Raw genomic sequence first — 115,343 nt, 5'->3', positions numbered from 1 at the left:
TCAACAAAGGGTTCATAAACGGTTCCGGTTTTTATTGTCATGACGAATGGCGATGTAACGCAGCATAATATATTTAAGCGAGACGACTGTCATAATTGTTTTTTCAGCGTCCCGGCACTTTCGCGCAGATTTTTATATTTGACATAAGCAGCGACAAATAGCGTTATTAACGGTTCAGGCGCGATATTCAGCGCAAAAACGCGGACAGCGATGTGCTATTTCTGCGCTTGCGCTTAAATAACCGGCGGGATTGTTCCTCGCCAGTGACGTCGCCGCAGAGTAGAATGACCACGCGGCGCGGCAACAGCGTGCCGGACAATAACAGCCGGAACCGCAGCCGGATACGCGTCACCAGGTTGGATCAACCCACTTTCAACATACTGATTGCAATGAAAATTCGTTTCTTATCTGCCAATGAACTCAAGCTGGCCGAGGTGCGCACTATCCTTGAGCCGGTGGGTGTCGAAGTAGTGCCCATTGCGCGCCGTATCGAAGAAATTCAGACCGAAAATGAGGTCGAGCTGGTTCGTGACAAACTGACTAAAGCCTTTTCAATCATTGGCCGCCCGCTGTTTGTCGAGCATACCGGTCTGTATCTGGATGGACTGAACGGCCTGCCCGCCGGTCTGACGCGCATCTTCTGGAGCCGGCTCAACGCCGAACGCTTTACCAAACTGGTGAACGGTCTGGACAGCCCGGGCGTGACCGCCAAAACCGTGCTTGGCTACTGTGACGGGCGCAAAATGTACCAGTTTGAAGGCCAGCTGCGCGGCACCATTGCACGGGAGCCAGCCGGGCCGCGCGAGTTTCAGTGGGACTGCGTGTTTATTCCGGAGGGACACACGCAAACTTTCGCTGAAATGGGCGAATTGAAAAATGAAATCTCGATGCGCCGGCTGGCGCTGGATCGTTTTGCCACCTTTCTGAAAACGTCGCGGGGACTGGCATGAAACCGGAACTTAAACGCGCCTACGATGCCGGCAAACTGATTCTGTTCGCTGGTGCAGGTATTTCCCGCAATCTCGGGCTGCCAGAGTGGCACGAGCTGATTGCGCACCTGGCTAATGAGCTGGGCTACGATCCAAAAATCTTCAATACCTACGGCACCCATTTGTCGCTGGCGGAGTATTACAAACAGCGCAAAGGCTCGCTCGGCCCGCTGCGTAGCTGGATGGATCGCGAATGGCACCGTCCGGACATCGACGTGCGCAGCTCGGAAATCCACACCATGATTACCCAGGGCAATTTCTCGCGCATCTACACCACCAATTACGATCGCTGGCTGGAGATGGCGCATGAAGCGCACAATGTGCCGTACAGCAAAGTGGCGAACGCTGCCGATCTGGTGTCGCTGACCGAAGATAAGCGCCATATCATTAAACTTCACGGCGACTTTGACGATGATACCTCCATCGTGCTGGACGAAAGCAGCTACTTTGAGCGGCTCTATTTTGACTCACCGCTGGATATCAAACTGACGCACGACGTGATGGGCAACTCGGTGCTGTTCGTCGGCTACAGCATCAGCGATTTTAACATCCGCCTGCTGTTTTATCGTCTGACCAAAATGTGGGGCCGCACCGGGCTGGCGACCGCCCGGCCTAAATCCTACCTGTTCACCAACCGCAACAATCCGGTGGCGAAAGAGGTGCTGGGGCAGTGGGGCATTGAGATGATCGTGTCTGAAGAGGACGATCCGCGCAAAGCGCTGGCGACGTTTCTGGAAGAGCTGCTGGCTTAAGCGGGCAGCAGAAAACAGTTGGCTAAAAAAAGCCGAATGAAATATACTGTATATAAACACAGTAAATGAGGTGCATCATGGCAGTCGAAACCAAATATGTTGTGGTCAGAAAGGGTGAAGAGAAAATGACGTTTGCCAATAAAAAAGACGCAGATGCATGGGACAAAATGCTCGATATGGCCGACGCGTTCACTGACTGGCTACAGCAACATCAGCCAGCGATGGATGAGGCACAGGCGGAAGCGCTGGGTATGCTGCTGGCTGAACAGAAAGACGCGGTGCAACACATTCTGCGTACCAGTAAACTGCCGGACGCGGTGAAAGACAGTGGCGAAACCGCTGCTGACGACAGCGACGCGGCTGCGCCGGAAAAAGAGAAGAAAGTGCGTGCGGTAAAAGCCGCCTGAATAGCAGCACGTTCGCTTTACGCTGCGGTTGCATCCGGGCCAGCCTCTGTGCTGGCCTGGGAAGCGTGCAAAAGATTAATGCGTGAAAAGAGAGAAGGTGCCTGAGTAGTAACTGACCATCCACGCCACATATACCAGCCAGACCACCATTAACCCTGCCAGACTCAATTTTCCTGCCATATTGCATTCCTCTTGTTATGCGGCGCGTTGCGCCCGTACGCAATAACCTGACAGCACAACGAAGTGGCGATCTTGCGCCAGATCAAATTCCCTCTTTTTTACTGCATCGTCTTAGCGTTTTTAATGGCTGCTCAACGCAGCAGCAGCCGTTGATGGTTTTCTGATCGGACCTGCCAGGCCATCAAGTTCCCGGGTTGTGCGCCGATAGAGTGATTACAGGGATGCAGGTGCACAGGGCGTGATTCTTTTTAAGTAATAAAGTGTCAACACCAGGAGCGCCGACATGGCCACAACCGTATCTGATAAGAAAAAAATGAGCACCCGCACGCAAATGCTGCTGACGGGCGCCTTAACCATCACGCTTGGCTTCGCCGTGACTATCGGTGTGCTGAGCTGGCAGTCCAGCGATGAGCAGAAATCGCTGGCGGAAAGTTATTTACAACAAATCGCACAGAGTCAGGCGCTGCAAATTCAGCAGGAGCTGAGCTACGCCCGCGATGTGGCGCACAACCTCGGTCACAGCCTGATTGCCCTGCCGGCCGCCGGCGTACAGGATCGTAAAGTGGCGGATAAGCTGCTGATCTCGGCGCTGCGCGATAATCCGGACTATCTCTCCATTTCAGTCATTTTCGAAGAAAATGCGTTTGACGGTCGCGATGCGGAGTTTGCATCTCAGCCTGGCGCGGCCCCTAAAGGGCGTTACGCCTATTTCGTCGATCGTGACCAGAGCGGCAACTTTGCGCTGCATCCGCTGACCTCCATCTTCACGCCGGGCCAGGGCGATTACTATCTGCTGCCGCAGAAAAGCCAGAAAGATACGCTGATTGAACCCTACAGCTATGCCTACAACGGCGTGCCAACGCTGCTGACATCCGTCGCCGCGCCTATTACCAGCCAGGGCAAACTGTGGGGCGTGGTGACGTCTGATATTTCCCTGGCGTCGCTGCAGGACAAAGTGAACCGCATCAAACCGTGGGAAGGCAGCGGTTACGCCATGCTGCTCTCCAGCGCGGGCAATGTGGTGTCTTATCCGGATAAAAGCCAGACCAGCAAAGCCTGGAAAGGTGACACGCATAATTTCAGCAGCGCGGTAACCGAACAGCATGACGCCATCCTCGGCGAAGACGCACTGGTGGCCTGGCAGCCGGTGGTCATTGGTAACAGCGACCAGAAATGGTATCTCGGCGTGGTGGCACCGGTGAGCAAGGTGATGGAAGCGGCGCACCGTCAGCTGATTAACGCGGTAATTTTAATGGTGATCAGCATCCTGGTGGTGTGCGCACTGCTTGGTCTGGTGTTCAGTCGCAAAGTGCTGAAGCCAATTGGCGGAGAGCCGCTGGAGGCCGCCACCATTGCGCTGGCGGTGGCGGATGGCAAGCTGGATAATGCCATCCCGCTGAAAGCGCGTGACAGCAGCAGTCTGTTCTTCGCGCTGCACACCATGCAAAACCAGCTGCGCGAAATTGTCGGGCAGATTCAGGATGCCAGCGCGTCAGTGCGTCAGGGCGCGGGTGAAATTGCCAGCGGCAACCTCAATCTCGCGTCGCGCACCGAAGAGCAGGCGGCCGCACTGGAGCAAACCGCCGCCAGCATGGAACAAATTACCGCGACGGTGAAACACAACGCCGCCAACGCGCATCAGGCGACAACGCTAACCGAGAACGCCACGCACATCGCCAGCCGCGGTGAGTCGCTGGTGGGCGAAGTGGTGCAGACCATGGCGCAAATCGATGACAGCGCGAAGAAAATCGGCGACATCACCGCCATCATCAATAGCATTGCCTTCCAGACCAATATTCTGGCACTCAACGCCGCGGTGGAAGCGGCGCGCGCCGGGGAACAGGGGCGCGGTTTTGCCGTGGTGGCGTCGGAAGTGCGCAATCTGGCACAGCGCAGCGCCAATGCGGTGAAAGAGATCGCCGCGCTGATTGAGGAGTCCGGGCAGCGCGTCGGCAGCGGTGTGCAGCTGGTACAGGATGCCGGCAAAACCATGCAGGAGATGACGCAGGCGGTGAACTCGGTGCGCACCATCATCGGCGAGATTGTTACCGCGTCAGATGAGCAGGCACGCGGTATCAGTCAGATAACGATTGCGGTGAACGAAATGGATGGCACCACGCAGCAGAACGCCGCGCTGGTGCAGCAGATGTCGGCCGCCGCCAGCTCACTGGAGGATCAGGCCGCACAGCTGGCGCATACCGTGGGACGTTTTCACCTCAGCTGAAGTCGGTGGCAGGTCGCGGGTACGCGGCGTAAACCCGACTTTCATCGAGACGGTCGCCATGCGGGCGACCGTCTTACCTTTTTATCCCATCAGTTTCGCCGTGACGGCATCATGCGCAGCAACGTATTGTCTTTTAACACATAATGATGCACCAGCGCCGCTGCCGCGTGCAGGCCAATCAGCCAGTAGCCGTAAGGCGCAAGCGTTTCGTGCCAGTCGCTCAGCATGTCGGCAAAGTCCGGATCCGGACTGGCGCTGACCGGCATCGGAATCGCGAAAATCCACCAGTTACGGCCCATGTAGAAGCGCGACAGAATGCCGAGAATCGGCAGCACAATAAAGAACAGATAAATCGCCAGGTGCGTCAGGTGCGCCAGCCCGGTTTGCCAGTGTGGCGGCTGGGGTTCAATTTTCGGGCTGCGATGGCGAAAACGCAGCAAGATGCGCGACAGCATCAGCAACAGCACACAGCTGCCGGCGCTGAAATGGCCGACAATCATGGTATAGCCTTGCCAGGATCCGCGCGTGAATAAGCCGCGAAACTCCATGGTGCAGTAAGCGGTGGCCACCAGCACCAGCGTCAGCCAGTGAATAAAGATTTGCGCAGGGGCATATTTGTTACGCATAGCCAGTCCGGAAAAATACGATGTGGGATGCTTAACATAGCGAAAAACGCGCTGAATTAATTCATTTTTTGCCACATGCCGTCCGGCTTATTGTTCGCTTGCCTGCAATAGCTGTCGCAGCAACGCGGCAAGCTGCTGCTGCTGGTGCTCGTCCAGCGTGGCCAGCAGCCTATTCTGCGTTTGCGTATGCACCCGCAGCGCCTGCTCAATTTTCGCCAGCCCGGCCGGTGTCAGGGTCACCAGCATACTGCGCTTGTCGCCGGCATCGACCACGCGCGCAATCAGGCCGGCGTCTTCCAGCCGGTTGAGCCGGTTGGTCATGGCGCCAGAAGTGACCAGCAGCGATTTGTACAGCTGCGTCGGCGACAGCCGGTAAGGCGCGCCGGCACGCCGCAGCGTAGCCAGCACATCGAATTCGCCGTCGCGAAAACCAAACGGCGCCAGCGCCTCGGCGCGGATTTTTGTCAGATGCTTCATCAGGCGTAGCATGCGGCCAAAAACTGCCATCGAAGATGCATCCAGTTCCGGCATCGCGCTGGCCCATTGCGCAACGACAAAATCTACGTGATCGGTCATGTCAAATTCCCATCGAAAATGCGGCGGCAATGTGTTGCTTTGTGCGCACCCGCTATCGCTCCGCAGCAAAGTATCTTAACGTTAAGATACTTTTTTATGTGGAGACAGAATGTGAACCGTACCTTACCTGCTATTGGCCTGTTTGCTTTACTGGTTTTTTTGGTGGCGCTGAATTTACGTCCGGTGATGGCGGCTATCGGTCCGCTTTCTCAGCAGTTGCAGCACGCAGCCCGGCTCAGTGCGACGCAGCTTAGCCTGCTGACAACGCTGCCGGTGATGATGATGGGACTAGCAGCGCTGGCCGGACCGCTGCTGCTGCGCACGCTGGGTGAACCACGCGGCATTGCCGCTGGCCTGATACTGCTGGTGATCGCCTGCGGTGCGCGTGGCATCAATAACAGCGCCGTGATGTTGATCGCCAGCGCGCTGCTGGCCGGTTGCGGCATTGGGCTAATCCAGGCACTGATGCCTTCGCTGATCAAACGTCACTTCGCATCGCACGCCGGTACGCTAATGGCGCTATTTTCAACCGGCATCATGGCCGGTGCCGCGCTTGCCGCCGCCAGCGCCGCGCCGCTGGCCAGCCATAGCGGACTTTCGATCGCTCTGATGTTGCCGTCACTGCTGGCGCTGATCGCATTGATACTGTGGCTGCGCCTGCGACCCATTGCCCGTAACGTAAACCCCTCACCGGTCGCCGGCACGCGCCGGACGCGTCGCGCCTGGCTGTTGATGCTGTTTTTTGGTATCGGTACCGGCGCGTACACGCTGGTGCTGGCATGGCTGCCGCCGTTTTACATGCAGCACGGCTGGCTGGCGGCGCAAAGTGGTTACGTGCTGGGTGCGTTAACGCTGACTGAGGTCGCCGCCGGGTTTATTCTCTCCGCGCTGATTCATCGCAGTCGCGACCGGCGCCTGCCGCTGCTGGCCGTGCTGACGCTGATCCTGCTGGGATTGATCGCGCTGTTATTACTGGGTGGCGATCGCGCCTGGCTGCCGACGCTGCTGCTGGGGCTGGGCATCGGTGCGCTGTTTCCGCTGTCGCTGATCGTCACGCTGGATCATGCCCGCACGCCGGAAGAGGCCGCTGCGCTGCTGTCGTTCGTGCAGGGCGGTGGCTATTTGCTGGCCGCGCTGATGCCGCTGATAGCCGGCATCGTCCGCGACCGTGCGGCGTCGCTCGACAGCGCGTGGCAGATCATGGCGGTTGGGGTGCTGCTGCTGATGCTGATGGCGCTGCGACTCAAACCCCAGCGGTAACGGCAGGAACCCCTTGTCAGAGCACAGGCACTGTTTTATAAACCGCTGCAGAGCGCATGATAATCGGTAAATCAGGAGAAGCTATGTCCCCGCAGGTCGGAGTTGGCGTGTTAATTTTTCGCGATGGCAAGCTGCTGCTGGGACGGCGCAAAGGCAGCCACGGCGACGGTGACTGGTCGGCGCCGGGCGGCCATCTGGAGTTCGGTGAGTCGCCGGAAGCCTGCGCGCGACGGGAGGTGCTGGAGGAGACCGGTTTACAGCTGAATAGCGTACATAACGGCGCCTTCGTCAGCGATGTGTTTCCGGCGGTCAACCGGCACTATATTACGCTGCTGATGGTGGCGCCGGATGCCAGCGGCGAGCCGCAGTTGCGGGAACCGGATAAGTGCGCAGGCTGGCACTGGTTCGCGCCCGAAGCGCTGCCTGAACCGTTGTTTGCGCCGCTGCAAAGCTGGCTGGCGCGCGACGGTCTGGCGGCACTGCAGGCGCTGGCCGAGGTCAAACCGCGTTAACCGGCTTGCTGCATCGCGGCTTCCGCATCTTCTCCCGCCGGAATGCGCATCGGTGCGGCGGGATCGGTCGCGGCACGCCACACCGCAGCGGCCACGTCCTGCGCTTTGGTGGTGGGCTGGGGCTGCTGCATGCCGGCGATGATGCCATCAAACATCGGCTGGTAAGGCTCGAGCAAGGTGTTTTCCATGCGCGGCCGGGCGTTTTTGCCGAAGTCGGTGGTGGGCGCCAGTCCCGGCAATACCAGTTTTACCTGAACATTAAAGGGTTGCAGTTCCAGCGCCAGCGACTCGGTAAAGGCGTTGACGGCCGCTTTACTGCCGGTATAAACCGCCAGCAGCGGCAGGGATTTGAGCGTCACCGTCGATGTCACATTGATCACCATGCCGCTGTTTTTCGCACGGAACTCCGGGATCACCGCCTGCGTCATGGCGATGGTGCCCAGCGTGTTGGTTTCGAACACCTCCCGCACCGAGGACATCGGCGCGCCTTCCAGCGAAGTTAATAATCCGATACCGGCATTGTTGACCAGCACATCAATCTCTCCCGCTGCAGCCAGCGTTTGCCGGATGCTGGTGGCATCGGTGACATCCAGCGGTAGCAGGCGCAGATCAGGCGATTCGGGAAACAGTTCGGCGCGCGGGGTGCGCATGGTGGCGATGACTTTCCAGCCGCGCGCCAGAAACCAGAGCGCGGTAGCATGACCAAAACCAGAAGAGCAGCCGGTGATTAAAATGGTTTTCATTGTTCACTCCTGCATTGCGTTACGTTGGGTATAAGCACACTATAAAGTGCCACGACCGGACTCACTACAACGTACAGTCCTGGTTTCATTCGCAGGAGTCCATGATGATCGATCCGCTCGCCGAAATGGTGTCACTGTTACAGCCCGAAGCGGCTTATTCCAAACGCGCGCGTGCCAATGGATTGTGGCGCGTGCAACGCAGCGAGACCGGTCAGCCTTTCTACTGCGTGGTGCTGGAAGGGCGCAGCCGGCTGGAGATAAAAGGCCATTCGCCGATTACCCTGATGCAGGGAGATTTTGTGCTGATTCCGGCTGCGTGGGAATTTTGCATGACCAGCGAACAACCACCGGCCTTAGATGCGCCTGATTCAATTCCGGAGATGCTTGCGCCGGGAGAGGTGTGGCTTGGCGATCGGCAGCAACCAGCCGAGGTACACACGCTGATTGGTTACTGTCAGTTTGCCGCACCCGATGCAGGATTGATTGTCTCGCTACTGCCACAGTTTATTCATGTGCGTGGCGCATCGCGTCTGACCACGCTGGTCCAGCTGGTCCGCGATGAGTGTCGCGCGCAACGTCCGGCGCGGCAGATCGTGCTGGCGCGCTTGCTGGAGTTACTGCTGATCGAGGCACTGCGGGCAGTGCCAGAGGCTAATGCATCGCCCGGCGTGATGCGCGGACTGGCCGATGAACGGCTGGCGGGCGTGATTCGTGCCATCCACGCCAGGCCTGCCCATAGCTGGACGGTGCCGCAGCTGGCGAAACACGCCGCGCTATCGCGCTCGGCATTTTTCGTGCGTTTTCGTGATGCGGTGGGCGTCGCACCAATGGCCTACCTGCTGACGTGGCGCATGGCGCTGGCAAAAAATCTGCTGCGCGCCAGCCGCTTGTCAGTGGCGGACGTGGCTGAACGTGTTGGTTATCGCTCCGCCAGTGCCTTCAGCATCGCTTTTACCCGTTTCACCGGCCAGACGCCGAGCGGCTTTGCTGGCGCGGAACGGGAAAGCAGCCCGGCCGGCGCTGCTCCAGTCATTTAATCAGCCCTGGAGTGCGATAATTGCCTCAATCTCGATTTTCAGATCGGGACAAAACAGCTGGCTAATCTGCACCAGCGAACTGGCGGGCAGGTGTTCGCCATAATGCCGGTAAAGCACCTCGCGCAATGGATTTATCTCATTGAATGAGGTGACAAAAATTGTCACTTTTATCAGGTTTTTCAGTGATGTGTTTTCCTGCGCAGCCAGTGTATGTAGCTGCTGAAAAATCACCTCTGCCTGCGCGGCAATATCCGCCTGCTGCGCCGTTGTTGCGAAGGCAGTCAGACCCGAAACGTAAAGCGTGTCGCCATGCTTTACGGCGTGCACGTAAGGGGCTTTGACTTCGCCCAGTTCCGGATAATTTTTACGTACCAGCATTTTCTTCTCCTTAAAAGACCTTGAGCCGCATGACGCTAACCTGTTCTGCCGATACGATGCGTTGCTCGACCTCTTGCCAGCCATAACGGCGGTATAAAGCCTGCTGATCGGGCGTATAAAGCCATAACGCTGCCATATCGCGCTGGCGCGCTTCTGCAATTAATCGCTGTACCAGAGCAGAGGCCACGCCTTTACCCCGATGCGCAGCCGCAGTAAGCACTTCGCCCATCCAGAACTGGCGTTCACTGATGTCATCAAGTTCATAAAGGATGGTGCTGGCAGTGGCGAGCACTTAGCCATCCGCGTTTGATGCCACCAGCGTAAACGTTCTGGCATCCTGCGCGTTGCGCATCAGCAGGCGTTTATGAATGGCGCTCCGGTCGCGCCAGTGGGGGAATTCGGACCACTCCTGATGCAGCATGGCTGATACCGTATCGAGCAACTGCGGACACTGACCCAGCAAACTAATATTCATCGTTATCCCTCCGTGAGAACCCGAGGGATAACACAGCGTAGTGCGAAAGACTACCGTTAATATGCCGTTGCACTATCGCGTTAGCTCGTCTTCACCGGTCAGCCAGGGACCGGCTTAGCGTTTCGCTACCTGCTCGCCATCCGGGTTTTTGCCATGTCCGGCAGCCGCCAGCTCGGTATTAAAGTGGGAGACCAGCACCGAAAACGTTTCCTCTGCTTTCATGCGGTACAGCTGTTCAGAGGGATGAATGCAATCGGGTGACATCAGCGACTGCCAGTCTTTCATCTGCAGAATGCGCTGATACTGGCGCGCCAGTGGGACCGATTCTGCCTGTGCCAGCGCATCCAGTTTGGTGACATACGGCGCAACGTGCCATTTTTCTGCGCGACCACAAATTGGGTGCGGCTCCTGTAATATCACCTGCTTACCTTCTTCACGCGCGATGGTAATCAGCTGGGTCATCACCTGAGTATATTTATCCGGGCTAACCTGGTAATCCTTTTCTATATCGCGGAAATGGAAATGACGTGCATCGTTGGTGGCAAAATTCAGCAGAATGATTTTCGCCGGCGATTTTTTCATCTCTTCGCGCCAGCTTTTATTATTTTTATAGAAATATTTGCCATTTAACAGATCCATCGCCTGTGAGGAGGACGCGCCTTTATTGACCACGCGAATCCCGTCGCCATACTTCTCCTGTAACCACTGGTTAATCAGAGCAATCTCATTGTCTTTAATATAGATTGCACGCAGTTTGCCATTTTCCCGCACTGCCATTGCGCCACGCGTACTGGAACCACCGTAGGCTTCAATAATAAAGTTATTATCGGGCTTGCCGCTTTCGGCAAATGCGGTGTTGAACAGGGTTGCCGTTGTAATCAGCAAAGTGACGATGCCAGAAAGCGCTCGTTGCATGACAAATATCCGCCTTTTGATACTCAAGGTTACATGGAGAATCGACTGTTTACCGTAAGCGGATAACCTTAACAGGCGCGATTGCGGGTCAACAATCCGAAAGCGCCGTTGTGCAGTGAAAATTAGGTCAACTCTGAGAAAAACTACGCGACGCCGATAAAAGGCCTTGCGAAACAATTGCCTGTCACTGAGCCACTTCCGGCAGCGTCGCGCGGACCAGATAATCCCGTATTTCCGCCTGAGGTAAACATCATGCTGGCTACACTGCCTGGCGCTTAATGATAAGTGACTCTGCGCACCTCGGACCGCCCGGGCGACCCGGTAATTGCCTGTTAAACAGCCGATTTTCACCCAGCATGCTGAAATTCGCCATGATTAAGGTGTATGTGGCACCAACATTTTCCATCAGATCATTCTGGCTTAAGCTTTATCGCCCCTGCACGGTTACAATCTTTACACTATGGCGAAATTCCTAATCGTTTCTAAACGTAATGTATACAGATTAATCCGGTGTTAGCATTCTGACTGAATCATTATCATCGCGTTACAACTCATGTCAGGATGTGCAATGTGAAAACAGAATCCTTTTTATCCAGCCGGAATATCGGCCTGGATCTGCTGCGTGCCGGATTAATTCTGGAAGGGGTGTTATTACACGCTTCACGGAGTTTGCCGGGAGAGAATAGCTGGTATTATATCGCGCAGCGCGATCCGTCAGAGATATTTACGGCGCTGCTGAGCATGGTGCATACCTTCAGGATGGAAGTGTTCTTCTTTCTTTCAGGCATGTTTTCGGCGCTGATTATTTTACGTAAAGGGCAGAAGTTCTTTACTGATAATCGACGCAAGCGCGTGCTCATTCCGCTGATATCCGCCTATCTGTTTATCCCGCCGCTGATGTATTTTATTAACGGGCAGATGAACGATATGCCGCTGACGCTCAGCGGCTGGCTGAATAGCTATACCATGATGCATCACCTGTGGTTCCTCGTGTCGCTGTCGGTGATGTCGCTGGTGGTGCCGGGCGCGTTTTATCACTGGAGCGCCCGTCAGCTGGGGAAAATGTCATTGCCGATGCTGATCGCCACGCTGGTGATCCTGGGTAACGCCTGCTTCGTGCTGAAGTTCCTGGTGAAGGGCCGCGGCGAGTTTGTTGAGCTGATCCCGATCACGGCGCGCTTCCTCGTTTACTATACCGCCGGTTTTGCGTTGTATATCAACCGTGAAAAAATTGCCCAGTATGCTAATAGCAAGCTGATGAATGGCTGGCTGGTGGCTGCGCTGGTACTGGCGGTGTGGGCAGGCTGTTATTACGTTGCGCACAACCACATCACTGGCGTGATGAAATATGTGCCGGTGCTGATGGGCAGTGTACTGTCAGTGATGCTGTCCTACTGGCTGGTATTCAGTTTTGAACGTATCAAAGTCAAAGAGAATCGCATTCTGACGACAATCGTCGATTCTGCGCTGATCATCTATCTGTTGCACTACCCGGTAGTGGTCAGTTTCTCCTGGCTGCTGGATGTCTGGCTGCCGGATAATTTGTCCGTGCTGTACGTGCTGCTCGATTTTGCCATTGGCATTGCGCTAAGCGCGTTGTGTTACGCCATCGTCAAGCGTTCGCGCTTCGCCTCATTCATGTTTGGCCTCAAGCCAAAAGATAAGAAGGTCGCGGTGCCGGTCGAAGCACGACTGTAACTTCTGTTCCGCCCGGCAGGTAATCGCTTGTCGGGTGGTAATTATCCCCCTCTTTTTTCTGCCTGAACGCCTTTTTTCAGATCCACGTCATTATTTAACGCCGCTGGCGTAATTCCTAAAGCCTTTCGCCGTCATCACAATTCCTTAAGTCAAACTGGACGTTTTGACAGTCGCGCGGTAATACTCATTTCAACGGCTTTCCAGCTGTAAGCTATTACGACAATATATTTCGCTTCGCTATTTCTCCGCACTGCGCATTCGCAGTGCGGCATTTGTCTTTTCTCTGGTGAGGAAAATAGTGTGTTTAAATTAAACCCCTTGTTACTGAGCGTGCTTGCTGCGCCGGGCTTAATGCTGCCTGCCACAGCGGTGTCGGCGGTGGTATTAAAACCTTTCACCCCCGAGCGCAACGACAATAAAGTCGGTGCCTATTGTTTGTGTAACGGCTCAACGCAGACGCTGAGCGGGGTACCGCGCTTCGCAAGCGGTGAAAGCGGGATGAGCCGCGTCACGCTGGGGGAATTACAAACCATCGGTCGCATTATCAACGATGACTTAATCGGTGTACCCCGTATTCAGTTTGGTGCCCAAAATTATGCCATAGGGATTCCGGACGAAGAAACAGGCAGTTACCGCACTTATCAGGTTTATAATAGTGCTGAGATGATTGCCGCACCGACAATTAATGGCGCAACCGTAGTGCCAGATTATTATGATGTGAACGATAAACAGTATATTGATGCCCGCGTAGCGGCAGTCAGTAATGGCCGGTTAAATATTAATATTGGTCAGCCGGGTGCAGCCGCTAACGCCAGCACCAATAGCTGGTCGATGGCCGCTAAACAGAGCCAGCTATTTACCAGCAGTAATAACGGCCATATTAACTGGGACAGTAATAACCGCATCCGCTTTACCGCTGCCACGCCGCCGTACGGTGGCGATCGGCTGGCATTTGATGCGGGCGGCGTGGTGAATTACGCCGGTTTATTTGATGTCACGCTTAAGGATGGCAGCAGCAACGCGTATTACGTCAGTAACCTCAATGAATTGCGCAACTATAACGACTGGCTGATTGACCAGATTAGCGGCGGCAACCTGAGCCCGGAAAGTTATAACGCTGCGCTGAACAAAGCGTTCAGCCTGCGCGACGGGCGCGTGGTCTACCGTATGAGCACCAACAACTACGATGATGAAGTGGCCGCTGCGCTGGGCGATCAGGTGGTGCTGAGCGCCGACGGGGCAAAAGCCAGTGTGAAAATCAATCGCGGTAAAACGCTGGAAGTGGCCAACAGCGCCAGCGCCGTGATGCGTGCCAGCAACGGGGCAACGGCGATCATCGCCGGGAAACTGGCGACCAGTAATGCGCTTTCGTCCGAAGCGGGCGCGCTGGAGCTGATCAGCGGCGCGCGCGGTATCAATAATGGCGTGATCAACAGTGGCTTTTTTAATGCCGCCAATGGGCGCGGCGTGGCGGAGAACTCCCTCGGTTACGCAGGCACGGCGGTGTCGGCGATTTATGACAGCGAGTTCCGCAACAACGGCGTGCTCAATGTGCATATCGGTGATGCGCCGTGGGGCACCGCCGGCTTATTCCTCGGCAGCAGTCGCGCGGTCAACCACGGCAATATTAACGTCGGCATTCATGATGTGGCGAATGGCTCCTCCGCGGCGGCGGTAAGTTTCAGCGGGGAGGGCAGCTTCGTCAACGCGCGCGACGGCACGATTTACCTTGGCCGCACGCCGCAAAATCATAAGGGCGACGTCACGCAGGATGTCGCGGTCAGCCTCGGCGGTGGCATCAGCGCCATTTCCGGTCTGCTGGATTCCCGCGCCATCAATAATGGTCGCATTGTTATCGGCTCAAAAGTCGAAAACGCCGTTGGCATGCGCATCGAGGCCGGGCCCAACGCGGTATCCCTGAATAACGGTGTTATCGACGTCAACGGTATGGCGCAGGCGCTGCCGCGTGAAAATATCGCCATGCTGGCAATTGATTCCGGCAGCGGCGGTCAGGTGGGCAACCGCGGCACCCTCAATCTGAACGGCTATAACAGCACCGGCCTGAAAGTCATCGCCACGGCGGGCAATCAGGCGCACGCGTTCTCCAGCGGGGCGATCAACGTGGCGGGCGACGCCGACCGCTTTGGTGGCACCAACAATACGGCGGTGTGGGTGCGTGGCGAACCGGGCGGTCACGCCAGTGCCGATATCACGGGACCGATCCGGCTCAGCGGCAAAGCGGGCATCGGGATTCGTGCTGAAGGCCAGTCAACGGTCAATGTCAGTGCCAGCGCCATTCCCACCTCTTACGGCAGCGACAGCATGCTGGATAGCGGACAGATCAGTTTCTACCGTATCGGCCCGGATGCCCGCATTAATCTGCCGGCCAATGGCCGCTACAGCGCCTCCGTGTGGAACGGCACGATTTTTCGCGTCGAGCAGGGAGCGGATTTCGACGGGCGCGGCCTGACATTGTCGATGAACAGCCCGTTTGCGACCGGCGTCTATGGCAGCGGCGCGGGCACCGATATTGCCACGCACGGTGCGACGCTGAACATCGCCAGCTTTGCCAGCGGGCTGACCATCACTGATGGCGCCCGCGCCACCATCGATGCTGCGACGCGTGTTCATCTTAACGGGTCTGATGCCACCGTCGCCATTGCTGACGGTAATCGCTATACGCTGCAGGGTAACGTTGTTAACCCCAATACGCAGTTCGATCCCAACACGTTACTGATCAATCAGGCGGCAATCTACGGCAGCGCCAATAACCAACAACCGTTCACCATTATGAATCATGCGCGGCTGGTGAACCGCGGCGCGATATCCTTACGGGGCGAAGGCGTGACCGGCATTTACGCGCAGTATGGCGCCACGGTTAATAACAGCGGTGACATCAATATTTTACGCAATGGCCGGGCGCTGTTCGCTGATGGCTATCCGGGAGCCGGCGACGGCAAAACCCTGACGGAAATTACCAACAGCGGCACGCTCAATCTCTACAGCGGTCAGAGCACCCGGCAAACCACCACCTTCGGTGCGGTCTCGTATCACCAGCTGGGGTGGATTAACCAGAACGGCACCATCAATCTGTACGGCGATAACGTGGTCGGCGCGAAAGCCTTTGCCGGCGGCCGTATTACGCTGGGCGCCAACAGCCGCGTGGTGTTCCACGATGCGCAGCAGATTGGCTATCAGGCTTTCGATCCCGGCTCACGTCTGATCGTCAACGGCAGCCCGGTTGATGTCAGCAGCCGTAATTCGACGTTGTATGAAATCCGCAACGGCGCGTGGCTTTACAACCAGGGCTTTGGCAACGTCACGCTGAGCGGCAGAGACAGCACCGGCATCGTGGTCAGCGGGACGGATGCGCTGGTATCCAGCACCGATGTTTATCAGGTCACCGGTAAGGGTGCCACCGTGCTGCGCGCCAGCGATCGCGCACAGGGGATCATTACCAGCCTTATCGCGCTGAATGGCAAAAACACTGTCGGCGCGCAGGCGACGGGCGATGGCACCGAAGTCTACGCCGCCTCGCTCATCACCGGCACCGGGCGCAACGCCACGGCGTTTGATGTCAGCGGCGACGCGCGCCTGTTCAATCAGCAGCAGGGCGTGGTGGATTTGCGTGGCCGCAACAGCACCGGGGCCCGCGTGCACGACGGCGGCAACTTTATCAACCGTGGCACGGTCAGCGTCGCCAGCGGCACCGGCGTGGATGTCAGCAGCGGTTATGGTCAGTATGTGCCGGTCGACAGCAGCTTACGGGTGAATGATGGCATCGCCGCGCTGCGCGTGGGCTCCGGCGGCGTGATGAATATTTATGGCGACGGGCAGGGGGCCAGCACGCTGGCAGCTTACGGCAAAGCCGATGGTTTGCTGCTCGACAGCGGCGCGCAGGGTTTCGAAGCGAACGATGTTGTCATCGGCGCTTACGGCAGCGGCACTGCGCTGAACAATCGCGCCGGCATCAGTGATATTTCGCTGAGTAATGTGCGCTTCGAGGCCAACGGGGGCACCGGCATCCGCTCGGCCACCTCGTTCGACCCGGCGGGCAGCGCGCAGATTCACGTCGGCGCAGGCGGTACCGGCTATCGTTTTGAAAATGCAGATGGATCGACTACGGGCAACGATTTAGTTATTGGGCGCGATTATCGCATTGAGGTCAACGGCAGCGGCACCGGCGTGCGTGCCAACACCCGTGGACGGGTGATCGCTCAGGGCCTGATTGATATCCGCGATGCCAACGGCGGTTCGGCGATTGTCACCCGCAGCGCCAGCCATGTGATTAACCAGGGCACCATCCGTTCACAAAGCCGCGTGGCACCGCTTATTGATCTGCGTGGCGGCGAGACGGTGTTTATCAACCAGGGCACGCTGGTGGCGCCGTATGCCGATCAGGTGGTGGTGGCGGGCGGCGCGACCCGTGATGTGGTGGCGCTGCTGGCAGGCAAGGTGACCGGCGAGGTGAACACCGGCGACGGTAGCGACGCGCTGCTGGTCACGGGCGGTACGCTGGATGGCGGCCTGAGTATGGGCGACGGCAGCGCGAATCAGGCGACAGTGCAGGCCATCAGCCTGAACCAGACCCGTCACATCACCAGCGGCGGCGCGGACAGCACGCTGAACCTCAGCCAGTTGACCGCGCGCGGCGGTTCGTTCCGGCAGGACGATCTCACCAAAGGCACCAACCTCGGCGCGGGCTGGAGTACGCTGAACTTTATCGATACGCGCTGGACGCTGAGCGACAACATCAGAATGGCGCACAGCACCATTAACATTGATGCCGATTCCACGCTGTTCGCCGGCGATGGCGTCAACGCGCGGCTGCAGGGCGCCAGCAATGATTCGCTGGTGGTGAACAATGCTGGCACGCTCGACCTGACCAACGGTGGCAACGTGGCCGCGAATACCCTGATCATTGACGGCAATCTGGCCTCTGCGCAGGGCCGTCTGAAGCTCAATTCGACAGCCACCCACAGCGACATGCTGCGCGTTAACGGTAACGCCAGCGGCATCACCTGGGTGGACGACCGGCTGCAGGGCGGCGCGTTGCTGGACACGAATGGTGACAATGTTATTGCCGCCAGCGAAGGTGTTTCGCTGGTGCAGGTGACCGGCAGCGCCAGCGCCGACAGCTTCAGGCTGAGCAGTGGCTATGTGGCGGCCGGGCCGTGGCAGTATGGTTTGTACAGCTTTGCGCCAGGCAGTAGCACGGCCGGCAACGAATGGGACTATCGTCTGGCAAACAATTTCATCTGCAGCGATGGCTCGCTGTGCCAGCCGCAGGCGGGCAGTGCGGTTAAAGCGGTACGTCCGGCGGTCACGCCGCAGGTGCCGTCCTTGATCTCCGCACCGGTCGGGATGGCGTACTACTCGCTGGCAGTCACTGACGATCTGCATAAACGTCTCGGTGAATTGCGCCAGCAGCCTGAGGACAACGCAGAGATGTTTATCCGCTACCTTGGCTCGGATTTACAGTATCACAGCAATCGCGGCCTGGACGCCTGGGGTTATGATTTCGACCTCAACTACAGCGCTGTTCAGCTCGGCGGGAACCTGCTGCGCGCCGATGGCGCTGAAGACAGCGTGCGCGGCGGTGTCGCCTATACGCGTGGCAACACGCGCATTCGCCCGCATGCCGCTGACGGTTACAGCTCAACCAGCTTTGATAGCGATACGGTGTCACTTTATGGCACCTGGCTGCGCAGCAGCGGCGGCTATGTTGATGGCTCGCTGAGCTGGAGCGGCTACCGCGGCGAAACCGACATCGCGCGGCAGAAAGCGGTCGCCAAACCTAAAGGGCACGGCTGGACGGCGTCAGTCGAATCGGGCTATCCGCTGATGCTGGCGGGTGATGTGCGCCTGGAACCGCAGGCGCAAATCAGCTGGCTGCGTATCAACATGGACAGTTTTACCGATGCTGACGGCGCGCGCGTCTCCTATAACGATTACGATCAAACCATAGCTCGGCTCGGCGCCCGCGTGGCGCGCAGCTGGGAGGACAGCAGCCAGAATCAGTACACGCCGTATCTGCGCGCTAACTACTATCGCGGCTGGGGCGGTACGGCGCAGGTGAAGGTCGGCGCCAGCGACAGCGACCTGAGCCAGAACTTTAGCAGCGGCAAATTTGGTCAGATGTGGGACGTTGGCCTCGGCGGCACGGCGACGCTGATCAACAACGTGGCGCTGTACGCCGAGGCGGATTACCGCAAAGAGATTTCCGGCAACGGCGTCAAAGGCTGGCGCTACAATGCCGGGGTGCGCTGGTCGTTTTGAACGCTTAAACGTGCAATTACAGGCGGCGCTGCGATGCGGCGTCGAACAGCATCGCACGTTCGCTGTCCAGCGTGACCGGCAAAATATCACCGGCGCGCGCGCCGGAACGCTGGGTGGTAAACAGCATCAGCGGGTGGCCAAACAGCGAACCGTGAATCAGTTCGGACAGGCCGGTCGGCTCCACCAGCGACACTTCAAGGGGCAGTGCATGCTGTTCACCCGGCTGCGCCAGGCTGATGTTTTCCGGACGGATGCCGTAAATGACGTCACGGCCAGCGGCCTGTGCCGCCCAGTGCGTATTCAATGGCAGCTGAGCGCTGTCGCTGATACGCACGCCGCTGGGGGTCACCACGCCGTTGATGAAATTCATCGACGGTGAACCGATAAAACTGGCGACAAACTTATTGGCCGGTGTGTCGTACAGCTCCAGCGGTGTGCCCACCTGTTGAATAACGCCGTGGTTAAGCACCACGATACGGTCAGCCAGCGTCATTGCCTCGACCTGATCGTGGGTAACATAAACGATGGTGTTGTTCATTTGCTGATGCAGTCTTTTGATCTCCACGCGCATCTGGCCGCGCAGTTGCGCATCCAGATTAGACAGCGGCTCATCAAACAGAAACACCTGCGGCTGGCGCACAATGGCGCGGCCCATCGCCACGCGCTGACGTTGTCCACCCGACAGCTCTTTTGGCCGGCGATCGAGCAGGTGCGTCAGGCTGAGAATCTCCGCCGCTCGCCGGACTTTCTCCTCAATCTCAGCACGCGGTCGCTTTTGAATTTCAAGGCTGAAGCCCATGTTGCGCGCGACCGTCAGATGCGGATAGAGCGCGTAGCTCTGGAACACCATCGAAATATCGCGGTCTTTCGGCGCCACTTCGTTCATCAGCTGACTGCCGATATGGATATTGCCGCCCGTTGCTAATTCCAGGCCGGCAATGGTGCGCAGCAGGGTGGATTTACCACAGCCGGACGGGCCGACCAGCACCACGAACTCACCATCTTTAATGGTCAGATTGATGTCGCGCAGAACCTCAACGTTGCCATAGCGCTTTTCAATTTGCGCCAGCGTAATTTCAGCCATTGTTTACCCCTTAACCGCACCGGCGGTGAGTCCCTGAACCAGATAGCGTTGAATGAAAGCGAAGAACAGACAGGCTGGAATTAACGCCAGCACAGCGGCAGCCATCATTTCGCCCCACGAAACGGCGAATTTAGAGACGAAACTGAGCAGCCCGACCGGAAAGGTCATGACTTCGTTTTTGTTGATGAGCATCAGTGAGAACAGCAACTCACTCCACGCGGCGGTGAAAACAAAGCCGAGCGTTGCTGCCATGCCCGGCAGCGTCAGCGGCATCAGCACGCGGTACAGTGCCTGAAAGCGGGTGCAGCCTTCCAGCATGGCGGACTCTTCAAGATCTTTCGGGATGGCATCAAAAAATGACTGCATCAGGAAGGTGGCGAACGGGACATTAAAGGCGCTGTAAATCAGAATCAGCCCCAGCAGGCTATTCGTCAGTCCCAGCGGGGCCATCACCCGGTAAATCGGCGCAATGATCATCACCAGCGGAAACATCTGTGTGAACAGTAGCAGGGCCGCCATCACCATCTTGCCGCGAAACTGAAAGCGGGAAAAGGCATAGCCGGCAGCCGCGGCAATCAAGGTGGTCAGCGCGGCAGTGCTGCAGGAGACAATGAGACTGTTAATAAAAAACGTCGGGAAATCACTGTCGGTCAATACCTTGGCAAAGTGGCTCAGGGTGAAACCGCCAGGTAACAGCGTCACGCCCTGACTGAACAGTAACCTGTCCGGCGTGACGGCAATTTTAATGATCCAGTACAACGGAAACAGCGCAAACAGCAAATACGCGGCGATGCTGAGACGATGACCGATCAACGGTAACAGGCGCATGCGGACTCCTTACTTAAGTAACTGGTGGCGGATGCGCAGCAGTACCAGCGCATAGCAGGTCATCAGCAGTAACAGACACACCGCCATCGCCGAGGCATAACCAAAATCCAGTTTGCGGTAAGCGGTGGTGAAGATGTAGCTGGAGAGAATCGAGGTTGAACCGGCCGGACCGCCATCGGTCATCACCACGATCAAATCGGCAAAGTTAGCGATCCAGATGGTGCGCAGCATCACGGTAATGGCGATCATCGGGGCCAGAAACGGCAGGGTAACGCGGCGAAACTGCTGCCAGCCGCTGGCACCGTCAATGGCTGCCGCTTCATACAAATCTTTGGGAATCGACTGCAGCGCCGCCAGTAAAGTGATGGCAAAAAACGGGATGCCGAACCAGACGTTAGCAATCACCGGCCCCCACATCGCCAGCTGCGGATCGGAAAGAATGTTGTAAGGTTCGCTGAGAATGCCTACGTCGCTGAGCCATTGCGGCAGCGGACCCACTACCGGGTTGAGCAGCCACGACCAGGTCAGGCCGGAAAGAAACGCCGGCACCGCCCACGGTAAAAACACCAGCGCCTGCACCCAGCGGCGAAAGCGAAACTCGCGGTTAAGCAGCAGCGCCAGCGCGAGGCCGAAAAAGAACTGCAGCAGCAGTGAACTCAGCGTCCAGTTAAGCGTATGGCCGAGTGCACGAAAGAAGCGGCGATCGTCGAGCATCTGCGCAAAGTTCGCCCAGCCAACCCAGCCGCTCTCCAGCGGATTGAGCAGGTTCATGCTCTGAAACGCGTAAGAAATGCCGATTGCCATCGGCACGAAGATGAACAGGGCGATCAGCAACAGGCCCGGTGACAGATACCACCATGGCTCAGCCAGCCGGGTCCAGCGCCAGCGGCGGCGCGCCGGGCTGGCAGGAAGAGAGATTTCAGGCATCATTTCAGGGCTCCGGTTTCCGCGAGATTACTGGCTGGCGAGCCAGGCTTTTTGCTCTTTACTCAGATAACTGGCCCAGTCCTGCACCATATCTTTGGTGTCGTTTTCACCCAGTAACGTCTCCTGGCTGCTCTCTTTCACGATCACCGAATTGAAATAGCCCCAGCCTTTGAGATGGGTCGGCATGGTGAGTGGCACATAATTTGGATCGTTCAGCTCCTTAAACCAGCCGGCAAACTGCGGCGTCTGATAGAACGGATCCTGTTCCGCACCTTTATAGATGGGCAGCGTGCCGACAAATTTCGCCCAGGCCAGGTTGTTGGTTTTATTACTGAGGAAGGTAATCAGCGGCCAGGCGACATCGTTTTGTTTACCCTGTTTGAACATCGCCCAGCCGGTATAACCAATGGTTGGGAAGGCTTTACCGGACGATCCGACCGGCATGGGTGCCACGGCAAAATCCTCAGCCGCCATGCTATTTTTAATCGCGATCAGCGCGTCCGGATCCTGATCGAGCATGGCGCATTTGCCGGAATAGAAGCCCGAGACAATCTCGTTAAAGCCCCAGTTCACGCTGTCTTTAGGCGCGCCGCCTTGCTGATACAAATCAACCAGCAGTTGTGCTCCCTTCATCGCGCCCGGCTGGGTTAAGGTGCTGTTACCCTCTTTATCAAAGAAGGCAGGCGAGCCGTTCATCGCGGCCATAAACATCATCCACGCATTGGTTCCCCCCACACCGCCGCGCATGCAGTAGCCGCTGATACCGTTACCTGACTGACTAATACGCTTCGCGTCGCGGGCAAACTCTTCCATGGTTTTTGGCGGCTCACTCAGTCCCGCCTGCTTAAACAGCTTTTTATTCCAGAACAGCGCTCGCAGGTAAAAACCGTACGGCACCATCGTGGCTTTGCCGTTCGCGGCGCGCGCCATTGCCAGCGTTTTATCAGTCAGCTGGGCGCTTTCAGGCCAGCTTTTCAGGCGCGGTTCAAGATCTTCCAGCATATTGTTGCTGGCATATAAGCCTTGCCAGGTGTCGGGCATCTCCACCACATCCGGCACCTGTCCGCTCTGTAACATGGTGCCCAGTTTTTCAAACGCCTGGCCCCACGGCAGCGAAATCAGCTCAATCTCGGTACCGGGATGCTGCGTCTTGTATTCGTCGAGCATTTTTTGCAGCAGCGCAGTACGTGGCGGGCTGGTGATGACTTCCACCACGGTGAGTTTGGCGGCGAGGCTGCAAAAGGCGCTGCCTAAACCCACGGCGAGTACCAGGGCTTTCAGGGCGAAACGTGTTGTCATGGCTGGTTCTCCGGAGCGTGATTAACGGTGAGTGGCGGCAGCAAGTGCCTGATTCAGGTCGGTCCAAAGATCGTCGGTCTCTTCGAGTCCAACGGAGATACGGATCAGGCGCGGCGAGACACCAAAATCCTGTGCTGAATTAAATTCACTGGCCTGATTGATAACCGAAATCGCCGGCATCACCAGGCTTTCGAATCCTCCCCAACTGACGCCCATGTGGAACAGTTGCAGGGCATTGCAGAATTGCGGTATGTCGACCTGTTCGGTCACGGCAAAGGAAAACAGCCCGCTGTAACCGCGCAGCGTGGACCACTCAGGGGGATTGAGCCCGGGATGGCAAACCGCGCTGACCTGCGGATGGTCACGCAGCTTTTCCGCCAGCAGCAGAGCGCTTTGCTGATGCTGCTTCATGCGCAGCGGCAGCGTGCGCAGGCCACGCATCAGCAAAGACGCTTCGTTCGCAGACAGTTTGCCGCCGAGGAACGGACTAATGTGACGGGCAATGTTGTTGATGTGCTGCTGGCTGGCAATCACCAGGCCGGCCACCACATCGCTGTGGCCGCTGATGTACTTTGAGGCGGAGTGCACCACGATGTCGATACCACACAGCAGCGGCTGCTGGAATATAGGCGAAGCCCAGCTGTTATCAATCAACGTGACGACGCCTGCATCGCGCGCCAGCGTGGCCAGCTGCCGCAGGTTCTGTTCACTCATCACCCAGCTGGAGGGACTTTCCAGATAGAGCAGGCTGGCGCCGGGCAGCGCGGCGGCCATCGCCGCGTCATCGTCGCCATCAACAAACTGCGTCGTGATACCGAAACGCTGACAAAAGCCGCGCAAAAAGCGGTACGTATCGGGATAGACATGATTGACGCAGACCACTTTCGCGCCTGGCTGAACCACACTCAGAATCGCGTTGCTGATGGCGGCCATGCCGCTGGCAAAGGCGAGGCAGGCGTCACCGCCTTCCAGCGCGGCAACTTTATCCTGTAGCGCTTTGACCGTCGGGTTATCAACGCGGGAATAGAGCGGCTGGTCGCTCTCGCCGCGAAAGCGGGCGATCATGCTGTCGTAATCGCTGAAGGTAAACAGCGAAGACTGATAAATCGGTGGCGTCACCGCGCCCTGTTCATGGCGCTGGTCGTGGGTCAGCAGCGTCTGTTGCGCAATAGGTTTAGCGTTTGGCATGGATCACGTCCTTCATGTCGCGTTCAGTGATATCAAGAATCTGGTGGCAGAGGGCGCGCGCGGCCTGACTGTCGCGGGCGCGGATGGCATTAAACAGTTCACGGTGCAGGGGAAACGAGTCTGAAAACAGCGCCTGTTCGGGTGGTGATTCGAAAAAGGCGTGCAGCGTGTCGTAGACGCCGTTAAGCATCTGCAACAGCAGCGGATTACCGGCGGCGCGATAGATGCTGGTGTGAAACGCCCAATCCTCCGGTCCGGCGGAACCGATAGCCAGATGCACACGCTCCATCTCATCCAGCCGCTGTTCGATTTCCAGCAGGTCGTCGGCGCTGGCGCGCTGCGCGGCCAGCACGCAGGATTCGGATTCAATGATGCGGCGTACTTCCAGCGCATGCAGCATGTTGGCGGAGTCGTTTTTAAAGCGCAGAGAGAGAAAACTGTCGTGCAGACCGACTTCCGCCTGCAAAAAAGTGCCGCTGCCTTTTTTGCGCATAATGATGCCGAGCGCTTCCCAGCGCTTGAGCGCCTCGCGCACCGTATTGCGGCTGACCCCCAGTTTCTCCGCCAGCTCGCGTTCCGGCGGCAGGCGACTGCCCGGCTGCGCGCCGGCATGCGCCATATAGCGCGTGAGCGCATCGAGGATCAGCGTATCGCTGCGCGTGGGAATGATGGGATGGAGTTCAGCCGGGTCATGCATCGCTTTGCCTTAATTGGTCCAACATCTCTACCAAAGGCTTAGCAACCTGCATGCCATAATCGTGAGCTTTTGATTTAGCGAGAGATTTGATGCCGTAATAAGCGCAGATTATGAGATCTGCTGGTGCAAAAAGCGCCACGGTGCACCGTGGTGTGGCGGTGCTTAGCCGTTGCCCAGGGAACGATAGTGGTGCGCGACCAGGCAAATCAGCAGCAGGATGTTGCTGCACTTAGCCGCGACACCGAGCACGCTAATGACAGCATCAGCCCGATTTTCGACAAAGAGAAGGAGCAGAAACGCCTGCAGACGGCTCAGCTGATCGGTGAACCAGGCAGCCAGGTTGCTGATATCGCCCGGACGCAGGGGCAGATTGAGGCGACGGAAGCAGGTAAGAAGGAATTGGCAAAAAACAACATAAACCAGCCGGATGCCGACGCGCCTGCGGCTGAAAAGAAAGCGTATCAGGAAGCGCTGGAAAACAGCAGTGATTATAAGAAGGCCATGGCACTCTGGGGCACCGGCAGCGATATCCAGAAGGGGATTCAGGCGGCGACTGCGGCGATTCAGGGTTTGGCGGGTGGCAATCTGGCGCAGGCAGCCAGCGGCGCAGCGGCACCGTATCTGGCCGAGCAGATACACAAATATACCGCTGACAATCAGGCCGCAAAAGCGATGGCTCATGCAGTGGTAGGTGCGGTAACATCGTGGGCGGCAGGCAACAGCGCGGCAGCAGGCGCGACCGGTGCGGTCAGCGGAGAGCTGATGGGTCAGTTGATCATGCATTCGATGTATCCGGGTAAACAGGTCAGTGACCTGCAGGAGTCGGATAAGCAGATCATCAGTGCACTGAGTACCCTGGCTGCAGGTCTGGCAGGCGGCGTGACCGGTGGCAGTAGCGCCAGTGCGCTGGCCGGCGCTCAGGCAGGGAAGAATGCGGTTGAGAATAACTGGCTGAGCGTGCAGGAAGCCGACAGAAAGAAACAGCTGGAGACGAAGCGCGATTATCTGAAACAGGAACTGACACCGGCTGAAGCGAAAGAGCTGGCGACGATTAATCAGACAGATAAAGCGCGTGATGAAGCGATAAAAGCGGTCTGTACGGATGGTAATAAAGGTGGTTCAGCCTGTGGTGCGCTGATTGGCCCGGCTCAGGAAGCATTTAATAAATATGGTGAAAATGCGACCTACTCATTGTTGTACAGGGATTTATATCCACAGGATGTGAAAAACCTGGAAAGTGTTTTGCAGGGACTGGATGCAGGCAGTATCAGCCGCGACCAAGCCATAACAGCAATAGCACAGGCGTCCGGTGTGAGCTGGGAAACAGCAGCAGGCCGTTATGATATAGCAATGCAGACTCAGGAACTGGCTGCCGCTCTGGCGGGTGCTTACGGGCTGAAGAGTGTAATTAAGGAACCGACAAAAGAGAGTTCAGCAAAAAAACTATCTCAACCTTCAGCCGGAAGAACGGCAGAGCCAAATAGAAATGCTGCTGATGAGGAAGCTTCAGGGTGGTCACAGTACGATAAATACCGTAATGAAAGCGGAGACTGGAACTGGCCTGCAAAATTAGGTTTTGCCGAAGAACCAGTTAAAACAACGCTTCCTGTAGGCACTCATTTGGATAGGTATGGCAAGACAAATGGTTCTTTCTTGGCACCACAAGGTACGCCCCAGGAACAGCGCGCTTTAGCACCTGGCTCCTTAGCGGATAAGTACCATGAATACGTTGTCATAAAACCGTTGCCTGTTATGCAAGGGAAAATAGCCCCTGCTTTTGGTGAACCTGGCGGAGGTATTCAGATTCTGCCTAATATGCAGGAACGAGTAAATGTACAATGGTTGTTAGACAACAAATATCTTGAGAAGGTTAATTGAAATGCTGTTGAGTATTAATGATCTTCAAAAAAAAATAGATACGCTGGTTTTGATATTAGGTTTTCCGGTTCACTCTGTTAACCTTTGCTCAGCACCTATTGATGATGGAACGCCTTATATTTCATTTGAAAATGGAAAGTATAATTATATCTGTTCCGAGAGAGGATGTGAGTTCTCTAGAAAGGTTACAGATTCAACAGATGAGTTACTTTATTGGATTATGTATGATTTTATACATGATGTAGCAGTCGAGTACGAATTAAATAATCGGATTCCTGGTAAAGATAGTCGGCGTATTTATTTTCCAAAGATTATTGAGCTTATGAACAAAATCAACATCGAATGGGGAATAAAATCTCGAAAACATTTTGAAGAAATTCTTGCTGCCAGTCCTTACGATGATAGCCTCTACTTATAATCTTAACTCAATAAATCCCGGCCTTAGTGCCGGGATTTTAATCTACAGATCAGTTAATTACCCTTCATTCGCCAGCCGGATGAGCAGTTGCCCCGGCCCGGTGATCACCTCGATCTTCTGCCCGGTCGTGAAGCCCAGATGCTCCAGCCAGCGGCCTTTAATGGTGAGCTTTGGCAGCGGGTTCGGCTGGCACCGGTTAGGCCGCTAGCCGACCTGTAATGATGCGCCTGTAGTCCGCAGGCAGCGGTTGTGGGTGTGCGGGTCTCTGACTCATGATGCGTGTCAGCCATGATCAACTACTTCTTAGTTGCTCATGGTCAGTGGGCTGGGGTGCTCCAACACCTCAGTTCAGCGTCTGTTAATTACTCCGTTTTACCAATCGCTGCCGTAACGCCCTGGAAATGCTCACTTGTGGCTTAGTATCGTGCTCAGCCATGATTAACTACCTCGTATAGTTGGTTATGGTTAGCAGGCTGAGGTGTTGGCGCACCTCAGCTGCGCTCCGCGCCGGATATCTACTCTGTTTAACCAATCAGATCGTCCAGCATCTCAGCCACAAACTTCTGCCTCGTAATTAGCAGTTGCCTGATCGCATCGATCTGCCTTTACAGCCGTGGCACCAGTGCAATGGTTCGTGTGATAAGATCGCGGGCAGCAGGAAACAGCGCAGTAGCAGGCGCGACGGGTGCAGTCAGCGGAGAGCTGATGGGTCAGTTGATCATGCATTCGATGTATCCGGGTAAACAGGTCGGTGACCTGCAGGAGTCGGATAAGCAGATCATCAGTGCACTGAGTACCCTGGCTGCAGGTCTGGCAGGCGGCGTGACCGGCGGCAGTAGCGCCAGTGCACTGGCCGGCGCTCAGGCAGGGAAGAATGCGGTGGAGAATAACTCGCTGAGTGATATAGCGCAGGCGCAGTCTGAAGGTAAAACGCTTGAGCAGAAGGCCGGTGAATATGTTGAGGCGGAAAACGAGCGCTATAAGAAGGAGAACTGTGCCGGATTAAGCGCGGTAGCCTGCTCGGTGAAGATGTACGACGAGCGGCGTGAATCGCTGAAAGAAACCCTTACCGCCGGTGCAGATTTTGTGCCGGTGGTGGGTGATATCAAGAGCTTTGCGGAAGCGCAGAGTGCGCTGGAATATCTTGCCGCAGCGGTAGGGTTGATGCCGGGCGCAGGGGATGTGGCGGGCAAGGCCATTAAAGCGGCTGAGACAGCGCTGACAAAGGGGAACTTGCTGAAGCCTCGAAGCTGATCAATAAGGCCAGCGATGAAATCGTTGCTGTATCAGGTAGTAAGGGAAACTGGAGTAAATAACTGAATAATCCCCTGCCAAATAAAACGTATAAAGTTGATGCTAATAAAACGTAGGTGACCGATAATAATGGCCGGGTAGCGTCTGTTGAAGCAGATCTGTCATTATTGACAAAAGACCGTAATACATACCAACAGTGCAAAGCTGGTAAATGTGGGGTTGCAGGGGATGAAGGTGGTCACCTGATAGCCAGCATTTTTGGTGGTATGGGTGAGAAGCTTAATATTGTTCCAATGAGTGGTAATCTGAATAAGGGTGCCTGGAAACAAATGGAAAATACGTGGGCTTCTGCCCCGAAAGAGGGTAAGCAAATAAATGTTAAAATAGATCCCGTTTATTCTGGAACTGGTGGTCGCCCTGAAAGCTTTAACGTTATCTACTCTATCAATGGTGGTCGCCCAATAAAAAACCTTTATAAATGCACCGGGAGGGAAATAATGAGAAATGATCAAGAGATTTATAAAGATATCGGTACTGTTTTATATAGTATCGCTCCCGACAAAGCTAAGAAGATCATTATACGTGCAGAATTGTCACCGGAAAATGATCATTGTGAGTATGAATATGATTATCTTGATGATGATGATAAAACTCAATGGTTAACGGCAGGTGGAAGGGCGAATACAGATATCCTTCATTATCTAGTAGAGCTTCGCAACTACTATATTGAAAACAATCTGACCAATGGCCGCCCTGCGTGGCATGGATGTAAAGTGACTCTGGATGTTGAAAAAATGAAACTAAATATAGACTTCCGCTACGACGATTAGCCATCAATGATCCCGGCTCTCAAGCCGGGATCTTCCTATTTTTAGCCGTCAAATCTACCCATAATGCCCGTTCCCGCGCTTGATCACCGGCAGATCGCCGGTGTAGTTCAGCGCGCCAGGGAACGCCTGGAGTTACTGCTTCATCTTCGGCCTGTTAACGGAGACCACGCCACATTTAGATAACACAAGTACTTATGAACATGGCAAATACTTGTTAGTTCCAGAATTGAAAGTATTTTTTAACCCGCAAAAAAATAATGTAGTTGTGGTTGATAAAACAGGTAATTTTGTCAGTGGATGGAAGCTTGATCCTCAAACGAAAAAGTATGATAACGTTATGGATAACGAGATTTAAGATGAGTCAATCACTTAAGAGCTACATTGACAGCTTTATATCCAAGGACATAACCGCTGGCTGCTTTGTGGACACTTATATGATTAAGTAGAAAACAGAACGTGATAATGAATTACTTGCACAGGATGATGATAATTTAAGTGAGTTACTCTCCAGCGTATTTTGTATTGCTGATATGTATAACCCAGATAATGATCGTCAAGAATGTGAATTTAATGAAGGTCAACTTTGGTGTGAAATAAATAAGCTAATAGCCGCTTATACAGATAACTAAAAGGAAATCCTGGCCATTGAGCCGGGATTTTTACATTATCACTCAGCTGCTGCCAGCCGGATAATCATCTGTCCCGATTCAGTGATCCCCTCGATCTTCTGCCTGGTCGCAAATCCCAGCTCTGCCATCCAGTGCCCGCGCAGGGTGATCGACGGTGAAGGCCGGTGCTTCAGGTGATCACGAATATATCCCACGGTATAACGTCTTGATTTAGTTGAGGGCGTGTCGGTTTCTGACTTAAGCTGGGTGCCAGCCATAAGCAGCTCCTCGTTAATTGCTTGCGGTCAGCGGGCTGGGGTATTCGAGCACCTCAGTTCCGCGCCTGTTAGCTAATCCGTTTACCCATCACGTTATCCAGCATCTCAGAAATAAACTTCTGCTTCGTCATTGGCATCTGTCGGATCGCATCGATCTGTCTTTCCGGCCGTGGCACCAGTGCAATGGTTCGTGTGATAAGATCACGAGCGGCAGGAACCAGCGCGGCAGCAGGCGCGACCGGTGCGGTCAGCGGAGAGCTGATGGGTCAGTTGATCATGCATTCGATGTATCCGGGTAAACAGGTCAGCGACCTGCAGTAGTCGGATAAACAGATCATCAATGCACTGAGTACCCTGGCTGCAGGTCTGGCAGGCGGCGTGACCGGCGGCAGTAGCGCCAGTACGCTGGCCGGCGCTCAGGCAGGGAAGAATGCGGTTGAGAATAATGCGCTGAGTTTGGGTACGGGTATGACCAGTTCAGGCTCCGCTGCGCAGTCATGGAATCAGTATTCAGAGGAACATAACCTTACACCAGAGCAGAAACAGGCAGGATTGGATAAACTGACGCAGGGTGATTTGCCTGACGGCGCGAATATAACCAAGGTTATCGTGAATGGATATTATGACGGCGTGTTGATAGCAGGAGCAGCTTATTTAGGTCCGGCTGCATCGGTAGGAAAAGTAGTCGGTGGTGCAGTCATCGCGGCAATGGCTAATGGTACGTATCAGTGGTTTGATATCAACAGTGAGAAGAATCAAAGCCGGCATGAAAATCAGCAAACAACCTGGGACTACTGGGGCAGTGCTTCTGCGGCTGTAACCGGCGCACTGGCTCCGGGACGTGGACTATTGCAGAACGTAGGAATAGCTACGACTGGTGCGGCATTGAGCAATGGAGCTGATATTGGGGCGATTGGTATCGCCGCAGGTAGCGCTGGATTGGGATGGGGATTTGGTGAATATGCACCAGGGGTTGTTAATTCGTTAACAGGAAAGGATGCACCTGGCTTCATATTTGAAGCTATAAGCTCGCTCGGGACAGAATTTTTAGGTGGATATACACAAAATCTCTTAAATACACTAACTCCACAAAAATCTTCTGAAAAATAAAAGGAGGAGAAAAAATGATCGCATATATCAAATTACTAATTTACTCTTGTGTTTTTTGTATACTGATTTGTTTTATTTTGGGGGCTGGATCATCAATGATTATATATATTAAAAATGGATATTTTCTAATTCCCGATGGACAGCTAAAGAGAGGTATTGTTTTTGGATCTATTGCAGGAACAGCGATTACATTAGCTACAATAGTTTTTAATCTGATAGACAAGTTCAATACGCGAAAATCTCCCCCATCAGATCCTAATTGATCTTAACAAGAAATCCCGGCCAGTGAGCCGGGATTCCTTTTTTATCAGTCGGTTATCCTTCATCCGCCAGGCGGATAATCAACTGTCCCGGCTCAGTGAGCACCTCGATCTTCTGCCCGGTCTCAAATCCCAGTGCCGCCATCCAGTGGCCCTTCAGGATAATAGACTGTGAAAGCGTGAACTTCCTCTGATCCCGGACATATCCCACGGTGTAACGTCTTGATTTAGTTGTGGGCGTGTCGGCCTCTGGCTAGTGATGCGTGCCAGCCATAATCAACTCCTCGTTAATTGCTTGCGGTCAGCGGGCTGGGGTATTAGAGCACCTCAGTTCCGCGCCTGTTAGCTGCTCCGTTTACCCATCACGTTATCCAGCATCTCAGAAATAAACTTCTTCTTCGTCATTGGCATCTGTCGGATCGCATCGATCTGCCTTTCCAGCCGTGGCACCAGTGCAATGGTTCGTGTGATAAGATCGCGGGCGGCAGGAAACAGCGCGGCAGCAGGCGCGACGGGTGCGGTCAGCGGAGAGCTGATGGGTAAATTGATCATGCATTTGATATATCCGGGTAAACAGGTCAGCGACCTGCAGGAGTCGGATAAGCAGATCATGTGCACTGAGTACCCTGACTGCAGGCCTGGCAGGCGGCGTGACCGGCGGCAGTAGCGCCAGTGCGCTGGCCGGCGCTCAGGCAGGGAAGAATCCGGTGTAGAATAATGCGCTGAGTGCCATTGCGGAGAACAAAGCCTCTTGAATATCACAGCAGGAGAAATATCAGAAAGCGCAGGATGCATTAGTGAAGGTTACTGAGGAATTCAAGGCTTAAAATTGTGCCGGAATGAGTGCCGAAGCCTGCGGTGCTAAAATGGATGCGCATCGTGATGAATTGCTGGCAGCTGCGGGTCTGACCGGACTGGGTTTTGTGCCAATCATCGGTGACATAAAGAGTTTCAAGGAGGCCGAAACTAAACTCGATTACCTTGTGGCAATGGTCGGATTAGTACCTGAAGCGGGTGATGTTGCAGGCAAGGCTATCAAAGCAGCTGCAACGGCGCTTAAGAAAGGAGATCTTGCCGAAGCATCAAGACTGATAAATGAAAGCAGCCAGCAGATTTCTGCGAAAGCTAATGATACTCAGATTTGGACTGAAACTAAGAAAAAAGAACCTGTTCCTAATGCCTATGGGCATTGGGATAAACATAAGCAAGAATTCCCTGAATTCCAGAATCCTAAACAATATGTAGAGGCTATTCATTCATTTATAAATAATCCGCCTGTTGGCACCTTAGTAAAAACTCGTCTTAATGGCGATACGCTGTATTACAATCCAGCGATGAATGCCTTCGCATCCAAAGATATTAGTGGTGTGCCAAGAACAATGTTTAATTCAGGAAAGGGGATGAAATATTGGAACAAACAATGACGGAGCAGGAATTTCACGCGTGCCCTTGCTGTGGCAATAAAACCAATTTGGAATTAGGTGGTTATGAAATTTGCTCGATCTGCGACTGGGAAGATGATCCTGTGCAAGCTGAAGATCCAGATTTTTCTGGCGGGGCTAACAGCCCCAGCTTAAATGAAGCTAAAAGGCATTTTTTTCATAAATAAAACAAATCCCGGCCACCGAGCCGGGATTTTTACATTATCAGTCAGCCGCCAGGCGGATGATCATCTGCCCCGGCGTGGTGATCACCTCGACCTTCTGCCCGGTCGCAAATCCCAGCTCAGCCATCCAGTGGCCGCGCAGGGTGATCGACGGTGAAGGCTGGTGCTTCAGGTGATCGCGGATATATCTCACGGTATAACGTCTTGATTGAGCTGTGGACGTGTCGGCCTCTGAATTATGGTGCGTGCCAGCCATAACCAATTCCTCGTTAATTGCTTGCGGTCAGCGGGCTGGGGTATTCGAGCACCTCAGTTTCGCGCCTGTTAGCTAATTTGAAGTTGTTGCACAGGGAATGATAAATAAAGTTGAGGTGCGTATAAGGCCAAGTATAAAAATTAGCTCTGTTATTAGATAACGAAAACCCCAGCCCCTGCGGCTGGGATTTTTATTGTGGAGAATAACTTCCTGAAGCTTTTTGCGGAAGGTTGTGCCATCGCTGCCCCGTGTCGTAGCAAGGTTGCAGAGCAGTTACTGGGGATGCCAGAGGTCTGTATATGATATCGGCTACAGTTAACTCCGCCGCTTTGTCACTCAAAGCTCCGTTCCTCACGCTGCGGTTACCAGTCCGCAATCCCTGACGTGCCGATCCACCCCGCAAATTTCCGCTCTCTGCCTGGTAAAGGCGCGCCTGCCTGACTACACCTTAAGCATCCTTGTTATCACTGTCCTTTCCGCTGTTTAAGCGGTTTTCAGCCTGCGCGCCGGCATCCTGACGCGCCGGCACCTTAAGCGGTCAGACATGACCTCTGGCCAGATTCGGAGTGAATGATGAAGAGTCGCAACCTGACGCGATCGGCGGTCGCGTTTGCCACATTGAGTTGCCTGTGTGTGCCGTTTAGCGCTCTGGCGTGGGATAACCTGACGGTATTCGGCGATAGCCTGAGCGATGGCGGTAATGTCGGGCGTTTTACTTACGATGGCGCGCAGCATCCGCTGTATGACGAAATTCTTGCTGCACAGCTCGGGCAAACGCTGCAGCCGTCGTCGCGCGGTGGCAGCAACTATGCACAGGGCGGCGGCGTTACCGTGCCGGCGCTGGATGCCAGCCTCAATACGCAAGACCAGCTGGCTGCTTATCTGCAATCCACCGGCGGACGCGCAGATAGCAACGGACTGTACATTCACTGGGTGGGTGCTAACGATATCGCGGCGGCGGTGACCAATCCGCTTACCGCGCGCGAGACCATCAGCAACAGCGCCAGCGCGGCGGTGTCGCAAATCAAAACCCTGCTGGATGCCGGCGCGGGAGCGGTGATCGTGCCAAACGTGCCGCAGCTCGGCTCCACGCCTTTCATGGTGCAGGCGGTGCTGAGTGTGCTGGGCCCGGCGGCGCAGTCGGCGATGGTCGCGGCGTTTGCCTCGCTGGACAGCCATGCCACGCCAGACGTGGCTGCGCGCCAGCAGGCGGTGCGCGACGCATTCGATCAGGCCGCCGCACAGGTGTCGACCATCCCGGCGCTGCGTGCCGCGCTGGCGCAGCAGCTATTTTCGGCCTGGCAGGTGCTCAGCGAGCAGGTGACAGCCCTCTCCGATGGCTATAACCAGCAAGAAGAGGCCGGGCTGGTGGCGCTGAATGGCAACATTGTGCGTGCCGACATCGCCGGCCTGTTCAACGAGGTGATTGCCGATCCGCAACGCTATGGCCTGAGCAACACGCTGGGGATGGCGTGTCCGGTCGGCACCTCCGCCGCCGAATGCACCTCGTCAACGCCCGGTTTCAGTAACGCGCAGGCATATCTGTTTGCCGACCGGCTGCATCCCAGCCCGGCGGTACATGCCATGATCGCCGACTATATTCAATCGATCCTCGACGCACCCGCGCAGGTGGCGGCGCTGGCACGGGCACCGCTGATGCTGTCGCGTGATATGCAGAACACCCTCGACGGTCATTTACAGCAGCAGCGTCAGCAGCCGGCCAGTGCCGGTCAGGTCAGCGTGTTTGGCGGCTATGCCGGTCAGCATATTGATTATCGCGGCGACAGCCTGCTCAACGGTGACGCCGATACCGGCAGCCTGACGCTGGGATTAGGCTATCAGTTCACGGATAACTGGCAGGCGGGTCTGCTGTTGTCCAGCACCGCGCAGCGCCAGCATCCTTCGGCGCACTATGATTACAAGCTGCGCGGCAATCTGCTGGCGCTGTATAGCCAGCTGACGCTGCTGGAGCAGGGCTGGATCAATGCGGATGTGCACTATGCCGATCTCGATTTTGACAGCATCGAACGTCGCATTGAAATCGGCCCGGCCACGCGCACCGAACAGGGCAGCAGCAGCGGCAAAATGCTCGGGCTGCGGGTGCAAACCGGCTGGGATCTGCCGTTGGGCGAACACCTTTCTACCGGTCCGGTTGCCAGCTACGCACTGGATTATTTGCGGGCAGGGGGCTACAGCGAAAACGGCGACAGCAGTACCGCTATGCGCTTTTCCGATCAAACCCTGCATTCGCAAATCGGCGCGCTTGGCTGGCGTATCGACAGCAAACAGTGGCCGGTTAATCCGTGGGCGCAGCTCAGTTATTACCACCAGTTCGGCGATACGCAGAACGCGGTGCGTGCCGGGCTGAAGTCAACGCAGACCGGTTTTGTACGCAGCGTCAGCGCCGGTGATAAAAACTGGCTGGATATGTCGCTGGGGGCCAGCGTGCCGCTGGGTGAAACGGTCAACGCCTTTGCCGGGGTTTCTGCGGTCGGCGGCAACAGCGCGTATCACCAGGTGAGCTGGAATATTGGCCTGAACGCGACATTTTGAGGGCGACGCGCCAGCCGGGGATTTCCGCTGGCGCAGCCTGGCGCATAAGAAATTTAACTGATGATCGCCGGAAATATTTCATGTATTCAAGGTCGTCATCCACTTAACTCAAATCAGTCAACGCCCTCGTACCGGCCATTACCATAATCATTCTGCGATAAATCTGTAAAACGTATTTTTGTCGCTTCGCTTTCCTCCTGGAATCATATCGTTATTCTGCTTCGGCAAATCACGCAGCTGAAAAGCTCCCGTATAGGCTGGTACAGGTCAATATATTAATTTTCAATCACTTATACTGCTGATGCTCTGTCGTATTACGTTAATTATTTATGGGGAACACCATGGCGAATACATCTGGCACCACCAGCACTACCACACCTTCCGCTACCGGGACGGTGATTCAACTGCATACCATTGACGATTTACGTAAACAGGAACCTGTTTCGATTGGCGAAATTGCGTCGGTGCTGGAGTACAGCCGTGGCAGCCGGATGGGGGGCGGCGTGTTTGTCTACGATGCCACTGACACCAGCACGCCCGATGACGGCGGACTGAATTTCGTGACGCCAGGCAAAAAGCGCTGGAAAAGAGTGGTCCTTGATTACAGCGCGGTCACCGTGGTGGATTTTGGCGCCATAGCCGATGGCACCACCGACTGTATTGATGCGGTGATCCGCATGTTTAAATGGTCGCAGCGTGTCTTACCCTCCGCAGGCATTCGCTTTACCGCCGGTGAGTTCAGCCTGTCCGGCTTTGATTTGGCGGAAGTGCTGGGCAGCGACAGAGAAATTAACCGTTTTAAAATCTCCGGCGCGCCGGTCAACTTCGGTTATTTCCCCACCACCACGCTGAAATTTAACTGGGGACCGAAACCGCGCAAAACCCATTTCTTCAGCGTGCGCGCACGCTATGTTGAGATCTCCGGCTTTGTGGTGAAAGGCATGAGTTCTGACAGCGGCGAAGACGGCGGCACGGCCTTTAATAATGTCGGCTTCTTTACCAACAGCATTATTGGGGGACAATTCCTGCGCGTCAGCAGCATGGAGTTTCGCTATCTCGGCGGGCGGGCGCTGGAGTTGATCGACACACTGGACTGTAAAATCGATCAGTTCTATTCGCGCGGCTGTCAGGGCAGTATCGTTTATGCGCGCTGGTCCGATCGGGAAAAAGGCGCCTGGGATCACTCGACCGCGATTGAACTCTCCAACTTTAATTTGCAGCGCAGTACCAAACAGCCGGTATTCGATCTGCCGCGCTGTACGCAATCGTTTATTCGCAATGGCTGGATCGAGCACTCCGAATTTGCCGGCGATCTCACCAATGGTCAGTGGACCATTGAAGGGCTGGTGATTGAATCGACGCAAAATCCCATGAAGATGGGCTATTGCCGCGCGATGATTATCCAGAAAAGCGTGCACCGCGACAGCGCCGGCTTTGACTTCAGCAAAGAGGGCATTGAGCCCTGGACGCTGCTGGCGGAGGGCGACCGTGGCGTAATGGAGATTTCCGATCTCGGCGCGATCATTCAGGGATCGCTGAGTTATGACTTCACCACCTCGCAGCATCACATGGATAACCGTGGCAAAGACGCGAAATGGTTTTACGTCGGCGAATTTAATTTTTCCGACGCCACCTCACAAATCCACGTGCGCATTGTCGGCAGCGCGCAGTATGTTTCCCAGTCGGAAACGCAAACCGATTACAGCTACCGGACACCGGAAGGCGTGGCGCATATTTATCTGCAGGCGCGCAATGACGATAACACCATTGGTAGCTGGTACAGTGAAGGTTCATCACCTGTAACGAAGGTGCATATTGAGGGTAAAGGCGCGCACACCAAACTGTACGTTAAAATTCCGGCCTATACCGGCTTCTCGATTGCGCTGGTGGAAACCAACGGGCGCGATCGCTATCAGTCCGGTCAGTGTTTTATTTTCCGTAAAAGTTTTACCGCCTGCAGCGCGGAAGAAGCCACGGTGCTGGACAACCAGCCGGTCGTGGCCTTTGAACAGCACTGGGTGGGCAATAAAGATGTTGGTTTTGGCTACAACAATAATAAGGAACTGCTGCTGCGTGGGCCGTTTTTTGAACGGCAGGAGCAGGATGCCGCGGGGAAGTGGATCACCCGCCGTTTTCTGAAAGTCCGCGTGAACGGCGTGCCGCGCAGTATTGAATTACTCGATCCGGATAACCCGCGCTAACGCTTCAGGCCAGCAGTATTCCTCTGCTGGCCTGAATAATTCATTTTCCCCAGCGCTGACGTAAATAATCGACTGCCTGCTGCGTCTGTGGCTGATTAAGGTAATCTTCGCGAAACAAAATAGTGCCGTCGATGTGCGGCAGCGATTCATTCAAATCGAGCTGTTTTTTCAACTCGGGCACGCCGCCCTGAACCGTCCAGTCCGGCTCACTTTTCGAAGCTTCACCCACCTTATACAGCGCGATACCAATGTACAGCCGGGTGTGCGTTGGCTGTACCACATTGGCCCACCAGCGCGCCAGAACGTCATAGCGCGCGGCCTGGCGGGCAAACGGCCAGTAAAGCTGCGGCGCAATGTAATCCAGCAGGCCCAGCTGCACCCAGCGGCGCGTATCGGCATAAGCCTCATCATAAGCCGCCGCACCGCGCGTATCGGAGCCGGCGGCATCGTGCGACAGGTTGCGCCATACGCCCGCCGGACTGACGCCGAACTCAACGCCCGGCTTCAGCTGTTTGATGGTGCGGGAAACCTGTTCGATCAGCAGCTGGGTATTGTGCCGCCGCCAGTCGGCTTTGCTGGCAAAGCCTGCACCGTACTGGCGGAAGGTGGCGCTGTCATTGAGCGGCGATGTCGCGGTCTCCGTATAGAAATAGTCATCGAACTGAACGCCATCAATGGCGTAGTTGGACACCACTTCCGCCACGATGCTGGTGATCCAGTTGCGCGCCGCCGGAATGCCCGGATCGAGCACGAAGCGGTCGCTGGCGGTGCGGATCCAGTCGCGATGCAGCACAAACACGCTGGCCGGCTGCAGCTGGAGGGTGTTGTTTAACGCCGTCACGGTCGCGGGTTTGGTATTGGTCGACACGCGATAAGGGTTAAACCACGCATGCACCTTCATGCCGCGTTTGTGCGCCTCGTCGAGGATAAATTGCAGCGGATCGTAACCCGGATCCTGCCCGATGTTGCCGGTCAGGGTATCGGACCATGGCAGGATGCGCGAACGCCACAGCGCGGTGCCATCGGGCTTCACCTGGAAAAACACCGTGTTGATACCCAGGCTGTGCAGCTTATCCAGTTTGGCCGTCAGCGCCTGCTGCTGCTGGCGAATGCGCAGCGCCGGGCTGGCCGTCACGGAGGATATCGGCGGCCAGTCGAGGCGCGACACGGTGGTGAGCCAGACGCCGCGCAGCGGTTCAGTCTGCGCCGGTGGTTTAGCCGGAACAGGAGGTTTGGTCGGCGACGGAAACGGGGTGACCAGCGATTTAGGCGGCTCCGAGGCACAGCTGGCCAGCAACAGCACGGCAGACAGCAGACGGGCGACGCGTTTAATGTGGGTAACAGAGAGGTAACGCGCTGAACAGGCTATGATAAACTCCGTTTCTTGTAGTCCGTTATTCGCAGGCGTTCATTCTCTGATCCTCAGACATAATGTCAAGACATTGGCTGAGATGAATGCCGCCGCGGCGATGTCGTGCGTCGCGCCTCTTACAGGAGCCCTCACTATGCAATACGAAGACCTTTATCGCCGCATTGGCCAGATCATTTTCAGCTGTGGCCCCGACGGCGCGCAGGTGCTGGTGGTGCAGGCGGAGCTGTTTGCCGATGAGGAGGGCGGGCAGTTTCAGTTTAACTACCTTGATGAAAACGGCGAACCGGACTGGTTCGAGCCGGACGCGCGCGCGATTGGCGATCTCAGCGCGGCGCTGAAAGACTTTCAGCAATACTTTATCGAACATGAGATGACCGAAGGGCAGCCAGTGTGGACGCATTGCACCGTGACGATTAACGTGGCGGAAGAGTCTATCAGTATTGATGTGCAGTAACGGCGGGCGTCCGTGCCCGTCATGGCGAGCGTTATGAACGCAGTGCCACCATCTCCTCGCTGTTTTTACGCGCCGCGCGCTTGCGGTGCACAATCTGGCTGGCGACCAGCACCAGCAGCGTCAACAGCCCGGTGGCGATAATTTCGGAACGATGCTGTGCATTGAACAGCATTGACGTCAGTACGCCAACAATGAACACCATGGTGGCCCACGTCAGACCCGGGAACAGCCACATGCGATAGCTGAGCTGCTCGCCGCGCGCCTCGCGCTTTTTCCGCAGCACCAGATGCGAGGCGGCAATGACCAGATAAACCAGCAGCGCGATCGCCCCGGAGCTGGCCAGCAGGAACTCAAACACCGCGCTCGGCGCCAGATAATTGGCGATCACTGCGAGAAACGCTGCGGCGGTAGACATCAGCACTGCGACCCACGGCGTGCCGCTGCGCGTGGTGCGCGAGGCCGCCGCTGGCGCATCCTGACGACGCGACAGGGAATAGAGCATGCGCGACGCGGTATAAAGCGCAGAATTGAGACAGCTGCACACCGCGATCAGCACCACCACATCGACAATCTGCCGCGCATACGGCACGTTCATCATCTCCATCGCCGTCTGGTAAGACCCGGCTTTCATCAGCGACGGCGTATTCCACGGCACCAGCGCCACCACCAGAAAGATCGACAGCAGATAAAACAGCGCAATACGCCAGATCACCGAGTTGGTGGCGTGGGTGATTTGCTTGCGCGGCTCATTGGATTCGGCGGCGGCAATGGTGACGATTTCCGTGCCCATGAAAGAGAACATGGTGGTCAGAATGGCGGCGAGCACGGCACTGATCCCGTTAGGCATGAAGCCGTGGGTGTCGTACAGATGGGAAATACCCTGGGTGCTGCTGCCGGGCAGCAGGCCAAACAGCGCCAGGCTGCCGGCACAAAGAAAGGCGACGATAGCCACCACTTTCAGCAGCGCGAACCAGAACTCAAACTCACCGTAGTTTTTCACGCTGAACAGGTTGCTGATGGTCAGGAAGCTGGTGATTGCCAGCGTGTATTCCCACACCGCCACCTGCGGAAACCAGCCGTGCAGAATGGTGCCGGCGGCGTTGGCTTCCAGTGGGATCACCAGTACCCAGAACCACCAGTAAAGCCAGCCGATGGTAAATCCGGCCCAGCGGCCAAGGGATTTGTCGGCGTAGGTGGAAAAGGAACCGGAGTCCGGTGAGGCGACCGCCATCTCCGCCAGCATGCGCATTATCAGTACCACCAGCGCACCGGCGGCGATGTAGGCCAGCAGCACCGCCGGCCCGGCTTCGGCAATCGCATGGCCGGAACCGACGAACAGCCCGGCGCCAATCACACCGGCAATCGACAGCATGCGCACGTGGCGGGGTTTCAGGCTTTGTGCCAGCACATCGGCATTCTGAGCAGTCATCAATATCTCTCCAGATCGTCTCTCAGGCGGGGCACATCCCGCCTGTTATGCAGGTGAAACTTGCCTGCGCGCGGCAGGCAAGCGATCGGACAATGGGTGAAACGCTAAGGCTGGCTGAGCAGGCTGTCGAGAATATCCAGCGCCTGGCGGAACTGGGCATCCGGAATGGTGAGCGGATAGAGGAAGCGGATCACGTTGCCCTGCGGGCCACAGGTCAGCAGCAGCAGACCGCGTGCCATCGCCTGTTGCTGCAGCGCCTGCGCCTGCTGCGCACTGGCAAACTCCACCGCAACCATTGAGCCCAGCGCACGCACGTCGGTAATCGACGCGTTAGCGCTGCGCGCGCGGTGCAGCAGTTCGCTCAGCGTCGCGCCCAGTTGGCTGGCGCGCTGACACAGCTGTTCCTCGTCGATGATATCCAGCACCGCATGCGCGGCGGCAATCGACAGCGGATTGCCGGCGTAGGTACCGCCGAGCCCGCCCGGACCGGGCGCATCCATGATCCCGGCGCGACCGCTCACTGCCGACAGCGGCATGCCGCCCGCCAGACTTTTCGCCATGGTGATGAGATCCGGCTGCACGCTGTAGTGCTCCATGGCAAACAGCTTGCCGGTGCGGCCAAATCCGCTCTGTACTTCATCGGCAATCAGCAGAATGCCGTGCTCATCGGCCAGCGCGCGCAGTTGGGTAAGAAACTCTGCCGGCGCGATGTGGAAACCACCTTCGCCCTGTACCGGTTCCAGCACAATGGCGGCCACATCCTGCGGCGCGATGTCGTGGCTGAACAGGTCGTGCAGGCTGGCGATAGCATCATTGACGCTGATGCCTGTGACCGCGTTAGGGTAGCGGGCGTGAAACACCGAGGCCGGCATCGGGCCAAAATCGCGCTTGTAGGGGGCCACTTTGCCGGTCATCGCCATGGTCATAAAAGTGCGGCCGTGAAAGGCGTTACCGAAGGTGATGATGCCGTGACGACGGGTAGCGGCGCGCGCCACTTTAACCGCATTCTCTACGGCCTCAGCGCCGGTGGTGAAAAAAGCGGTTTTGGCTTTACCGGCAATTGGCACCCGCTGATTGATGCGTTCCGCCAGCGCCACGTAGCTCTCATACGGCGTAACCTGGAAGGCGGTATGGGTGAATTTTGCTAACTGATCGGCAATGGCCTGCACGATGCGCGGATGACGGTGGCCGGTGTTGAGCACCGCGATGCCGCCGGCGAAATCAATCCAGCTATTGCCCTCCACGTCACGCAGCGTGGCGTTTTCGGCCTGATCGACATACCACTGACAAAGATTACCGGTGCCGCGCGGCAGCGCGTCATCTTTGCGTTGTTGCAACTGGCTGTTTTTACCTTCCATAACCTTTCCTTAGCGATAAGCGTCTTTACAAATCACGACAAACACGCTTATTTATGCCTGCACTGAGCGCGGTTGCCAGAGCCAATTTCACTGAGAAGGATGGAGCCAATTGCGGAGTTTGTACGCCGATCATATCCTGGAGCGACTGCAGTTTGTCGCGGAGGGCACGTTACAACAGCGTCTGCTGCACTGCATGCAGGCCGCGATTGTGGAGGGTATTTTTCCGCGCGGCTCGCGCCTGCCGGCCACGCGCGATCTGGCACGCGAGCTGGCGATGTCACGCAATACGGTGCTGAACGTCTACGAAAACCTGATCGCGCAGGGATACGTCAGCGCGCGTACCGGCAGCGGCACGTGGATCGCGGAAACCTTGCCGGAAGGGTGTCTGAACAGCGCGCCGGCGCTGCCGCTGAGTGAATCCCTCAGCAATAAACCGGCGGCGATTTCAAAACGCGGCGCCACGCTACTCGGTCACGCCAATGCCTCGCCTTATCAGTGGGGTGCGTTTGTGCCCGGCGCACCGGATGTGCGTGAGTTTCCGCATAAGTTATTTAGCCAGATTCAGTCACGCCTGAATCGCGAACCGGACATTGAGCGGCTGATTTACAGCAGCAACGGCGGCTGCCCGCAGCTGCGTCAGGCGCTGGCTGACTACCTCAGCGTGGCGCGATCGGTGCGCGCTGACGCCGATCAAATCATCATTACCGAAGGTATTCATCAGGCGGTGGATCTGGTGACGCGTGTGCTGTGCGACGCAGGCGACACCGTGTGGATTGAAGAGCCGGGTTACTGGGGTACGCGCAATTTGCTGCGCATTAACGGCCTGAAAATTCAGGCTAAAGCGGTTGATGAGCAGGGCATTGTCCCGGAGCTGGCGGCCCGCAGCAAAGCCCCGAAGATGATTTTTGTGACACCGTCACATCAGTATCCGCTCGGCGTGCATCTCAGCCTGGAGCGGCGCAGGCAGCTGCTCGACCTGGCGCGCAAACACAAAAGCTGGCTGGTGGAAGATGACTACGACAGCGAATTTCGTTTCGCCGGCCAGCCGTTTCCCTCGCTACAGGGATTTGAACCGGATGCGCCGGTGATCTACATGGGCACCTTCAGTAAAACGCTTTATCCCGCGCTGCGACTCGGCTATCTGGTGGTGCCAAAAGCGCTGGCGCAGCCGCTGCGCGTAGCGGCCGCCGAGCTCTATCGCGGTGGGCATTTGCTGGTGCAGCGCGCGCTGGCGGAGTTTATCCAGAAAGGCCATTACATGGCGCACATTCGCCGCATGCGCAAACTCTACAGCCAGCGCCGGCGCTTTATGATGACGCTGATTGAGCGCTATCTCGGCGCAGCCTTTATGCCGGTGGTCAACCATGAGGCCGGGCTGCACCTGGTGCTGAAATTGCCCCCGGGCTGTGACGATGTGGCGATCGCTGCACTGGCGCTGCGGCGCGGCGTCAAGGTGCGGCCGCTGTCGCAGTACTACATGCATCCGCAGGAGCGACGCGGGCTGCTGCTCGGCTACGCCTGCGTGGATGAGCGCCAGTGCCAGGATTCCTTTGGCGCACTGAAAGCCTGTCTGGTAGAGGCGGGCATTGCCGGGCGGGGATAATCCCGGCGCGCGCCGCCGCTGGCTTTACGCCCGGCCGATGCTGTCGAGCTGATCAACCACTTCCGGGCTGAGCTTCAGCGTCGCGCTGGCCAGATTCTGCTGCAAATGCTGCGGCGACGAGGTGCCGGGTATCAGCAGAATATTGTCGGAGCGCTGCAGTAGCCAGGCAAGCGCCACCTGCAGCGTACTGGCGTTGAGCGCGCTGGCCACCGCGCTGAGCTGTTCCGACTGCAGCGGCGAAAAGCCGCCGAGCGGAAAGAATGGCACGAAGGGAATGCCCTGCGCCGCCAGCTGGTCGATCAGCGCATCATCCTGGCGATTGGCGAGGTTATACAGATTCTGCACGCAGGCAATCGGCGTCATCTGCTGCGCCTGCGCCACCTGACTGGCGGTCACGTTGCTCAGACCAATGTGCCGAATCAGGCCACGCTGTTGCAGTTTCATCATCGCCTCGATTTGCGGCTCCAGCGATCCTTCTGCCGGCCCATGAACGCTCAGCATCGAGCGTAAATTGACGACTTCCAGCACGTCGAGGCCCAGATTACGCAGGTTATCTTCAACCGCCTGCGTCAGTTCCTCCGGCGTGCTGGCGGGCAGCCAGCCGCCTTTGGCATCACGTCGCGCACCGACTTTGGTCACCAGCAGCAGATCGTCGGGATAAGGATAGAGCGCTTTTTTAATCAGCTGATTGGTAATGTGCGGACCATAAAAATCACTGGTGTCGATGTGATTCACACCGGCAGCCACGGCATCGCGCAGCACCTGGAGTGCACTGGTCTCATCTTTTGGCGGGCCAAACACGCCAGGACCGGCCAGCTGCATGGCACCGTAGCCGAGACGGGCAACCTGACGGTCGCCCAGCGTATAAGTGGTTGTTGCCTGTGACATGTAAACCTCCTTCATCAGATAGTGTTTAAATTGTAATCACAACGGTGCTGTGCGACTATCCGTGTAAATCAGGACAGACTGTACGGAGTGACGCACAATGGCGCTGGATATGGCGCTGCTGCACGCGGTGGTGGCAGTGGCAAAAGCCGGAGGATTTCGCGAAGCGGCGCGCATGAGCGGCAGCAATCCGTCGCGTTTGAGTGATGCGGTGCGCCGCGCCGAACAGCAACTGGGCGTTCGGCTGTTCAATCGCACCACGCGAACGGTGGTGCTGACCGAAGCCGGCCGGGCGTTGATGTCACGGCTGCTGCCTGCCATGAACGAAGTGGATGCGGCGCTGGATGCCCTCAACACCTTCCGCGACACGCCGGGCGGCACGCTGCGGCTGAACGTGCCGGTCAGCGCGGCGCGGCTGGTATTACCGGCGATTGTGCCGGGATTTTTGCAGCGCTATCCGGACATCCGGCTGGAGATTGTGGCGGAAAGTAATGTGCAGGACATTTTTCGCGACAGCTGCGATGCCGGTATCCGTTATGACGATCATCTGGAGCAGGATATGGTGGCGCTGCCGATTGGGCCGCGCGTGCAGCGCTTTGCCGCGGCCGCAGCACCTGCCTACCTGGCGGCTTACGGTACGCCGCAGCATCCGCGCGACCTGATGCAGCATCGCTGTCTGTATGGTCGTTATGCCACCGGGGTAACGGCCGAATGGGAGTTCAGCCGCGGCGCGGAACGCATCACGCTGCAGCCGCAGGGACCGCTGATATGCAGCATCGGTGCGGCGATGGATCTGACGGTGTCGACGGCCATCGCCGGTGCCGGCGTGGTGTATCTGTTTGAGGACTGGCTGAAGCCGGCGCTGGCCAACGGCAGTCTGCAGCCAGTTCTTGCCGACTGGTGGCTCAGCTTTCCCGGCCTGTGGCTGTATTACAACGATCGCCGGCTGATCCCGGCGCCGCTGCAGGCGTTTCTCAGCTGGATACGCGAACTCAATGCGGCTCAGGGGTAACCAGCAGCCCGGAAACCAGCAGCCGGAAGGCCTGCACCGCACGCGGCAGTGCCGAGACCGGCTCATCGGCAGCGGCAATCCACAGTGCGGCATTGAGCGCGGCGCCGTTGACCAGTTGCGCCGCCGCTTCGGTATCGACCGGTTTCACCGTACCTTCCTCGATCAGCTCCGCCAGCATGGCGGCGGTGGTGCGCAGACAGGCGGTCTGATTAGGCCAGCGCGACGGATCGCCAAGCACCGCCGGGCCATCCAGCAGCATGATGCGCTGTACTTCCGGCTCCAGCGACATCTCGATATAGGTAATGGCTTCCGCCAGAAAAGCGTGCCAGCGAGTGTGATACTGCTGCCCGGCTGCGCGCATCTGCTCAAGAATCTCACCATCGATCTGGTCAATAACCGCCTGCAATAACCCTTTCTTATCGCCGAAATTATGGTACAGCGCACCGCGCGTCAGCCCGGCGGCTGCCGTCAGGTCATCCATTGACGCTTCGCTGTAACCTTTCTGCGCGAACGCGCGTCGTGCAGCGGCAATCAGTTTGCCGCGTGTCTCTTCTACCTGGTCTGCCCGTCGTCTGGCCGCCATCGCTGTTCCTTAAATTTTGCATTGACATACGCCGCGTATGTAAAACATAGTAATACATACGCGGCGTATGTTAAAGCGAAAGCGGGCATAGCTAACCCACTTTCTTCTCTCATCTTCAGGAGTACGATTATGAACAAACGCGATGCTGTTTTTCCAGCGGGCCGTCAGGCGTTGTACAACATCAACAAATACTCTGCGGCGATTCGTTCCGGCGACCTGCTGTTTGTTTCCGGCCAGGTGGGCAGCCGTGATGATGGCACCGCCGAGCCCGATTTCACGCGTCAGGTTAATCAGGCATTTACCAATCTCGCGGCGGTGCTGAAGGCCGCCGGTTGCAGTTTCGATGACGTGGTCGACGTCACTACGTTTCATACCGATCCGGAAGCGCAGTTCGCCACGGTGAACGAAGTACGGCTGCGCTTCTTCGGCGATGAGCCTTATCCCAACTGGACGGCGGTGGGCGTCAACTGGCTGGCGGGCTATGATTTCGAAATCAAGGTGATTGCGCGCATTCCGCAGTGAGCCGGCGTGCGGCGATCAGTCTGTAACCCATAAAAAAAGCCGCTAACCGTTGCCGGTTAGCGGCTTGTTCACTTCACGCCTAATCAGGCACTCAGCAGTTGATCAGCGGTTTTTTCTACCAGCGCCAGCAGCAGCTTGATGTCTTCCAGCGTGACGGTCGGGTTCAGCAGCGTCAGCTTTAGGCAGGTCACGCCTGCATGCTCGGTCACACCGACGTTAGCGCGGCCAGACTCCAGCAATGCATCGCCGATACGCTGGTTGAACAGGGCGATCTGCGCGCTGTCGCTCAGCTGGGCTGGACGATAGCGGAACAGCACGCTGGCCAGCTGTGGCTGCATTACCAGTTCCAGACGCTGCTCAGATTCAACGAACTGCGCGACGTCCTGGGCCAGGCTCACGCCGTGGTCGATAATCGCGGCATACTGTTTCTGACCCAGCGCTTCCAGACCCATCCACAGTTTCAGCGCATCGAAACGACGCGTGGTCTGCAGTGATTTGGACACCAGGTTCGGCACGCCGGCTTCTTCATCGAACTCGGAGTTCAGGTAAGCCGCCTGATAACGCATCAGCTCATAGTGACGCGCGTCTTTCAGCAGGAACGCGCCGCAGCTGATGGTCTGGAAGTATTGTTTGTGGAAGTCGAGGGTGACGGAATCCACCAGCTCCAGACCATCCAGGTAATCACGATACTTTTCAGACAGCAGCAGCGCACCGCCCCAGGCCGCGTCCACGTGCACCCAGATGTTGTGCTCAGCGGCGATGGCTGCGATTTCACGCAGCGGATCGATGGCGCCGGCATCGGTGGTGCCTGCCGTCGCGACGATCGCCAGGATCTGTTCGCCGTTGGCTTCAGCCTGCGCCAGTTTGGCTTTCAGGTCATTCACGTCCATGCGGGCGAACTGATCCGACTTCACCTGCACCACAGACTGATAGCCATGTCCCAGCAGCGCCATGTTCTTCTGCACGGAGAAGTGGGCGTTTTCTGAGCACAGCACTTTAATCTTGCGCAGATCGCCAGTGATGCCGTGCTGCTGCACGGAATGGCCCTGACGCGCATAGAACGCATCACGTGCCAGCATCAGGCCCATCAGGTTGCTCTGTGTACCGCCGCTGGTGAACACGCCCGCATCGCCGGCCGGATAGCCAACCTGCGCACGCAGCCACTCAATCAGTTTGATTTCAATGATGGTGGCAGAAGGGCTCTGATCCCACGAATCCATGCTCTGGTTAGTGGCGTTGATCAGTACTTCAGCCGCCTGGCTTACCACCAGGCTCGGACAGTGCAGGTGCGCAACGCACTGCGGATGGTGCACCGCCAGACTGTCTTTGAGGAAATATTCAATCGCACGTTCAATCGCGGCCTGGTTGCCCAGGCCGTTTGGATTGAAGTCGAGCGTGATACGCTCGCGCAGTTCGGCAACCGTTTTGCCCTGGTACATCTCAGGCTGTTGCAGCCACTGCACAACCGCGGCGCTGCTCTGGGCAATCGCCTGCTGGTACGCCTCAATGCTCGGGGCCGAGGCGGCCAGAATCGGGTTTACTTCAGACATTTACTCTTCCAGTCAAACAGGTTTGACGCCAGCGCCCAGCAGCGCCTGCTCAAATTTATCCAGGAACACGGCCAGCTCGTCATTGCTGATCAGCAGAGACGGCAGCAGACGCAGTACGGCACCGTGACGACCGCCACGCTCCAGAATCAGACCGGCTTCAAAGCATTTTTTCTGCAGCAGCGCAGAAAGCTCGCCGTCTGCCGGGAAGCTGCCCATGTGGTCTGCTGGCTCATTGGGTTTAACGATCTCAATACCGATCATCATTCCAAGGCCGCGCACGTGACCAATAACCGGGAAGCGTTTCGCCATCGCGTTCAGCTGCGCTTTCAGCCATTCACCCTGTTCCGCTACCTTGCCGGCGATGTTCTGCTCGGTCAGGATTTTCAGCGTCGCGAGGCCGGTTGCCATCGCCAGCTGGTTGCCGCGGAAGGTACCGGTGTGGTGGCCAGGTGACCAGGCGTCGAACTGCTTTTTGATGCCCAGCACGGCCAGTGGCAGACCGCCGCCCACCGCTTTTGACATCACGATGATGTCTGGCTCAATGCCTGCGTGTTCAAAGGCAAAGAACTTACCGGTACGGGCAAAGCCAGCCTGGACTTCGTCGAGGATCAGCAGAATGCCGTGTTCCTGGGTGACTTTGCGGATGCGCTGCAGCCACTCAACAGGTGCCGGGTTCACGCCGCCTTCACCCTGGACCGCTTCGAGGATCACGGCCGCAGGCTTGCGCACGCCGCTTTCAACGTCGTTGATCAGGTTTTCGAAGTAGTAGGTCAGGGCTTTCACGCCCGCGTCACCGCCGAGGCCCAGCGGGCAACGGTACAGGTGCGGGTAAGGCATGAACTGTACTTCCGGCATCATGCCGTCAACCGCTTCTTTCGGCGACAGGTTGCCGGTCACGGACAGCGCGCCGTGCGTCATGCCGTGGTAACCGCCAGAGAAGCTGATTACGCCGCTGCGGCCGGTGACTTTTTTCGCCAGCTTCAGTGCCGCTTCAACGGCATCAGCACCGGATGGACCGGTGAATTGCAGGCAGTACTCTTTACCCTGGCCAGGCAGCAGCGAGAGCAGAGATTCGGAGAACTGATCTTTCAGAGGCGTCGTCAGATCAAGAGTATGTAACGGCAAGCCGCTGGTAATGACATTTTGGATGCTCTGCAGAACATCAGGATGGTTATGACCAAGTGCCAGCGTCCCTGCGCCAGCCAGACAGTCAAGATATTGTTTGTTCTCAACATCCGTAATCCACACGCCATTGGCTTTGGCAATTGCTAAAGGCAACTTGCGCGGGTAACTCCTGACGTTTGATTCAAACTCAGCCTGACGGGCTAAGAATGCGTCGTTGTTTCCGTTGAATGAATTGGCACCAAAAGTATCAATACGGACTTTATCCGTCATCATATCTCTCCTTCAACCGGGGCTCGAACAGGCTGGCCGATTGACTAGTTGAACAAAAAAGTATCAGTGGCTCAAAAAACGCGGCCAATATAGAGCCTTTTGATGCACATCACAATGATTAATTTTGTTTAGAATTGTTTATTCTTTTCATATAGGAATCAGGACGTTGGACAGAAACTGGCCACTTATTTTAGCGCCGCGATGTGAACAGGTGATTAAATAATCGTGTGAATAAAAAGACTTATGCCCGCCAGTGCCAGCCACGGACCAAAGGGCAGCACCTGATACAGCTCGCGCTGCCAGCCAAATCGGGCCAGCAAAACAAATAAAATTGCGCCTGCACACGCCAGTAACAGCACAAAGGGTAAAAGCGCCCAGCCGAGCCAGGCACCCAGCGCAGCCAGCAGTTTGGCGTCTCCACCACCGAGGCCGGGGCGCTTTTTTATGCGCTGATAGAGTTCACCCATCAGCCACAGTGCGCTGTAGCCGGCTATCGCGCCGAACACGGCATCATTCAGCGTACCGGGCAGCCAGTGCAGCGCTTTGAGCAGCAGGCCGAGCCACAGCAGCGATAAGGTTAATGCGTCAGGCAACAGCAGATGCTCAATGTCAATGATGGTCAGCGCCAGCAGAATCCAGGCGAGCAGCAGGGCGGCAGGCAGGCGGCTATCCGCCGGTAACAGCCAGGTCAGCGCGAGGCTGAGCAACGCAGTGAGCAGTTCCGTCAGCGGGTAGCGCGCACTCACCGGGTGGTGGCAGTAGCGACAGCGTCCGCGCAGCAGCAGCCAGCTGAGCAGCGGTAGCATGTCGATCGCGCGCAGCGTGGTCTGGCAGTGTGGACAGTGCGAGCGCGGCAGCAGCAGGGTAATGCCGGATTGAGGGTTCAACACCTGCTGCGGCAGGCGATAAGTGACCACGTTGAGGAAGCTGCCGACGCACAGCGCCAGCAGCGTACCGATTAGCCAGTATGCAATTTCCATGAGGTGTTCTCCTGCTGTCCATGCAGCGTTGGTGTTTGGGTCGCCACCAATGGCGGCCCTGCTAGATCTTCGCGCGATGAATCGCGCCGCTACGGATCTGTGCGATTTGATGACAGGTCGCCATAAATGGCGGCCCGGCTAGATCTTCGCGCGATGAATCGCGCCGCTACGAATCTGTGCGGTTTGATGACAGGTCGCCATAAATGGCGACCCTACAGGTTTCGTAGGGTGCGCATTTATGCGCACCGCGAAATCGCGCCGCTACGAATTTGTGCTGTTTGCGTGTCAGGTCGCCATCAATGGCGACCCTACAGGTTTCACAGGGTGCGCATTTATGCGCACCGCGAAATCGCGCCGCTACGAATTTGTGCGGTTTGATGGCAGGTCGCCATGAATGGCGACCCTACAAAAACTGTAGGGTGAGCATTGATGCGCACCACGCTCTATCGCCAACGTTGGCCGGTGTGCGAGAGGCACAATACGCCGGCGGTGACGGCGTGGCGAGCAGTAACGCTGCGTTGCAGCGGTTTGCAGCAGGATTTACGCGCGGGTTCCAGAGAACAGAGGAGATACAGGTGTGGGGGGCCGGGGGACTGTGGGCCGGCAATGACCTGATTACTGCGAAGGCGGCAAAGATCCAATCGATGCGCCAGCGAACTTACTGGCTCTGTTTAAACTGCTGCATCGCTTCCAGCACATTGCTGGTGGCAAGCGACATCACCCATTCGCTGTTGCGGAACACGTCATAATGGCCGGCGTTATAGCGAAATACGTACAGCTCGCCACGGAAACGCAACCCTTTGGTTTTTACACCAATATGATGTCGGCGCAGTGCTGCCTGTGAAAGTCTGTCAGTCGCGGTTTTCATCGTCATTCTCCTGTACAGCCTCTGGCGTCGCTATCCCGGGAGAGAATAAACAGCCAACCTTAGGATAACCTTAAGAACAGTATAGTCTCTTAGTTAATGCATTGATAAACAGACATTTAATCATCAACCGCCGTGTTTAATCGTAAAGTACACACTGAGCAGCGACGGCTTTTCATTCACCGCCCGCAATTCTCTACCAATCTTCAACGCCGCGTAAAAAAGTCAGCGTCCCGCTTTGCCATTTAATGTTCAGTTAAGTTTTCCGCCGTATTTTGGTTTCTTAACGCGATAAGACAGGTCTGCTTATGTTTTGTTACAGGCAGATGACCGCGTTGCCGGGCGCACGCTTGTTTAAGTTACGTTTAAACAAATAGTTACCAGGTGTTTCAGCAAGGCGTGAGGCAAAATAATAGCGCTTGTTTTATTTTTCAGCACATTTTCAGGCACAACAATAAGGTTGGCTTATGAGTTTCCTTCCATTCTCGCGCCCTTCATTGGGTGAGGAAGAACTGGCCGCGGTGCAGGCGGTATTCGCCTCGGGCTGGATTACCACCGGGCCGCAGAATGCCGCACTGGAGCAGGCGTTTTGCCAGCTCACCGGCAACCAGCACGCGATTGCCGTCAGCTCCGCCACGGCGGGCATGCACGTTACGTTAATGGCGCTGGGCATTCAGCCCGGTGATGAAGTGATCACTCCGTCGCTGACCTGGGTTTCGACGCTCAATATCATCACGCTGCTTGGCGCGACGCCGGTGATGATCGATGTGGATCGCGATAACCTGATGGTGAGCGCAGAGCAAATCGAAGCGGCCATCACGCCACGCACCCGCGCCATCGTGCCGGTCCACTATGCCGGCGCACCGGCGGATATCGACGCCATTCGCGCCGTCAGCGCGCGCCACAATATCCCACTGATTGAAGATGCCGCCCACGCGGTAGGTTGCTACTACAAAAGCCGGCACGTTGGCCAGCAGGGTACGGCGATCTTTTCGCTGCACGCCATCAAAAACATCACCTGCGCCGAAGGCGGCATCGTGGTGACGGATGATGCGCAGCTGGCCGACCGCCTGCGCAGCCTGAAATTCCACGGCCTCGGCGTCGATGCTTACGATCGCCATACCCATGGCCGCAAGCCGCAGGCCGAAGTGATCATGCCCGGCTTCAAATACAACCTGCCGGACATCAACGCGGCGATTGCGCTGGTGCAGTTGCATAAGTTACCGGCCATCAATGCACGTCGCCAGGCGATCGCTACGCGCTATTTACACGAGCTGGCGGATACGCCGTTTCTGCCGCTGACGCAGCCGGCGTGGCCGCATCAGCATGCGTGGCATCTGTTTATCATTCGCGTGGACGACGCGCGCTGCGGTATCAGCCGCGATGCGCTGATGGAGCAGTTGAAAATCCATGACATCGGCACCGGCCTGCATTTCCGCGCCGCGCATACCCATAAATATTACCGTGAACGCTATCCGCAGCTGTCGCTGCCGGCCACCGAATGGAACAGTGAACGCATCTGCTCGCTGCCGCTGTTCCCCGACATGCACGATGACGATGTAACGCGCGTGATTGCTGCCTTACGCCACCTTGCGGGAGCCTGAGATGCTGGAAGAAAAACCGATTCGCAAAGTCTCCGTGGTGATCCCGGTGTACAACGAAGAGCAAAGCCTGCCGGAGCTGGTGCGCCGCACCGATGCTGCCTGCCGCACGCTCGCACTCGACTATGAAATTCTGCTGATCGATGACGGCAGTGCCGACCGCTCTGCGCAGATGATCGCCGATGCGGCGGATATGCCGGGCAGTCATGTGGTCGGCGTGCTGCTCAATCGCAACTACGGGCAACACTCGGCGATCATGGCCGGATTCAGCCACGTGTCCGGGGATGTGATCATTACGCTGGATGCCGATCTGCAAAACCCGCCGGAAGAGATTCCCAATCTGGTCAAAGCCGCGCAGCAGGGCTACGACGTGGTTGGCACCGTGCGCCAGAACCGCCAGGACAGCTGGTTCCGTCGCCGCGCTTCACGCACCATCAACCACCTGATTCAGCGCGTGACCGGCAAAGCGATGGGGGATTACGGCTGCATGCTGCGCGCCTATCGCCGCCACATTGTCGATGCGATGCTCAACTGCCACGAACGCAGCACCTTTATCCCGATACTCGCCAACACCTTTGCGCGGCGCACCATTGAACTGCCGGTTACCCACGCTGAGCGCGAGTTTGGCGACTCCAAATACAGCTTCATGAAGCTGATTAACCTGATGTATGACCTGGTGACCTGCCTGACCACCACGCCGCTGCGCCTGCTGAGTATCGTCGGCAGCTTAATCGCGCTGGCCGGTTTCGCCTTTTCACTGATTCTGATTGTGCTGCGCCTGTTCCTCGGTGCCAGCTGGGCCGGTGACGGTGTGTTCATGCTGTTTGCCGTGCTGTTTATTTTTGTCGGCGCGCAGTTTGTCGGCATGGGCCTGCTGGGCGAATACATCGGCCGTATTTACAACGACGTACGCGCCCGTCCGCGCTACTTCATTCAACGTGTTATCCATCCGCAACAAGATGCCCCGTCTGTACAGGAAATTAAGCAATGAAAACTATCGTCTTCGCCTATGCCGAAATGGGCTGTGCAGGCATCACAGCGCTGCTGAACGCAGGTTATGAAATCAGTGCCATCTTCACCCATGCGGATACCTCGCCGGAGAGCCACGCGTTCCCTTCAGTGGCGCGCCTCGCGGCTGAGCAGGGCATTCCGGTTTATGCCCCGGAAGATGCCAACCATCCGCTGTGGGTGGATCGCATCCGCACCATGCAGCCGGATTTCATCTTCTCGTTTTACTATCGCGCACTGTTGAGCGACACCATTCTGCACTGCGCGCGGGTTGGCGCGTTTAACCTGCACGGTTCGCTGCTGCCGAAATACCGTGGTCGTGCGCCGCTTAACTGGGTGCTGGTCAACGGCGAGACGGAGACTGGCGTAACGCTGCACCGCATGGTGAAACGGGCCGATGCCGGCGACATTGTGGCGCAGCAGCGCGTGGCGATCGACCCGCAGGATAATGCGCTGACGCTGCACCGTAAGCTGGTGGCCTGTGCCGGCCAGCTGCTGGAAGGCGCGCTGCCGCCGATGAAGCGCGGTGAAATTGTCGCCACGCCGCAGAACGACGCGGAAGCGACCGTGGTGGGTCGCCGCACGCCGGAAGATGGCCGCATCAACTGGGAACTGCCAGCGGCTAAAGTGAATAACCTGGTGCGCGCGGTGACAGATCCCTGGCCGGGTGCGTTTGCCTATGCCGGCACGGTGAAATTCGTGGTGTGGAAAGGGCGGGTTCACCAGGATGCGCCCAGCGCCAAACCGGGCACAGTGCTGTCGGTTGAGCCGTTCCTGATTGCCTGCGGCGAGGGCGCGCTCGAAGTGGTCACCGGGCAGAGCGACAACGGTGTTTACATGAACGGCAGCCAGCTGGCGCAGAGTCTGGGCATGGTGCCGGGTGCGCTGCTCTATTCGCAGCCGGTGGCCGCGGTGAAACGCCGCACCCGGGTGCTAATCCTCGGCGTTAACGGCTTCATCGGTAACCATCTTACCGAACGCCTGCTGCAGGATGATAACTTTGAGGTTTATGGCCTGGATATCGGCTCGGATGCTATCAGCCGCTTCCTGGATGAGCCGCGCTTCCACTTTGTCGAGGGCGACATCAGCATTCACTCAGAGTGGATTGAGTATCACATCAAGAAATGTGACGTGGTGCTGCCGCTGGTGGCGATCGCCACGCCGATCGAATATACCCGCAATCCGCTGCGCGTGTTCGAGCTGGATTTCGAAGAGAACCTGAAGATTATTCGTGACTGCGTGAAGTATAAAAAACGCATCATTTTCCCGTCGACTTCCGAAGTGTACGGTATGTGTACCGATCAGCATTTCGACGAGGATCACTCTAACCTGGTGGTCGGACCGATCAACAAACAGCGCTGGATCTATTCGGTATCAAAACAGCTGCTGGATCGGGTGCTGTGGGCCTACGGCGAAAAAGAGGGGCTGCGCTTTACCCTGTTCCGGCCGTTTAACTGGATGGGCCCGCGGCTGGATAACCTCAACGCCGCGCGTATCGGCAGTTCTCGTGCCATCACCCAGCTGATCCTTAATCTGGTGGAAGGCTCGCCGATCAAGCTGATCGACGGTGGCGCGCAGAAGCGCTGCTTCACGGATATTCGTGACGGCATTGAAGCGCTGTTCCGCATCATTGAGAACAAGCACAACAACTGCGATGGACAGATCGTCAACATTGGTAACCCGGAAAACGAAGCCAGTATCAAAGAACTGGCAGAACATCTGCTGGCCAGCTTTGAGCGTCACCCGCTGCGCGACCGCTTCCCGCCGTTTGCCGGTTTCCGTGAGGTTGAGAGCAGCAGCTATTACGGTAAAGGTTATCAGGACGTGGAGCACCGCAAGCCGTCGATTAAAAACGCGCGTCGGCTGCTCGACTGGACGCCAACCGTGGCGATGGACACCACCATCGACAACACGCTGGACTTCTTCCTGCGTACCGTTGAGCTCCAGGAAAAGCCATGAAGCGTGTAGGTTTGCGTGTCGATGTCGATACCTGGCGCGGCACGCAACAGGGCGTACCGGCGCTGCTGCAGCAGTTCAGCCTGCATCAGCTGCAGGCCAGCTTCTTCTTCAGCGTCGGGCCGGACAACATGGGGCGCCACTTATGGCGCCTGATGAAGCCGCGCTTCCTGTGGAAAATGCTGCGTTCGCGCGCGGCCTCGCTGTACGGCTGGGATATTTTGCTGGCCGGCACCGCCTGGCCGGGACGTGAAATTGGTAAGGGACTGGCGTCAATTATCCGCGCCACGGCGGATCATCATGAGGTCGGGTTACATGCGTGGGACCATTTCGCCTGGCAAACCTGGGCGGGCGTCTGGTCGCCATCACAGCTGAATGCGCAGATTGCGCGCGGCAAAGCGGCGCTGGAAGCCATCCTGGGTGACAGTGTCACCTGCTCAGCGGTGGCAGGCTGGCGCGCCGATGGCCGGGTATTGGACGCCAAGCAGCCGTTTGGCTTTCGCTATAACAGCGACTGTCGCGGCAGCGGGCCGTTCATTCCGCGCCTCAATGATGGCAGCCTCGGCACGGTGCAGATCCCGGTGACGCTGCCAACGTGGGATGAAGTGGTGGGTCAGCAGGTGAGCGCGGCCGGATTCAACGACTTTATCCTCGCGCAGATGCATGCCGCCAGCGGTACGCCGGTTTATACCATTCACGCGGAAGTTGAAGGTATCGTTGGCTTGCCGGCCTTTGCCGATCTGCTGACCCGTGCGCAGCAGCAGGGTATTCAGTTTTGTCCGCTGAGCGATCTGCTGCCGGACGATCTCAGTACGCTGCCGCAGGGCCATGTGGTGCGTGGTCACATTGCCGGCCGGGAAGGCTGGCTGGGTTGTCAGCGTTAATCTTTCACAGGACTCAGGTATGGAAACACCGATGCGCAGCAGCACCAGACTGGCGCTGCTGCTGGCGCTTTTTGCCCTCTATTATTTGTTCCCGGTGCCGTTTCGCGATCTCTGGCAGCCGGATGAGACTCGCTATGCCGAAATCAGCCGCGAGATGCTGCTGAGCGGCAACTGGGTGGTACCGCATTTCTTTGATTTACGTTACTTCGAGAAGCCGATTGCCGGTTACTGGGTCAACAACCTTGGCCAACTGCTGTTTGGGCATAACAATTTTGGCGTGCGCGCCGGGGCGATTATCTGTACCACGCTCAGTGCGCTGCTGATCTACTGGCTGGGCAGCCGGATGTTCGCCAGCCGCAAAATAGCGCTCACCGCCAGCGTGATCTTTCTTACCTCGCTGCTGGTTTACGGCATCGGCACTTATGCGGTGCTCGATCCGATTCTGCTGCTATGGCTGGTGGCGGCAATGTGCAGTTTCTGGTATGCCGCGCAGGCGCACAGTACCTCGCAGCGGCTAACCGGCTATGTGCTGCTTGGCGCAGCCTGTGCCATGGGCTTTATGACCAAAGGTTTTCTGGCGCTGGCGGTGCCGGTGCTGGCAATTGTGCCCTGGGCACTCTGGCAGCGTCGGTTTGGCGAACTGCTGCGCTGGGGGCCGCTCACGATTGCGGTGGCGGCGGCGATCAGTGCGCCCTGGGCGCTGGCGATTCAGCGTCAGCAAGGCGATTTCTGGCACTACTTCTTCTGGGTCGAGCATATCCAGCGCTTCGCCGAGAGCGACGCACAGCATAAAGCGCCGTTCTGGTATTACCTGCCGGTGCTGCTGGCAGGCTGCTTACCGTGGCTCGGCCTGCTGCCGGGCGCGCTGAGCGGCGCATGGCGGCAGCGTCAACAGCATGCCGCAGCGGTGTATTTGCTCAGCTGGGTTGTGCTGCCGCTGCTGTTCTTTAGCATCGCCAAAGGCAAACTGCCGACCTACATCCTGCCGTGCTTTGCGCCGCTGGCGTTGTTGATGGCGCACTATGCGCACGGCAACACCGCGCGCCTCAGACAGTCGCTGATCGTCAATGGCTGGATCAACCTGCTGTTTGGTCTGTGCGCCACGCTGCTGGTGTTGGTAGTGCTGGCGCCGTGGGGGCTGGCGCACCATCCGGTGTATGCCCGCGATGAGCTGTGGCGGGTGGTATGCGGCGCGCTGGCATTTGCTGGCTGGGCGGTGATGGGCTGGCTAAGCCTGAAAACGCGGCGCTGGCAACTGGCCGCGCTGTGCCCGCTGACGCTGGCGCTGCTGGTGGGCTTTGCCATCCCGCAAAAGGTGCGTGATGCAAAACAGCCGCAGAACTTTGTCAGCGCCATCCGACCGCAGCTGGCGCAGGCTCGCTATCTGCTGGCGGACAATCCCGGCATCGCTTCGGCGGTGGCGTGGGAACTGCGTCGCAGCGACATCACGTTCTTCGATGAAAAAGGCGAGCTGGAGTACGGACTGGGTTATCCCGATGCAAAAACGCGCTACGTCGACGGGGAAGACTTCGCCGACTGGCTGCGCGTGCATCGCCGTCAGGGGCGGGTTGGGCTGGTGTTGCTGTTGAGCGCTAATGAAAAGCAGCCGGATGCGCGTCTGCCGGTGCCCAACGACGTCTATCAGCAGGGACGGCTGGTCTATTACGGCTATGATGCCACGCCATGAATCTGTTGCTGATCCTGCTGGTAAGCCTGCTGAGCTGTGCGGCTCAGCTGTGCCAGAAACAGGCGGCACACTGCGGCGGGCAACGCCTGTTCGGCTGGCTGGTGCTTAGCCTGCTGCTGCTGGGCGGTGCCATGCTGCTGTGGCTGGTGGTACTGCGCACCGTACCGGTCAGCGTGGCGTACCCGATGCTGAGCCTGAACTTTGTGCTGGTGGCGGTGGCCGCACGCGTGTTCTGGCATGAGACTTACACGCGGCGGCAGTGGCTGGGCACGCTGGCGATTGTTGCCGGCGTTGCGCTGATGGGGAGCCATTTATGATGGGCTGGCTGCTGGCGCTGGCCAGCGTGCTGCTGGTATCGCTGGCGCAGCTGCTGCTGCGCACGGCGATGCTGGCGCTGCCAGCGCTGGATACATGGACCGCGCTACCGTGGCAGCACGGCCTGATACCGTTAATAGGCGGACTGGCAGCCTACGGCTGCTCGATGCTGTGCTGGCTGCTGGCCCTGCGTCAGCTGCCGCTCAACCGGCTCTATCCGCTGCTCAGTCTGAGTTATGTGCTGGTGTGGCTGGCCGCCATTTCCCTGCCGGCCTTTAATGAAAGCTTCCGCTGGAGCAGCCTTGCTGGCGTGCTGCTGATTGTCTGCGGCCTGCTGTGCGTGGCGCTGCCGCGCCGTCGCTAATCATCAATGCTGCTGCCACGGGTGATATTCGCCCTGGCGGCGGCCGGGTGCGGTTTCCGGCAGACGCAGCAGGCCAATTAATGAGATCACGCCGAGCACCGCCACATACAGCGCCAGACCATACCAGTGGCCGCCGGTCATCTGCAGGATCTTCACCGCCAGCAGTCCGAGCACGCCGCTACCGATCAGCGAACCGATCTGCCAGATCACCGCAATTCCGCTGCAGCGAATGTGGGTGGGAAACAGCTCGGGGAACCATGACGCCTGCGGGGCGTAGCACATGCTGTGACCCAGCGTCAGCGCCACGATCATCGCCAGCTGCGTAAGCCAGTAGCTGTTGTGCGCCAGCGCGAGAAAGAAGGGCACGATCGACAGCATGATCAGCAGCGTGCCGATCAGGTAAACCGGCTTGCGACCGATGCGGTCGGAAAGGGCACCCATCAGCGGGATCGCCAGCACTTCGAGGATCACCGCGACGATCATGCTGTTCATCAGAATGCCGGCATCGAGCTGATTGGCTTTACCCCAGGCGAGAATGATGACGGTAAACAGGGCGAAGGCGCAGGCTTCGATCAGTTTCGCTGCCACGCCGTTGACCACCAGCCGCGGATTACCACGAATTACCTCGTTTAATGGCCTCGATTCTGCCGCTTTGGTTTCCCGAATGGCGGCGAAGACCGGCGACTCATCTATACGCAGGCGGATAAACAGGCCGACAATCACCAGCAGCGCGCTGAGCAGAAACGGCACGCGCCAGCCCCAGTCCATCATTTGATCGGCGGAGAGTACCGCGTTAAGCACGGCAAACAGCGCCAGCGGCAGCAGGAAGCCAACAGGTGCGCCGATTTGCACCCAGCTGGCAAAGAAGCCGCGCCGGGATGGCTGCGCGTATTCGGCCGTCATTAATACCGCGCCTGCCTGTTCACCGCCGACGCCAAAGCCCTGCAACAGACGGATGATGATCAGCAACACCGGCGCCCACAGGCCAATTTTCTCGTAGGTGGGCAGCAGGCCAATGCAGAACGTGCCGAGGCCCACAATCAGGATGGTCGCCACCAGCGCCTTTTTGCGGCCCACTTTGTCGCCGATATGACCAAACACCATGCCGCCAATCGGACGCGCGAGGAAGCCAACCGCATAGGTGGCGAAAGCGGCAAGGGTACTGACCAGCGGATCGTGGCTGGGAAAGAACAGATGGCCAAAGAACAGCACCGCTGCCGTACCGTAAGCGAAGAAGTCATAGTATTCCGCTGCGGTGCCGATCGCGGACGCGCTGGCGACGCGACGAATTACTGATGTTGAATGCGCTGCAGCGGTATGCGAAGGATCGGTGGTTGAGGTGAGCATAGGAAGATCCTGCCAGAGAAAGGGCTTACTACCATACAAGGATGTTTCTGCGGTTGTTGCGCGTTTGATCACAAAGCGTGGTCACTCAAATCCCCGAACGCGTCGTGAGGTCAGTCCGTCACTGTTGCGCGGAAAATCAATATTGAGCCTGAAATGACGAGGATGTTGCCGGGCACTTTTACGCGCGCCGCAATGGCTAAATGTGAGGGCGATCAGACTGCGCTCAGGCTGATGTAAATCACTCAAAGAAGCCGCAGAGCCGGCAAAAAAGTTTAATTACTATCAACGCATGTCAGTACATCGCACTTACCCCAACCCTACTCAGTGATGACTATCCAGGAAAGATCATGACCGACAAAATAAGCAGTAACCGATTCTGCGTTAACCGCAAAATTGCCCCTCAGCTCAGCATCGCGGAATTTTTTGCGCTGGTGGAACAGCTGGGATTACATAAAGTTGAAATGCGTAATGATATGAAAAGTGGCAGCGTGACCGACGGTGCAGGCGGTGAGGAAGTGCGTCGTCTGGCAGCGCAGCATCAGCTTGAGATCGAAACCATCAACGCGGTGTATCCCTTCAACCAGTTAAATGATGCGGTGCTGGCCAAAACGCGCGCGCTGTTAGCCGATGCGCGCGCCACCGGGGCGAAGGCGCTGGTGCTCTGTCCGCTCAATGACGGTACGCCGGTAAGTGACGAACAGACGGTAGAGGCGCTGCAAACCCTGGCGCCGCTGTTTGCCGAATACGGTATTGCCGGACTGGTTGAGCCGCTCGGCTTTCCGCAGAGTTCCCTGCGCTCCGCTGCACTGGCGCAGCAGCTTATCGCCCGGGCCGGCGTGCCATTTAGCATCGTGCTGGATACCTTTCATCACCACCTGTACGAAGGCGCCGAACAGGATTTCACCGGCGGCGTCGACGTAAATCACATCGGCCTGGTGCATCTCTCTGGCGTAACGGATACGCGCCCAACCCATCAACTCACCGACGAAGAGCGCATCATGCTGAGCGCGGATGATCTGCTGAAATCCCGCGAGCAGGTGCAGCGCCTGAAAGAGATGGGCTATCGCGGTGTTTATGCTTTCGAGCCGTTTTCTTCGGTGCTGGAGAGCTGGAGCGCGGAGGATATTGCGCGCGAAATCCGCAGCAGCATCGACTATCTCAACCACTAACTAATCCGGCATTTTGCTGAAGGAACCTCGCATGACGCTCAATATTGGTGTAATCGGCACGGGCGCTATCGGCCGTGAACACATTCGTCGCTGCAGCCAGGTGCTGCAGCATGCGCGCGTGGTCGCGCTTAATGATATCAATCGCAGCAACTGCGAGCAGGTGATTAGCGAGCTCGGTTTGCAGGCGGAGATTTACGACAACGCGCATGCGCTGATCGCCGCGCCTCAGGTGCAGGCCATCCTGGTCACCTCGTGGGGCCCGACGCATGAAGAGTTTGTGCTGGCAGCCATCAAAGCCGGCAAAGCGGTATTCTGTGAGAAGCCGCTGGCGGTGACCGCACAGGGCTGTATGAATATTGTCGAAGCGGAAATCGCCGCGGGTAAGAAGCTGGTGCAGGTTGGGTTTATGCGACCGTACGACAGCGGCTATCGCGCGCTGAAAGCGGTCATCGACAGCGGCACCCTGGGTGAGCCGCTGATGTTGCACTGCGCGCACCGCAATCCGGCGGTCGGCGATGCTTATACGACCGATATGGCGATCACCGATACGCTGATCCATGAACTCGACGTGCTGCGCTGGCTGCTGAACGATGAGTACGTCAGCGCACAGGTGATTTATCCGCGCAAAACGCGTAACGCGTCATCGCACCTGAAAGATCCGCAAATTGTGCTGCTGGAAACCGCGAAGGGAGTACGGGTTGACGTCGAGATCTTCGTGAACTGCGTCTACGGTTACGACATTCAGTGTGAGGTAGTTGGCGAGAGCGGTATTGCGCGCCTGCCTGAACCGATGTCGGTGCAAACCCGCCACGCGGCGCAGCTTTCCACCGACATCCTCACCGACTGGAAAAAGCGCTTTATCGCTGCGTACGACGTTGAGCTGCAGGACTTTGTCAACAACGTGCTGTCAGGCACCATGACAGGCCCGTCGGCGTGGGACGGCTATGCCGCCGCCGTGGCCGCCGATGCCTGTGTCGCGGCACAGAACAACGGTGAAATCGTCGCGATTACCATGCCGCCGCGTCCGGCATTTTATCGCTGATCGCCGCTCGCACTGCTGGCGCACCTCTCTAAAGGTGCGCTTTTACCTGAATTTCTGTGACGTTGTCACGCGTTGACAGCCCGCTCCGTGCAGGTAACAGCCTGCGTCTCACATTCATTGCCAATCCCGTGTATCATCGCCGCCTTTATGCAGTGCAAGGAAAAGTATGATGACGGAGAGCGTGATGGCGCGTCGCCAGCCCTCGGTGTGGTGGGGTGCGATGATCATCTGCGGGACGGTGGTGGGCGCCGGCATGTTTACGCTGCCGATCGTGATGGCCGGCGCATGGTTTGGCTGGGCGCTGCTGCTGCTGGGCATAAGCTGGGGCGCAATGCTGCTCTCCGGGCTGCTGTTTATGCGCGTCAGCCTGCATTATCCGCCGGGCGCGGGATACGATACGCTGACGCGCGATTTGCTCGGGCGCGGCTGGGCCAGCATCAACGGTCTGAGCATCCTGTTTGTGCTGGGCATTCTCACCTACGCTTACATCTCGGCAAGCGGGCCGGTTTATCAGCACTCGCTGAATCAGCTGGGTGTGCCGCTCTCCACGGGCGGTGCCAAAATCGCGCTGACGCTGTGCGTCGCCGCCGTGGTATGGCTGGGCACCACTGGCGTCAGCCGGCTGATGACGTTCTGCGTGCTGGCAAAAATCCTGCTGCTGATTTTACTGTTCGGCGGACTGTTAACCCGGGTTGATGTGCCTTCGCTGTTTGCCGCCGCGGCACCGGGGGACAGCTACTGGCCTTATGCGCTGGGCGTGCTGCCGTTCTGTCTGGCCTCGTTTGGCTATCACGGCAACATTACCGGCCTGGTGAGCTATTATCAGCGCCGCGAGTCGCCGGTCCGGCGTGCGCTGGTGCTGGGCACGCTTTTGTCGCTGGCGCTGTATCTGTTCTGGATCGTCTGCACCATGGGCAATGTGCCGCGCAGCGCGTTTCCCGCCATCGTGCAGCAGGGCGGGGATATTGCGGCTTTGATGGCGGCGCTGCGCGATCATCTGCAGGTGCGCGCGTTGTCGCTGATGATGTCCGTATTTTCGCACTTCGCGGTGATCGCTTCGTTTCTTGGTGTCACGGCCGGGCTGTTTGATTTCATCGCCGATCGTCTCGGCTGGGGCCACTCACCGCGCGCCCGGCTGCAAACCGCCTGCCTGACGTTTCTGCCGCCGCTGCTCGCTTCGCTGTGGTGGCCGCACGGCTTCGTTGCGGCCATTGGTTTTGCTGGTCTGTTTGCCACGCTGTGGGCGGTGATTATCCCGGCGCTGCTGGCCTGGCGTGCGCAACAGCGCTTTAGCGATCGGCCGCGCACGACGCTGGCGATTGGCCTGGTAATGCTGTTTGGCGTGCTGAATATACTGGCGTGGACGCTGAGCTGGCTGGGCGTGTTACCGCAATTTGCTGCAGCCTGATGGGCGAGAGCAAAGGGTTTCAGAGGCAGGGCTGCACACTATGCGTAGCGGCGCGATTTATCGCGCTAATTCATCCGCCGCACCGTGGTAAATTGCGCAATGAATTGCGCCGCTACCCGTCAGTGCAACGTTAGCGGCGCCATCACAACTTAATTGCCGCGATAGGTAGAGTAGCCGTACTGGCTGAGCAGCAGCGGAATATGGTAATGCTGTTCGGCATTATCCAGATTGAACATCACCGGAATTTCCGGGAAGAAGGTCGGCTGGCCATTTTTCTTGTAGTAATCGCCGGTTTTAAATATCACGCGGTAAACGCCGGTCTGCGCCTTCTGGCCCGCCGGGTACAGCGCCGGGATGCGGCCCTGTTCATTGGTGGTGCCCTGCGCCAGTTTCACCCACTTGTCGCCCTGTTGCTTATCCAGCTCGACCTCAATACCTGCGGTCGGCACGCCGGTTTGCAGATTCAGCACGTGCACGCTCAGTGGGTTTTTCATCTCTGCGGCCAGGCCGCTCACGCTGAATGCACAGAGCGCGCCGCCCAGTAAATAATGCTGCAATTTCATTTTATCTTCCTTTTGGTTGATTGGCAGAAGAAGCATAAGACGAAAAGCGTGCAGAAACGCACAACGGGCTGAAATCTGTGAAATTTCCCAGAACAGGACCGGCAACCAGACGGCTGCCGGTCAGTCGGATTACTGGTTACTGATCAATGTGCCTTTCAGGCCGTGCGGTTCGGAACGCAGATACTGCGGTGGCGCTTTGGCCTGTGCGCCGAGTTCGGCCGCGGCGTGCCATGGCCAGCGTGGGTCATACAGCACTGCGCGTGCCAGCGCGATTAAATCGGCATCCTGCTCCTGCAGCGCCTGCTCGGCCTGTTTCGGTTCGGTAATCAGCCCCACGCCAATCACCGGAATCGAGACCTGCTGGCGAATCTCTCGGGCAAACGGCAGCTGATAACCAGGGCCGACGCTGATTTGCTGCTGTGGCGCCAGGCCACCGCTGGAAACGTGGATGTAGGCACAACCTGCAGCTTCGAGTTGCTGGCTGAAAACAATCGATTGCTGATTATCCCAGCCGCCTTCGATCCAGTCGGTGGCCGAAAGCCGCACGCCAACCGGTATTTCCGCCGGCAGGGCATCGCGCAGCGCCTTAAATACCTCAAGCGGGAAACGCAGCCGGTTCTCTAATGAACCGCCGTATTCATCATCACGCTGATTGCTGAGCGGCGACAGAAACTGGTGCAGCAGATAGCCATGTGCAGCATGCAGTTCGACCAGCTGAATACCGATGCGCACCGCGCGCAGGGCGCTGTCGACAAAAGTCTGTTTGAGCTGCGCCAGATCCGATTTGCTCAGCGCGGCCGGCGGACGCTCATCCTGGCCAAAAGGCTGCGCAGACGGTGCCACGGTTTGCCAGCCGCCTTGCTGTTCAGTAAGTTGCTCACCGCCTTGCCACGGCGCGGCGCAGGACGCTTTGCGCCCGGCATGACCCAACTGAATGCCGATGGGCAGGGTGGCATAGCGCCGCACGTCTTGCAGCACGCTGGCCAGCGCGGCTTCAGTGGCGTCATCCCATAAACCCAGATCGCCCGGAGTGATGCGACCGATGTCTTCCACCGCCGTGGCTTCAATAATCAGCAGTCCGGCACCCGAAAGCGCCAGCTGGCCCAGATGAATGCGGTGCCAGGCCGTTGCCTGACCTTTTTCCGCCGAATATTGGCACATCGGTGCAATCACAATGCGATTTTCCAGCGACAACTCGCCAAGCTGCGTCGCGCTAAACAGTAAACTCATGCATACCTCATATCCGCACGTTAATGACTCCCTACAGCATAGGAGCTCTAAGCAGATTTGCAGAAATGTGAAAGGTAACGGCCAGTAACCTATATTAATTACAACATACTATAAGACGATCGCTTAGCGGTGCCCGGTTTAGCTACGCTGCAAACGCTTCACATTACGGAATCAATGCCAAACCGCTGTGACAGGCAACCGTCTCCTGAGAGGCAGAGACGGCCTCGCCGTCAAAGATTACACAGATACTGATAGAGCTCCGCGTCGCGCTGATCCGGCGTAAAGCGCGGGCAGCTGTGGCACTGCTGGCTCAGGGTGCGGTAGTGCTGCAGTAAACCCAGTTCACGCAGCATGCGCAGCCAGCCCAGCGGGCCATAACACTGCTGCTTATAAATTTTGTCGCGGATACTTTTCACGTCCACGCGCAGTAGCACCGCGTTGAGGTCGCTGTAATCCGGATGCGTTTTAGTGCCGCCGACCTGTTTGAACAGGAAATTGCGCTCGTAAAACGCGGCAACCTTCTCTTTGACCTGAATAAAGATGTCGTCCACCTGTTCAATGAAAATGGTGTAGATCATGATTTTCAGGTACAGCATAAACACAATGTTTTCACTGTCTGCCTGATAGCGTACCGACAGCGTGCCAAGCTCGACCACTTTGCGCTTTTCCAGCTGCAGGGCAGCCATCTCTTCACGGAAAAGTTTGCTGCACGGCAGACGGTTATTGTGATTGGCGATGACACTCAGCGTGCCGAGGATATTCTGCTCCCTGCGGGCGAGAAACAGCGTGCTTTCCGGATTTAACAGCCCTTCGTTATAAAGAAAAATGGAACGTTTTTCCTTAATGATCCCGCTGCGCCGATACTGTTCATTTGTGACCTCCATTCCTTTGAGAAAATCAATTAATCCGCTTGCCGGTGTAATGCTGATGCGCTGGTCGCTACCATTAAGTATCCTGCACATTCTGTGAGTTCTTTTTGTCAGTACGCCATCAGAGATAGCGCTGCTAATCACTGATTTCCTTGTCAAATGCACTGTAATCCTCAACCAGTCCACGTTAAAGTTTATCTAATATAATAAATATAATTTACTGGTTGAATAATTTTTTGTTGCAAATTTAGATTGCCTGAAAAGCGTGGAGGCAGGGGGGAGGCGCGTTGCAGGGGCGAAAATACGGGTGGTAACAACCGCATCGATAGCAGGGATAATGATTAGCATGATTTATTATTTGCTGCGACGTAAGGCAGCCCGGCGTGGCCTGATATCAACGTGCTGTCGCGACAAATGCTTTTAACTGATCAATAAACGCTCTCAGCGAAGCTGACATATGGGGATTATTGACGTAATAGAGATGAAATCCTGAAAACACCGTTGACCACTCGCCCAGCACCTGCCTGAGTTCGCCGCGTTCAATCCAGGGTTGTGCGAACTGATCGCTGATATACGCCAGCCCGGTTCCTTTTAACGCGGCATCGAGCACAAAATCTGTTTCATTGGCGGTGACAACACTTTCAACATTGACGCTGTGCGTGCCTTCCGGGCCTCGAAATTCCCATCGTTGCAGCACTCCGCTGTCGGCCCAGCGATAGGTCAGGCAGGCGTGCTGGCGCAACTCCTGCGGATGCTGTGGCTCGGGATGGCGTGCAAAATAGTGCGGCGAACCGACCACCATCATCCGCATGTCGGGCGTCAGCCGCACGGCGATCATATCCTGCTGCACGAGTTGGCCCGAACGGATGCCGGCATCAAATCCCTTTCCCACGATGTCGGTAAGGCTGTCGTCAATCACCACATCGAGAGAGACATGCGGATAGTTCTCCCTGAATAACGGCAGCATCGGCGCAATCAGCATGCGGGCAGCAATGCGTGGCAGGTTGATGCGGACCCGTCCACGCGGCTCGTCCTGACAGGCACCGACGTCTCTGACGGCCGAAGCGATCTCCGCCATTGCCGGCATCAGGCGATCCAGCAGCGCCTGTCCTGCTTCTGTCGGCGCCACGCTGCGCGTGGTGCGGTTGAGTAACCGGGTACCCAAACGTTGTTCCAGCGCACGGATGGTATGGCTCAGCGCGGAGGGCGATACGCGCAGACGCTGCGCGGCCCGCCTGAAACTGCGCTCCTCTGCGACACATATGAATGCCCTGAGCTCGCTATATTCGCTGCCTTTCATTGTTGCTTCCTGGCTCAACACCCTGTGCCGATTATAGCGTATTGTTATTCATAATCAGAAGCCGGAGACTGACAACACCCATAAAATGAATCACCTGGAAGAACTGTACGATGACCAAACACATGCGACGCTGGGAAACAGACGCCATCGGGCGCGATAACCTCGAACTGAGAACGGTAGATATGCCGGTGCCGGGCCCGCAGCAGGTGCTGGTGAAGATCGAAGCTGTCGCTCTGAATCACCGCGACAAGATGGTGATAGAGAATGGCCGGGGCCTGCCGCTTGCCTTTCCTTTTACCCCAGGTTCCGATCTGGCCGGGGTGGTGACTGGCCTCGGGGAAGGCGTTAGCCGTTTCAGCCTCGGAGACCGGGTGATTTCGACGTTTACGCCCGACTGGATTGACGGACTGCGTCCCGGCGATGCGCGCACGCCAGCCTATAAAACCCTGGGTGGCTATTATCCGGGCGTGCTGGCCGAATATGTCGTTATGCCGCAGGCGTGGCTGGTTTCAGCCCCGACAACCCTGGACGCGATTCAGGCTGCCACCTTGCCCTGTGCCGGCCTGACGGCCTGGTTCGCGCTGGTCGAACGCGCCGGGGTGCAGGCGGGTGACACGGTGCTGATCCCCAGCACTGGCGGTGTGGCACTGTTTGGTCTGCAGATTGCCAAAGCGCATGGTGCGCAGGTGATCGTCAGCGGCAGAGCCAGCAACGCCGAGCGGGCGAAAGCGCTGGGCGCCGACCATTATGTGGATCGCCACCGTGCAGACTGGATGGAGGAAATTTACCGCATCACCGCTGATCGCGGTGCCGATCATATTCTAGATGTCATCGGAGGCGAGCACCTCGATAAATCCGTCCAGCTGGCGGCAGTCGGTGGACACATCTGCCAGATCGGCGCGCTGGATGGCTTTGACTTGCGCGCACCCGCGATGCCGCTGATGATGAAAGACGTAACAATTCACGGCATCGGTACCGGCAGTCGCCAGGCACTCACGCGCCTGATCCGTGCGGTTGATCATGCCGGAATAAAGCCGGTGATCGACTCGGTGTACGCGCTTTCTGACTTGCCAGCAGCACTGGACCATCTGGACAGAGGGCCGTTTGGTAAGGTGGTGATCGACATCCGCAGCGAGCAAGCCGCGCGCTGATCTCAGACGCGTTCTGTGGCGGCAGGGCCGCTGATTAGCGAAGCGTCTGCCCCACAGTTTCCAGCAGCAATCGCCACGCAGGCCAACATTACTCCCTTTAATCATGAAAATAGCGCCGTTGATTCTGTGCTTAACTTAGCGTTGACACATCAACAGGGTGAAACATGACGTTAAAAAGGAAAAATGAAGCGGCAATCATCTCTGGCACGTCGCTGCTGCGCAGCATTTTGCTGTCCGGCGGGCTGCTGATCGGCGCGATTATCGCGCTCACCCTGTGGACGCTGCGCGAGGACTGGCGCGCCGCGGTGCGGCAAACCGAAGAGATGGCGGTGAATCTGTCGCTGTCCCAGTCGCGTCAGGCGGAAGATACCGTGCTCCAGACCGAACTGGCCCTGCGCGAAGTACAGCGTGATATGCAGGCGCAACCGCTGGACAAGCTGGATGTCGCCAATCTGAATCAGGTTATGCACGATTTACAAACCCGTCTGCCGCAGCTGCATGGCCTGTTTTACTATGATGAGCAGGGCCGCTGGATCGCCACGTCGGCCGGCAGCGTACCCGGCGGCACCAATAATTCTGACCGCGAATATTTCCGCTATCACCGCAATAGCAGCCGCGACAGTCTGCACATCGGTCCGGTGATTCGCAGCCGCAGTACCGGCGATCTGGTTATCCCGGTCTCTCTGCGGGTCAGCAATGCCGCGCGTGATTTCAAAGGCATCCTGCTCGCCACCATTAAAGTGGATTTTTTCCGCCGCTTTTACAGTTATTACGAACTCGGGCCGCGCGATGTGCTGGTGCTGATGCTGGCAGACAGCACGGTGCTGTATGCGCGTCCGATGCCCGACAGCTACATCGGTAAAAGCCTGTCGGCCAGCCATCTGTTTCAGCAGATGCTGGTGAAATCCGATCGCGGCAGCGGCGAATGGAACGCGGCGCTGGATGGCCACGTGCGCATTTTTGGCTTCGCCAGCTCGGAACGTTATCCGCTGATCGTCGCTGCGGGTTATGACAAACACAACCTGTATCTGCGCTGGATCAAAGGGCGATTGCAGGATGTTTCTCTGAGCGTGGCGCTACTGGTGGCGATTATCCTGCTGGGCCTGTTTGTTATACGCCAGGCGCGGCACAGCCAGCATTATCAGGAAACGTTGCTCAGACTGAAAAACGATCTGGCCGATGCCAATCACCATCTGGATCAGCTGGCCTTTTTTGATGGGCTGACCGGGCTGGCCAACCGCAGACAGTTTGACCGCTTTTTGCTCAATGCCTTGCACAATATCGGGGAGAAATCAGCGCCGGTGTCGCTGATTTTGATGGATATCGACTACTTCAAACACTACAACGATCGCTATGGGCATGTGGCGGGCGATCACTGTTTACGTCAGGTAGCCGATGCACTGAAACGACTGCAACTGCGGCAGAGCGACATGGTGGCGCGCTACGGCGGGGAAGAGTTTGCCATTATCCTCACCGGGGCCGATCAGCATGCAGCGTTGAATATTGCGCGCCAGGCGGTGCAGGCGGTTGCCGACCTGCACCTTCCGCACGCCGCTTCCGCGCTGCCTGAAGCGGAGGTGACGCTCAGTGCGGGCTGCGCCACCTGTTATCACGACCACCAGGCGGATAGCCTGATTGAGCATGCTGATGCGGCGCTTTATCAGGCCAAACATAGCGGACGCAATCAGGCGCAGGCGTGGCGGCCGGTTAGCGGTTAAAGCTCGGAATGAAGCGGGAAACATCGACGTCCATGAACTGCGAGCGCTGGAAGTTGTGTTTCAGGTCATACGGCACCGTACAGTCGAAAATGGTTTTACAGGTAATCCCGTGCGCCCGGATGGAGTTGCTGAAGGCCGGATCCTGCGACGGATCAAGCGGATGGCAGCGTACACCGGGAATGAAGATAGTATCCGCGTCACCCTGATAGCGCGTGGTCATCGCCCAGATCACATCGTTCAGGTCAAACACATCGACATCTTCATCCACCAGGAACACGTGCTTCAGCTCCGAAAAGGCCGAGAAAGCCAGCAGAGCGGCCTGACGCTGACGCCCTTCATCCTGCGGACCGCGTTTATTGATCTGCAGCACCGCAACATATTTCCCGGTGCCCGGCGAAGGGCAGTGCACATTCTTCACCAGACCCGGCAACGCACGCTCAACCATATCGAGAATGCTGGCTTCCGTCGGGATACCGGCCAGATTGGTATGTTCATCGCTCGGCCCAATGCAGGTCTGCAGGATGGGATTTTTGCGGTGCGTTACCGCTTTCACCTTGATCACCGGCACTGCCGCCTGCGCTTCACCGGTATAACCGGGGAATTCCGGCATCGCTTTCCCGCTGTGGGTATGCTGATCTTCCTGTACGCGATAATCCGGCACCAGTTCACCCTCAATCACGATCTCGGCATGGGCAATGGCGCGCGCATCCACAGCGACACCCTTAACCAGCTCAACCGCCCGACCGCGCAGACCACCGGCGATTGCCAGCTCGTCAAAACCGAGCGGCGTAGTGGGCGGCTCAAAGCAGGCACCAATTTCGATGGCCGGATCAACGCCGATACTGATGGTAATCGGCAATGCTTTGCCTGCCTGCTCGGCCTTAATGCGGAACTGATCAAGATGGCGACCCGGCACAAAGTACATTGAGATCTCATCTTTGCCCTGCACGCACAAGCGGTGAATGGTGACATCGTGCTCACCGGTTTCCGGATCGGCGGCATAACACATCCCCATGGTGAAATAAGGGCCAGCATCTTCAGGCGTGTTGGTTGGCGCGGGCAGCAAACGGCGGATATCAAAACCCTCATCCGAGGCGAGGTGCACCACTTCCTGACAGGCCGCCTGCTGCGGGCTGACTTCCACCGGCGCAATGGCGTTATGCACCGACGAACGCAGCAGCTGCGCCAGCTCCTCTTTTGGCACGCCCAGCAGGCGCGCCACGCGCTGCCGTGAGGCCAGCAGGCCAATCAGCACGCGAAAGTTGTCGTAACCTTTGATGTGATTAAACACCATTGCCGGCCCGGTCTGCGTGGGGCGCATCACGGTACCGCCTGCGCCGACGTAACGATAGACGCCGGACAGTTCGGCTGCGGGATCAACCGGCTCATTGGTTTCAATATACTCTCCATCGAATTGTTTCAGCAGTTCAATGGCGGAGCGCAGATCGTGAACCTCACTGCGTTGCGAAGAAGGTGATGTGGTTGACATAGACAGTTCCTTAGTTGTGCGGTGACAGGGAATCGCTGGCGGGAGGCAATCCCTGCCAGCGCGTGGCACCAGCGGTATCGATGCCGAGCTGATCCAGTACGCGACCGACGATGTGATTTTCCACGTCGGCAATGGTTGCCGGATGGTTGTACCAGGCGGGCATGGGAGGAATCAGGCTGACGCCCATGCGCGACAGCGCCAGCATGTTTTCCAGATGAATGGTGTTGAGCGGGGTCTCGCGCGGTACCAGAATCAGTTTGCGCTGCTCTTTCAGTACCACGTCGGCGGCGCGGCCAATCAGCCCTTCCGCGTAACCGCTGCGGATGCCGGCCAGCGTTTTCATACTGCAGGGAATTATTACCATCCCATCGGTGACAAAGGAGCCCGAGGAGAGGGTCGCGGCCTGATCGCTTGCAGGATGATAGACATCCGCCAGCTGCTTAATCTCGCTGAGGGAACAGCCGGTTTCATGTTCCAGCGTTACTTTTCCCCAGCGTGACAGGATAAGGTGGGTTTCAACCTGCGGCATCTCCGCCAGCTGCCGTAATAATCGCAGCGCGAGCGGAGCGCCTGTTGCACCGGTTACGCCAACAATGATTCGCATAAAGGCTCCTGTGAAAAGCTAAAAATGCCCGGCGTGATCTCGCATCGCCGTCCTGCTGGCAAAGATAATGCGCTCGCTAATCAGGGTCTAATTGGTATTATGCCTTTATTAATAACGAATCCTTATCAGGTGAAATATGGATTACCGCAAGCTTCGCTCATTCCTTGCGCTGGCGCAGTCGCTGCATTTTGCCCGCGCGGCGGCGGCCGTTAACCTGACGCAACCGGCGCTGACACAGCATATTCAGGCGCTGGAGCAGCAGTGGGGCGTGAAATTATTCGATCGCGATAAACGTAAGGTGAGCCTGACGCGCGAAGGGGCACTGCTGCTCGGGGATGTCCGGCAGACGGTGCAGCGGCTGGAACAACTGCAAAACATGATTAAGCAGGTGGCTGCCGGTCGGCGCGGTATGTTACGCATCGGCTACGTTGGCACCTCAATGCTGGAACCGGCACTGGTCAGAATCATTCGTGCGTTCAGGCGTAACCATCCCCAGGTTGCGCTGGAGCTGCTGGAGTACAGCGTCAATGAACAGCTGAGTTTGCTGGAGAGTGGCGATCTGGATATTGGTATTCTGCGCGGACCGCTGCCGGAACGGCGGCAGATTAGCCGGCAAATTCTGCACCAGACTTCACTGTGCGCGGTGCTGGCCGACGACCATCCGCTGGCGCAGCAGGCCCGCGTCATGCTGGCGGATTTGCTGGCGGAGCCGCTGATTTTGCAGGAGGATCCGGAAGGCATCGGCCTGGGTGGCGCGGTGCTTAACCTGTATGCTGCGGCCCGCCAGGTTCCTGACAGCGTGCTGCGCGCGCGCGATGTCGCTACCGCCATCGATCTGGCCGCGTTGGGTTTAGGTGTGACCTTCATTCCGTACTCTCCGGAGAAATGTTTGCGTCAGGATGTGGCGCTACTGCCGCTGGCGCAGCAGGACGTCACGACTGAACTGTACCTGTGCTGGAAAACCGGCGCGGACAATCCAGACATCAGGCGCTTTGCGGAATACGCGCAGTCGCACTTTGCGGATAACGCAGGGGTGGTGTCGCGCTGATTTCCCGGGTTAGCTGTGACGGGCATAAAACAGCAAATTACCTTGCCGACAGGCGCGACTTCCTATTCACTGATGTTTACTGTTGTCGGATGGTCCGCGAGAAGCTTAGTTATGAAGCCAACACTGAATCAGCTAATAAGTTTTTGTACCGTGGCAGAAATGGGAAATATAGGCCGGGCAGCAGAAAAACTTAATATCTCGCAGCCACCGTTAAGCAGGCAAATAGCCCAGCTTGAACGCGATCTGGGGACTAAATTATTTACCCGTAACGCCAAGGGCATGAAGCTCACCTTTGCCGGTGAGCAATTTTTCAAAGATTCCCGCGCCGTATTGAGGATGATGCAACAGGCTTGCCATAATGTGCAGGCAGCTTCAGAAGGGCAAATGGGATTGATTAAGCTGGGTGCCACCATGTACGCCTCTTACAGTGTGGTGCCCCAAATTGTCATGCAGCACAGAATAAAACATCCCTGTATTGATCTGCAGTTTCAGGAAATGATTCCGACGGAATTAAGCGCCGCGCTGGAAGAGGGGCGGCTGGACGTCGCCATTAGCTTTTCGGAAGTCACCACATCGGCTATCAGTTCTCTGGAGTTATTGCGTGAACCGTTGATTGTGGCGCTGCCTGCCGATCATCCGCAGGCCACCGCCGATAATTTCACCCTGAAAAGCCTGGCTGATGACCCGTTTATCATCGTTCCACGCCCTATGTCGCCGCTGCTTTATGACCGAATTTTCAATCAGTGCCTGAAGGCGGGATTCAGCCCGGAAATTGGCATTGAAGTCTCCGTACAGCAAACCATTGTTAACTTTGTCGCCCATGGATTGGGTGTGGCGATTATTCCGGCAAGTATGGCGGCGGCACAAATAAGAGGCGTGAGTTACAGGAAGATTGCTGATGCCAACACCATCGAAAATATACTCATGTGGTCATCAACCAATAAAAACCCCAGTCTGGAACATTTTATTCACCAATGCCGTGCGCTCACCCCAGCATTAAACACGGCATCGGCAAGGTTTATCAGTTCTTAGTAATAACAATTTCGATCAGGCTGGGTTGCCCGCTGGCGATAGCCGCCTCGACAGCGGCAGCAATATGTGATGCCACCTGAATTTTACAGGTTTTAAGACCCAACGATGCGCCAAGTGCCTGATAGTCAATCACAGGATCAACCAAATCCATGGCGATAAAGCGATTGGTTTGCGCTGAAGTCTAATCTTCATTAGACCGCATAAAATTCTTGAGCACGTTATATTCAGTATTGTTCATCACAATAAAGGTTACCGGCAATTTCTCGTGAGCCGCCGTCCACAGTGCCTGCGGTGAATACATTGCCGCACCATCGCCAACAAAACATACCACAGGGGCTTTGCCCAACCCGATGGAATAACCCACTGCGGCTGGCATGCCCCAGCCTAAGCCGCCACCGCGCAGAAAGGCATATTGATCTGATCGGTGACTCGACAGCGATTTCCGCAACGATTGCGAGGTCGCAATCGCCTCATCAACAATGGTAATGTCCGGACCAATAGCGCGCGCGGCCTCAAAGGCGGCTATCAGTGGCGTGATCTTCGTGGCCGACTGCTGCTCTTGTACCGACTGTAATAGCGCCTGCTTAGTATGTTCGAACTGTTCGGCTGCTGCAGCGAAACGACGCTGATAATCGGGGCGATTGTGCGCGGTCGCCATTTTCAGTTCAGGAAGCAGTGCCGCCAGTGATAATTTAATGTCACCCAGCGTTGAGAGCTCGCTACGGTACGTCCGTCCCAAATCGCCGGCATCCGCTGAGAGCTGGAAGACTTTACATTGCTCCGGCACGGCACGCCCCTCAGTATAGAGGATGGTGATGAGCGATTTACCGCCGAGGGCAAAGATTGCGTCGTATTGATCGAGCGCTTTGGCAATTTCCGTCGCTTTCGTCGAGAGATTTCCTCGCCACAGCGGATGCGCGGTTGGATAAGGGATCCGGTTCGGCCAGGTTGAGCCATAGACGTCAGCGGCAAGCAACTCGGCCAGTGCGACCACTTCCTCAGCCGCGCCGCTTTGATGAATTTCATCGCCGGCGATAATCGCCACTTTGCCGGGCGTGAAGGCGGCTAACTTTTTGGCTAACAAAGGCAGCGAACCCGCGACCGATTTTCGATCGATAGTAGATGGTGCGCCGATATCGACCGAGCTCATGGCCTCCATCACATCCATCGGTAAAGAGAGGAAAACCGGACCTTTGGGCGCAGCGTCCGCATCATGAAAAGCACGGCGAACCAGGATTGGCAGCTGATCAACGCTGGTGACCTCCTTCGACCATTTGGAAAAAATCTTACCCATACTCACTAAATCCCCCAACAGCAGGGGATCGGTGATGCTGTGGCGTAAATCCTGCTGGCCAGCAGTCACCACTAATGGCGTTTGCGAACAAACCGCATTGTGCAGATTGCCCATGCCGTGTCCCAGACCACCGGCCGTGTGCAGGTTGAGAAAACCGGGCTTCCCGGCGGCCTGCGCGTAACCATCGGCCATCGCGACCGCACTGGCTTCCTGTAAAGCAAGCACATAGTTGATGCTGGGATTTCTGAGCAGGGCATCCATGAACGGTAACTCAGTTGTACCGGGATTACCGAAGACATATTCGACGCCTTCGCTCTCTAACACTTCCAGCAGGACATCACCACCGCGCCGTACCTGGATGTTGTTTAATTTTGTAATGGATTCACTCATCGTTACTCACCTCTGACTATCGGTTAATAAGCCGCCAGTTTCCGGGCTGAATGTATCTTAGAAGCAGGGCGAGCGTGGATTCCAATACTAAGATTTGCCTGTTTGATACCCTAAAAGGTATGGCGTTGAGGCAAAGCCGCGTGATTAAAGGTGTCCATTCATTAGATCCACCATTGCCCCGGCATGGGCATCAACGTGGCGAATGTAGCGCATCACCGTTTCCGGCTTCTTCCAGGTGCCTTCCTGCATAATCTGCGCGGTGCTGTACTTATTGCTGGCCATGTCGATGGCGGCACCGACCCGGGTGCTGTGGCCGGACCAGCCGCGATAGCGATTCTTATTGGGTTGTACGCCGGTTCCCGGTCCCGCTTCACGCCAGGCGCGGACGAAGATATCCTCCAGCGCGCGGGTCGAGAGCGGCTTGTCGCAAACGATCTGTGCCTGATTAGCGCGATGCACCGGGCCAAAAATAAACGCGTCGGGTTCAGCGATCAGTCCGGATACCACCAGCCATTCGGTCAGCCGTTGTGATGAGAGATCGCCGAGTGCCTTAATCAGTCCCCCGGTCATCACAATGGTTTTGGTCCAGGCGACATCGAGAATGATACGGCCATCGGCCGAGCGCGAAATGTCACGCACCCGCAGGCGGCTCAGTTCACTGATGCGTAACAGCGTGGCGTAAGCCACATGCAAAAATGCCAGATCGCGCTGCTGCTGCAGGCGATCGGAACCCGCCCAGCGTTGATCCAGCGCGAGTAAATCGTGAATGCGAAAGGGGATGGCCTGACCGGCGCGCTCTCCGGCGATCACCGCGCTGCGGTTAATCTTCTTTACCGCGCGGAATACCAGCGGCGAGACATTGGGCGGCACCAGACCGGCGTTACGGTGTAACATGGAAATCAGCGCCGCGTGTGTACCGATGGTCGATGAGGCGCGCCCGGATGCCTGCAGCCACAACAGATAGTCGCGCAGATCGGCAGGGGCCATCGGCAGAAATTGCCGGTGATGTTCAGCCGCCCAGCGGCTGCCGATACGCATAACGCTGAGTAATTGCCGCCACGTGTTGTCAGAAAAGGCTTCTTTATCACTGACAAATTCTTTCAGGCGTTCGGCGATATCCTCATTAGCACTGTGTACCAGCGCCGGGCTCGCGGTTATTTCAGCCAGAGTGTCCGTTTTACTCATTAATCTAAGGCGTCGCTACGTGAATTCTGTGCATGTAGCAGGGCCATCACCCGCCAGATTTAACGTAGCGGTGCCGGTTTTTTGTGCACGGTGTGGAGCTAACACACTGCAACATGTTAACCAACGATGACGATCCTGCGGATCCTGACTTCATATAATGCCAATTATATGAAGTCAGCCATTTTACCCGGTGAAATCCAGGATAGATAGCGGGGAAAGTCAGTGCAAAAAGAGCAAGGTGAACATTTTTCAACTGACAAATGGCCGGCTGGCTGTCAGTCTGGAGGTTAGCAGTAATGTGAACCGCTTTACCCTATGATTTTGCTGCTTATTTGGCCAGAAATCACCTTTTCCCGCTTCGCGCAGCCGCAAAGGCATCATCATGAAGTTAGTTCATCTTGCTTTGAAATTTAATCACTTTTCCTCACGCGGGGACTCTGGCATAACTAAGGTCATGTTAAATATTTTCGACAATATGACCACTGCTGAATTTGCAATCCTGTAAACGATTTGGGAAATCCTGCAAAGGAAAGAACCGCTTCAGGTTGCAAGCAGAAATCAGGATGCCCGCTCGCGATGAAAAATGATTTTACCTTTAGTATAAAAAGCACGCGCTTCGATGAGAATTACAATCCCTCCAAAGATACGCGCATTACCACCAATTTTGCCAACCTGGCGCGCGGCAGCAATCGCGAAGAGAATCTGCGCAACGCGTTGATCATGATGAACAACCGTTTTAATTCGCTGGCGAACTGGGATAACCCGAAAGGCGATCGTTACGCGGTTGAGCTGGATATTATTTCCGTGGAGATGAATCTGGGTGCGGCCGGCGAAGGTAAAAGCTTCCCGGCCATTGAGATCCTGAAAACCAATATTCTTGATAAAAAAACCAGTGAGCGCATTGAAGGGATCACCGGCAATAACTTCTCTTCCTACGTGCGTGATTATGATTTCAGCGTTTTGCTGTCCGAGCATAATAAAGATCGTTCCGGTTTCAGTATTCCGGACGACTTCGGCGTGCTGCACGGCAATATTTTCCGTCATTTTGTTAACTCAGAAACCTATAAGGCCAATTTCCGCAAAGCGCCGGTGATTTGCCTGAGCGTTTCCAGTAAAAATATTTACCGTCGTACCGGTAATCAGCATCCGGTGCTGGGCATTGAATATCAGCAAAATGAATCCTCATTAACCGATCTCTATTTCGCCAAAATGGGACTCAGAGCGCGTTATTTCATGCCGGCAAACAGCGTGGCGCCGTTCGCCTTCTATTTCTCTGGTGATCTGCTGAGCGATTACAGCAATCTTGAGCTGATTAGCACCATCAGTACCATGGAAACTTTCCAGCGTATTTACCGCCCGGAGATTTACAATGCCAACTCGCCGGCGGGCATTGAATATCAGCCAGACCTGTATCATCAGGATCATTCGCTGACCAAAATTGTTTACGATCGCGAAGAGCGCACGCGCCTGGCGATTGAGCAGGGCAAATTTACCGAAGAGCAGTTTATTAAGCCTTACCACAGCATTCTGAAGCAGTGGTCTGATCATTTCGCTCTTTGATTAACGAATAAATAAGGTTATTGATTAATGAAAACATTATTACCGACGTCAACCGCTGGCAGCTTACCGAAACCTTCCTGGCTGGCACAGCCGGAAACATTATGGTCGCCGTGGAAATTGCAGGGCGATGAGCTGATTCAGGGCAAACAGGATGCGCTGCGTTTATGTCTGGACGACCAGCAGCAGGCCGGTATCGATATCGTCAGCGACGGCGAGCAAACGCGCCAGCACTTCGTTACCACCTTTATCGAACACCTTAACGGCGTTGACTTTGAAAACCGCAAAACCGTCCGCATCCGTAATCGCTATGATGCCAGCGTACCCGGCGTGGTGGGCGAAGTGAGCCGGCAGAAACCGGTCTTTGTCGATGATGCCAAATATCTGCGTCAGCTGACGCAGCGTCCCATCAAATGGGCGCTGCCGGGCCCGATGACCATGATCGATACGCTGTATGACGATCACTATAAAAGCCGCGAAAAGCTGGCGTGGGAATTCGCTAAAATTCTTAATCAGGAAGCACGGGAATTAGAAGCCGCCGGCGTCGATATTATTCAGTTCGACGAGCCCGCGTTTAACGTGTTTTTCGACGAGGTGAATGACTGGGGCATTGCCGCTCTGGAAAGAGCCATTGAAGGCCTTAAATGTGAAACCGCAGTGCACATTTGCTACGGCTACGGCATTAAAGCCAACACCGACTGGAAAAAAACACTGGGCACTGAATGGCGTCAGTACGAAGAGATCTTCCCGAAACTGCAGAGTTCCGGCATTGATATTGTGTCGCTTGAGTGCCAGAATTCACGCGTACCGATGGATCTGATTGAACTGATTCGCGGTAAAAAAGTGATGGTCGGTGCGATTGATGTCGCCACCAATACCATCGAGACGCCAGAAGAAGTGGCCGCTACCCTGCGTAAAGCGCTGCAGTTTGTTGATGCCGATAAACTCTATCCAAGCACCAACTGTGGCATGACGCCGCTGTCACGTCAGGTCGCATATGGCAAACTGCAGGCATTGAGTGCCGGCGCAGAAATTGTGCGTAAAGAACTGCTGGGCTAACGCGTAACGCCTTATTGGTCTCTTACTCAGTCCGCGGGGGTTAAATATCCTGCGGACTGAGCGTTTGTAATTAACTTTCCTGCCTGACTCGCTGGCCTCGCTAAATAATCCTGTAACACACCCGGCGGCGACGGTCATAAATCCCCCATGTGTAGTTGATTCATTCTCTGCCTCTAATCCGGCGGGCAGCCTGAATATCATCGTCTATACTCAGCAACGCGAAGTGATATATGCCGCTGCTTTTCACGCTGCGCTGGCGTTAATTCAACCAGCCTGTGTGAACAACAGCAGCATTGACTCATCAGTACACGCTGTTTTCCGTGCTTTCATCCTCAAGGGACTTCCTGGTATGTTGCAATCTCAATCCTCCCGTTTGGGCAGTTTACTGCTGCTGCTGGCGGCACTCATCGGCTTTGCCGTCGCGCTGTATGCCTGGCTCACGCCACTCACCGGTGTCACCGGCACCATTGGCGCGCTGGGCGTCGCCATTGCCAGCGTCGTGCTGGCGGTGCTGACCTTCCTGCTGCGCGCGGCAACCGGCCGTGCCGGGCGCATTTTCCTGATAGTCATTACGCTGCTGCTGTTATGCGCGATCGGTTTTGCTGCCGCGCTGCTGCATCAGGGGATCATTACGCTGGCAATGGTCATCGGGCTGATAGGTCTGATTATGCTGGCGCGCAACCCGGCGCATCGCGTTCGCCACGCCACCGCACAAGGAGCTAACCGTGCATAATGAAAAATACGTTCCGCTGCTCAAAGTCGGCATGACCGCCCTGGCGCTGCTGATGGCGCCTGCCACGCTGCGCGCTGAAGATAAAGCCGCTGAGGCGTCGATGGGCACGCAGGAGAAACTCAACGTGGATGCGGCCGATCAGCAGGCGCCCGGCACCACGCACACCACCGATGATGTCTCCAGCGGCAAGCGCGACGGCGAGAAAGTGGCCTCCGCCAGCCAGCCGGCCACGCCGCTGGTGCCCTCCACCGCGACGTGGGACAGTTTTCACGGCCAGCTCAACGCGCAGAAATACAGCCCGCTGAAACAAATCACCGCCGACAACGTCAGCAAGCTGAAAAAAATCTGGGAGTTTCATACCGGTGACGTTTCGGATGGCAAGGGCGACACGCCGGCGACCGTCTGGTCCGCCACGCCAATTTTTGCCAACGATACGCTGTACATCGGCACGCCATTTGATCGGCTGATTGCGCTGGATCCGGGCACCGGCAAGGAGAAGTGGCACTACGATACTAAAGCGCCACGTCAGGCGCTGACCCAGCCGGTACTGAAAAATCGTGGCGTCTCCTACTGGCAGGCGAAAAATCCGCAGGCGGGTCAGGCCTGCCAGAAAATCGTTTATATGGGCACCGTTGACGGCAAGCTGTACGCACTGGATGCTGATTCCGGCAAGCCGTGTGAAAACTTTGCGGATAAAGGCGTGCTCAACGTCAACCAGTGGAATACGGTTAACGCTAAATTCCCGCTGTCTCTGCTCCAGCCGCCGACAGTGGTGGGCAATCACCTGATCGTTGGCTGGGCGGGCAAAGACTGGGCTTACGCAGAAGCGCCCCCGGGCACGGTGTTTTCAATCAACGCGCAGACCGGGGCACGTGAATGGACCTTTGACGCCATTCCGGCCAGCATTCGCCCGCGCACCGGCACGGCTAACGTCTGGACCCACATGTCGGCCGATGAAGCGCATGGCCTGGTTTATCTGCCGGTGTCATCACCTTCGCCAAACTACTGGGGCGGCAACCGCGTCGATCCAATTCCGCTCGGCACCTCCACAACCGCGCTGGATGTGAATACCGGCAAAGTGGTGTGGTCGCGCCAGTGGGTGCACCATGATGTGTGGGATTACGACATCAACTCAGCACCGACGCTGATGGACATTACCGTAAACGGCAAGCAGATTCCGGCGCTGATTCAGGCCACCAAGCAGGGCTTCCTGTTTGTGGTCAATCGCCTGACCGGTGAAGATGTCTGGCCGATTGAGGAGCGTCCGGTGCCGCAGGGCGATGGTTCGGTGCAGGGCGAGAAACTGTCGCCGACCCAGCCGTTCCCGACAAAACCGGCACCGCTGCTGGATCAGTCCAAAAAACCGGCGATCTGGAAGCTGGCCGATATTGTTGGCGCCGGTCAGTGCTCACGCCTGTGGGAAAAACTGAGCTATGACGACATGTACACGCCACCGACCACTAAAGGCGAAGGCGCGCTGACCTATCCGGACAGCGCTGGCGGCGTGCAGTGGGGCGGTGTGGCGTTCGATCCGCAAAAGCAGATCGCCATCGTGAATACCTCGCACATCGTGCAATACGTGAAGTTGTACAGCCGCGCCGATTACGACAAGGCCGACAACGGCTCGGGCAACGAGAGTGGTTTCGCCCCGCAGGAAGGCGCGCCTTACGGCCTGCGCCTGATGGTGGCGAACAACTGGCTCGGCATGCCGTGCTGGCAGCCGCCGTTTGGCGAGATCGTGGCGCTGGATATGCACACCGGTGATGTGAAATGGCGTCGTCCGGTCGGCGCGTCACAGCAGTACGGCTTCTTCATGCCGGAAAGCTGGGGCTCGCCAACCATTGGCGGTCCGGCAGTCACCGCCGGCGGCGTGATCTTTATCGGTGCCTCAATGGATGCCAAAGTGCGCGCCTATTCCCTGGATAGTGGCGAAGAGCTGTGGTCCGATCAGGTCGAAGCGCCTGCGGTTGCCAACCCCTCGGTGTATGAATACAAAGGCCGGCAGTATGTTGCCTTTGTCGCCGGTGGTAACACCATCCTGAAGGATCAGGTGGGCGATCAGGTGGTGGTTTACGCACTGCCGGAATAACCCAGCGCAGTAAACCAACAAAGTGGGGCCACGGTGCCCCACTTTTTTTATGCCCGCAATAAAAACGGCGGCCATTGGCCGCCAAAACCTCAACAGGTGGTTGCCGTCGAGGAAGCAGTGGTACTGATGAATCTTTAACCTTTCACGCCGCCTGCCGTCAGGCCGCTCACCAGCCAGCGCTGCGCCAGTAAAAACACCAGCGTGATGGGAATCGCGGACAGCACGGCCGCCGCGGCGAAATCGCCCCACAGATAGTTCTGCGGATTGAGATACTGCTGCATCCCGACCGCCAGGGTATAGCTGTTGACGTCGCGCAGCAGTAATGAGGCGACCGGTACTTCGGTGACCGCAGCGATAAACGCCAGGATAAACACCACCGCGAGGATCGGCACCGAAAGCGGCAGCAACACCAGACGAAACGCCTGCCACGGCGTAGCGCCATCCAGCGCCGCCGCCTCTTCCAGCGAACCATCGATGGTTTCGAAATAGCCTTTAATGGTCCAGACGTGCAGCGCGATGCCGCCCAGATAGGCGAAGATCACACCGCCGTGGGTATTGAGGCCGAGAAACGGCAGATATTGCCCCAGCCGGTCAAACAGCGCATAGAGCGCCACCAGCGACAGCACCGCCGGGAACATCTGAAAAATCAGCATGCCCTTTAACAGACTGGCGCGACCGGCGAAGCGCATACGGGCAAACGCGTAGGCGCAGGTGGTCGAGAGCGCCACAATCCCCAGTGCGCTGATGGCGGCGATTTTCACCGAATTCCACAGCCACAGCAGCACCGGGAAGGGCGGCGGCGTCACGCGACCATCGGCATGGGTAACGCTGAACCCGAGCGCCAGCCGCCAGTGTTCCCAGGAAATCTGTTCCGGGATCAGACTGCCGGTGGCGAAGTTGCCGCTGCGCAGCGAGATGGCAATCACCATCAGCAGCGGGAACAGGATTGCCGCGATAAACAGCAGCAACAGCAGGTGCGTCAGCAGCAGACGCAGCTTCTGCGATTTAGGTTGTACCATGGCCATAACGCCTCCTTAATCAAACTTCATGCGTAGCGCTTTCAGGTTAATCACCGCCAGCGCACCTACCAGCAGGAAGATCAGCGTGGCGATGGCTGCCGCCAGACCGAAGTCCTGACCGCCGCCGCCCTCAAAGGCGATACGCCAGGTGTAGTTGACCAGCAAATCGGTATAACCCGCCGGCGTGGTGGTGCCGAGTCGATCCGGGCCACCATTGGTCAGCAGCTGCACCAGCACGAAATTATTGAAGTTAAAAGCAAAGCTGGCGATCATCAGCGGCAATAGCGGTTTCAGCAGCAGCGGCAGCGTAATCAAAAAGAAATTCTGCAGCGGCCCGGCGCCATCCATCGCGGACGCCTCATACAGATCGTCCGGGATCGCCTTGAGCAAGCCCATGCACAGGATCATCATGTAGGGATAACCCAGCCAGGTATTGACGATCACCAGCATGGCGCGCGCCAGCGTCGGATCGCTGAACCACGCCGGCTTGAAGCCAAACAGCGCATTGAGCATGACGTTGATTTCGCCAAAACTCTGGTTGAACAGCCCCTTGAAAATCAGTATCGAAATGAAGGCCGGCACCGCGTAGGGAAGAATCAGCATCACGCGATAGATGGCCTTGCCGCGCAGCGCTTCCCACTGCACCAGACACGCCAGCACCATGCCCACCGCGACCGTCAGCAGCACGGTCAACAGCGAAAACAGCATCGTCCAGCCAAATATCGCCAGGAAGGGTTTCTGGATGCCCTCATCGGTGAACACGCGGGCAAAGTTTTTCCAGCCCGCGCCAACGGTAAAGCCGGGGCTGAGCTGTTCGCTGGCCCAGCTGCCATCTGCGTTAATCTGCTGATAGAACCCCGTGTCCCGGTTAGCCTGATAGCGGGCACCGTTTTGCTGATTTCTCAGCTGTCCCGGTGCGTCCAGCACATACAGCGGCCGCGTGCCGGAAAACTGGCGCAGCGAACTCATCACCAGCTCGCGACCGTCCGGCAGCCGGGCAGTTAACTGACTCAGCGCCTGACGGTTTTGGGTGATGATTTTTAAGCTGGCGCGCGCGGTGGCGGGCAGCGTGGCTGGCGTCAGGCTGAGCTGCTGTTCACCACCCAGCGTAAACGGCGCAGACAGGAAGCTGTTTTCGCCTGTGCTGAGCCCCAGCTGCCAGCGATCGCCCTGTGGATAGAGCGCGAAGTTCATCGCGTCACCAGCCTGATACTGGCGGCTCAGCAGCACCTGCTGCGCGCGCGCCTCACTGAGCTGGTTGGTACTGCTGTAGTTGGTAAAAGCAATGGCGACGGTACAGGCCAGTGGAAACAGCACGAACAGCGCCATGCCGGCCAGTCCCGGATACACATAGCGCCAGGCATAGGCGCGCCGGTTGGTGTAAATCCACAGGCCTGCCGCACTGACCACCAGCGTGACCAGCGCAAACAGGTATTCACCCTGGGCATACATCAGCACCAGAAGGTAGCCGACCAGCAGACAGCCGATCCCGACCAGCAGGCTGCGCAGCACCAGGCTGTGCCGTCTCTTTTGCGGTATTCCTGACATGATACGGTGTTCCTTAACAGCCAGTGGTGAGCCGACGGCCGTCGGCTCCGTAACAGCATTACTTATTGAGACGCGCCTGCGCATCCTTCAGCGCCGCATCGACGTTTTGACGACCGCTCAGTGCATTCAGCGTCGCGGTGCGCATCGCATACCAGAAGGCCGCCATCTGCGGGATGTTAGGCATGATGTCGCCATTGCGCGCATTGTTCATGGTGGCGGCGATGCGCGCGTCCTTCTCCAGCGTCTGCTGGAATGACTTCAGGGTGACCGCGCCCAGCGGCTTATCCTTGTTAACCGCGTTGAGGCCGGCATCGGTCAGCAGGTAATTTTCCAGAAACTCCTTGGCCAGTTCTTTATTGGGACTGGCCGCGTTGATGCCCGCGCTCAGAACGCCGACAAAGGTTTTGGTCGGCTTGCCGTTGAGCGTCGGTAACAGCGTGACGCCGTAGTTGATGCCGCTTTTGTCGATGTTGCTCCATGCCCACGGACCATTGATGGTCATCGCGGTTTGTCCTTTATTGAAGGCCGCTTCGGCAATCGAATAGTCAGTATCGGCATTAAGGATTTTGGCTTTCACCTGATCGACGAGGAACTGCATGCCTGCTTTCGCGCCGGCATTGTCGACGCCGGTATCCTTCACGTCATAGCCGCTGTCGGTCTTTTTGAAAGCATAGGCGCCACCGGCGGCCAGCAGCGGCCAGGTGAAATAGGGTTCCTGCAGGTTAAACATGATGGCGCTCTTGCCTTTGGCGCGCAGCTGCTTATCCAGCGCCGCCATCTCTTCCCAGCTTTTTGGCGGGGTGGGCAGCAGATCTTTGTTATAAATCAGCGACAGCGACTCCACAGAAACCGGATAGCCAATCAGCTTGCCGTTGAAGCGCACTGCATCCCAGGTAAACGGAAACAGTTTTTGCTGGAAGTTTTGATCCGGCGTAACTTCGGCCAGCAGCCCTGACTGCGCATAGCCGCCAAAGCGATCGTGCGCCCAGAAGATAATGTCCGGACCGTCGCCGGTCGCGGCGACCTGCGAGTATTTCTCTTCCATTTTGTCCGGGTGTTCGACCGTCACGCTGATACCGGTGTCCTGCTCGAATTTTTTGCCTACCTCGGCGAGGCCGTTATAGCCCTTATCACCGTTGATCCAGATAACCAGTTTACCTTCTTCAATTTTGGCCACGGCCGAAGCCGAAAACAGTACGGCCGTAAGGGCGGAAAGGGCCAGAACGCGTGCGCCGGTTTTCATTGTCATAACTCCATCCTGTTAGCGGAAGCGGAAATCATCAGTGGCATCATTGTGCGGCGTTATGGCGTTTCCTCATCCTCCTGCGTTCTACGCCCAACGGCACTAAGCCGTGATCGCGCTTGCAAAACCGCGCCTTAATACGCGCTGGCGCACACTATTGACGCGTCAGCTCTGCGTGACAGCTCACAAAATTGCCGTGAACGTCGCGGCGGCGCGACTGGCGTGCGCGTTCTCCTCCTCCCGCCTCATCCCCCAGTAAAAACCCGCACGGTGGAGGATGTTGCGCCGTCTGCGCCTGCCCATAGTGGTCGCCGGAGTCTGCCTGCGGTGCTGCAGGCAAGCATGAGCCTGCGAAGAGGAAAGCATCATGGCGAGCGTCGCGTTACACCATGTCACCAAGGCCTGGGGCGATACTGAGGTATCAAAAGACATCAATCTGGAGATCGGCGAAGGGGAATTTGTGGTGTTCGTCGGTCCATCCGGCTGCGGCAAATCAACGCTGTTACGCATGATCGCCGGCCTGGAAACCATCACCCGCGGCGATCTGCTGATTGGCGGTCAGCGCATGAACGATGTTCCGCCCGCTGAGCGCGGCATCGGCATGGTGTTTCAGTCATACGCCCTTTATCCGCACCTTTCGGTGGCCGAAAACATGTCGTTTGGCCTGAAGCTGGCGGGCGTAAAGCGCGCTGAAATTCAGCAGCGCGTCAATCAGGTGGCGGAGGTGTTACAGCTGGCGCACCTGCTGGAACGGCGACCCAAAGCGCTGTCGGGCGGACAGCGGCAGCGCGTGGCCATCGGGCGCACGCTGGTGGCCGAACCGCGAGTGTTTTTGCTCGACGAGCCATTGTCCAACCTCGATGCCGCGCTGCGCGTGCAGATGCGCATTGAAATTTCACGCCTGCATAAGCGGCTGAAGCGCACCATGATTTACGTTACGCACGATCAGATCGAAGCGATGACGCTGGCCGACAAGATCGTGGTGCTGGACGCCGGTCGCATCGCCCAGGTCGGCAAGCCGCTCGAACTCTATCACTATCCCGCTAACCGCTTCGTTGCCGGTTTTATCGGCTCGCCGCGCATGAATTTTCTGCCCGTCAAAGTGACCGCCACCGCCATCGATCAGGTGCAGGTGCGCTTGCCCAACGATCAGCGGGTCTGGCTGCCGGTGGAGAGCGCCGGCGTGCAGGTCGGCAGCAACATGTCGCTGGGAATTCGTCCGGAACATCTGCTCTCCAGCGACATCGCCGATGTCACGCTGGAGGGCGAAGTGCAGGTGGTTGAGCAGCTCGGCCACGAGACGCAAATCCATATCCAGATCCCCGCCATTCGTCAGAACCTGGTGTATCGCCAGGAGGACGTGGTGCTGGTAGAAGAGGGCGCCCTGATGGGTATTGGCCTGCCGCCGGAGCGTTGTCACCTGTTCCGCGAGGACGGGAGCGCCTGCCGCAGGCTGCATCAGGAACCCGGTGTTTAGCCCTGCAAAACAATAAAAGCAATGACCTCAGGAGATAGAAAATGTTAACTCTGCGCAAACTTCCCGTCGCGATTGCCATCGCAGCGGGTACGCTCTCCGCTCAAGCCATGGCGGTCGATTTTACGGGTTACGCCCGTTCGGGTATCGGCTGGACCGGCAGCGGCGGCGAGCAACAGTGCTTTCAGGCTACCGGCGCGCAAAGCAAATACCGTCTGGGCAACGAATGTGAAACCTATGCTGAACTGAAACTGGGTCAGGAAGTGTGGAAAGAGGGCGATAAAAGTTTCTATTTCGATACCAACGTCGCCTATTCCGTTTCCCAGCAGAATGACTGGGAAGCGACCTCACCGGCCTTCCGTGAAGCGAACGTGAAAGGAAAAAACCTGATCGATGCGCTGCCAGGTTCCACCATTTGGGCCGGTAAACGCTTTTATCAGCGTCACGATGTTCACATGATCGACTTCTACTACTGGGATATCTCCGGTCCGGGTGCCGGTCTGGAAGATGTCGATCTCGGGTTTGGTAAGCTCTCGTTCGCCGCGACGCGCTCTTCCGAAGCGGGCGGCTCTTACACCTTCTCCAGTGACCAGATTCGTGATTACGCCACCAGTACCGCCAATGACGTTTTTGATGTGCGTCTCGCCGGCCTGGAAACTAACCCCAATGGCGTGCTGGAACTGGGTGTCGACTATGGCCGCGCCAACGCGCGTGACGGCTATCGCTTAGACGACGGCGCGTCGAAAGATGGCTGGATGTTCACCGCGGAACACACGCAGAGCATGCTGAAAGGCTACAACAAGTTTGTGCTGCAGTACGCCACCGATGCGCTGACCTCGCAGGGCAAAGGCCTGCCGCAGGGCAGTAACATCAACAACAACGGCAATATGTACCGCATCCTCGATCACGGCGCGATCTCGCTGGCCGATCGTTGGGATCTGATGTACGTGGCGATGTACCAGAACGTCGATCTGGATAACAACCGCGGAACCGAGTGGTACACCGTCGGTGTACGTCCTATGTACAAATGGACGCCGATCATGAGCACCCTGCTGGAAGTGGGCTATGACAACGTCAAGTCCCAGCAGGTCAGCGAACGCAACGGCCAGTACAAAATCACCCTGGCGCAGCAGTGGCAGGCTGGCGACAGCATCTGGTCACGTCCGGCGCTGCGCCTGTTCGCCACCTACGCCAAATGGGATGAGAAGTGGGGCTACAGCAAAGACGCCTCTGGCGATATCACGTCGCTGGCCGCGGCGGACAGCAGCGGCAACGGTCTGTTTACCAACAGCCGTGGCGACAACGATGAGTGGACCTTCGGCGCACAGATGGAAATCTGGTGGTAAGGCGCTGCGCAGGTTAAGCAAACATCCGCCGTGCGTCTGACGCACGGCGATTTCGGACAGCGGCGGCCATTGCCTGGCCCACGCCGCTGGCTGACAGCTTGTTGGGATATCACAATGAAAAAACATCTTATCGCCCTCTGCCTGAGCAGCGCGCTGCTGACCGGCGTCATTGCGCCAGTCCAGGCCGACATCAATCTGGTACCGCAGGATCTCTCCGCGGCGCCGTCCATTCCCACCGCGCGGCTGCAGCAGCTGAGCTGGCAGCCGGTAGATGCTTCACGTGCACAAACCACCACGCTGACACAAAGCGCAACGCCGCTGGATGTACGTGGCGTCACGGGGGCCATGGCGGCTTACAGCCTGCCTGCCAATCAGGGCGAGCTGACGGTTACGCTAAGCAGCGAGGTGGTACACAATCAGGTCTTTGCCCCTAATGTACTGGTACTGGACGAAAACCTGCAGCCGGCCGCGTGGTTTCCGAGCCGCTTCTTCAGCTATCAGCAGCCTGGCGTGATGAGCGCCGACCGGCTGGAAGGAGTGATGAAGCTGACGCCGGTGCCGGGTCAGCAGAAGATCTATTTGCTGGTGTTCACCACCGATCAGGATTTAACCCAGACCACCACGCTGCTCGATCCGGCCAAAGCCTATGCCAAAGGCACCGGCCATGCGGTACCGGATATTCCCGATCCGGTGGCGCGTCACAGCCGCGACGGCAAAATCAAACTGAAAGTGGCGACCAGTTCCGGCTCCTCGATTCTGGTCGGCCCACTGTTTGGCTCAGCCGCGCCTGCCGCTGTGACCGTTGGCAGCACCCGGCCGGCGATGGCCGCCACGACGCAGCGCGCGCCAGCGCCTGAACCGCTGGTGAATGAAACGGAAAACTATTTCAATCAGAGCATTCGTCAGGCGGTGCAACAGGGCAATATCGATAAAGCGCTGAAGCTGCTGGATGAAGCGGAGCGTCTGGGATCGACCTCGGCGCGGCAAACCTTTATCAGCAGTGTTAAAGGCAAGGGGTGAAGCTGCCCCGACAGTGCTGAGTTGCCCCACCTGGTGCGCTTCGGCGCACCTTTTTTATGGCACGCCGACCTGCACGCAGCAGGTCGGTTTCGTGCTACTTACGCTGACGCTGGCGTGAATGTACCGCCGTCAGCAACGCATCGATTCTGTCATCCTCCGCCATCGCTTCCAGCGTTACGCTAAGTTTACGTCGCCAGTTGGGATACTGATCGACCGTGCCCGGCACGTTGACCGGCAGTGCCATATCCAGCCACTCTTCCGGCTGCAAACCGAGCAGCGCACACTGGCTGCGGGCCAGATAGCGATGGATCGCCTGACTAAGCTGATGACTCATGCGCACGCTGGCCCGCCGGAAGCGGCGGCGCGGCGGCAGATCACCGCTGCGCAACAGCGTACGCAGCAACGCCTGTTTAGCCAGGCGCCGATCGCGATACAGGCCAGCGAGAATCGCCCGATCGGGGTAAAGACCCAGCGCGCTGCCCAGCCGCAAATCGTCACTTTGCCACCAGCCGCGCAGCGTCGGCATATCATGGGTGGTGGTGACCGCCATCGCCTGTCGCGGCCACGCCGCGGGGGCGCGGAAGCGGCGCTGCGATTCCTGCTCAAAGTAGAGCACTTTGTAGGAGTACACACCGGCGTCGCGCAGTTTATCGACGATGGCTTCCGGCACGGTGCCCAGATCCTCGCCAATCACCATGCAACGATGGCGCTGGCTCTCCAGTGCCAGAATGGCCAGCAAATCATCCACCGGATAGTGCACATAAGCACCGTGCGCCGCGCTTTCGTCCTTCGGTATCCACCATAAACGCAGCAGCGCCATCACATGGTCAATGCGCAGCGCACCGCAGTCGCGCATGCTGGCGCGCAGCAGGGCGATCCACGGTTCATATCCGCGCGCGGCCATCACCCGCGGGTCCATCGGCGGCAATCCCCAGTTCTGCCCGAGCGGACCGAGGATATCCGGCGGCGCGCCAACGCTGGCGTCCAGGCAGTAAAGCTGCCGATCGCGCCAGGTTTCCGCGCCATCCGCCGCCACGCCCACCGCCAGGTCGCGATACAGCCCGATCGCCATCTGCTGCTGCTGACACAACTGCCAGCAGGCGGCAAATTGCTCTGCCGCCAGCCACTGCAGCCACATGTAGAAACGCACCTCGTCGCTGTGCTCGATGCGGAATGCCAGCACTGCCGCACTGTTCGCCTGCTGCCATTCGGCCGGCCAGTGTTGCCAGCCATAACCCGTGCCATCCTGGGCGCTGCGCGCCGCGTGCAGCGCATCAAACAGCCCCTGATGCAGCAGGCTGTCGCCGCCGGCACGCACAAACTCCGCAAACGCCTGCGCCTGCGCATCGTCTGCCGTGCGTCGGCGAAACTGCTGCCAGGCAAGCCGCAGTCCCTGCAGCTTAAGCCGGGTGACGGCAGTGTAATCCACCCACGCGGCGTCACGCGCTGCCCGGATCGCCTGCTGCGTCTCCTGAGATTGCCACCAGGCCTGCGCCGCATCGCTCAGGCCAAAATCAGCCACGGCGCTCACGTCGATGTAGAGGATGTTCAGCCAGCGCCGGGACGAGGGACTGTAAGGGCTGGCGCTTTCCGGTGCGGCAGGAAACAGCGCGTGCAGCGGATTGAGCCCGACAAACGCGCCGCCGCGCCGCGCGGTTTCAGCGATCATCTGCCGCAGATCGCCGAAATCCCCGATGCCCCAGTTAGCCGCAGAGCGCAGCGTATAGAGCTGAATGCAGCTGCCCCATAGCGATTCGCCTGCCAGCAGTTCCGCAGGTTCGTAACAGCGGCGGGGTGCCACAATCACCGGACAGCGGTGACACTGTAACGCCTGAGTTAGTGTTAGCTGGTGATAACCGGCGGGCAGCGCGGGCAACACCAATGCTTCACCCGGCTGGCAGCGTCCGGACCAGCTTTCGCCGCTTTCGCTCGCCAGCTGCCATTCTGCGTCGGCGCTGAGCACCGGTGCCAGGCTCAGTGGCTGTCCGACATAAAAAATCATCACCGGCGGCAGCGGTGCGGCCCCGTTTGCAGGGGCCTGCATCAGCGCCGCGAGACGCTGATGGGTAAGGGCAGAAATCTGCCGCGGTTTTCCGTGCGCATCGATATATTCCGCAGCGATAAGCGCGTCAGCACGGCGATCAAGAGCATCTTTGGGTTTCATGGCGTTCCTTAGCGGCTGGCCTGCCAGATACGTTGCTGATAGTCACGAATGGCGCGATCGGCACTGAACATGCCGCAACGCGCGGTATTGAGGATTGCAGCCCGCGTCCAGGCTTCAGGATCGGCCCACAGCGCTTCAACCTGCTGCTGCGCATTGAGGTAGTGGCGAAAATCGGCCAGCACCAGATAAGGATCGCCGCCTTGCGGACCCAGGCTGTTGACCAGATCGCTAAACGCCGTGCGGTCGCCGTGACTGAAGGTGCCATCTTCCAGCGCGGTCAGCGCGCGATCGAGCTGCGCATCCTTACTGCGCCAGTTCACCGGCGAGTAACCGGCCTGTTTCAGCGCGCTGACCTGTTCCACAGTATGGCCAAAGATAAAGATATTCTCTTCACCGACCTGCTGCGCGATTTCAACGTTGGCCCCATCCAGCGTACCGATGGTGAGTGCGCCGTTCAGCGCCAGCTTCATATTGCCGGTACCGGACGCTTCTTTGCCCGCAGTCGAGATCTGTTCCGAAAGGTCGGCGGCCGGGATCAGGCGCTCGGCAACCGATACGTTGTAATCAGGGATAAAAACAATTTTCAGCCGGTCGCCGACGCGCGCATCGTGATTGATGGTTTCCGCCACTTTATTGATGGCGTAGATGATGTTTTTCGCCAGCGCATAGCCCGGCGCCGCTTTGGCACCAAACAGCATCACGCGCGGAGCCAGATTGGCCTGCGGATCGCTGACCAGCGTTTGCCACAGCGCAATCATGTGCAGCAGCATCAGGTGCTGCCGTTTGTATTCGTGCAGCCGCTTGATCTGGACGTCAAACAGCGCATCAGGCTGCACCGCAATGCCGGTTCGGGCGGCGATCCACTCTGTCAGCGCCTGCTTGTTGTGCTGCTTAATGGCGCGATATTCGGCGCGGAAGGCGGCATCATCGGCGAATGGCGTCAGATCCTGCAGCGCATCGAGATCGTTAAGCCACGGACGCTGCAGCGTTTTGTTGATCAGTGCCGCCAGCGCCGGATTGCACTGATTGATCCAGCGACGCGGCGTGATGCCGTTGGTAACATTGTGGAACTTCTCCGGCCACAGCGCGTGATACTCGGGGAACAGGTCCTGTACTACCAGCCGCGAGTGCAGCGCCGCCACGCCGTTCACCGCAAAGCTGCCGACCACGCACAGGTTCGCCATGCGCAATTGCTGATCGTGCACCAGCGCCAGTTTTGACCAGATCGCCTGGTTGCCCGGCCAGCGCGCCTCAACCTGCTGTTTCAGCTGCGCATTAAGCGTATTGATGATCATCAGATGGCGCGGCAGCAGGCTACGCACCAGGCGCAGGTTCCAGCACTCCAGCGCTTCCGGCATCAGCGTGTGGTTGGTATAGGCGAAGGTGCGCTGGGTGATGCGCCATGCGTCCTGCCAGCTAAGCTGGTGCTCATCCAGCAGCAGGCGCAACAGCTCCGGGATGGCCAGCGTCGGATGCGTATCGTTCAGCTGGATCACTTCATAATCCGCTAACGTTTCGATGGATCGTCCCGCCGCCTGATGACGGCGCAGAATATCCGCCAGCGTGCAGGCACACTGGAAATATTGCTGCATCAGACGCAGCTTTTTGCCAGCCTGATGGTTGTCATTCGGGTAGAGCACTTTGGTCAGTTTCTCCGCCTCAATGCCTTGCTGTTCCGCGCGCAGGAAATCGCCGTTGTTGAAGCGCTGGAGATCGAACGGACGGGCATGTTTCGCCTGCCACAGACGCAAGGGCTGCGTGATGCCGTTGCGGAAACCAACCACCGGCAGATCCCAGGCTTCGCCCTGCACAACATAAGCAGGTTGCCAGAGCGTCACGCCGTCAACGGTGGTCACGCTGCCGCCCAGCCCGACCTGCACGCTGAGCGCCGCGTTGTGGCGGAACCACGGATAACTGTCGCGTTGCCAGTCATCCGGCTGTTCGTGCTGTGCGCCCTCAACAAAATGCTGGCGAAACAGACCGTACTGGTAGTTCAGGCCATAGCCAATCGCAGGCTGGCCGGTGGTGGCCATCGCATCAAGAAAACAGGCGGCCAGCCGTCCCAGACCGCCGTTGCCCAGCGCCGGATCGGTTTCACGCTCCAGCACGTCACTCAGCGCCACGCCTGATGCCGCCAGGGTTGCTTTTACGCCGTCGTACCAGCCGAGATTCAGCAGATTGTTGCCGGTCAGCCTGCCCAGCAGAAACTCCATCGACAGATAATTAACGTGGCGCTGTCCGCCAGCGGCCGGCTGAGCCGGTATATCAGCCAGCAGTTCGGCCAGCGCGCCGCTCAGCGCCTGCCACCACTGGTCGGGGCTCATGGCCTGCGCATCCGGCAGGCCAAAACGTTGCCACTGGCGCACCAGCGCGGCAGAAAAACGGTCAGGATCAAATGTGGGCAGTGCCATCGGAGAACTCCAGTCGAAATAAGAGGGTTGCAGGCAGTGTGACGGTGCCGCCTGGCGGCTGCCTCCTCCTGCAGAAAATTCCGCGGGGAGGACAGGGAGGGTGGAGAGGCTGAGGTAAATCTGAAAGCGTGGCAGGAGTGTGATAACACTCGCTTTTGTAAAGCATAACTAATCAGTTCGCTTGCATTCAGTAACCGAATCTCCGAACGTGTATGACTATTAATTACGAAGCGTAAAAAAATGATGCGCTGAACGTTAACGGAGAAGCGTGCGCCCATGTTGATACCCTCTAAACTGAGTCGTCCCGTTCGTCCTGAAAGCACGGTTACCCGCGATCGTCTGCTGCAAAAGCTCAGCGCAGCGGCGAACTACCGGCTGGTGCTGATTGCCAGCCCGGCGGGCTACGGCAAAACCACGCTGGTATCGCAATGGGCGGCTGATAAAAGCGAGCTGGGCTGGTATTCATTAGACGAGGGCGACAATCAGCCGGAGCGCTTCGCCGATTACCTGATCGCCGCGCTGCAGCAGGCTACCCGCGGCGCATGCAGTCGCAGCGAGACGCTGGCGCAAAAGCGTCAGTACGTGAACCTCAACGCGCTGTTTGCCCAGTTGTTTAATGAGCTGGCCGCGTGGCAGCAGCCGCTGTGGCTGATCATTGATGATTATCATCACATCACCAATCCCGCCGTGCATGAAGCGATGCGTTTTTTCCTGCGCCATCAGCCGGATAACCTGACGCTGGTGGTGCTGTCGCGTAATCTGCCGCAGCTGGGTATAGCTAATCTGCGCGTGCGTGAACAGCTGCTGGAGCTGGGCAGTCAGCAGCTGGCCTTCACCCATCAGGAGGCGAAACAGTTCTTCGACTGCCGCCTGAGTGCGCCACTCGCGCCGGATGAGAGCAGCCGTCTGTGTGATGATGTAGCAGGCTGGGCGACCGCGTTACAGCTGATTGCCCTGTCCACCCGTCAGGGCGCGGCGTCAGCGCAGGACTCCGCTCGCCGGCTCTCCGGCATCAATGCCAGCCACCTTTCCGATTACCTGGTCGAGGAAGTGCTGGATAACGTTGATGCCGCCACGCGCCATTTTTTGCTGAAGAGCGCGTTATTGCAGTCGATGAATGATGCGCTGGTCGCCTGCGTTACCGGTGAAGACAACGGGCGCATGCGGCTGGAGGAAATTGAACGTCAGGGGCTGTTTATTCAGCGCATGGATGATTCAGGGCAGTGGTTCAGCTATCACCCGCTGTTTGGCAGCTTTTTACGTCAGCGCTGCGAATGGGAGCTGGCCAGCGAGCTGCCGGCAATCCACCGCGCGGCCGCGCAAAGCTGGATGGCGCAGGGTTTTCCCGGCGAGGCGATTCATCACGCGCTGGCGTCCGGCGATACCGATCTGCTGCGCGACGTGCTACTGCAGCACGCGTGGACGCTATTTAACCGCAGCGAACTGGCGCTGCTGGAGCAGTCGCTGAACGCGCTGCCGTGGCGCACGCTGCTGACCAGCCCGAAGCTGGTGCTGCTGCAGGCCTGGCTGATGCAGAGCCAGCATCGTTTTTCCGAAGTTAACCGGCTGCTGACGCGCTTTGAGGAAGGCTGCGACTGCGAAATTGACGCCGCGCTGCAGGGCGAATTCAATGCGGTGCGCGCGCAGGTTGCCATCAATCACGGCAACGCCGACGAAGCAGAGCGGCTGGCACGGCTGGCGCTGGAAACGCTGCCGGAAACGCGTCGCTATAGCCGCATTGTTGCCACCTCGGTGCACGGCGAAGTGATGCATTGCAAAGGCGACCTGACCAACTCGCTGGCGCTGATGCGGCAAACCGAACAGATGGCGCGCCGCGATGAAGCCTGGCACTACGCGCTGTGGAGCCTGATTCAGCAAAGCGAAATCCTGTTTGCCCAGGGCTTTTTACAATCTGCCTGGGAGATTCAGGAAAAAGCGTTTGTGCTGGTGAGCGAACAGCACCTGGCGAACTTCCCGCTGCACGAGTTTTTACTGCGCATCCGTGCGCAGCTGATGTGGGCGTGGGGCCGGCTGGATGAGGCCGAACAGGCGGCGCGCGCGGGCATCAAAGTCCTGAAAGGCTATCCGCCCCAGCAGCAAATCCAGTGCCTTGGGCTATTAATTCAGTGCTCGCTGGCGCGCGGCAATCTGGATAATGCGCGCAGCTATCTCAGCCGGCTGGAAAACCTGATGAATAACGGCGTGCTGCACAGCGACTGGATTGCCAACGCCGACAAAGTGCGGCTGATCTACTGGCAGATGACGGGCGATGCGCAGAGCGCCAGTCACTGGATGCGCCACACCGATAAACCCGCCTTTGCCAACAATCATTTTTTGCAGGGCCAGTGGCGCAATGTGGCGCGGGCGCAGATCCTGCTGGGCAATCTCAGCCAGGCCGAAGTGATCCTCGATGAGCTGAATGAGAATGCGCATGCGCTGCGGCTGATGAGTGATTTAAACCGTAACCTGCTGCTGCTGAATCAAATCTACTGGCAAACCGCACGCAAAGCAGAGGCGCAGCAGGCGCTGATCGAAGCGCTGAAGCTGGCACGCAGCACCGGCTTCGTCAGCCACTTCGTGATTGAGGGCGAAATGATGGCGCAGCAGCTGCGCCAGTTAATCCAGCTCAATACGCTGAGCGAACTCGATCAGCATCGTGCCCGGCGCATTCTCAATGAGATCAATAAGTATCACCGGCATAAGTTTGCCCATTTCGATGAGAGCTTCGTCAGCCGGCTGTTGAATCATCCGGATGTGCCGGAGCTGATTCGCACCAGCCCGCTGACGCAGCGCGAGTGGCAGGTGCTGGGGCTGATCTACTCCGGCTACAGCAACGATCAGATCGCCGGCGAGCTAGACGTCGCAGCGACCACCATCAAAACCCATATCCGTAATCTGTATCAGAAGCTGGGCGTCACCCATCGCGCCGAAGCGATGCACCAGGCACAGTCAATGCTGAAACTGATGGGCTACGTTTAGGGCAGACGTCGTGTTGCGGTGAGGATTGTTACCTCGCAGAACGTGTGTGCCGCTGGGCATGACTTGATATATGCATGATGGAGTGAAATACTTGTAATGACATTTGTATCTACAAGAGGTGTAGGACATGGGCAGCATCAACCTGCGTATTGATGATGAACTCAAAGCACGTTCTTACGCTGCGCTTGAGAAAATGGGGGTGACTCCCTCTGAAGCGCTTCGTCTCATGCTGGAGTATATCGCCGAAAATGAACGTTTACCGTTCAAACAGACACTGCTGAGCGACGAAGATGCTGAGCTGGTCGAAATAGTGAAAGAGCGGCTTCGCAATCCTAAGCCAGTTCGTGTGACGCTGGATGATCTTTGATGGCCTATTTTCTGGATTTTGACGAGCGGGCACTAAAGGAATGGCGAAAGCTGGGCTCGACGGTACGTGAACAATTAAAAAAAAAGCTGGCTGAAGTCCTTGAAGCACCCCGGATTGAAGCGAACAAGCTTCGCGGTATGCCTGACTGTTACAAAATAAAGCTCAGGTCTTCAGGTTATCGCCTTGTCTATCAGGTGATAGATGAGAAGGTGGTGGTTTTCGTGATTTCCGTGGGTAAAAGAGAACGCGCGGAAGTTTATAGCGAGGCCGTGAAGCGCATTCTCTAAAACAAAGCAGGCTATTTCTGTTTCACAGTGAAAGTCTAAGCTAGCAGGTTCATAATATTGCCACTGACCCTGCTCCAGACGCTCTCTGGCGTACACTTACTCAGCTTTGTGCAGCGAGCTGGCGCGTCAGCCACGCATCCAGCTCGGTTTCCGGCAGCGGGCGCGCGTAGAAGTAGCCCTGCGCCTGATCGCAGCCATACGTCGTTAGCGCCGCAACGGTGTCCGGATCCTCTACGCCTTCAGCCAGTACGGTGTAATCCAGCTCTTTCAGCATGGTAATGATGCTGCGCGCGATAATCCGCGACGCGGTATCTGAGGCGATTTCACTGATCAGCGCACGATCGAGTTTGATCACGTCGAGCGGCATACGTCGCAGGTAACCAATGTTGCTGTAGCCGGTGCCAAAGTCATCCAGCGAGATCGCAAAACCGCGCAGCTTCAGCATCTCCAGTCCCTGTAACGCAGCGGGGCTATCAATAATCTGCTCGGTTTCCAGGCATTCAATGCCCAGCAGCGAGGTCGGTAGCTGCGCCTGCAGCATCTTCGCTTCCAGCTCATCCGCAAAACCGGGATGAGAGAAATCGCGACTGCTGATGTTAATGGTCACCGGTAACTGGATAGCACTGTGCCGCAGGCGTTTGAGCCGGCTAATCACCTGGTCGGTCACCCAGGTGGTTAACGCACTGAGCAACTCCGTCTGTTCAGCCAGTGGGATAAACAGATCGGGCGGAAGTTCACCGCGCTGTGGATGCCGCCAGCGCAGCAGCGCCTCCAGTCCGACAGGCTGACCGCTAATCAGGCAAATCTTGGGCTGGAATGCCAGCCACAGGCCATGATCCTGCTGGAGCGCCGCAGCCAGATCGTTCATCAGTAAAAAGTCCTGCGTGCGACGCTGATCGGCAACCGGGCTGAAGCTCATGGCGGGCACCCGGTTGCCGATCGCTTCATGCAGCGCACTTACCGCCCGGCGCAGCACTTCCTGCGCGCGCAATTCCACTGGCGTGAAGGTGACTTCGCCGGTGAAGCAGGTCAGGGCAACAGAGATGCCGGCACCCAGATCCGCGCTGATCCCTGCCAGACTTTCCGCCACCGATGCAGCGCTCAGCGGACTATTTTCCACTGTCAGAATCGCAAAGCGCCCGGTGGCAACGATATAAACAATGTCATCTGCGCCGGGTCGCACCCGCTGCGGTAATAACGTGGTGACGTGCTTCAGCAGGCTTTCCACCGGCCCCATGCCCATGGCACGCGCCAGTTCATAGGCGCGCGGCATATCAATGCAATCGATCAGGATCAGCCGCTGCGGCGTCCGATCCCCCAGTGACGCCAGCCGCTGCAGATCGCGAATCAGACGCTGGCGGTTGGGAAGTCCGGTGACCGGATCGGTAAAGCCCGCGCAGTGCCACGCTTCGAGGAATGACATCACCAGGTCGGCCAGCAGCTGTAATATCTTCACCTGCTCAGCGCTGAACGGGTGCGGTGCAACGTCGGTCACGCACAGCGTGCCCAGCACGTAACCGTCACGATGTCTGAGCGGCACGCCAGCATAAAAGCGGATGTAGGGGGCACCAATGATCAGTGGATGGCGGTCAAAACGGGCGTCCTGCAGAGTATCAGGGATGACCACCGCACCGTCACTGTCCACCGCATAGCGGCATAGCGAGTCCTCGCGGGAAGAGTGCTCCAGCGCAAAATTGTGGGCGGCGCAGATATGCTGATGTTCATCATCCAGAACGGAGACAAAGCTGCCTGGAATACCCAGTGCCTGACTGGTCAGCCGGACAAAGTTTTGTAATACGTCGTCGCGGCTTTCATCGCGGCTGCGCAGCACTTTTATTGCTCGCGCACGGCGATCGTCGTCACCGTTAAAGTTCATCAGCATAAGTTCCTCCGCGCCGGCCTGGTTCCGGTGCGAAATTCAACAGCAAAAGTGCAGTCTGCAGCCCGCAACACAGTGTCGCTGGCAGGATAATTCCGCGCGCATTAAATAATGGGTATCACTCATGGTAGGCTTAACGCGGGCATCTGTCATATTTATTTTCTTTAACGAGTTTTTTAGTAAGCGACGATTCCTTTATTTCATCGAACTGCAGTGCAATGCGCGCATTAGCCGGCCAGATAATATTGTTTATTTCTACCTATAAATAAGTAGCGCGAACAACAGATAGCGCTTGAAAATGAAGCAGTTACTAATTTCGCCGTTGAAATACACCGTTTGCCAACATTCTCCGGCGACCTTTAATGAGCGATATAATAATATCCCGCGAGATTATTATCGTAATCGATATTGCCAATTCCGTTAGTGCCGGACTTAATCACCTTCAATTAAACTTAACAGATGCAGCACCGTTTTGGCCGGATGATTACGCCGCCAGGCGAACGCAATGTCGGTAAACAATGTATTATTCTCAATGTCACGAAACACCAGTTGTGGATTACTCACGCAGCACAGTGAAGCCGGCACCAGCGCAATCCCGCAGCCTGCGCCCACCATGCCGAGCGAGGAGGTAATCTGCGGTGCCTGCTGAAAGCGCGTTGCATCAAAGCCGGCGCGCAGACAGGCACTGACGATTAATTCGTACAGGCTGGGCGCAACCTCGCGCGGAAATATAATCAGTGATTCTCCGGCCAGCTGGGTCAGCGCAACACTTGGCTGCTGGCTGAGCGCATGGCTGGCCGGCAGCGCCACTTTCATCTCTTCCGTAGCAATCACTTTCAGGTTAAACGTCTTGCTGCTTTCACACGGCAGGCGAATAAAGGCTGCGTCCAGTAAACCGTCACCCAAATCCTGCATCAGCAGCGCCATGTTCTCTTCCCGCGTGATCAGCTCCATCGCCGGGTAGCGCGTTTTGAAGGCGCGAATCAGATCAAACACCGGGGCGCCAAATGCGACCGAGCTGGCGAAACCCAGCGACATCTGACCGCTCATGCCGCGCGCGACGCCGCGCGCCTTTTCCAGCGCCATATCGGCCAGCTGGACAATCGCTATCGCATCGGGCAGAAACGCCCGGCCCGCATCGGTCAGCTCCACGCCGCGCGTCAGGCGCTTCAGCAGCGGGGTGCCAATCTCGTGCTCCAGCCGCTGGATTTGCTGGCTGAGCGGTGGCTGCGATATGCCCAGCATTTCGGCGGCACGGGTAAAGTGCTGCGTTTCAGCAACGGCAACAAAGTAGCGCAGGTGGCGAAGTTCCATATCAATAACGTCTCAAAGTTGGCAGTTTTCACTATTGGATTCTGTGAGCTATCTGGCCCACCATGATATTAACACGGCTTAACTATCTGATTGTGAGGCAGCAAATGTGTAACTTTGTATCTGATTGTTCATGCGAAGATCAGCTCAGGAAATCCGTCACCCAACTCGGACAGCAATCACCAGAAAAGGTTATCTATCAGACCTCACTGATGAGCGCATTGCTCAACGGCGTGTATGACGGCTCAACCACCGTCGCGCAGCTGTTGCAGAAGGGGGATTTTGGCCTCGGCACCTTTAACCAGCTGGACGGTGAACTGGTGGCATTCGATCGCCAGGTTTATCAGCTGCGCGCCGACGGCAGCGCCAGTCCGGCACGACCTGAACAGCAAACGCCGTTCGCGGTGATGACCTTCTTCAAACCGGAACATCAACATCGTTTTAGTCACAGCGCCACGCGTGATGACGTCCATCAGGTGATCGATCGCATCATCACCTCCGATAACCATTTCTGCGCGCTGCGTATCAGCGGCCGCTTTGTCTCGGTGCAGACGCGCACCGTGCCCTGCCAGTGCCGTCCGTATCGCGCTATGCCGGAAGTGCTGGGCAATCAGCCCACCTTTGATTTTCGCCAGCGCGACGGTGAACTGATTGGATTCCGCACGCCGCAATATATGCAGGGGATTAACGTCGCCGGCTATCACGAACATTTCATTACCGACGATCGCCAGGGCGGCGGGCATATCCTCGATTATGTGCTGGAGCAGGGCACGCTGACGTTTGGTGCCATCAGCAAACTGGTGGTCGACTTACCGCAGGATCGCGAGTTCCTGCAGGCCGATCTCAATCCCCAGGATCTGGATGCCGCGATCCGTTCCGTCGAGAGTTAACCGCAGAGGTGATCATGAAACAGCTTAAAACCCACACGCTGTGGAACAGCGGCGCCGACCTGGTCGTCGCTCAACTGGAAGCGCAGGGCGTTAACCATATTTTCGGTATTCCCGGTGCCAAAATCGACAAGGTGTTTGATTCGCTGGTGGATTCTTCCATTCAGCTGATCCCGGTGCGCCACGAGGCCAACGCGGCGTTCATGGCCGCGGCGATTGGCCGCCTGACCGGCCACGCCGGCGTCGCGCTGGTGACGTCTGGCCCCGGCTGCTCGAATCTGGTGACCGGCATGGCCACCGCCACCAGCGAAGGCGATCCGGTGGTGGCGATCGGCGGGGCGGTTAAGCGCTCCGACAGTGCCAAACAGGTGCATCAAAGCATGGACACGGTGGCGATGTTTCGCCCGGTGACCAAATTTGCCGTGGAAGTCACCGATGCGTCGGCGCTGGCAGAGTGTGTATCGAACGCGTTTCGCCATGCCGAAAACGGACGCGGTGGCGCGTCGTTTCTCAGCCTGCCGCAGGATATTGTCGACCAGCCGGTGTCCGGCAGCCTGTTATCGCACAAAGGGCAGGTGACGCTGGGTGCTGCGCCCGATTCGCTGGTGGAGGTGGTAAGCCGTGAGATTGCGCGGGCGAAAAACCCGGTGATCCTGCTGGGCCTGATGGCCAGCCAGCCGGAAAACAGCGCGGCGATTCATGAATTGTTAACCAAAAGCCGTATTCCGGTGACCAGCACCTATCAGGCGGCGGGCGCGGTGCGGCAGGAGCACTTCTCCCGCTTTGCCGGTCGGGTTGGGCTGTTTAATAACCAGGCGGGCGACCGCTTACTTCAGCAGGCAGATTTGATCATCACCATTGGTTACAGTCCGGTCGAGTATGAACCGGCCATGTGGAACAGCAGCAATGCGCTGCTGGTGCACATCGATGTGCTGCCCGCTGAGACCGATAACCACTATCAGCCCGACGCCGAACTGGTGGGCGATATCGCCGGGACGGTGCGCAAGATCGCCGCGCAAATCACTGCGCCGCTGCAGCTCAGCGACGCTGCCGCCACCATTCTGCAGGATCGTCAGCAACAGCGTCAGCTGCTGGCGATGCAGGGTGCCAGCCTCGATGGGTTCGCTCTGCATCCGCTGCGCATCGTGCGGGCGATGCAGGACATCATCAACAGTGACGTCAGCCTGACGGTTGATATGGGCAGCTTTCACATCTGGATCGCGCGTTATCTCTACAGCTTCCGCGCCCGGCAAATCATGATTTCCAACGGGCAGCAAACCATGGGCGTCGCGCTGCCGTGGGCGATTGGTGCCTGGCTGGTCGATCCGTCACGCAAGGTGGTGTCGGTGTCGGGTGACGGCGGCTTCCTGCAATCAAGCATGGAGCTGGAAACCGCGGTGAGGTTGAACGCCAATATTCTGCACATTATCTGGGTCGATAACGGCTATAACATGGTGGCGATTCAGGAAGAGAAAAAATATCAGCGCGTGTCCGGTGTGAACTTCGGACCGGTCGATTTTAAAGCCTACGCGCAGGCGTTTGGTGCCGCCGGCTTTGCGGTCAACAGCGCAGCCGAGCTGGAACCCACCTTGCGTCGGGCGATGGACGTGGACGGCCCGGCCGTGGTGGCGATCCCGGTGGACTACAGCGATAACCCGCTGCTGATGGGACAGCTGCACCTCAGCCAGTTGCTGTGAACGGAGGCGAAGCCGGACCGGCCGTGAACATCACGGCGGTCCGGAACAATAACGCAATTTACCATCTGGCCGGCCGGATGGGGTTAAAAGCTCTGCCAGTCCGCATCCATACCGTGCCCGGCGGCCACCGGCACGGCAGCCGGACGTTTCAGCACGGAGGCCGTTTTCGCTGAGTCGGCAGCGCGCGCTGCTGGCGCAGCTGAAGAACGGAATGAAAACTGATTAACCAGGCCGGACAGGGTTTGCGCCTGATCCTGCAGTGACGCCGATGCCGCAGAAGCCTCTTCTACCAGCGCCGCATTCTGCTGCGTCACATCATCCATCTGATTGATCGCCAGATGCACCTGTGAGATGCCGCTATTCTGCTCTTCCGCAGCCGCCGCAATTTCGCTGACCAAATCATTCACCTGGCGGAACGCGGTTTTCAGTCCGGCCATGTTCTCTTCCACCGCTTCGGCCTGTACTGCACCCGATTCCACCAGACTGTAAGAGGTATCGATCAGCTGTTTGATCTCTCTGGCCGCCTGCGTCGAACGTTGTGAGAGGTTGCGCACTTCACCCGCGACGACCGCAAAGCCCTTACCGTGTTCACCGGCGCGTGCCGCTTCGACGGCAGCGTTAAGCGCCAGGATATTGGTCTGGAAGGCAATGCCTTCGATCAGCGTGACAATTTCGGTGATTTTTTTCGAGCTGGCGCGGATCTCCGCCATGGTGGTGAGCATATTGCCCAGCGACACCGCGCTGGCGTCCGAAAGTTCTGTTGCACTGCCGGCCAGACGGTTGGCCTGCCGGGTATTGTCCGCCGTCTGGCGTACGGTTTCGCTCAGTTCCGCCATACTGGCTGCTGTCTGTTCCAGCGAGGCGGCCTGCTGCTCGGTTCGGGAAGAGAGATCTTCATTACCCGCGGCGATTTGTGCCGACGCCGAACTGACGGCGTGAGAAGCGCTACTGACCTGCGCCAGCGCGCTGCCAACCCGGTTAAGCAGCTGGTTAAAGGCGCGCGCCATGATGCCGACTTCGTCTTTTTTACTGTCATCGGCGGTGACGCTGAGATCAAGAGTGCTGCCGACATGGTCCATCACCTGACCGATCGCTTTCAGGCTGTGACGAATGCGCAGCAGGGTTAACGCGGTGAGCGTACCCAGTAACAGCAGCGTCAGCGCGACCCCGGCGCTCAGTCCCCAGAAGGTATAGCGATAAATCTCCTGGTTCACCACGCGTAGCCCGTCACCCAGCGACAGATTGAGCGCCATTTGCTGGCGATAATCGTTTTTCAGCTGGCTGATGGCGCCGCCGATGCCGCTCTCCGCTTCCAGCATGCCCAGCGTGACATCATCCTGATGGGCGTGTGAGGCGGCGAGAAACGCCGGCAGACGGGATTCCACCAGCCGCAGCGTCGCCAGCCCTTTAATCGTCATCTGCTTGTCTTCTGCACTGGAGATATCATTGGTTAGATAATACTCAGACAGCGTTTTGATATCGGTCAGCCGCTGCGCGATCTCTTTCTCGACCAGCGGCATGCGCGCATTGTCAGTCTGGCTTTGATGCTTATACAGCGACAGAGAGAGTTTATTGCTGCGATCGATCAGCTCGGACAAATCGCGAATAGAGGGAATTGCATTAGCCTGGACGTATTCAAAACGGTCCTGAAAACCGCCCAGCAGTCGCACAGAAATAATACCCGTCACCACCAGTGAAGCTGAGAGCAAAATGAAAGCCAGAGTAAGTCTTTGAGTAATATTCATCATCTGTTTACCTGGAAAAAGTTTAAAAGGAAGAACACAACAACTCAGCGTTAATCGGCATCACATCACAAAAAGTTATTTCAAAAATTATGAATAAATTAACTTTTAAGGATCATGAATTTTGAATTAATTAATTAACTTTCATAATCAGCAGGCTTTATTTTCAGTGTGTAAAAGCGCAGTGCGTTGCGCGATCCACTCACGATACTGTGCCGGCGTCATTGCCATCACCTGATGAAATGCTTTGCGAAAAGCCGTGTCTTCGCTGTAGCCACTTTGAACGGCGACGTCACGCACGCTAAGGCGGGTACTGGCCAGCAGGGTGCAGGCCAGCTCGATGCGGATGCGCGTAATAAACGCTTTTGGCGTTTCCTGCGACAGGGCGTTCATTCTGCGCTGCAGAGTGCGCCCGGTGACGTTCAGCGCGGCAGCCAGCTGAGCGGCATTAATGCCAGGATTTTCCAGACGGACAATCTCCTGCGCCCGTAGCAGGAACGGTGTGCCGCTGTTCAGCGCGCCCGGCGTGGCAGCAAGGTAAGGGTGCAGAAACGGGTTGTCAGCCAGCGACATCTCGCGGGTAAGGCTGGCAATCGCCGGGCCGGCGCTTTTTTCAATCAGATACAGGGCCAGCGATATCCACGAAAAACAGCCACCGCTGGTGATGACGCCTTCGTCCTCCTCCAGCGTTTTACCCTTTACCAGTCGCGCCTGCGGATAGCGCGCCTGCAGCATGTGGCTGACCCACCAGGTGGTGGTATAGGAACGGTCATTCAGCAGACCCGCTTCGCCCGGGATCACGGCACCGGTGCCGGCAGCAGCAATCCAGCAACCCTGCTGATAGAGTTTGTTAAACCAGCCGGCCGCCTGGCGGATGCTGTCGAGGTTGATCGGTTGCAGGTCAGGCCCCAGCAGCATGCCGGGCGCAATCACCACATCAACCGCACCGGCTCCCTGAAACGAGCTGTCGATGTGAATCAGGCGGCCTTCCGTATCCCACACCGGATCGCCGTTGGCGCTGACAATCAGCGTTTCAAACGCCTTGCCGGGAAAGCGTGCGGCGTGCACAGGAGAAGAGGCAATCGCTTTATTGGTGATCCAGAAAAGGTCGGTCAGTCCGGCAATGGCAGACAGTACGCTGCCTTCCAGGGCGAGTATGGCGATACGCATAAGGGGTTTCCTGTGTTCAGATTGTCGTGATTTGCGTGAATAATGTGACTTTTCCCGTGGCCGAAAAGGTCATATTTCAGCTGCGGGCAGTTATTTTATCTGGCCCTGATGATGCCCATGGCAAAAGAAACCGGTAATTAACAGAAGTCGGACCTGATAAAGCGCGGAGCAGACGCAGAGAGAATAAACGGATAGGACGGGAAAATGATCCAGCGCCACAATCATCGTGGCGCCGGAAATGGGCTTAGCTGAATCGTTCAGGACGGAAGGTGGCCAGCATTGGATGTTTTACGCCGCTCAGTATTTCCTGCGTCAGTATCTCGCCAAGAATTAACGCCAGCGTGGCGCCGGAATGGGTGAAGACGACAAAACAGCCGGGCACCTTCTGCAGCTCGCCGACCACCGGTTCGCCATCGCCGGGAATCGGCTTCAGACCAATTTTCCAGCTGTCGGCGCTTAACGGCGCGCCGTCGCCGATCAGATGACCGGCTTCGGCCATTAACTCATTAATCACCGCCGTATCGATGCTGTATTGTCCATCGGCACGCGCGACAATCTGCTCTTCATACCAGTCATGATCGACTGCGACAGTGCTGCCGGGATTGGGCCGGATCGCGGCGCGCGGCGTATTCATTACCACCTGCAGACCGTGATCGCAGGGCTGGCTGGTTACCAGCATCGAGACCGGAGAACCGTTGGGGATGTGCACGCCGAGCGGCGCCACCACGTCTGGCGTCCACGGACCACACGCCACCAGTACCCGATCGGCCCTGAACTCACCGCGTTTTTCACTGCGGATACCACAGGCCCGACCGTTGGCTGTCATCACGCTGGCTTTACCGGCGTTTTCAACGATTTCGCCGCCCAGCGCGCGAAACGCCTGAACCAGATGCTCAACCAGATGCGGCAGGCTGACCCAGCCTTCACCGGGATTGGCAATCGCCAGCTGATTCAGGCTGGCCGGATTGACCTGCGCATCGACATCACCGACCGTGGCGCGATTGATCAGCTTTGAGTCGTAGCCCTGCGCTTTTTCATAGTGATGACGCGCTTTGGTGCCGGCGTCATCGTCTGCGGCCCAGTAAATTGCGCCGTCGAAACGCAGCCAGTCGAGCTGCGGATGGCGGGCAAACAGCGTGCGATAGCGGTCAATGCCCGCCATGCGCAGCGCATGATAAGGCTGCGAGCGTTCGCCCGCAGAGTTAAGCCAGGAAAGCGAGCGGCCAGTGGCGCCGGAGCAGAGCGCCGCTTCCGTCACCAGCGTGACCTGCGCGCCCGCCTGCGCCAGTTGCCAGGCGGTTGAAACGCCGAGAACGCCGCCACCCAGCACGACAACGGTTTTCGTCACGGTTTTGTCAGACATCTTTGATTCCTTCTGTTAACAATGGTCGCCCTTCAGGCAATGCGTACGCGATGCTTCTGATGAAGTTGTTCGATAAGCTGTAAAACGCCGAGCGCTTCACGCGCCTCTACCGGCGGTGGCCCGCCCTGTAACAGCGCACTGGCTAATAGCTGATAGAAAGCGGGGTAGTTGCCGCGCTCAATCGGCTCGGATGTGGTGGCATCGACGCAACCCGTGCGGGCAGAATTTTCTGCCGGCGTGACGCCGTACTGGCTATCTGCTGGCGACAGGCCTGCCGCCAGCTGCGGCTCCTGGTTATCGAGCCCCCAGTGGGTAAAAGCGCCTTTGCTGCCCAGCAGATGAAAGCGCGGCGCGTTCAGTGCCGCCTGGCCATTCATCCACAGCCGCGAGCGCACGCCGTTGCGATGCAGCAGTGAAACGAAGCAGTCTTCGTCACTGTCCGACTGCGGGCCGGAATGGCGCGCCAGTTCCGCCGTAGCGTGTTCTACCGGACCAAATAACTGCATCGCCTGGTCAATCAGATGGCTGCCGAGATCCAGCAGCAAACCGCCGCCCTGCGCCAGCGTGACGCTGTCACGCCAGTTGCCGAATCCCTGTGGTCGCCACCACTCAAAGCGCGATTCAAAACTTCTTACGCTGCCAAAGGCTTCCTGCTGCACCAGGCGCTGCAACGTCAGAAAGTCGCCATCCCAGCGTCGGTTATGAAACACGGTGAGCAAGGTATTGGCCTGCTGCGCGGCGGCGATCATCATTTCTGCCGCCTGCACGTCTGGTGCAAACGGTTTATCCACTACCAGATGAATCGCGCGCTGGCTGGCCTGCACAGCCTGCTCCGCGTGTTGCGCCGGCGGCGTGGCCAGCACGATAAGGTCGATGTTGATGTCGCCGCCATCAATGGCCTGCAGCAGCGCAGGCCAGTCCGGCAACACGCGCGCCTGCGGATAACGTTGTTGCGCCGCCGCTACGCGTTGGGCATCGCCGGTAACGATGACGTCGAGACGATAGTCGGCGTTATGGCTAATCAGCGGCGCATGAAACACGCTGCCGGCGACACCAAACCCCACCAGCGCCGTGCGGATCGGGCCGCTAACCTGAAGATGTGTCATCACAGCACCTCCGACAGAAAACGCTGCAGACGCGCGGACTGCGGGCGGTCAAAGATTTGTTCCGGCGTGCCGGCTTCCACGATCTCGCCTTCATCCATAAACACCACCTGGTCGGCGACGCGCCGGGCGAATCCCATCTCGTGCGTAACCACCACCATGGTCATACCGCGCTGGCACAAATCGGCCATTAGCGTCAGTACGCCTTTTACCAGTTCAGGATCGAGCGCCGAGGTCGCTTCATCGAACAGCATCACTTCCGGCTCCATCGCCAGCGCGCGCGCTATTGCCACGCGCTGCTGCTGGCCACCGGAGAGATCGCGCGGACGGTGATCGGCTCGCTGAGCAAGGCCCACCTCGGCCAGCCGCTGACGGGCAATCTCCAGCGCTTCAGCTTTCGGGCGGCCTTTCACTTTCCACGGTGCCAGCGCCACGTTTTCCAGCGCGCTGTGATCGGGGAACAGGTTGAAATGCTGAAACACCATGCCAATCCGCAGCCGCAGCGCATCGGGCTTGTCATTCAGAACAGAACGCCCGGCCAGTAAGACATCGCCGTTCTTCGGCTCATGCAGGCGATTGATACCGCGCAGTAAGGTGGATTTCCCCGATCCCGATGGACCGATAATGCAGGTTGTGGTGCCCGGTTCGATGCTCAGCGACACATTGCGCAGCACCTCAATCGGGCCGTACGCCAGGGTCAGATTGCGCAGCTCGAGGCTGGCACCATGAAACGCAGCTGACATAGCCATATTAATGTCCTCGCTCACTGGTAAGGGAGACCGCTGGAACTACGTTGCGCTTTTGCTGCACTTCGTCGAGCTCCTTCAGACCGCTTTGTGGCGCGGTGGCGCGGCGACGTCCGGTACGGTAGCGGACATCGATATAGTTCACCGCGTGGGTGAGTGGCACGGTGATCACCAGATAGAACAGTCCGGCCAGCATCAGCGGTGACAGGTTGCCGCTCAGCACGGCGGCATCCTGACCGACGCGGAACAGTTCACGCTGGCCGGTCATCAGACCCAGCAGATAAACCAGCGACGAGTCTTTGATGATGGCGATGAACTGATTGACTATCGCGGGCAACACGCGGCGGATGCCCTGCGGGATGATCACCAGGCGCATCGCCCGGCCATAGCTCATCCCCAGCGCCCGGCAGGCTTCCATCTGCCCCTGTTCGACGCTCTGAATGCCGGCGCGGAAGATCTCGCCCATGTAAGCGCTGGTAATCAGGCTCAGGGCAAAAATGCCGAGCGGATATGGGGTAGGGCCAAACAGCTGATAGCTGAAACGCGCCAGGCCCTGACCAATCAACAGAATGGTGAGGATGGAAGGCAAGCCGCGAAACAGATCGGTATACAGCCGCGCGGGCACGCGCAGCCAGCGCGAGGGCGAGATGCCCATCAGCGCCAGTATCAGGCCGAATAACGTGCCCAGCACGGTGGCCGCCACGGAGATAATGATGGTGTTCACCAGTCCGGTTGCCAGCAGCTGTGGCAGCACGTCCATCATCGAGGGAATATCAAAAAACGTACGGGAAAGAATAGTGATCAGATCCATAGCCGATTCTCGGTTGCGGGTGACGGACACGCGCCGTCACCGGATGCAGTCTCACGCATAGCGATGCGCAGGGTTATTGGCCGCCGGGCAGATACTGTTGCGGCATTGGCGAACCCGGGAACCATTTCTCGTACAGCTGTTTCCAGGTGCCATCCTGCATCGCCGCTTTGATAGCTTTATCCAGCGCCGCTTTGAACTCCGGCTTGCCTTTGGCGATGGCGACACCCGCAGGCGCGTCAAAGGAAGGGATGTTCGCCGCCGTGACCAGCTTAAAGCGGGTGGCATAATCTTTGGCGGCTTCGTAGTCGAGGAACATGGCATTGAGCGTGCCGTTATTCAGCGCGGACACCGCTGCGTTGTTATCGGGAAAACGTACCAGATCGGTCTGTTTAAAATGCTGCAGCGCGTAGTTCTCCTGCAGCGTGCCCTGAATCACTCCCAGCCGTTTATGCGCCAGGGTTGCAACGTTTTTCACCCCGGAATCGCTGCGCGTCAGCACCGTCAGATAGCCCGCGAGATAGCCGGTGGAGAAGTCGACGGTTTTTTCGCGCAGCGGCGTAATGCCAATGGCGGCGACGCCGGCATCATACTGGCCATTTGCCACCGCCGGCAGAATGGCGGAGAAGTCCTGACCGATAAAATCCACCTGATCGATGCCCATGCGATGCGCCACATTTTTGAAGAATTCGACGTCAAAGCCGGTGAAGTTGCCGCTCTTGTCGGTGAAGGTGTAAGGCTTCGCGTCGCCAAGGCTGGCAACGCGCAGATGACCGGGCTCGATCAACCCCCAGGGATTACTGTCGCTGGCGGCGTGGGCGCTCCAGCTGGCGGAAACCAGCATAGCCGTGCCGAACAGGGCGGCGGTCAGGTGATGAAAACGTTTGTGCGATGTCATAAGGCTCTTCCGTCTGTGCAGGTGAAACTTCAGAGTTCGCCAAGCCGGTTTATTGTTATTGAGACCGGTCTCAACGCGGGGTAAAATGAAACCGGCTCTGGTTGTGAGACCGGTCTCATTTGGATATACTGATATTAAGCACACGCTTTCAGCAGCGTCAATTATGTTGTTATCAACTTGTGATTCGAAATAATTATGACCAATGAAAATGCTCGTTCCCGCGGTCCGACCGTCGCCGACGTCGCCCGCGCCGCCAATGTTTCCAAAGCTCAGGCGGCACGCGCGCTGGGCGGATATGGTTCCGTCAGTGAAGACGTGCAGACGCGGGTGAATCAGGCGGCTGAAGCGCTGGGTTACCGGCCAAACGAGCTGGCGCGCAGCATGAACACCGGCCGTTCCAATACCATCGGAGTGATTGTCGGCGACATTGAAAACCCGCACTTTGGCCTCGCGCTGCGCGGTATGGCGGATGTTGCGCGTCAGGCGGGCTTTCACCTGCTGCTGAGTAACAGCGATGAAACGCTGGACGAGGAACGGGAAGCGGTGCGCGTGATGCTGGATAAACGCGTCGATGGCATCATCGTCGCGCCGTGCAGTTCATTGTTTGAGGATAACGAACATCTGCGCCAGGTGCTGGCAGAAGGGCGTTCATTAATGATGTTCGACCGGGCTGTGCAGGGGATGGCGGTGGAGACCATCCAGGCGAACTTTGTTGCAGTGGCCAAACAGGCGACGGAGCTGTTACTGGCCGCCGGGCATCAGCGTATTGCTTATCTCTCCAGCATGCGCAGCGCTGCACCGTATTCGCCGGCAGTCACGCTCGGTCCCACGCCGGTGGCGCAACGTGTCAGCGGGATGATTGACGCTTACCGGGCCGCGGGCAAGGAACTGGACCCGGCGCTGATAAGGCTTAATGCACTCAGCGAAGCCATCATTGAGCAGATCCTGACTGAACTCCTGGCGCTCGCCGAGCCGCCCAGCGCGCTGATTGCCTCAGATAACCTGATTGCGATGGGCATCCTGCGCGGTCTGGCCAAACGCGGCCTGCGCGTACCCGAAGATATCTCTTTCGTGATGTACGACGATTTTCCCTGGACCGAGCTGATGTCACCGCCGCTGACCGTGGTCGCCCAGCCGGTGTATGAAATGGGCCGCGAAGCTGCGCGCCGGTTGATTTGCCACATCCGCCAGCAATCCGCCGGCGCTTTACCCGCGTTTGACAGCTGGATGGTGGTGCGCGGCTCGGTGGGGGAAAATCCGCCGGCCGGGTGATACCATGTGCCGCGGCGGGTTTGTGGAATTTCTCCCTGCTTTTTTTGGTCGCCATAAATGGCGCCCCTTATATCCCGATCATTCTCCTCCGGGTATGATGATCCCCGACTGATCATCGGGAAGTTGCTGGTGAGATGGGGGCGCCCCCTGGGCATAAAGCCTGCTTCGTAGATTCATCCCCGG

At 57.4% G+C, this 115,343-nt stretch carries 99 protein-coding genes and 5 pseudogenes (1 of these 104 running past the window's edge); 53 read left to right on the top strand and 51 right to left on the bottom strand.

Going from position 1 to position 115,343, the window contains the following annotated elements:
- Positions 1-16, bottom strand: partial view of an EAL domain-containing protein gene (locus MXF20_RS05360; RefSeq protein WP_325968060.1) — the 5' portion only. Its footprint begins 1,343 nt before the window's first position; only the first 16 of its 1,359 coding nucleotides appear in the window; the start codon lies at positions 14-16; the stop codon falls past the left edge of the window.
- Positions 17-389: 373 nt separating this feature from the next.
- On the opposite strand from MXF20_RS05360, the gene MXF20_RS05355 reads away from it, so the two are divergent.
- The 4 genes from MXF20_RS05355 to MXF20_RS05340 all read left to right on the top strand — a co-directional run bounded on the left by MXF20_RS05355 (position 390) and on the right by MXF20_RS05340 (position 4,552).
- Positions 390-950 (top strand): non-canonical purine NTP pyrophosphatase, encoded by a 561-nt coding sequence (locus tag MXF20_RS05355; RefSeq protein ID WP_010618047.1) that lies wholly within the window; start codon positions 390-392, stop codon positions 948-950.
- Positions 947-1,741 carry an SIR2 family protein gene (locus tag MXF20_RS05350; RefSeq protein WP_010618046.1) on the top strand — a complete coding sequence of 265 codons (795 nt, stop codon included), beginning with the start codon at positions 947-949 and terminating at the stop codon, positions 1,739-1,741. Before MXF20_RS05355 ends, MXF20_RS05350 begins: the two co-directional genes overlap by 4 nt.
- A gap of 77 nt (positions 1,742-1,818) precedes the next feature.
- Positions 1,819-2,148, top strand: a complete 330-nt coding sequence (locus tag MXF20_RS05345; RefSeq protein ID WP_325968059.1) for a YebG family protein — start codon at positions 1,819-1,821, stop codon at positions 2,146-2,148.
- A gap of 463 nt (positions 2,149-2,611) precedes the next feature.
- Positions 2,612-4,552, top strand: coding sequence for a methyl-accepting chemotaxis protein (locus tag MXF20_RS05340; RefSeq protein WP_325968057.1), 1,941 nt, complete (start codon positions 2,612-2,614; stop codon positions 4,550-4,552).
- 89 nt (positions 4,553-4,641) lie between these two features.
- On the opposite strand, the gene cybB is transcribed toward MXF20_RS05340, so the two are convergent.
- Both cybB and MXF20_RS05330 read right to left on the bottom strand, forming a co-directional pair.
- Positions 4,642-5,178 carry a cytochrome b561 gene (gene cybB / locus MXF20_RS05335; RefSeq protein ID WP_325968056.1) on the bottom strand — a complete coding sequence of 179 codons (537 nt, stop codon included), beginning with the start codon at positions 5,176-5,178 and terminating at the stop codon, positions 4,642-4,644.
- 87 nt (positions 5,179-5,265) lie between these two features.
- Complete coding sequence (locus MXF20_RS05330) at positions 5,266-5,754, bottom strand: MarR family transcriptional regulator (protein ID WP_325968054.1); 489 nt, start codon at positions 5,752-5,754, stop codon at positions 5,266-5,268.
- Between the two features lie 111 nt (positions 5,755-5,865).
- Here MXF20_RS05330 and MXF20_RS05325 point away from each other — a divergent pair, with 111 nt between their 5' ends.
- Positions 5,866-7,014 carry an MFS transporter gene (locus MXF20_RS05325; protein ID WP_325968051.1) on the top strand — a complete coding sequence of 383 codons (1,149 nt, stop codon included), beginning with the start codon at positions 5,866-5,868 and terminating at the stop codon, positions 7,012-7,014.
- A gap of 83 nt (positions 7,015-7,097) precedes the next feature.
- On the top strand, positions 7,098-7,526 hold the full coding sequence (locus tag MXF20_RS05320; RefSeq protein WP_325968050.1) for an NUDIX hydrolase: 429 nt from the start codon (positions 7,098-7,100) through the stop codon (positions 7,524-7,526).
- Here MXF20_RS05320 and MXF20_RS05315 read toward each other — a convergent pair.
- The gene (locus MXF20_RS05315) at positions 7,523-8,269 is read right to left on the bottom strand and encodes an SDR family oxidoreductase (protein WP_325968047.1); all 747 of its coding nucleotides are present in this window, start codon (positions 8,267-8,269) and stop codon (positions 7,523-7,525) included. The genes MXF20_RS05320 and MXF20_RS05315 overlap by 4 nt on opposite strands.
- A gap of 104 nt (positions 8,270-8,373) precedes the next feature.
- Between MXF20_RS05315 and MXF20_RS05310 the strand changes: the two genes are divergently transcribed.
- Complete coding sequence (locus tag MXF20_RS05310; protein WP_325968464.1) at positions 8,374-9,306, top strand: AraC family transcriptional regulator; 933 nt, start codon at positions 8,374-8,376, stop codon at positions 9,304-9,306.
- Here MXF20_RS05310 and MXF20_RS05305 read toward each other — a convergent pair whose 3' ends face one another.
- From MXF20_RS05305 to MXF20_RS05290, 4 genes are all read right to left on the bottom strand, one after another.
- Positions 9,307-9,684 carry a RidA family protein gene (locus MXF20_RS05305; RefSeq protein WP_325968046.1) on the bottom strand — a complete coding sequence of 126 codons (378 nt, stop codon included), beginning with the start codon at positions 9,682-9,684 and terminating at the stop codon, positions 9,307-9,309.
- Between the two features lie 10 nt (positions 9,685-9,694).
- Complete coding sequence (locus MXF20_RS05300) at positions 9,695-9,976, bottom strand: GNAT family N-acetyltransferase (RefSeq protein ID WP_325968044.1); 282 nt, start codon at positions 9,974-9,976, stop codon at positions 9,695-9,697.
- Positions 9,977-10,159: a hypothetical protein gene (locus MXF20_RS05295; RefSeq protein WP_325968042.1), complete on the bottom strand. Its 183-nt coding sequence runs from the start codon at positions 10,157-10,159 to the stop codon at positions 9,977-9,979.
- A gap of 114 nt (positions 10,160-10,273) precedes the next feature.
- Positions 10,274-11,074: an SGNH/GDSL hydrolase family protein gene (locus MXF20_RS05290; RefSeq protein ID WP_325968041.1), complete on the bottom strand. Its 801-nt coding sequence runs from the start codon at positions 11,072-11,074 to the stop codon at positions 10,274-10,276.
- A gap of 570 nt (positions 11,075-11,644) precedes the next feature.
- Between MXF20_RS05290 and MXF20_RS05285 the strand changes: the two genes are divergently transcribed.
- Positions 11,645-12,772 carry an acyltransferase family protein gene (locus MXF20_RS05285; RefSeq protein WP_325968039.1) on the top strand — a complete coding sequence of 376 codons (1,128 nt, stop codon included), beginning with the start codon at positions 11,645-11,647 and terminating at the stop codon, positions 12,770-12,772.
- A gap of 300 nt (positions 12,773-13,072) precedes the next feature.
- On the top strand, positions 13,073-19,051 hold the full coding sequence (locus MXF20_RS05280) for an autotransporter outer membrane beta-barrel domain-containing protein (protein ID WP_325968038.1): 5,979 nt from the start codon (positions 13,073-13,075) through the stop codon (positions 19,049-19,051).
- 16 nt (positions 19,052-19,067) lie between these two features.
- Here MXF20_RS05280 and MXF20_RS05275 read toward each other — a convergent pair whose 3' ends face one another.
- From MXF20_RS05275 to MXF20_RS05250, 6 genes are read right to left on the bottom strand one after another with little or no spacing between them, the layout of a single operon-like run.
- The gene (locus tag MXF20_RS05275; RefSeq protein ID WP_325968036.1) at positions 19,068-20,135 is read right to left on the bottom strand and encodes a sn-glycerol-3-phosphate ABC transporter ATP-binding protein UgpC; all 1,068 of its coding nucleotides are present in this window, start codon (positions 20,133-20,135) and stop codon (positions 19,068-19,070) included.
- A 3-nt stretch (positions 20,136-20,138) separates the two neighbouring features.
- Positions 20,139-20,963, bottom strand: a complete 825-nt coding sequence (locus MXF20_RS05270; RefSeq protein WP_021509079.1) for a carbohydrate ABC transporter permease — start codon at positions 20,961-20,963, stop codon at positions 20,139-20,141.
- Positions 20,964-20,972: 9 nt separating this feature from the next.
- A complete protein-coding gene (locus MXF20_RS05265) occupies positions 20,973-21,893 on the bottom strand; it encodes a carbohydrate ABC transporter permease (protein WP_058759118.1) in 921 nt (306 codons plus the stop codon).
- Between the two features lie 24 nt (positions 21,894-21,917).
- Positions 21,918-23,189, bottom strand: coding sequence for a sugar ABC transporter substrate-binding protein (locus MXF20_RS05260; protein WP_325968035.1), 1,272 nt, complete (start codon positions 23,187-23,189; stop codon positions 21,918-21,920).
- A gap of 21 nt (positions 23,190-23,210) precedes the next feature.
- Complete coding sequence (locus tag MXF20_RS05255; RefSeq protein ID WP_325968034.1) at positions 23,211-24,377, bottom strand: PLP-dependent transferase; 1,167 nt, start codon at positions 24,375-24,377, stop codon at positions 23,211-23,213.
- Positions 24,364-25,074 (bottom strand): FadR/GntR family transcriptional regulator, encoded by a 711-nt coding sequence (locus MXF20_RS05250; protein ID WP_325968033.1) that lies wholly within the window; start codon positions 25,072-25,074, stop codon positions 24,364-24,366. Before MXF20_RS05250 ends, MXF20_RS05255 begins: the two co-directional genes overlap by 14 nt.
- Before the next feature lie 186 nt (positions 25,075-25,260).
- Here MXF20_RS05250 and MXF20_RS05245 point away from each other — a divergent pair, with 186 nt between their 5' ends.
- The gene (locus MXF20_RS05245) at positions 25,261-26,952 is read left to right on the top strand and encodes a glycohydrolase toxin TNT-related protein (protein ID WP_418936831.1); all 1,692 of its coding nucleotides are present in this window, start codon (positions 25,261-25,263) and stop codon (positions 26,950-26,952) included.
- A 1-nt stretch (position 26,953) separates the two neighbouring features.
- On the top strand, positions 26,954-27,370 hold the full coding sequence (locus MXF20_RS05240) for an Imm63 family immunity protein (protein ID WP_325968031.1): 417 nt from the start codon (positions 26,954-26,956) through the stop codon (positions 27,368-27,370).
- 57 nt (positions 27,371-27,427) lie between these two features.
- On the opposite strand, the pseudogene MXF20_RS23410 reads toward MXF20_RS05240, so the two are convergent.
- Positions 27,428-27,660 (bottom strand): annotated as a pseudogene (locus MXF20_RS23410) (SymE family type I addiction module toxin).
- Positions 27,661-28,024: 364 nt separating this feature from the next.
- On the opposite strand from MXF20_RS23410, the pseudogene MXF20_RS05230 reads away from it, so the two are divergent.
- From MXF20_RS05230 to MXF20_RS23400, 4 genes and pseudogenes are all read left to right on the top strand, one after another.
- Positions 28,025-28,268 (top strand): annotated as a pseudogene (locus MXF20_RS05230) (VENN motif pre-toxin domain-containing protein); the annotation flags it as partial.
- A gap of 472 nt (positions 28,269-28,740) precedes the next feature.
- Positions 28,741-29,454 carry a DNA/RNA non-specific endonuclease gene (locus MXF20_RS05225; protein ID WP_325968030.1) on the top strand — a complete coding sequence of 238 codons (714 nt, stop codon included), beginning with the start codon at positions 28,741-28,743 and terminating at the stop codon, positions 29,452-29,454.
- Positions 29,455-29,596: 142 nt separating this feature from the next.
- Entirely contained in the window at positions 29,597-29,809 is a 213-nt protein-coding gene (locus MXF20_RS23405) for a colicin D domain-containing protein (protein ID WP_104187384.1), read from the top strand.
- A gap of 103 nt (positions 29,810-29,912) precedes the next feature.
- Positions 29,913-30,083 (top strand): annotated as a pseudogene (locus MXF20_RS23400) (colicin immunity domain-containing protein); the annotation flags it as partial.
- Positions 30,084-30,121: 38 nt separating this feature from the next.
- Here the strand turns inward: MXF20_RS23400 and MXF20_RS05220 are convergent.
- On the bottom strand, positions 30,122-30,340 hold the full coding sequence (locus MXF20_RS05220) for a SymE family type I addiction module toxin (protein ID WP_325968029.1): 219 nt from the start codon (positions 30,338-30,340) through the stop codon (positions 30,122-30,124).
- Between the two features lie 333 nt (positions 30,341-30,673).
- On the opposite strand from MXF20_RS05220, the gene MXF20_RS05215 reads away from it, so the two are divergent.
- On the top strand, positions 30,674-31,450 hold the full coding sequence (locus MXF20_RS05215) for a VENN motif pre-toxin domain-containing protein (RefSeq protein WP_325968462.1): 777 nt from the start codon (positions 30,674-30,676) through the stop codon (positions 31,448-31,450).
- Positions 31,451-31,765: 315 nt separating this feature from the next.
- Here MXF20_RS05215 and MXF20_RS05210 read toward each other — a convergent pair whose 3' ends face one another.
- Both MXF20_RS05210 and MXF20_RS05205 read right to left on the bottom strand, forming a co-directional pair.
- On the bottom strand, positions 31,766-31,921 hold the full coding sequence (locus MXF20_RS05210) for a SymE family type I addiction module toxin (RefSeq protein ID WP_325968028.1): 156 nt from the start codon (positions 31,919-31,921) through the stop codon (positions 31,766-31,768).
- Between the two features lie 131 nt (positions 31,922-32,052).
- Entirely contained in the window at positions 32,053-32,262 is a 210-nt protein-coding gene (locus MXF20_RS05205) for a hypothetical protein (protein ID WP_325968027.1), read from the bottom strand.
- A 98-nt stretch (positions 32,263-32,360) separates the two neighbouring features.
- Here MXF20_RS05205 and MXF20_RS23395 point away from each other — a divergent pair, with 98 nt between their 5' ends.
- The 3 genes from MXF20_RS23395 to MXF20_RS05195 all read left to right on the top strand — a co-directional run bounded on the left by MXF20_RS23395 (position 32,361) and on the right by MXF20_RS05195 (position 33,319).
- Positions 32,361-32,423: a VENN motif pre-toxin domain-containing protein gene (locus tag MXF20_RS23395; protein ID WP_418936840.1), complete on the top strand. Its 63-nt coding sequence runs from the start codon at positions 32,361-32,363 to the stop codon at positions 32,421-32,423.
- 126 nt (positions 32,424-32,549) lie between these two features.
- Positions 32,550-33,134: a hypothetical protein gene (locus MXF20_RS05200; protein WP_325968026.1), complete on the top strand. Its 585-nt coding sequence runs from the start codon at positions 32,550-32,552 to the stop codon at positions 33,132-33,134.
- A complete protein-coding gene (locus MXF20_RS05195; protein WP_325968025.1) occupies positions 33,131-33,319 on the top strand; it encodes a CPCC family cysteine-rich protein in 189 nt (62 codons plus the stop codon). The genes MXF20_RS05200 and MXF20_RS05195 overlap by 4 nt, the downstream gene beginning before the upstream one ends.
- 37 nt (positions 33,320-33,356) lie before the next feature.
- Here MXF20_RS05195 and MXF20_RS05190 read toward each other — a convergent pair whose 3' ends face one another.
- Positions 33,357-33,509 (bottom strand): SymE family type I addiction module toxin, encoded by a 153-nt coding sequence (locus MXF20_RS05190; protein ID WP_325968024.1) that lies wholly within the window; start codon positions 33,507-33,509, stop codon positions 33,357-33,359.
- A gap of 243 nt (positions 33,510-33,752) precedes the next feature.
- On the opposite strand from MXF20_RS05190, the pseudogene MXF20_RS23390 reads away from it, so the two are divergent.
- The 3 genes and pseudogenes from MXF20_RS23390 to MXF20_RS05180 all read left to right on the top strand — a co-directional run.
- Positions 33,753-33,851, top strand: a pseudogene (locus MXF20_RS23390) (hemagglutinin); the annotation flags it as partial.
- 291 nt (positions 33,852-34,142) lie between these two features.
- Entirely contained in the window at positions 34,143-36,125 is a 1,983-nt protein-coding gene (locus MXF20_RS05185) for an autotransporter outer membrane beta-barrel domain-containing protein (RefSeq protein WP_418936830.1), read from the top strand.
- A gap of 341 nt (positions 36,126-36,466) precedes the next feature.
- Positions 36,467-38,326 carry a hypothetical protein gene (locus MXF20_RS05180; protein WP_325968023.1) on the top strand — a complete coding sequence of 620 codons (1,860 nt, stop codon included), beginning with the start codon at positions 36,467-36,469 and terminating at the stop codon, positions 38,324-38,326.
- A gap of 40 nt (positions 38,327-38,366) precedes the next feature.
- On the opposite strand, the gene MXF20_RS05175 is transcribed toward MXF20_RS05180, so the two are convergent.
- On the bottom strand, positions 38,367-39,659 hold the full coding sequence (locus MXF20_RS05175; protein ID WP_325968460.1) for a glycoside hydrolase family 10 protein: 1,293 nt from the start codon (positions 39,657-39,659) through the stop codon (positions 38,367-38,369).
- Positions 39,660-39,831: 172 nt separating this feature from the next.
- Between MXF20_RS05175 and MXF20_RS05170 the strand changes: the two genes are divergently transcribed.
- Positions 39,832-40,152: a hypothetical protein gene (locus MXF20_RS05170; RefSeq protein WP_021312978.1), complete on the top strand. Its 321-nt coding sequence runs from the start codon at positions 39,832-39,834 to the stop codon at positions 40,150-40,152.
- Positions 40,153-40,183: 31 nt separating this feature from the next.
- Here the strand turns inward: MXF20_RS05170 and gabP are convergent, their stop codons facing one another.
- Both gabP and gabT read right to left on the bottom strand, forming a co-directional pair.
- A complete protein-coding gene (gabP, locus tag MXF20_RS05165; protein ID WP_021509088.1) occupies positions 40,184-41,581 on the bottom strand; it encodes a GABA permease in 1,398 nt (465 codons plus the stop codon).
- Positions 41,582-41,685: 104 nt separating this feature from the next.
- Positions 41,686-42,939, bottom strand: a complete 1,254-nt coding sequence (gabT, locus tag MXF20_RS05160) for a 4-aminobutyrate--2-oxoglutarate transaminase (protein WP_325968021.1) — start codon at positions 42,937-42,939, stop codon at positions 41,686-41,688.
- A gap of 109 nt (positions 42,940-43,048) precedes the next feature.
- On the opposite strand from gabT, the gene MXF20_RS05155 reads away from it, so the two are divergent.
- Complete coding sequence (locus MXF20_RS05155) at positions 43,049-44,542, top strand: PLP-dependent aminotransferase family protein (RefSeq protein WP_325968020.1); 1,494 nt, start codon at positions 43,049-43,051, stop codon at positions 44,540-44,542.
- 24 nt (positions 44,543-44,566) lie between these two features.
- Here the strand turns inward: MXF20_RS05155 and MXF20_RS05150 are convergent, their stop codons facing one another.
- On the bottom strand, positions 44,567-45,430 hold the full coding sequence (locus tag MXF20_RS05150) for an aldo/keto reductase family oxidoreductase (RefSeq protein WP_325968018.1): 864 nt from the start codon (positions 45,428-45,430) through the stop codon (positions 44,567-44,569).
- A gap of 97 nt (positions 45,431-45,527) precedes the next feature.
- Between MXF20_RS05150 and MXF20_RS05145 the strand changes: the two genes are divergently transcribed.
- Positions 45,528-46,439: a LysR substrate-binding domain-containing protein gene (locus tag MXF20_RS05145; RefSeq protein ID WP_262264985.1), complete on the top strand. Its 912-nt coding sequence runs from the start codon at positions 45,528-45,530 to the stop codon at positions 46,437-46,439.
- On the opposite strand, the gene MXF20_RS05140 is transcribed toward MXF20_RS05145, so the two are convergent.
- Positions 46,420-47,022 carry a TetR/AcrR family transcriptional regulator gene (locus MXF20_RS05140; protein WP_262264984.1) on the bottom strand — a complete coding sequence of 201 codons (603 nt, stop codon included), beginning with the start codon at positions 47,020-47,022 and terminating at the stop codon, positions 46,420-46,422. The genes MXF20_RS05145 and MXF20_RS05140 overlap by 20 nt on opposite strands.
- Positions 47,023-47,151: 129 nt before the next feature.
- On the opposite strand from MXF20_RS05140, the gene MXF20_RS05135 reads away from it, so the two are divergent.
- Positions 47,152-47,544: a RidA family protein gene (locus tag MXF20_RS05135; protein ID WP_058770208.1), complete on the top strand. Its 393-nt coding sequence runs from the start codon at positions 47,152-47,154 to the stop codon at positions 47,542-47,544.
- A gap of 83 nt (positions 47,545-47,627) precedes the next feature.
- Here the strand turns inward: MXF20_RS05135 and MXF20_RS05130 are convergent, their stop codons facing one another.
- From MXF20_RS05130 to MXF20_RS05115, 4 genes are all read right to left on the bottom strand, one after another.
- The gene (locus tag MXF20_RS05130) at positions 47,628-49,094 is read right to left on the bottom strand and encodes an aspartate aminotransferase family protein (RefSeq protein WP_325968017.1); all 1,467 of its coding nucleotides are present in this window, start codon (positions 49,092-49,094) and stop codon (positions 47,628-47,630) included.
- Between the two features lie 12 nt (positions 49,095-49,106).
- Positions 49,107-50,492: a diaminobutyrate--2-oxoglutarate transaminase gene (locus tag MXF20_RS05125; RefSeq protein WP_325968016.1), complete on the bottom strand. Its 1,386-nt coding sequence runs from the start codon at positions 50,490-50,492 to the stop codon at positions 49,107-49,109.
- 212 nt (positions 50,493-50,704) lie between these two features.
- Positions 50,705-51,469: an A24 family peptidase gene (locus MXF20_RS05120; RefSeq protein ID WP_325968015.1), complete on the bottom strand. Its 765-nt coding sequence runs from the start codon at positions 51,467-51,469 to the stop codon at positions 50,705-50,707.
- Positions 51,470-52,127: 658 nt separating this feature from the next.
- Positions 52,128-52,337 (bottom strand): hypothetical protein, encoded by a 210-nt coding sequence (locus MXF20_RS05115; RefSeq protein WP_325968014.1) that lies wholly within the window; start codon positions 52,335-52,337, stop codon positions 52,128-52,130.
- Positions 52,338-52,801: 464 nt separating this feature from the next.
- Between MXF20_RS05115 and arnB the strand changes: the two genes are divergently transcribed.
- The 7 genes from arnB to arnF are packed head-to-tail and all read left to right on the top strand — an operon-like array spanning position 52,802 to position 60,149.
- Positions 52,802-53,938: a UDP-4-amino-4-deoxy-L-arabinose aminotransferase gene (arnB, locus tag MXF20_RS05110; RefSeq protein WP_325968013.1), complete on the top strand. Its 1,137-nt coding sequence runs from the start codon at positions 52,802-52,804 to the stop codon at positions 53,936-53,938.
- 1 nt (position 53,939) lies between these two features.
- The gene (gene arnC / locus MXF20_RS05105) at positions 53,940-54,926 is read left to right on the top strand and encodes an undecaprenyl-phosphate 4-deoxy-4-formamido-L-arabinose transferase (protein WP_325968012.1); all 987 of its coding nucleotides are present in this window, start codon (positions 53,940-53,942) and stop codon (positions 54,924-54,926) included.
- Positions 54,923-56,902, top strand: coding sequence for a bifunctional UDP-4-amino-4-deoxy-L-arabinose formyltransferase/UDP-glucuronic acid oxidase ArnA (gene arnA, locus MXF20_RS05100; RefSeq protein WP_325968011.1), 1,980 nt, complete (start codon positions 54,923-54,925; stop codon positions 56,900-56,902). The genes arnC and arnA overlap by 4 nt, the downstream gene beginning before the upstream one ends.
- Complete coding sequence (arnD, locus tag MXF20_RS05095; RefSeq protein WP_325968010.1) at positions 56,899-57,783, top strand: 4-deoxy-4-formamido-L-arabinose-phosphoundecaprenol deformylase; 885 nt, start codon at positions 56,899-56,901, stop codon at positions 57,781-57,783. Before arnA ends, arnD begins: the two co-directional genes overlap by 4 nt.
- A gap of 31 nt (positions 57,784-57,814) precedes the next feature.
- Positions 57,815-59,470 carry a lipid IV(A) 4-amino-4-deoxy-L-arabinosyltransferase gene (arnT, locus tag MXF20_RS05090; protein ID WP_325968458.1) on the top strand — a complete coding sequence of 552 codons (1,656 nt, stop codon included), beginning with the start codon at positions 57,815-57,817 and terminating at the stop codon, positions 59,468-59,470.
- Complete coding sequence (gene arnE / locus MXF20_RS05085) at positions 59,467-59,787, top strand: 4-amino-4-deoxy-L-arabinose-phosphoundecaprenol flippase subunit ArnE (RefSeq protein WP_325968009.1); 321 nt, start codon at positions 59,467-59,469, stop codon at positions 59,785-59,787. The genes arnT and arnE overlap by 4 nt, the downstream gene beginning before the upstream one ends.
- Positions 59,784-60,149, top strand: a complete 366-nt coding sequence (arnF, locus tag MXF20_RS05080) for a 4-amino-4-deoxy-L-arabinose-phosphoundecaprenol flippase subunit ArnF (protein ID WP_325968008.1) — start codon at positions 59,784-59,786, stop codon at positions 60,147-60,149. The genes arnE and arnF overlap by 4 nt, the downstream gene beginning before the upstream one ends.
- A gap of 3 nt (positions 60,150-60,152) precedes the next feature.
- On the opposite strand, the gene MXF20_RS05075 is transcribed toward arnF, so the two are convergent.
- Positions 60,153-61,496, bottom strand: coding sequence for an MFS transporter (locus tag MXF20_RS05075; RefSeq protein ID WP_325968007.1), 1,344 nt, complete (start codon positions 61,494-61,496; stop codon positions 60,153-60,155).
- Between the two features lie 347 nt (positions 61,497-61,843).
- Here MXF20_RS05075 and MXF20_RS05070 point away from each other — a divergent pair, with 347 nt between their 5' ends.
- The 3 genes from MXF20_RS05070 to MXF20_RS05060 all read left to right on the top strand — a co-directional run bounded on the left by MXF20_RS05070 (position 61,844) and on the right by MXF20_RS05060 (position 65,115).
- On the top strand, positions 61,844-62,665 hold the full coding sequence (locus tag MXF20_RS05070) for a TIM barrel protein (RefSeq protein WP_325968006.1): 822 nt from the start codon (positions 61,844-61,846) through the stop codon (positions 62,663-62,665).
- Between the two features lie 31 nt (positions 62,666-62,696).
- Entirely contained in the window at positions 62,697-63,707 is a 1,011-nt protein-coding gene (locus tag MXF20_RS05065; protein ID WP_325968005.1) for a Gfo/Idh/MocA family oxidoreductase, read from the top strand.
- A 169-nt stretch (positions 63,708-63,876) separates the two neighbouring features.
- Positions 63,877-65,115, top strand: a complete 1,239-nt coding sequence (locus MXF20_RS05060; protein WP_325968457.1) for an aromatic amino acid transporter — start codon at positions 63,877-63,879, stop codon at positions 65,113-65,115.
- Between the two features lie 149 nt (positions 65,116-65,264).
- On the opposite strand, the gene uraH is transcribed toward MXF20_RS05060, so the two are convergent.
- The 4 genes from uraH to MXF20_RS05040 form a co-directional block, all read right to left on the bottom strand.
- Entirely contained in the window at positions 65,265-65,678 is a 414-nt protein-coding gene (uraH, locus tag MXF20_RS05055) for a hydroxyisourate hydrolase (RefSeq protein WP_325968004.1), read from the bottom strand.
- A gap of 129 nt (positions 65,679-65,807) precedes the next feature.
- Complete coding sequence (locus tag MXF20_RS05050) at positions 65,808-66,908, bottom strand: NADH:flavin oxidoreductase/NADH oxidase (RefSeq protein WP_325968003.1); 1,101 nt, start codon at positions 66,906-66,908, stop codon at positions 65,808-65,810.
- Positions 66,909-67,138: 230 nt separating this feature from the next.
- Positions 67,139-67,792, bottom strand: coding sequence for an N-acyl amino acid synthase FeeM domain-containing protein (locus MXF20_RS05045; RefSeq protein WP_325968002.1), 654 nt, complete (start codon positions 67,790-67,792; stop codon positions 67,139-67,141).
- A gap of 379 nt (positions 67,793-68,171) precedes the next feature.
- The gene (locus MXF20_RS05040; RefSeq protein ID WP_325968001.1) at positions 68,172-69,077 is read right to left on the bottom strand and encodes a LysR family transcriptional regulator; all 906 of its coding nucleotides are present in this window, start codon (positions 69,075-69,077) and stop codon (positions 68,172-68,174) included.
- A 110-nt stretch (positions 69,078-69,187) separates the two neighbouring features.
- On the opposite strand from MXF20_RS05040, the gene MXF20_RS05035 reads away from it, so the two are divergent.
- Together MXF20_RS05035 and MXF20_RS05030 are read left to right on the top strand one after the other, a co-directional pair.
- Complete coding sequence (locus tag MXF20_RS05035) at positions 69,188-70,228, top strand: NAD(P)-dependent alcohol dehydrogenase (protein ID WP_325968000.1); 1,041 nt, start codon at positions 69,188-69,190, stop codon at positions 70,226-70,228.
- 164 nt (positions 70,229-70,392) lie between these two features.
- Positions 70,393-71,946 (top strand): sensor domain-containing diguanylate cyclase, encoded by a 1,554-nt coding sequence (locus MXF20_RS05030; protein WP_325967998.1) that lies wholly within the window; start codon positions 70,393-70,395, stop codon positions 71,944-71,946.
- On the opposite strand, the gene MXF20_RS05025 is transcribed toward MXF20_RS05030, so the two are convergent.
- Together MXF20_RS05025 and MXF20_RS05020 are read right to left on the bottom strand one after the other, a co-directional pair.
- Entirely contained in the window at positions 71,936-73,435 is a 1,500-nt protein-coding gene (locus MXF20_RS05025) for a UbiD family decarboxylase (protein WP_325967997.1), read from the bottom strand. The genes MXF20_RS05030 and MXF20_RS05025 overlap by 11 nt on opposite strands.
- A gap of 10 nt (positions 73,436-73,445) precedes the next feature.
- Positions 73,446-74,039, bottom strand: coding sequence for a UbiX family flavin prenyltransferase (locus tag MXF20_RS05020; protein WP_325967996.1), 594 nt, complete (start codon positions 74,037-74,039; stop codon positions 73,446-73,448).
- 136 nt (positions 74,040-74,175) lie between these two features.
- Here MXF20_RS05020 and MXF20_RS05015 point away from each other — a divergent pair, with 136 nt between their 5' ends.
- Together MXF20_RS05015 and MXF20_RS05010 are read left to right on the top strand one after the other, a co-directional pair.
- Complete coding sequence (locus tag MXF20_RS05015) at positions 74,176-75,087, top strand: LysR family transcriptional regulator (RefSeq protein ID WP_325967995.1); 912 nt, start codon at positions 74,176-74,178, stop codon at positions 75,085-75,087.
- 111 nt (positions 75,088-75,198) lie between these two features.
- The gene (locus MXF20_RS05010) at positions 75,199-76,119 is read left to right on the top strand and encodes a LysR family transcriptional regulator (RefSeq protein WP_325967993.1); all 921 of its coding nucleotides are present in this window, start codon (positions 75,199-75,201) and stop codon (positions 76,117-76,119) included.
- Here the strand turns inward: MXF20_RS05010 and MXF20_RS05005 are convergent.
- Positions 76,109-77,803, bottom strand: a pseudogene (locus tag MXF20_RS05005) (thiamine pyrophosphate-binding protein). The gene MXF20_RS05010 and the pseudogene MXF20_RS05005 sit on opposite strands and share 11 nt — an antisense overlap.
- Before the next feature lie 144 nt (positions 77,804-77,947).
- Complete coding sequence (locus tag MXF20_RS05000) at positions 77,948-78,988, bottom strand: tyrosine-type recombinase/integrase (protein WP_325967991.1); 1,041 nt, start codon at positions 78,986-78,988, stop codon at positions 77,948-77,950.
- A 576-nt stretch (positions 78,989-79,564) separates the two neighbouring features.
- Here MXF20_RS05000 and MXF20_RS04995 point away from each other — a divergent pair.
- From MXF20_RS04995 to MXF20_RS04980, 4 genes are all read left to right on the top strand, one after another.
- Complete coding sequence (locus MXF20_RS04995; RefSeq protein ID WP_325967990.1) at positions 79,565-80,548, top strand: DUF1852 domain-containing protein; 984 nt, start codon at positions 79,565-79,567, stop codon at positions 80,546-80,548.
- A gap of 27 nt (positions 80,549-80,575) precedes the next feature.
- Positions 80,576-81,604 carry a methionine synthase gene (locus MXF20_RS04990; RefSeq protein WP_211727145.1) on the top strand — a complete coding sequence of 343 codons (1,029 nt, stop codon included), beginning with the start codon at positions 80,576-80,578 and terminating at the stop codon, positions 81,602-81,604.
- A 349-nt stretch (positions 81,605-81,953) separates the two neighbouring features.
- Positions 81,954-82,337, top strand: a complete 384-nt coding sequence (locus MXF20_RS04985; protein ID WP_104093275.1) for a hypothetical protein — start codon at positions 81,954-81,956, stop codon at positions 82,335-82,337.
- A gap of 31 nt (positions 82,338-82,368) precedes the next feature.
- On the top strand, positions 82,369-84,426 hold the full coding sequence (locus MXF20_RS04980) for a pyrroloquinoline quinone-dependent dehydrogenase (RefSeq protein ID WP_418936839.1): 2,058 nt from the start codon (positions 82,369-82,371) through the stop codon (positions 84,424-84,426).
- 134 nt (positions 84,427-84,560) lie between these two features.
- Here the strand turns inward: MXF20_RS04980 and malG are convergent, their stop codons facing one another.
- From malG to malE, 3 genes are read right to left on the bottom strand one after another with little or no spacing between them, the layout of a single operon-like run.
- Complete coding sequence (gene malG / locus MXF20_RS04975) at positions 84,561-85,451, bottom strand: maltose ABC transporter permease MalG (RefSeq protein WP_058759158.1); 891 nt, start codon at positions 85,449-85,451, stop codon at positions 84,561-84,563.
- A 9-nt stretch (positions 85,452-85,460) separates the two neighbouring features.
- Positions 85,461-86,993: a maltose ABC transporter permease MalF gene (malF, locus tag MXF20_RS04970; protein ID WP_325967988.1), complete on the bottom strand. Its 1,533-nt coding sequence runs from the start codon at positions 86,991-86,993 to the stop codon at positions 85,461-85,463.
- Positions 86,994-87,051: 58 nt separating this feature from the next.
- Positions 87,052-88,242, bottom strand: a complete 1,191-nt coding sequence (malE, locus tag MXF20_RS04965) for a maltose/maltodextrin ABC transporter substrate-binding protein MalE (protein ID WP_325967987.1) — start codon at positions 88,240-88,242, stop codon at positions 87,052-87,054.
- A gap of 361 nt (positions 88,243-88,603) precedes the next feature.
- Between malE and malK the strand changes: the two genes are divergently transcribed.
- The 3 genes from malK (at position 88,604) to malM (ending at position 92,076) form a co-directional block, all read left to right on the top strand.
- Entirely contained in the window at positions 88,604-89,713 is a 1,110-nt protein-coding gene (malK, locus tag MXF20_RS04960; protein WP_058759161.1) for a maltose/maltodextrin ABC transporter ATP-binding protein MalK, read from the top strand.
- Between the two features lie 41 nt (positions 89,714-89,754).
- On the top strand, positions 89,755-91,056 hold the full coding sequence (locus tag MXF20_RS04955) for a maltoporin (protein WP_058759162.1): 1,302 nt from the start codon (positions 89,755-89,757) through the stop codon (positions 91,054-91,056).
- Positions 91,057-91,170: 114 nt separating this feature from the next.
- Complete coding sequence (gene malM, locus MXF20_RS04950) at positions 91,171-92,076, top strand: maltose operon protein MalM (protein WP_418936829.1); 906 nt, start codon at positions 91,171-91,173, stop codon at positions 92,074-92,076.
- Between the two features lie 94 nt (positions 92,077-92,170).
- Here the strand turns inward: malM and malQ are convergent, their stop codons facing one another.
- Both malQ and malP read right to left on the bottom strand, forming a co-directional pair.
- Positions 92,171-94,240 (bottom strand): 4-alpha-glucanotransferase, encoded by a 2,070-nt coding sequence (malQ, locus tag MXF20_RS04945; protein ID WP_325967984.1) that lies wholly within the window; start codon positions 94,238-94,240, stop codon positions 92,171-92,173.
- A gap of 8 nt (positions 94,241-94,248) precedes the next feature.
- Complete coding sequence (malP, locus tag MXF20_RS04940; protein ID WP_325967983.1) at positions 94,249-96,651, bottom strand: maltodextrin phosphorylase; 2,403 nt, start codon at positions 96,649-96,651, stop codon at positions 94,249-94,251.
- 276 nt (positions 96,652-96,927) lie between these two features.
- Here malP and malT point away from each other — a divergent pair, with 276 nt between their 5' ends.
- From malT to relE, 3 genes are all read left to right on the top strand, one after another.
- A complete protein-coding gene (gene malT / locus MXF20_RS04935) occupies positions 96,928-99,630 on the top strand; it encodes an HTH-type transcriptional regulator MalT (RefSeq protein ID WP_325967982.1) in 2,703 nt (900 codons plus the stop codon).
- 127 nt (positions 99,631-99,757) lie between these two features.
- Positions 99,758-99,997 carry a type II toxin-antitoxin system antitoxin RelB gene (gene relB, locus MXF20_RS04930; RefSeq protein ID WP_058759167.1) on the top strand — a complete coding sequence of 80 codons (240 nt, stop codon included), beginning with the start codon at positions 99,758-99,760 and terminating at the stop codon, positions 99,995-99,997.
- Entirely contained in the window at positions 99,997-100,284 is a 288-nt protein-coding gene (gene relE / locus MXF20_RS04925; RefSeq protein WP_325967981.1) for a type II toxin-antitoxin system mRNA interferase RelE, read from the top strand. Before relB ends, relE begins: the two co-directional genes overlap by 1 nt.
- 100 nt (positions 100,285-100,384) lie before the next feature.
- On the opposite strand, the gene MXF20_RS04920 is transcribed toward relE, so the two are convergent.
- Together MXF20_RS04920 and MXF20_RS04915 are read right to left on the bottom strand one after the other, a co-directional pair.
- Positions 100,385-102,166: a putative bifunctional diguanylate cyclase/phosphodiesterase gene (locus tag MXF20_RS04920; RefSeq protein WP_325967979.1), complete on the bottom strand. Its 1,782-nt coding sequence runs from the start codon at positions 102,164-102,166 to the stop codon at positions 100,385-100,387.
- A gap of 429 nt (positions 102,167-102,595) precedes the next feature.
- The gene (locus MXF20_RS04915) at positions 102,596-103,477 is read right to left on the bottom strand and encodes a LysR family transcriptional regulator (RefSeq protein WP_325967978.1); all 882 of its coding nucleotides are present in this window, start codon (positions 103,475-103,477) and stop codon (positions 102,596-102,598) included.
- A gap of 104 nt (positions 103,478-103,581) precedes the next feature.
- Between MXF20_RS04915 and budA the strand changes: the two genes are divergently transcribed.
- Both budA and alsS read left to right on the top strand, forming a co-directional pair.
- Complete coding sequence (gene budA, locus MXF20_RS04910) at positions 103,582-104,364, top strand: acetolactate decarboxylase (protein WP_325967977.1); 783 nt, start codon at positions 103,582-103,584, stop codon at positions 104,362-104,364.
- A gap of 14 nt (positions 104,365-104,378) precedes the next feature.
- Positions 104,379-106,058 (top strand): acetolactate synthase AlsS, encoded by a 1,680-nt coding sequence (gene alsS / locus MXF20_RS04905; protein WP_325967976.1) that lies wholly within the window; start codon positions 104,379-104,381, stop codon positions 106,056-106,058.
- Between the two features lie 83 nt (positions 106,059-106,141).
- On the opposite strand, the gene MXF20_RS04900 is transcribed toward alsS, so the two are convergent.
- From MXF20_RS04900 to MXF20_RS04870, 7 genes are all read right to left on the bottom strand, one after another.
- Complete coding sequence (locus MXF20_RS04900; protein ID WP_325968455.1) at positions 106,142-107,803, bottom strand: methyl-accepting chemotaxis protein; 1,662 nt, start codon at positions 107,801-107,803, stop codon at positions 106,142-106,144.
- Between the two features lie 147 nt (positions 107,804-107,950).
- Positions 107,951-108,970: a GlxA family transcriptional regulator gene (locus tag MXF20_RS04895; RefSeq protein WP_325967974.1), complete on the bottom strand. Its 1,020-nt coding sequence runs from the start codon at positions 108,968-108,970 to the stop codon at positions 107,951-107,953.
- A 244-nt stretch (positions 108,971-109,214) separates the two neighbouring features.
- A complete protein-coding gene (locus MXF20_RS04890) occupies positions 109,215-110,333 on the bottom strand; it encodes an FAD-binding oxidoreductase (protein WP_325967973.1) in 1,119 nt (372 codons plus the stop codon).
- Between the two features lie 32 nt (positions 110,334-110,365).
- On the bottom strand, positions 110,366-111,439 hold the full coding sequence (locus MXF20_RS04885) for a Gfo/Idh/MocA family oxidoreductase (RefSeq protein WP_325967972.1): 1,074 nt from the start codon (positions 111,437-111,439) through the stop codon (positions 110,366-110,368).
- On the bottom strand, positions 111,439-112,185 hold the full coding sequence (locus MXF20_RS04880) for an amino acid ABC transporter ATP-binding protein (protein WP_325967971.1): 747 nt from the start codon (positions 112,183-112,185) through the stop codon (positions 111,439-111,441). The genes MXF20_RS04885 and MXF20_RS04880 overlap by 1 nt, the downstream gene beginning before the upstream one ends.
- Before the next feature lies 1 nt (position 112,186).
- Positions 112,187-112,993, bottom strand: a complete 807-nt coding sequence (locus MXF20_RS04875; RefSeq protein WP_325967970.1) for an amino acid ABC transporter permease — start codon at positions 112,991-112,993, stop codon at positions 112,187-112,189.
- A gap of 73 nt (positions 112,994-113,066) precedes the next feature.
- The gene (locus tag MXF20_RS04870; protein WP_325967969.1) at positions 113,067-113,888 is read right to left on the bottom strand and encodes an ABC transporter substrate-binding protein; all 822 of its coding nucleotides are present in this window, start codon (positions 113,886-113,888) and stop codon (positions 113,067-113,069) included.
- Positions 113,889-114,083: 195 nt separating this feature from the next.
- Between MXF20_RS04870 and MXF20_RS04865 the strand changes: the two genes are divergently transcribed.
- Complete coding sequence (locus MXF20_RS04865) at positions 114,084-115,160, top strand: LacI family DNA-binding transcriptional regulator (protein ID WP_325967967.1); 1,077 nt, start codon at positions 114,084-114,086, stop codon at positions 115,158-115,160.
- The last annotated feature ends 183 nt before the right edge of the window (positions 115,161-115,343 follow it).

Source organism: Pantoea dispersa, assembly GCF_035783935.1.
Lineage (GTDB): Bacteria > Pseudomonadota > Gammaproteobacteria > Enterobacterales > Enterobacteriaceae > Pantoea > Pantoea dispersa_C.
The sequence above is the reverse complement of the archived record's forward strand: the minus strand, read 5'-3'. Positions and strand labels throughout refer to the sequence as shown.

Coding starts and splice junctions, on each gene's coding strand:
- MXF20_RS04885 (WP_325967972.1), bottom strand. CDS start 111,439: ATGACACATCTTCAGGTTAGCGGCCCGATCCGCACGGCGCTGGTGGGG.
- MXF20_RS05345 (WP_325968059.1), top strand. CDS start 1,819: ATGGCAGTCGAAACCAAATATGTTGTGGTCAGAAAGGGTGAAGAGAAA.
- uraH (WP_325968004.1), bottom strand. CDS start 65,678: ATGAAATTGCAGCATTATTTACTGGGCGGCGCGCTCTGTGCATTCAGC.
- MXF20_RS05060 (WP_325968457.1), top strand. CDS start 63,877: ATGACGGAGAGCGTGATGGCGCGTCGCCAGCCCTCGGTGTGGTGGGGT.
- MXF20_RS05340 (WP_325968057.1), top strand. CDS start 2,612: ATGGCCACAACCGTATCTGATAAGAAAAAAATGAGCACCCGCACGCAA.
- MXF20_RS04920 (WP_325967979.1), bottom strand. CDS start 102,166: ATGCTGATGAACTTTAACGGTGACGACGATCGCCGTGCGCGAGCAATA.
- MXF20_RS05125 (WP_325968016.1), bottom strand. CDS start 50,492: ATGATGACGGATAAAGTCCGTATTGATACTTTTGGTGCCAATTCATTC.
- MXF20_RS05250 (WP_325968033.1), bottom strand. CDS start 25,074: ATGCATGACCCGGCTGAACTCCATCCCATCATTCCCACGCGCAGCGAT.
- MXF20_RS04990 (WP_211727145.1), top strand. CDS start 80,576: ATGAAAACATTATTACCGACGTCAACCGCTGGCAGCTTACCGAAACCT.
- malK (WP_058759161.1), top strand. CDS start 88,604: ATGGCGAGCGTCGCGTTACACCATGTCACCAAGGCCTGGGGCGATACT.
- malF (WP_325967988.1), bottom strand. CDS start 86,993: ATGTCAGGAATACCGCAAAAGAGACGGCACAGCCTGGTGCTGCGCAGC.
- MXF20_RS05275 (WP_325968036.1), bottom strand. CDS start 20,135: ATGGCTGAAATTACGCTGGCGCAAATTGAAAAGCGCTATGGCAACGTT.
- malP (WP_325967983.1), bottom strand. CDS start 96,651: ATGGCACTGCCCACATTTGATCCTGACCGTTTTTCTGCCGCGCTGGTG.
- MXF20_RS05135 (WP_058770208.1), top strand. CDS start 47,152: ATGAACAAACGCGATGCTGTTTTTCCAGCGGGCCGTCAGGCGTTGTAC.
- MXF20_RS05220 (WP_325968029.1), bottom strand. CDS start 30,340: ATGGCTGGCACCCAGCTTAAGTCAGAAACCGACACGCCCTCAACTAAA.
- MXF20_RS04915 (WP_325967978.1), bottom strand. CDS start 103,477: ATGGAACTTCGCCACCTGCGCTACTTTGTTGCCGTTGCTGAAACGCAG.
- MXF20_RS05315 (WP_325968047.1), bottom strand. CDS start 8,269: ATGAAAACCATTTTAATCACCGGCTGCTCTTCTGGTTTTGGTCATGCT.
- MXF20_RS05170 (WP_021312978.1), top strand. CDS start 39,832: ATGCAATACGAAGACCTTTATCGCCGCATTGGCCAGATCATTTTCAGC.
- MXF20_RS04880 (WP_325967971.1), bottom strand. CDS start 112,185: ATGGCTATGTCAGCTGCGTTTCATGGTGCCAGCCTCGAGCTGCGCAAT.
- MXF20_RS05120 (WP_325968015.1), bottom strand. CDS start 51,469: ATGGAAATTGCATACTGGCTAATCGGTACGCTGCTGGCGCTGTGCGTC.
- MXF20_RS05065 (WP_325968005.1), top strand. CDS start 62,697: ATGACGCTCAATATTGGTGTAATCGGCACGGGCGCTATCGGCCGTGAA.
- MXF20_RS05255 (WP_325968034.1), bottom strand. CDS start 24,377: ATGCCAAACGCTAAACCTATTGCGCAACAGACGCTGCTGACCCACGAC.
- MXF20_RS05075 (WP_325968007.1), bottom strand. CDS start 61,496: ATGCTCACCTCAACCACCGATCCTTCGCATACCGCTGCAGCGCATTCA.
- MXF20_RS04980 (WP_418936839.1), top strand. CDS start 82,369: ATGACCGCCCTGGCGCTGCTGATGGCGCCTGCCACGCTGCGCGCTGAA.
- MXF20_RS05265 (WP_058759118.1), bottom strand. CDS start 21,893: ATGATGCCTGAAATCTCTCTTCCTGCCAGCCCGGCGCGCCGCCGCTGG.
- MXF20_RS05115 (WP_325968014.1), bottom strand. CDS start 52,337: ATGAAAACCGCGACTGACAGACTTTCACAGGCAGCACTGCGCCGACAT.
- arnB (WP_325968013.1), top strand. CDS start 52,802: ATGAGTTTCCTTCCATTCTCGCGCCCTTCATTGGGTGAGGAAGAACTG.
- MXF20_RS04900 (WP_325968455.1), bottom strand. CDS start 107,803: ATGAATATTACTCAAAGACTTACTCTGGCTTTCATTTTGCTCTCAGCT.
- MXF20_RS04865 (WP_325967967.1), top strand. CDS start 114,084: ATGACCAATGAAAATGCTCGTTCCCGCGGTCCGACCGTCGCCGACGTC.
- MXF20_RS05350 (WP_010618046.1), top strand. CDS start 947: ATGAAACCGGAACTTAAACGCGCCTACGATGCCGGCAAACTGATTCTG.
- MXF20_RS05295 (WP_325968042.1), bottom strand. CDS start 10,159: ATGAATATTAGTTTGCTGGGTCAGTGTCCGCAGTTGCTCGATACGGTA.
- MXF20_RS05330 (WP_325968054.1), bottom strand. CDS start 5,754: ATGACCGATCACGTAGATTTTGTCGTTGCGCAATGGGCCAGCGCGATG.
- MXF20_RS04995 (WP_325967990.1), top strand. CDS start 79,565: ATGAAAAATGATTTTACCTTTAGTATAAAAAGCACGCGCTTCGATGAG.
- malE (WP_325967987.1), bottom strand. CDS start 88,242: ATGACAATGAAAACCGGCGCACGCGTTCTGGCCCTTTCCGCCCTTACG.
- malT (WP_325967982.1), top strand. CDS start 96,928: ATGTTGATACCCTCTAAACTGAGTCGTCCCGTTCGTCCTGAAAGCACG.
- MXF20_RS05040 (WP_325968001.1), bottom strand. CDS start 69,077: ATGAAAGGCAGCGAATATAGCGAGCTCAGGGCATTCATATGTGTCGCA.
- MXF20_RS05050 (WP_325968003.1), bottom strand. CDS start 66,908: ATGAGTTTACTGTTTAGCGCGACGCAGCTTGGCGAGTTGTCGCTGGAA.
- relE (WP_325967981.1), top strand. CDS start 99,997: ATGGCCTATTTTCTGGATTTTGACGAGCGGGCACTAAAGGAATGGCGA.
- MXF20_RS05320 (WP_325968050.1), top strand. CDS start 7,098: ATGTCCCCGCAGGTCGGAGTTGGCGTGTTAATTTTTCGCGATGGCAAG.
- malM (WP_418936829.1), top strand. CDS start 91,171: ATGAAAAAACATCTTATCGCCCTCTGCCTGAGCAGCGCGCTGCTGACC.
- MXF20_RS05200 (WP_325968026.1), top strand. CDS start 32,550: ATGAGTGCCGAAGCCTGCGGTGCTAAAATGGATGCGCATCGTGATGAA.
- MXF20_RS04870 (WP_325967969.1), bottom strand. CDS start 113,888: ATGACATCGCACAAACGTTTTCATCACCTGACCGCCGCCCTGTTCGGC.
- MXF20_RS05205 (WP_325968027.1), bottom strand. CDS start 32,262: ATGATCAATTTACCCATCAGCTCTCCGCTGACCGCACCCGTCGCGCCT.
- MXF20_RS04985 (WP_104093275.1), top strand. CDS start 81,954: ATGTTGCAATCTCAATCCTCCCGTTTGGGCAGTTTACTGCTGCTGCTG.
- alsS (WP_325967976.1), top strand. CDS start 104,379: ATGAAACAGCTTAAAACCCACACGCTGTGGAACAGCGGCGCCGACCTG.
- cybB (WP_325968056.1), bottom strand. CDS start 5,178: ATGCGTAACAAATATGCCCCTGCGCAAATCTTTATTCACTGGCTGACG.
- budA (WP_325967977.1), top strand. CDS start 103,582: ATGTGTAACTTTGTATCTGATTGTTCATGCGAAGATCAGCTCAGGAAA.
- gabT (WP_325968021.1), bottom strand. CDS start 42,939: ATGGAAGGTAAAAACAGCCAGTTGCAACAACGCAAAGATGACGCGCTG.
- MXF20_RS05145 (WP_262264985.1), top strand. CDS start 45,528: ATGGCGCTGGATATGGCGCTGCTGCACGCGGTGGTGGCAGTGGCAAAA.
- malQ (WP_325967984.1), bottom strand. CDS start 94,240: ATGAAACCCAAAGATGCTCTTGATCGCCGTGCTGACGCGCTTATCGCT.
- MXF20_RS05030 (WP_325967998.1), top strand. CDS start 70,393: ATGACGTTAAAAAGGAAAAATGAAGCGGCAATCATCTCTGGCACGTCG.
- arnT (WP_325968458.1), top strand. CDS start 57,815: ATGCGCAGCAGCACCAGACTGGCGCTGCTGCTGGCGCTTTTTGCCCTC.
- MXF20_RS05240 (WP_325968031.1), top strand. CDS start 26,954: ATGCTGTTGAGTATTAATGATCTTCAAAAAAAAATAGATACGCTGGTT.
- MXF20_RS04895 (WP_325967974.1), bottom strand. CDS start 108,970: ATGCGTATCGCCATACTCGCCCTGGAAGGCAGCGTACTGTCTGCCATT.
- arnA (WP_325968011.1), top strand. CDS start 54,923: ATGAAAACTATCGTCTTCGCCTATGCCGAAATGGGCTGTGCAGGCATC.
- MXF20_RS05010 (WP_325967993.1), top strand. CDS start 75,199: ATGAAGCCAACACTGAATCAGCTAATAAGTTTTTGTACCGTGGCAGAA.
- MXF20_RS05195 (WP_325968025.1), top strand. CDS start 33,131: ATGACGGAGCAGGAATTTCACGCGTGCCCTTGCTGTGGCAATAAAACC.
- MXF20_RS05020 (WP_325967996.1), bottom strand. CDS start 74,039: ATGCGAATCATTGTTGGCGTAACCGGTGCAACAGGCGCTCCGCTCGCG.
- MXF20_RS05140 (WP_262264984.1), bottom strand. CDS start 47,022: ATGGCGGCCAGACGACGGGCAGACCAGGTAGAAGAGACACGCGGCAAA.
- MXF20_RS05035 (WP_325968000.1), top strand. CDS start 69,188: ATGACCAAACACATGCGACGCTGGGAAACAGACGCCATCGGGCGCGAT.
- MXF20_RS05015 (WP_325967995.1), top strand. CDS start 74,176: ATGGATTACCGCAAGCTTCGCTCATTCCTTGCGCTGGCGCAGTCGCTG.
- MXF20_RS04890 (WP_325967973.1), bottom strand. CDS start 110,333: ATGTCTGACAAAACCGTGACGAAAACCGTTGTCGTGCTGGGTGGCGGC.
- gabP (WP_021509088.1), bottom strand. CDS start 41,581: ATGACTGCTCAGAATGCCGATGTGCTGGCACAAAGCCTGAAACCCCGC.
- arnC (WP_325968012.1), top strand. CDS start 53,940: ATGCTGGAAGAAAAACCGATTCGCAAAGTCTCCGTGGTGATCCCGGTG.
- MXF20_RS05260 (WP_325968035.1), bottom strand. CDS start 23,189: ATGACAACACGTTTCGCCCTGAAAGCCCTGGTACTCGCCGTGGGTTTA.
- MXF20_RS05150 (WP_325968018.1), bottom strand. CDS start 45,430: ATGTCACAGGCAACAACCACTTATACGCTGGGCGACCGTCAGGTTGCC.
- MXF20_RS05185 (WP_418936830.1), top strand. CDS start 34,143: ATGATGAAGAGTCGCAACCTGACGCGATCGGCGGTCGCGTTTGCCACA.
- MXF20_RS04955 (WP_058759162.1), top strand. CDS start 89,755: ATGTTAACTCTGCGCAAACTTCCCGTCGCGATTGCCATCGCAGCGGGT.
- MXF20_RS05025 (WP_325967997.1), bottom strand. CDS start 73,435: ATGTCAACCACATCACCTTCTTCGCAACGCAGTGAGGTTCACGATCTG.
- MXF20_RS05045 (WP_325968002.1), bottom strand. CDS start 67,792: ATGGAGGTCACAAATGAACAGTATCGGCGCAGCGGGATCATTAAGGAA.
- MXF20_RS05290 (WP_325968041.1), bottom strand. CDS start 11,074: ATGCAACGAGCGCTTTCTGGCATCGTCACTTTGCTGATTACAACGGCA.
- MXF20_RS04875 (WP_325967970.1), bottom strand. CDS start 112,993: ATGGATCTGATCACTATTCTTTCCCGTACGTTTTTTGATATTCCCTCG.
- MXF20_RS05355 (WP_010618047.1), top strand. CDS start 390: ATGAAAATTCGTTTCTTATCTGCCAATGAACTCAAGCTGGCCGAGGTG.
- MXF20_RS05130 (WP_325968017.1), bottom strand. CDS start 49,094: ATGTCTGAAGTAAACCCGATTCTGGCCGCCTCGGCCCCGAGCATTGAG.
- arnD (WP_325968010.1), top strand. CDS start 56,899: ATGAAGCGTGTAGGTTTGCGTGTCGATGTCGATACCTGGCGCGGCACG.
- relB (WP_058759167.1), top strand. CDS start 99,758: ATGGGCAGCATCAACCTGCGTATTGATGATGAACTCAAAGCACGTTCT.
- malG (WP_058759158.1), bottom strand. CDS start 85,451: ATGGCCATGGTACAACCTAAATCGCAGAAGCTGCGTCTGCTGCTGACG.
- arnF (WP_325968008.1), top strand. CDS start 59,784: ATGATGGGCTGGCTGCTGGCGCTGGCCAGCGTGCTGCTGGTATCGCTG.
- arnE (WP_325968009.1), top strand. CDS start 59,467: ATGAATCTGTTGCTGATCCTGCTGGTAAGCCTGCTGAGCTGTGCGGCT.
- MXF20_RS05180 (WP_325968023.1), top strand. CDS start 36,467: ATGGCGAATACATCTGGCACCACCAGCACTACCACACCTTCCGCTACC.
- MXF20_RS05070 (WP_325968006.1), top strand. CDS start 61,844: ATGACCGACAAAATAAGCAGTAACCGATTCTGCGTTAACCGCAAAATT.
- MXF20_RS05270 (WP_021509079.1), bottom strand. CDS start 20,963: ATGCGCCTGTTACCGTTGATCGGTCATCGTCTCAGCATCGCCGCGTAT.
- MXF20_RS05305 (WP_325968046.1), bottom strand. CDS start 9,684: ATGCTGGTACGTAAAAATTATCCGGAACTGGGCGAAGTCAAAGCCCCT.
- MXF20_RS05000 (WP_325967991.1), bottom strand. CDS start 78,988: ATGAGTAAAACGGACACTCTGGCTGAAATAACCGCGAGCCCGGCGCTG.
- MXF20_RS05310 (WP_325968464.1), top strand. CDS start 8,374: ATGATCGATCCGCTCGCCGAAATGGTGTCACTGTTACAGCCCGAAGCG.